This window comes from Paucibacter sp. PLA-PC-4 (assembly GCF_026241155.1).
Taxonomy (GTDB): Bacteria; Pseudomonadota; Gammaproteobacteria; order Burkholderiales; family Burkholderiaceae_C; genus Roseateles_E.
Genome location: NZ_JAPFGP010000007.1, coordinates 1 through 114,216 on the forward strand (window position 1 = coordinate 1; position 114,216 = coordinate 114,216).

Annotated in this window: 100 protein-coding genes and 6 tRNA genes (1 of these 106 only partly in view); 79 read left to right on the forward strand and 27 right to left on the reverse strand. The window is 64.7% G+C overall.

All coding sequences use genetic code 11. The annotated features are described in order from the left end of the window. Window positions 1-208: 208 nt before the first annotated feature. The 3 genes from OOZ63_RS12120 (at window position 209) to OOZ63_RS12130 (ending at window position 2,173) form a co-directional block, all read left to right on the forward strand. Window positions 209-715: a hypothetical protein gene (locus OOZ63_RS12120; RefSeq protein WP_266005758.1), complete on the forward strand. Its 507-nt coding sequence runs from the start codon at window positions 209-211 to the stop codon at window positions 713-715. 145 nt (window positions 716-860) lie between these two features. After that, window positions 861-1,445 carry a type II toxin-antitoxin system Phd/YefM family antitoxin gene (locus OOZ63_RS12125; RefSeq protein WP_266005760.1) on the forward strand — a complete coding sequence of 195 codons (585 nt, stop codon included), beginning with the start codon at window positions 861-863 and terminating at the stop codon, window positions 1,443-1,445. A gap of 5 nt (window positions 1,446-1,450) precedes the next feature. Then, window positions 1,451-2,173 (forward strand): hypothetical protein, encoded by a 723-nt coding sequence (locus OOZ63_RS12130; RefSeq protein ID WP_266005761.1) that lies wholly within the window; start codon window positions 1,451-1,453, stop codon window positions 2,171-2,173. Between the two features lie 32 nt (window positions 2,174-2,205). Here the strand turns inward: OOZ63_RS12130 and OOZ63_RS12135 are convergent, their stop codons facing one another. From OOZ63_RS12135 to OOZ63_RS12150, 4 genes are all read right to left on the reverse strand, one after another. Beyond that, on the reverse strand, window positions 2,206-2,838 hold the full coding sequence (locus OOZ63_RS12135; protein ID WP_266005762.1) for a hypothetical protein: 633 nt from the start codon (window positions 2,836-2,838) through the stop codon (window positions 2,206-2,208). A 353-nt stretch (window positions 2,839-3,191) separates the two neighbouring features. Beyond that, the gene (locus OOZ63_RS12140; RefSeq protein ID WP_266005763.1) at window positions 3,192-4,028 is read right to left on the reverse strand and encodes a BPSS1780 family membrane protein; all 837 of its coding nucleotides are present in this window, start codon (window positions 4,026-4,028) and stop codon (window positions 3,192-3,194) included. A 5-nt stretch (window positions 4,029-4,033) separates the two neighbouring features. Continuing rightward, entirely contained in the window at window positions 4,034-5,005 is a 972-nt protein-coding gene (locus tag OOZ63_RS12145; RefSeq protein WP_266005764.1) for a homoserine kinase, read from the reverse strand. Between the two features lie 44 nt (window positions 5,006-5,049). Continuing rightward, the gene (locus OOZ63_RS12150) at window positions 5,050-5,343 is read right to left on the reverse strand and encodes a hypothetical protein (protein ID WP_266005765.1); all 294 of its coding nucleotides are present in this window, start codon (window positions 5,341-5,343) and stop codon (window positions 5,050-5,052) included. Between the two features lie 52 nt (window positions 5,344-5,395). Between OOZ63_RS12150 and polA the strand changes: the two genes are divergently transcribed. Together polA and OOZ63_RS12160 are read left to right on the forward strand one after the other, a co-directional pair. Then, window positions 5,396-8,155, forward strand: a complete 2,760-nt coding sequence (gene polA, locus OOZ63_RS12155) for a DNA polymerase I (protein ID WP_266005766.1) — start codon at window positions 5,396-5,398, stop codon at window positions 8,153-8,155. A gap of 186 nt (window positions 8,156-8,341) precedes the next feature. Next, complete coding sequence (locus OOZ63_RS12160) at window positions 8,342-8,989, forward strand: PEP-CTERM sorting domain-containing protein (protein WP_266005768.1); 648 nt, start codon at window positions 8,342-8,344, stop codon at window positions 8,987-8,989. Window positions 8,990-9,066: 77 nt separating this feature from the next. Here OOZ63_RS12160 and OOZ63_RS12165 read toward each other — a convergent pair whose 3' ends face one another. Then, window positions 9,067-9,915 carry a J domain-containing protein gene (locus tag OOZ63_RS12165; RefSeq protein ID WP_266005770.1) on the reverse strand — a complete coding sequence of 283 codons (849 nt, stop codon included), beginning with the start codon at window positions 9,913-9,915 and terminating at the stop codon, window positions 9,067-9,069. Window positions 9,916-10,021: 106 nt separating this feature from the next. After that, window positions 10,022-12,184, reverse strand: a complete 2,163-nt coding sequence (locus tag OOZ63_RS12170; protein ID WP_266005772.1) for a sodium-translocating pyrophosphatase — start codon at window positions 12,182-12,184, stop codon at window positions 10,022-10,024. A 213-nt stretch (window positions 12,185-12,397) separates the two neighbouring features. Between OOZ63_RS12170 and ppa the strand changes: the two genes are divergently transcribed. Then, window positions 12,398-12,937: an inorganic diphosphatase gene (gene ppa, locus OOZ63_RS12175; protein ID WP_266005773.1), complete on the forward strand. Its 540-nt coding sequence runs from the start codon at window positions 12,398-12,400 to the stop codon at window positions 12,935-12,937. Window positions 12,938-12,994: 57 nt separating this feature from the next. Here the strand turns inward: ppa and OOZ63_RS12180 are convergent, their stop codons facing one another. Next, on the reverse strand, window positions 12,995-14,155 hold the full coding sequence (locus OOZ63_RS12180; RefSeq protein WP_266005774.1) for a GNAT family N-acetyltransferase: 1,161 nt from the start codon (window positions 14,153-14,155) through the stop codon (window positions 12,995-12,997). Window positions 14,156-14,213: 58 nt separating this feature from the next. Between OOZ63_RS12180 and OOZ63_RS12185 the strand changes: the two genes are divergently transcribed. Then, a complete protein-coding gene (locus OOZ63_RS12185; RefSeq protein WP_266005775.1) occupies window positions 14,214-16,268 on the forward strand; it encodes an NAD(+) synthase in 2,055 nt (684 codons plus the stop codon). 55 nt (window positions 16,269-16,323) lie between these two features. Then, window positions 16,324-16,662, forward strand: a complete 339-nt coding sequence (locus OOZ63_RS12190) for a P-II family nitrogen regulator (protein WP_102769755.1) — start codon at window positions 16,324-16,326, stop codon at window positions 16,660-16,662. A gap of 25 nt (window positions 16,663-16,687) precedes the next feature. On the opposite strand, the gene OOZ63_RS12195 is transcribed toward OOZ63_RS12190, so the two are convergent. From OOZ63_RS12195 to OOZ63_RS12210, 4 genes are read right to left on the reverse strand one after another with little or no spacing between them, the layout of a single operon-like run. Beyond that, a complete protein-coding gene (locus OOZ63_RS12195; RefSeq protein ID WP_266005776.1) occupies window positions 16,688-17,206 on the reverse strand; it encodes an RDD family protein in 519 nt (172 codons plus the stop codon). Window positions 17,207-17,213: 7 nt separating this feature from the next. Continuing rightward, window positions 17,214-18,044 (reverse strand): DUF3106 domain-containing protein, encoded by an 831-nt coding sequence (locus OOZ63_RS12200; RefSeq protein ID WP_266005777.1) that lies wholly within the window; start codon window positions 18,042-18,044, stop codon window positions 17,214-17,216. 12 nt (window positions 18,045-18,056) lie between these two features. Further along, window positions 18,057-18,551 (reverse strand): DUF3619 family protein, encoded by a 495-nt coding sequence (locus OOZ63_RS12205; RefSeq protein WP_266005778.1) that lies wholly within the window; start codon window positions 18,549-18,551, stop codon window positions 18,057-18,059. After that, entirely contained in the window at window positions 18,548-19,114 is a 567-nt protein-coding gene (locus OOZ63_RS12210; protein ID WP_266005779.1) for an RNA polymerase sigma factor, read from the reverse strand. The genes OOZ63_RS12205 and OOZ63_RS12210 overlap by 4 nt, the downstream gene beginning before the upstream one ends. Before the next feature lie 255 nt (window positions 19,115-19,369). Here OOZ63_RS12210 and OOZ63_RS12215 point away from each other — a divergent pair, with 255 nt between their 5' ends. From OOZ63_RS12215 to pbpG, 7 genes are all read left to right on the forward strand, one after another. Continuing rightward, window positions 19,370-21,157, forward strand: coding sequence for an acetolactate synthase 3 catalytic subunit (locus OOZ63_RS12215; RefSeq protein WP_266005780.1), 1,788 nt, complete (start codon window positions 19,370-19,372; stop codon window positions 21,155-21,157). A gap of 159 nt (window positions 21,158-21,316) precedes the next feature. After that, window positions 21,317-21,808 carry an acetolactate synthase small subunit gene (ilvN, locus tag OOZ63_RS12220; RefSeq protein WP_266005781.1) on the forward strand — a complete coding sequence of 164 codons (492 nt, stop codon included), beginning with the start codon at window positions 21,317-21,319 and terminating at the stop codon, window positions 21,806-21,808. 56 nt (window positions 21,809-21,864) lie between these two features. Next, window positions 21,865-22,881, forward strand: coding sequence for a ketol-acid reductoisomerase (gene ilvC, locus OOZ63_RS12225; protein ID WP_262969595.1), 1,017 nt, complete (start codon window positions 21,865-21,867; stop codon window positions 22,879-22,881). Window positions 22,882-22,964: 83 nt separating this feature from the next. Next, entirely contained in the window at window positions 22,965-23,813 is an 849-nt protein-coding gene (gene pssA / locus OOZ63_RS12230; RefSeq protein WP_266005782.1) for a CDP-diacylglycerol--serine O-phosphatidyltransferase, read from the forward strand. Between the two features lie 193 nt (window positions 23,814-24,006). Beyond that, window positions 24,007-25,695: a 2-isopropylmalate synthase gene (gene leuA, locus OOZ63_RS12235; protein ID WP_266005783.1), complete on the forward strand. Its 1,689-nt coding sequence runs from the start codon at window positions 24,007-24,009 to the stop codon at window positions 25,693-25,695. Window positions 25,696-25,718: 23 nt separating this feature from the next. Beyond that, a complete protein-coding gene (locus tag OOZ63_RS12240; RefSeq protein WP_266005784.1) occupies window positions 25,719-27,260 on the forward strand; it encodes a 2-isopropylmalate synthase in 1,542 nt (513 codons plus the stop codon). Between the two features lie 157 nt (window positions 27,261-27,417). Beyond that, a complete protein-coding gene (gene pbpG, locus OOZ63_RS12245; protein ID WP_266005785.1) occupies window positions 27,418-28,401 on the forward strand; it encodes a D-alanyl-D-alanine endopeptidase in 984 nt (327 codons plus the stop codon). Window positions 28,402-28,638: 237 nt separating this feature from the next. Here the strand turns inward: pbpG and OOZ63_RS12250 are convergent, their stop codons facing one another. Beyond that, window positions 28,639-29,406: an IclR family transcriptional regulator gene (locus OOZ63_RS12250; RefSeq protein ID WP_266005786.1), complete on the reverse strand. Its 768-nt coding sequence runs from the start codon at window positions 29,404-29,406 to the stop codon at window positions 28,639-28,641. 42 nt (window positions 29,407-29,448) lie between these two features. On the opposite strand from OOZ63_RS12250, the gene OOZ63_RS12255 reads away from it, so the two are divergent. Continuing rightward, complete coding sequence (locus tag OOZ63_RS12255; protein ID WP_266005787.1) at window positions 29,449-30,555, forward strand: TIGR03790 family protein; 1,107 nt, start codon at window positions 29,449-29,451, stop codon at window positions 30,553-30,555. On the opposite strand, the gene hpnE is transcribed toward OOZ63_RS12255, so the two are convergent. The 3 genes from hpnE to hpnC form a co-directional block, all read right to left on the reverse strand. Further along, window positions 30,556-31,815, reverse strand: a complete 1,260-nt coding sequence (gene hpnE, locus OOZ63_RS12260) for a hydroxysqualene dehydroxylase HpnE (protein WP_266005788.1) — start codon at window positions 31,813-31,815, stop codon at window positions 30,556-30,558. Between the two features lie 121 nt (window positions 31,816-31,936). Next, entirely contained in the window at window positions 31,937-32,785 is an 849-nt protein-coding gene (gene hpnD / locus OOZ63_RS12265) for a presqualene diphosphate synthase HpnD (RefSeq protein WP_266005789.1), read from the reverse strand. Beyond that, on the reverse strand, window positions 32,782-33,645 hold the full coding sequence (gene hpnC, locus OOZ63_RS12270) for a squalene synthase HpnC (protein WP_266005790.1): 864 nt from the start codon (window positions 33,643-33,645) through the stop codon (window positions 32,782-32,784). The genes hpnD and hpnC overlap by 4 nt, the downstream gene beginning before the upstream one ends. A 142-nt stretch (window positions 33,646-33,787) precedes the next feature. Here hpnC and OOZ63_RS12275 point away from each other — a divergent pair, with 142 nt between their 5' ends. The 12 genes from OOZ63_RS12275 to OOZ63_RS12330 all read left to right on the forward strand — a co-directional run bounded on the left by OOZ63_RS12275 (window position 33,788) and on the right by OOZ63_RS12330 (window position 47,177). Further along, window positions 33,788-34,891, forward strand: a complete 1,104-nt coding sequence (locus OOZ63_RS12275; protein WP_266005791.1) for an efflux RND transporter periplasmic adaptor subunit — start codon at window positions 33,788-33,790, stop codon at window positions 34,889-34,891. An 18-nt stretch (window positions 34,892-34,909) separates the two neighbouring features. Further along, complete coding sequence (locus OOZ63_RS12280) at window positions 34,910-38,050, forward strand: efflux RND transporter permease subunit (RefSeq protein WP_266005792.1); 3,141 nt, start codon at window positions 34,910-34,912, stop codon at window positions 38,048-38,050. Window positions 38,051-38,179: 129 nt separating this feature from the next. Then, window positions 38,180-38,266, forward strand: a tRNA-Leu gene (locus tag OOZ63_RS12285). A gap of 23 nt (window positions 38,267-38,289) precedes the next feature. After that, a complete protein-coding gene (gene tig, locus OOZ63_RS12290; protein WP_266005793.1) occupies window positions 38,290-39,603 on the forward strand; it encodes a trigger factor in 1,314 nt (437 codons plus the stop codon). A 125-nt stretch (window positions 39,604-39,728) separates the two neighbouring features. After that, window positions 39,729-40,337: an ATP-dependent Clp endopeptidase proteolytic subunit ClpP gene (gene clpP, locus OOZ63_RS12295; protein ID WP_137941723.1), complete on the forward strand. Its 609-nt coding sequence runs from the start codon at window positions 39,729-39,731 to the stop codon at window positions 40,335-40,337. A gap of 114 nt (window positions 40,338-40,451) precedes the next feature. Continuing rightward, window positions 40,452-41,720 carry an ATP-dependent Clp protease ATP-binding subunit ClpX gene (gene clpX / locus OOZ63_RS12300; RefSeq protein ID WP_266005794.1) on the forward strand — a complete coding sequence of 423 codons (1,269 nt, stop codon included), beginning with the start codon at window positions 40,452-40,454 and terminating at the stop codon, window positions 41,718-41,720. Between the two features lie 72 nt (window positions 41,721-41,792). After that, window positions 41,793-44,204, forward strand: a complete 2,412-nt coding sequence (lon, locus tag OOZ63_RS12305) for an endopeptidase La (RefSeq protein ID WP_266005795.1) — start codon at window positions 41,793-41,795, stop codon at window positions 44,202-44,204. Window positions 44,205-44,334: 130 nt separating this feature from the next. Further along, window positions 44,335-44,410: transfer RNA gene (locus OOZ63_RS12310), tRNA-Gly, on the forward strand. An 84-nt stretch (window positions 44,411-44,494) separates the two neighbouring features. Further along, window positions 44,495-44,568: transfer RNA gene (locus OOZ63_RS12315), tRNA-Cys, on the forward strand. 10 nt (window positions 44,569-44,578) lie between these two features. Beyond that, window positions 44,579-44,654 (forward strand) — tRNA-Gly (locus OOZ63_RS12320). A gap of 58 nt (window positions 44,655-44,712) precedes the next feature. Further along, a tRNA-Gly gene (locus tag OOZ63_RS12325) sits at window positions 44,713-44,788 on the forward strand. Between the two features lie 1,063 nt (window positions 44,789-45,851). Then, window positions 45,852-47,177: an MFS transporter gene (locus OOZ63_RS12330; protein WP_416234725.1), complete on the forward strand. Its 1,326-nt coding sequence runs from the start codon at window positions 45,852-45,854 to the stop codon at window positions 47,175-47,177. Here the strand turns inward: OOZ63_RS12330 and murI are convergent. Continuing rightward, on the reverse strand, window positions 47,174-47,968 hold the full coding sequence (murI, locus tag OOZ63_RS12335) for a glutamate racemase (protein WP_266005797.1): 795 nt from the start codon (window positions 47,966-47,968) through the stop codon (window positions 47,174-47,176). The two genes, OOZ63_RS12330 and murI, sit on opposite strands and share 4 nt — an antisense overlap. 166 nt (window positions 47,969-48,134) lie before the next feature. Between murI and OOZ63_RS12340 the strand changes: the two genes are divergently transcribed. The 5 genes from OOZ63_RS12340 (at window position 48,135) to OOZ63_RS12360 (ending at window position 53,995) form a co-directional block, all read left to right on the forward strand. After that, the gene (locus OOZ63_RS12340) at window positions 48,135-48,884 is read left to right on the forward strand and encodes an electron transfer flavoprotein subunit beta/FixA family protein (protein WP_266005798.1); all 750 of its coding nucleotides are present in this window, start codon (window positions 48,135-48,137) and stop codon (window positions 48,882-48,884) included. A 1-nt stretch (window position 48,885) separates the two neighbouring features. Continuing rightward, window positions 48,886-49,818: an electron transfer flavoprotein subunit alpha/FixB family protein gene (locus tag OOZ63_RS12345; RefSeq protein ID WP_266005799.1), complete on the forward strand. Its 933-nt coding sequence runs from the start codon at window positions 48,886-48,888 to the stop codon at window positions 49,816-49,818. A 76-nt stretch (window positions 49,819-49,894) separates the two neighbouring features. Beyond that, window positions 49,895-51,685 (forward strand): acyl-CoA dehydrogenase, encoded by a 1,791-nt coding sequence (locus tag OOZ63_RS12350; RefSeq protein ID WP_266005800.1) that lies wholly within the window; start codon window positions 49,895-49,897, stop codon window positions 51,683-51,685. Next, window positions 51,675-52,670 carry an NAD(P)H-dependent flavin oxidoreductase gene (locus OOZ63_RS12355; RefSeq protein ID WP_266005801.1) on the forward strand — a complete coding sequence of 332 codons (996 nt, stop codon included), beginning with the start codon at window positions 51,675-51,677 and terminating at the stop codon, window positions 52,668-52,670. Before OOZ63_RS12350 ends, OOZ63_RS12355 begins: the two co-directional genes overlap by 11 nt. 74 nt (window positions 52,671-52,744) lie before the next feature. Further along, complete coding sequence (locus tag OOZ63_RS12360) at window positions 52,745-53,995, forward strand: metal-dependent hydrolase family protein (RefSeq protein WP_266005802.1); 1,251 nt, start codon at window positions 52,745-52,747, stop codon at window positions 53,993-53,995. Window positions 53,996-54,161: 166 nt separating this feature from the next. Here the strand turns inward: OOZ63_RS12360 and OOZ63_RS29200 are convergent, their stop codons facing one another. Next, window positions 54,162-54,281: a transposase domain-containing protein gene (locus tag OOZ63_RS29200; RefSeq protein WP_416234731.1), complete on the reverse strand. Its 120-nt coding sequence runs from the start codon at window positions 54,279-54,281 to the stop codon at window positions 54,162-54,164. Window positions 54,282-54,683: 402 nt separating this feature from the next. Here OOZ63_RS29200 and OOZ63_RS12365 point away from each other — a divergent pair, with 402 nt between their 5' ends. After that, complete coding sequence (locus tag OOZ63_RS12365) at window positions 54,684-55,085, forward strand: DUF6088 family protein (RefSeq protein WP_266005804.1); 402 nt, start codon at window positions 54,684-54,686, stop codon at window positions 55,083-55,085. After that, window positions 55,082-56,053, forward strand: a complete 972-nt coding sequence (locus tag OOZ63_RS12370; protein WP_266005805.1) for a nucleotidyl transferase AbiEii/AbiGii toxin family protein — start codon at window positions 55,082-55,084, stop codon at window positions 56,051-56,053. The genes OOZ63_RS12365 and OOZ63_RS12370 overlap by 4 nt, the downstream gene beginning before the upstream one ends. 761 nt (window positions 56,054-56,814) lie before the next feature. Here the strand turns inward: OOZ63_RS12370 and OOZ63_RS12375 are convergent. From OOZ63_RS12375 to OOZ63_RS12385, 3 genes are all read right to left on the reverse strand, one after another. Further along, complete coding sequence (locus tag OOZ63_RS12375) at window positions 56,815-58,401, reverse strand: ABC transporter substrate-binding protein (RefSeq protein WP_266005806.1); 1,587 nt, start codon at window positions 58,399-58,401, stop codon at window positions 56,815-56,817. 80 nt (window positions 58,402-58,481) lie between these two features. Continuing rightward, on the reverse strand, window positions 58,482-58,829 hold the full coding sequence (locus OOZ63_RS12380) for a hypothetical protein (protein WP_266005807.1): 348 nt from the start codon (window positions 58,827-58,829) through the stop codon (window positions 58,482-58,484). A 66-nt stretch (window positions 58,830-58,895) separates the two neighbouring features. Then, window positions 58,896-59,738: an isopenicillin N synthase family dioxygenase gene (locus OOZ63_RS12385; protein ID WP_266005808.1), complete on the reverse strand. Its 843-nt coding sequence runs from the start codon at window positions 59,736-59,738 to the stop codon at window positions 58,896-58,898. 381 nt (window positions 59,739-60,119) lie between these two features. Between OOZ63_RS12385 and OOZ63_RS12390 the strand changes: the two genes are divergently transcribed. From OOZ63_RS12390 to OOZ63_RS12410, 5 genes are all read left to right on the forward strand, one after another. Continuing rightward, complete coding sequence (locus OOZ63_RS12390) at window positions 60,120-62,972, forward strand: 2-oxoglutarate dehydrogenase E1 component (protein ID WP_266006045.1); 2,853 nt, start codon at window positions 60,120-60,122, stop codon at window positions 62,970-62,972. A gap of 78 nt (window positions 62,973-63,050) precedes the next feature. Next, a complete protein-coding gene (gene odhB / locus OOZ63_RS12395) occupies window positions 63,051-64,301 on the forward strand; it encodes a 2-oxoglutarate dehydrogenase complex dihydrolipoyllysine-residue succinyltransferase (RefSeq protein WP_266005809.1) in 1,251 nt (416 codons plus the stop codon). 16 nt (window positions 64,302-64,317) lie between these two features. Continuing rightward, window positions 64,318-65,739, forward strand: a complete 1,422-nt coding sequence (lpdA, locus tag OOZ63_RS12400) for a dihydrolipoyl dehydrogenase (RefSeq protein ID WP_266005810.1) — start codon at window positions 64,318-64,320, stop codon at window positions 65,737-65,739. A 65-nt stretch (window positions 65,740-65,804) separates the two neighbouring features. Next, a complete protein-coding gene (gene zapE / locus OOZ63_RS12405; protein ID WP_266005811.1) occupies window positions 65,805-66,905 on the forward strand; it encodes a cell division protein ZapE in 1,101 nt (366 codons plus the stop codon). An 11-nt stretch (window positions 66,906-66,916) separates the two neighbouring features. Beyond that, window positions 66,917-67,531, forward strand: coding sequence for a hypothetical protein (locus OOZ63_RS12410; protein WP_266005812.1), 615 nt, complete (start codon window positions 66,917-66,919; stop codon window positions 67,529-67,531). 13 nt (window positions 67,532-67,544) lie between these two features. Here OOZ63_RS12410 and OOZ63_RS12415 read toward each other — a convergent pair whose 3' ends face one another. Then, complete coding sequence (locus tag OOZ63_RS12415) at window positions 67,545-68,312, reverse strand: PP2C family protein-serine/threonine phosphatase (protein WP_266005813.1); 768 nt, start codon at window positions 68,310-68,312, stop codon at window positions 67,545-67,547. 89 nt (window positions 68,313-68,401) lie between these two features. On the opposite strand from OOZ63_RS12415, the gene OOZ63_RS12420 reads away from it, so the two are divergent. Further along, on the forward strand, window positions 68,402-68,605 hold the full coding sequence (locus tag OOZ63_RS12420) for a YdcH family protein (protein ID WP_266005814.1): 204 nt from the start codon (window positions 68,402-68,404) through the stop codon (window positions 68,603-68,605). Window positions 68,606-68,677: 72 nt separating this feature from the next. Continuing rightward, window positions 68,678-70,651 (forward strand): ATP-dependent DNA helicase, encoded by a 1,974-nt coding sequence (locus OOZ63_RS12425; RefSeq protein WP_416234732.1) that lies wholly within the window; start codon window positions 68,678-68,680, stop codon window positions 70,649-70,651. 40 nt (window positions 70,652-70,691) lie between these two features. Here the strand turns inward: OOZ63_RS12425 and OOZ63_RS12430 are convergent, their stop codons facing one another. Further along, window positions 70,692-71,537, reverse strand: a complete 846-nt coding sequence (locus tag OOZ63_RS12430) for an outer membrane protein assembly factor BamD (RefSeq protein WP_266005815.1) — start codon at window positions 71,535-71,537, stop codon at window positions 70,692-70,694. Between the two features lie 55 nt (window positions 71,538-71,592). Between OOZ63_RS12430 and OOZ63_RS12435 the strand changes: the two genes are divergently transcribed. The 20 genes from OOZ63_RS12435 to OOZ63_RS12530 all read left to right on the forward strand — a co-directional run bounded on the left by OOZ63_RS12435 (window position 71,593) and on the right by OOZ63_RS12530 (window position 92,171). Next, entirely contained in the window at window positions 71,593-72,609 is a 1,017-nt protein-coding gene (locus OOZ63_RS12435) for an RluA family pseudouridine synthase (RefSeq protein ID WP_266005816.1), read from the forward strand. 259 nt (window positions 72,610-72,868) lie between these two features. Further along, window positions 72,869-73,585 (forward strand): SMC-Scp complex subunit ScpB, encoded by a 717-nt coding sequence (scpB, locus tag OOZ63_RS12440; protein ID WP_266005817.1) that lies wholly within the window; start codon window positions 72,869-72,871, stop codon window positions 73,583-73,585. Continuing rightward, entirely contained in the window at window positions 73,582-75,630 is a 2,049-nt protein-coding gene (locus tag OOZ63_RS12445) for a pseudouridine synthase (protein ID WP_266005818.1), read from the forward strand. The genes scpB and OOZ63_RS12445 overlap by 4 nt, the downstream gene beginning before the upstream one ends. Window positions 75,631-75,729: 99 nt before the next feature. Beyond that, a complete protein-coding gene (gene ndk / locus OOZ63_RS12450; protein WP_137941745.1) occupies window positions 75,730-76,155 on the forward strand; it encodes a nucleoside-diphosphate kinase in 426 nt (141 codons plus the stop codon). A gap of 55 nt (window positions 76,156-76,210) precedes the next feature. Next, window positions 76,211-77,347, forward strand: a complete 1,137-nt coding sequence (rlmN, locus tag OOZ63_RS12455; protein ID WP_416234726.1) for a 23S rRNA (adenine(2503)-C(2))-methyltransferase RlmN — start codon at window positions 76,211-76,213, stop codon at window positions 77,345-77,347. A 26-nt stretch (window positions 77,348-77,373) separates the two neighbouring features. Next, window positions 77,374-78,180, forward strand: coding sequence for a type IV pilus biogenesis/stability protein PilW (gene pilW / locus OOZ63_RS12460; protein ID WP_266005819.1), 807 nt, complete (start codon window positions 77,374-77,376; stop codon window positions 78,178-78,180). A gap of 10 nt (window positions 78,181-78,190) precedes the next feature. Further along, complete coding sequence (locus OOZ63_RS12465; RefSeq protein ID WP_266005820.1) at window positions 78,191-79,120, forward strand: helix-turn-helix domain-containing protein; 930 nt, start codon at window positions 78,191-78,193, stop codon at window positions 79,118-79,120. A 2-nt stretch (window positions 79,121-79,122) separates the two neighbouring features. Further along, entirely contained in the window at window positions 79,123-80,397 is a 1,275-nt protein-coding gene (ispG, locus tag OOZ63_RS12470; RefSeq protein WP_266005821.1) for a flavodoxin-dependent (E)-4-hydroxy-3-methylbut-2-enyl-diphosphate synthase, read from the forward strand. A gap of 4 nt (window positions 80,398-80,401) precedes the next feature. Next, complete coding sequence (gene hisS / locus OOZ63_RS12475; RefSeq protein WP_266005822.1) at window positions 80,402-81,715, forward strand: histidine--tRNA ligase; 1,314 nt, start codon at window positions 80,402-80,404, stop codon at window positions 81,713-81,715. Between the two features lie 44 nt (window positions 81,716-81,759). Beyond that, window positions 81,760-82,440 carry a YfgM family protein gene (locus tag OOZ63_RS12480; RefSeq protein ID WP_266005823.1) on the forward strand — a complete coding sequence of 227 codons (681 nt, stop codon included), beginning with the start codon at window positions 81,760-81,762 and terminating at the stop codon, window positions 82,438-82,440. Further along, window positions 82,437-83,564, forward strand: coding sequence for an outer membrane protein assembly factor BamB (bamB, locus tag OOZ63_RS12485; protein WP_266005824.1), 1,128 nt, complete (start codon window positions 82,437-82,439; stop codon window positions 83,562-83,564). Before OOZ63_RS12480 ends, bamB begins: the two co-directional genes overlap by 4 nt. A 48-nt stretch (window positions 83,565-83,612) precedes the next feature. Then, window positions 83,613-84,947: a ribosome biogenesis GTPase Der gene (gene der, locus OOZ63_RS12490; RefSeq protein WP_266005825.1), complete on the forward strand. Its 1,335-nt coding sequence runs from the start codon at window positions 83,613-83,615 to the stop codon at window positions 84,945-84,947. Window positions 84,948-85,037: 90 nt separating this feature from the next. Continuing rightward, a complete protein-coding gene (gene hfq / locus OOZ63_RS12495; RefSeq protein WP_137941753.1) occupies window positions 85,038-85,286 on the forward strand; it encodes an RNA chaperone Hfq in 249 nt (82 codons plus the stop codon). Between the two features lie 31 nt (window positions 85,287-85,317). Beyond that, window positions 85,318-86,568: a GTPase HflX gene (gene hflX, locus OOZ63_RS12500; protein WP_416234727.1), complete on the forward strand. Its 1,251-nt coding sequence runs from the start codon at window positions 85,318-85,320 to the stop codon at window positions 86,566-86,568. A gap of 11 nt (window positions 86,569-86,579) precedes the next feature. Continuing rightward, the gene (hflK, locus tag OOZ63_RS12505; RefSeq protein ID WP_266005826.1) at window positions 86,580-87,878 is read left to right on the forward strand and encodes an FtsH protease activity modulator HflK; all 1,299 of its coding nucleotides are present in this window, start codon (window positions 86,580-86,582) and stop codon (window positions 87,876-87,878) included. A gap of 18 nt (window positions 87,879-87,896) precedes the next feature. After that, complete coding sequence (hflC, locus tag OOZ63_RS12510) at window positions 87,897-88,790, forward strand: protease modulator HflC (RefSeq protein WP_137941756.1); 894 nt, start codon at window positions 87,897-87,899, stop codon at window positions 88,788-88,790. 9 nt (window positions 88,791-88,799) lie between these two features. Further along, complete coding sequence (locus tag OOZ63_RS12515; protein WP_266005827.1) at window positions 88,800-88,985, forward strand: DUF2065 domain-containing protein; 186 nt, start codon at window positions 88,800-88,802, stop codon at window positions 88,983-88,985. A 79-nt stretch (window positions 88,986-89,064) separates the two neighbouring features. After that, window positions 89,065-90,228 carry an ATP phosphoribosyltransferase regulatory subunit gene (locus tag OOZ63_RS12520; RefSeq protein ID WP_266005828.1) on the forward strand — a complete coding sequence of 388 codons (1,164 nt, stop codon included), beginning with the start codon at window positions 89,065-89,067 and terminating at the stop codon, window positions 90,226-90,228. A gap of 40 nt (window positions 90,229-90,268) precedes the next feature. After that, window positions 90,269-91,606 (forward strand): adenylosuccinate synthase, encoded by a 1,338-nt coding sequence (locus OOZ63_RS12525; protein ID WP_266005829.1) that lies wholly within the window; start codon window positions 90,269-90,271, stop codon window positions 91,604-91,606. Between the two features lie 43 nt (window positions 91,607-91,649). Further along, the gene (locus OOZ63_RS12530; protein WP_137941760.1) at window positions 91,650-92,171 is read left to right on the forward strand and encodes a phosphoribosyltransferase; all 522 of its coding nucleotides are present in this window, start codon (window positions 91,650-91,652) and stop codon (window positions 92,169-92,171) included. A gap of 154 nt (window positions 92,172-92,325) precedes the next feature. Here OOZ63_RS12530 and OOZ63_RS12535 read toward each other — a convergent pair. After that, window positions 92,326-92,410: transfer RNA gene (locus tag OOZ63_RS12535), tRNA-Leu, on the reverse strand. Window positions 92,411-92,515: 105 nt separating this feature from the next. Here OOZ63_RS12535 and rnr point away from each other — a divergent pair. After that, entirely contained in the window at window positions 92,516-94,774 is a 2,259-nt protein-coding gene (gene rnr / locus OOZ63_RS12540; protein WP_416234728.1) for a ribonuclease R, read from the forward strand. Window positions 94,775-94,779: 5 nt separating this feature from the next. On the opposite strand, the gene OOZ63_RS12545 is transcribed toward rnr, so the two are convergent. Further along, entirely contained in the window at window positions 94,780-96,294 is a 1,515-nt protein-coding gene (locus OOZ63_RS12545; RefSeq protein ID WP_266005830.1) for an NAD(P)H-hydrate dehydratase, read from the reverse strand. A gap of 9 nt (window positions 96,295-96,303) precedes the next feature. Continuing rightward, entirely contained in the window at window positions 96,304-97,641 is a 1,338-nt protein-coding gene (locus tag OOZ63_RS12550) for an FAD-dependent oxidoreductase (RefSeq protein WP_266005831.1), read from the reverse strand. Between the two features lie 281 nt (window positions 97,642-97,922). On the opposite strand from OOZ63_RS12550, the gene rpsB reads away from it, so the two are divergent. From rpsB to OOZ63_RS12630, 16 genes are all read left to right on the forward strand, one after another. After that, on the forward strand, window positions 97,923-98,669 hold the full coding sequence (rpsB, locus tag OOZ63_RS12555) for a 30S ribosomal protein S2 (protein WP_137941764.1): 747 nt from the start codon (window positions 97,923-97,925) through the stop codon (window positions 98,667-98,669). Between the two features lie 114 nt (window positions 98,670-98,783). Further along, on the forward strand, window positions 98,784-99,680 hold the full coding sequence (gene tsf / locus OOZ63_RS12560) for a translation elongation factor Ts (RefSeq protein WP_266005832.1): 897 nt from the start codon (window positions 98,784-98,786) through the stop codon (window positions 99,678-99,680). A 111-nt stretch (window positions 99,681-99,791) separates the two neighbouring features. After that, window positions 99,792-100,502 carry a UMP kinase gene (gene pyrH, locus OOZ63_RS12565; RefSeq protein ID WP_137941766.1) on the forward strand — a complete coding sequence of 237 codons (711 nt, stop codon included), beginning with the start codon at window positions 99,792-99,794 and terminating at the stop codon, window positions 100,500-100,502. 45 nt (window positions 100,503-100,547) lie between these two features. Further along, window positions 100,548-101,108 (forward strand): ribosome recycling factor, encoded by a 561-nt coding sequence (gene frr, locus OOZ63_RS12570; RefSeq protein WP_266005833.1) that lies wholly within the window; start codon window positions 100,548-100,550, stop codon window positions 101,106-101,108. A gap of 14 nt (window positions 101,109-101,122) precedes the next feature. Beyond that, the gene (gene uppS, locus OOZ63_RS12575; protein ID WP_266005834.1) at window positions 101,123-101,851 is read left to right on the forward strand and encodes a polyprenyl diphosphate synthase; all 729 of its coding nucleotides are present in this window, start codon (window positions 101,123-101,125) and stop codon (window positions 101,849-101,851) included. Window positions 101,852-101,853: 2 nt separating this feature from the next. After that, on the forward strand, window positions 101,854-102,705 hold the full coding sequence (locus tag OOZ63_RS12580) for a phosphatidate cytidylyltransferase (RefSeq protein ID WP_266005835.1): 852 nt from the start codon (window positions 101,854-101,856) through the stop codon (window positions 102,703-102,705). Beyond that, complete coding sequence (locus OOZ63_RS12585) at window positions 102,702-103,898, forward strand: 1-deoxy-D-xylulose-5-phosphate reductoisomerase (protein ID WP_266005836.1); 1,197 nt, start codon at window positions 102,702-102,704, stop codon at window positions 103,896-103,898. Before OOZ63_RS12580 ends, OOZ63_RS12585 begins: the two co-directional genes overlap by 4 nt. Beyond that, on the forward strand, window positions 103,895-105,274 hold the full coding sequence (gene rseP, locus OOZ63_RS12590; RefSeq protein WP_266005837.1) for an RIP metalloprotease RseP: 1,380 nt from the start codon (window positions 103,895-103,897) through the stop codon (window positions 105,272-105,274). Before OOZ63_RS12585 ends, rseP begins: the two co-directional genes overlap by 4 nt. 36 nt (window positions 105,275-105,310) lie before the next feature. Beyond that, window positions 105,311-107,587, forward strand: coding sequence for an outer membrane protein assembly factor BamA (gene bamA / locus OOZ63_RS12595; RefSeq protein ID WP_266005838.1), 2,277 nt, complete (start codon window positions 105,311-105,313; stop codon window positions 107,585-107,587). Continuing rightward, window positions 107,587-108,096 carry an OmpH family outer membrane protein gene (locus OOZ63_RS12600; RefSeq protein ID WP_266005839.1) on the forward strand — a complete coding sequence of 170 codons (510 nt, stop codon included), beginning with the start codon at window positions 107,587-107,589 and terminating at the stop codon, window positions 108,094-108,096. Before bamA ends, OOZ63_RS12600 begins: the two co-directional genes overlap by 1 nt. After that, window positions 108,093-109,139, forward strand: coding sequence for a UDP-3-O-(3-hydroxymyristoyl)glucosamine N-acyltransferase (gene lpxD / locus OOZ63_RS12605; RefSeq protein ID WP_266005840.1), 1,047 nt, complete (start codon window positions 108,093-108,095; stop codon window positions 109,137-109,139). Before OOZ63_RS12600 ends, lpxD begins: the two co-directional genes overlap by 4 nt. An 8-nt stretch (window positions 109,140-109,147) precedes the next feature. Further along, complete coding sequence (gene fabZ, locus OOZ63_RS12610) at window positions 109,148-109,588, forward strand: 3-hydroxyacyl-ACP dehydratase FabZ (RefSeq protein WP_266005841.1); 441 nt, start codon at window positions 109,148-109,150, stop codon at window positions 109,586-109,588. A gap of 20 nt (window positions 109,589-109,608) precedes the next feature. Continuing rightward, window positions 109,609-110,397, forward strand: a complete 789-nt coding sequence (gene lpxA, locus OOZ63_RS12615) for an acyl-ACP--UDP-N-acetylglucosamine O-acyltransferase (RefSeq protein ID WP_266005842.1) — start codon at window positions 109,609-109,611, stop codon at window positions 110,395-110,397. A 4-nt stretch (window positions 110,398-110,401) separates the two neighbouring features. Continuing rightward, window positions 110,402-111,541, forward strand: a complete 1,140-nt coding sequence (lpxB, locus tag OOZ63_RS12620; protein ID WP_266005843.1) for a lipid-A-disaccharide synthase — start codon at window positions 110,402-110,404, stop codon at window positions 111,539-111,541. After that, the gene (gene rnhB / locus OOZ63_RS12625; RefSeq protein ID WP_323055745.1) at window positions 111,510-112,148 is read left to right on the forward strand and encodes a ribonuclease HII; all 639 of its coding nucleotides are present in this window, start codon (window positions 111,510-111,512) and stop codon (window positions 112,146-112,148) included. Before lpxB ends, rnhB begins: the two co-directional genes overlap by 32 nt. Then, the gene (locus tag OOZ63_RS12630; RefSeq protein ID WP_266005845.1) at window positions 112,145-112,939 is read left to right on the forward strand and encodes a TrmH family RNA methyltransferase; all 795 of its coding nucleotides are present in this window, start codon (window positions 112,145-112,147) and stop codon (window positions 112,937-112,939) included. The genes rnhB and OOZ63_RS12630 overlap by 4 nt, the downstream gene beginning before the upstream one ends. On the opposite strand, the gene OOZ63_RS12635 is transcribed toward OOZ63_RS12630, so the two are convergent. Both OOZ63_RS12635 and OOZ63_RS12640 read right to left on the reverse strand, forming a co-directional pair. Then, a complete protein-coding gene (locus OOZ63_RS12635; RefSeq protein WP_266005846.1) occupies window positions 112,928-113,803 on the reverse strand; it encodes a DMT family transporter in 876 nt (291 codons plus the stop codon). The genes OOZ63_RS12630 and OOZ63_RS12635 overlap by 12 nt on opposite strands. 1 nt (window position 113,804) lies before the next feature. Further along, a protein-coding gene (locus tag OOZ63_RS12640) for a pyruvate, water dikinase regulatory protein (protein ID WP_266005847.1) crosses the window boundary here: on the reverse strand, window positions 113,805-114,216 show its 3' portion. It continues 410 nt past the right edge of the window; the window shows 412 of its 822 coding nt (coding positions 411-822); the start codon falls outside the window, past its right edge — the gene reads right to left on this strand; its stop codon occupies window positions 113,805-113,807.

Below are 114,216 nucleotides of genomic sequence, written 5' to 3' on the forward strand. Positions count from 1 at the left end.
CTCCAAAGCACCGCAGGGCGGCTTACAAAGGTAAGGTGCGACCTTTTCCTGGTCAAACAAAAACGCCCCGACAAAGACTCGGGGCGTTTTATCAGGCGCTTCGCAGATTAGGTTTTGACACGGACTGTTCGGGGCCTTGTTGCATTGCGCGCGGCATTATCTAGCTGATGTACTAGATGCCTCCCGATGGTTCTGAAACCATCGGGACATGCCGAAGAACCGAGATTACACAGGCCAGGAACGCACGCCATCGTCGATGGCATGGCTGATCGGGCAACGCGCCAAGCTACGTGGTCAGCTTGATCGATACCGCGTGCAAGAGGCCGCGCTGCCCGAGAAGATCCGCATCCTTGAAAACGAGCTTGCGTCGTTGGACGCAGTGATACCGCTTCACAAAGTCAAGGTGGACGCCAGCGCCATCATCGGCAAGAGGCCTCACCGCCCGCGGTCAGCGCCACACGGCGAGCTCAAGCGCTCATTGGTTCGATCCTTGAAGGCCGCCAAGGGCCAGCCCGTCACGACGATCGAGCTCGTGCTGCAGTTTGTCAGGCAGAACAACATCGATCTGACCAAGGTCAAGCAGGCAGACATCATGGACAGCGCACGGAAGTGCCTGAGCCCCATGGCCGACAGAGGTGTCGTGCTTCGGTGTCACCCTGTCGAGACAACCCAGCACGGAAGCTGGGCATGGGTTGAAGAGGATTCCGGCTCATGAGAAAGAACCGCGACTACACGGGTCTGGAGAGAACGCCACCTAGCCTCGCTTGGCTCTTAAAGGAGCGAGCGTCAGTGCGCGGATTGCTTGAAAAACGAAAGAAGCAGCTCGCGTCGTTGCCGCTTGGGATCTGCTGCTCGAACGCGTGACGTCGATAGACAGCGTCATCCGTCTGCACGAAGTGAATGTTGAGCCGTCGAAAATCGAAGGAGAGTTGCCCTACGGGCCTCGTGTCTACCCCAGCGGGCGGTTGAAGCCGGCAATCCTCAGCGTGGTGCTGCACAGCGCCTTGCTTGTTTCAAGTTGCGCGGTTCGCACAATCTGCGCATTCCTGGCAAAATGCGCAAACGGAGGTGATTTCATGCAGGTTGTCACAGCAACGGAAGTGAAGAACCAGCTCGGCGAGCTGTTTGATGCCGTGGAGAAAGATGCCGGCAACAGTGTTTTGATCGAGCGGAATCGGCGTCCGGCAGCGATGCTGCTTAACGCACAACTGGCTGAACGGGCTATCTTGGGTGCTTACGCGCACGGCGTACTGCCGCGCGCGGTGGCTATGCAGCAGCTCGGACTGGATTGGTATGGAGACCTGTTGCAACGCATGAATACGCAGGGCATCGACCGCCCCTCGGCACCTGAAGCTGACATGGAGGTCATGAGGAGGTCGGCCGACGATGTATTCGCTCACGTCGACGCTCCCAAGTTGCGCGCAAGCCGCACTCGCCCAGGTTGATGGCGATGGAGAAGATCAAGATCGTTCTGCCAGACACAGGGCCGCTCATCACACTGGCTCATGCGAACGCTTTGGAACTTCTTCTGGCGTTTGATGCTGACCAGGTTCAATTGGTCGTCACCGACATGGTGGAGTTCGAGGCGACGAGGCTCCGTAGCACCCATGAAGATGCACAGCGCATCGCAAGCTTCATCGAGAAAAACGCTGGTCGCATCGTCATCGAGAAGACGAACTTTGGGCAGTCGGCAATTTCCGCGGCACGGCAGCATGAACGTTACGCGGAGAGTCAGCAGATCAGAGATTACTTCGCGGCCAATGGCTGGCCACCCCCTCCAGCGGTGCCGCCCAACACTGGCGAGCTTTCAATCAATAGCTACGTGGCGGGGCTGATCGGTCAACCCCCTGGACCGCCGTGTTTGGTTATTGCAGAAGACGATTTCTTCTTGAGATCAACGCCTGGTGCTCTTCCCGGAAACGCGCACATCATCTCCACCGCGGCATTGCTTGCCAAGTTGGAGGAGTTGAATCCCAAGTTGAAAGCTCGTGACGTTCTTGATGCCGCGAAGCACTACAAAGGCAGAGATCCGAACCGGACCGAGGTTGACCAGCCAGCGCAAAAGATCAAAGGCGGAAGCGATTGGGGCTCGACGGTCAATGCAACAAACCTGACTGCCAAGCTCACAAAGAAGGCCGACCCCAAATCAAAGGATCCGAGTCGGGAACCGTAGGCTGACATGTTGAGGAGGACTTCGGCCGAGCGCTATTTGGCGATGTGCTCGGTCCGTAGGTCCGGCTCTGTCCACTTCTTGAAGAGCGCGCGGATATCGTCGCATGTCGCCGGCGGCAACTGGCTGCCGCTGAGGCGTTCACCAGCATCGGCCAGAGCTGTCATCACCGACGCAGGCAGCGTCGAACCAATCTGACCAGCTCGAAGTTCATCGCACACTTTGGAGATGTCGGGCGTGGACTGAGCCGGGATCGACACGGTTGAGCCACAGACGTCGCATAGGTGATTTGTGCGTTTGCTCGGGGGCACCCCTTCTTGGATGGCAAGGGCCGGGCCATGCTTCCGGTCCAATCCGAGCTTTGCCACCGCGCGAGGTTGGCGATCGACTGGATCGCCTCCAACAAAGCGGACTACCTTGCTACGCTGACCCATGAGCTGGCGCATCCGCGCGATCGAGCGCTTGACGCTTACTTCACCGATCTGATTGTCGACACACGCCCTCGTAGTGACTGGGCTGCCTACTTCAAAAGCACTCCTGGGCTCTCGGGCCTCGACGATGAAGAAGAGCACGTCGGTTACAGCGATGACGATCCAGATGCCCTTGCGCGGTACGAGGAGACCAAACGTCAGCGAGAGTTGGAAGACCAACCCAAACAGCCAGATCACAAAGCTGGGCGATCAAGACGGGGACTGAAGTGAGTTGGCACAGCGCTGATGCACACGGCCTAAAGCCTCCTGGTGCCCGGTCGCACTTCATGGCGCTCCAAGGGCTTTGATCATGGTGATGCCGATCGGCACCTGCAAGCTGTGCTTGACGCCAGGTATGGAGCTCCGCGACAGCCACTACATCGCTGCCGCCGACTTCAGGCAGCCCCGCGCTGAGGGCAGCGGCCGGCGTGTGCTTGCCAACAAGCGGCAAGGCAAGAGCTGTGTGGCCTCCTGCTGCGGCCATGCCGATTGCTGCTGGGCAGACGCGCGCAGCGCGGTGGCGACCCTGAGCTATCGCTGGCCGGGTCTCGTCAGGCCTTCTCGCCCGGCAGCTCGCGTGGCGCACCGAACATGAAGCAGTCGACGAAGGTGAAGTACAGCGAGGCGTAGAAAACGCTGGACAGGAACAGGCCCAGCGGCAGGGCCAGCATCGGCAGCAGCTGGCCCAGGCCCAACAGGCTGATGACCAGGCTGACCAGCAGGGCAAGCCCCACGACCAAGCCTGCCCAGACCAGCGCGTTCAGCGCGAAGGCGGCCTTGTTGCGCCAAATGCCCAGTGTGCTGGAGAACAGCGCCTGCAGCGCGCCTTGGCCACCCCAGTGCACCAGGGCTGGCGCATGCCAGAAGGGCACCGAGAGCAGCGCTGCCAGACCCAGCCGCGTCATCATGCCCCACAGCAGGCTCGGCTCGGCCAGCGCGGCCTCGACCGCCTTTTCATAGGCTGGATCATTGGCCTCGGGTTTGGCCAGCAACTGCTGCAAGGCCTCGAAGGCGCCATCGTCTACCCAGTTGCTGAGCAGCATGATCAGCACCGTGGCCAGCGCATAGGCGCCGCACAGCGCCAGTTGGGTGTTGCGGCGCTGGGGGGTGAGCTTCAGCGGCGCGAGGAAGACGGCCGCGGTGGGAGTCTGGTTCTGCAGCACCAGATGGGTGGCCAGCATGAAGCCCAGGCTCAGCAGCGGCAGCGCCATCAGCAGCAGCATCGAACCCACCACCGGCAGCAGCAGCAAGGCAATGCCCGCGAACAGAAACATCGCAAACAGACCGCTGATGGCCAGCGGCTTGCGCTGGAACACTTTGAAGCCGTGACGCACCCACAGCAGGCCGTTGCGGGCCGGTACGGTTTGCAAATGCAAAAGCATGGACATCTTTTCTAGGCCTTGATCGCGTGCCAGGGCGCGGCGATGCGCTCGCGCAGCACGCGCTCGAAATGACCGGGGTCATGGGGTTTTAGCAGGGCGGCGTCGCGCGGCAGGTGAAAGTCCCACAGCCGCGAGATCCAGAAACGCAAGGCCGCCGCGCGCAGCAGCGCCGGCAGCAGGCGGTGCTCGGTGCCGCTGAGCGGGCGCACCGATTCGTAAGCGTCGACAAAAGCCTGGGCGCGCAGCTCATCGAGACGGCCGCTGGCAAGATCAATGCACCAGTCGTTGACGCAGACGGCCAGGTCGAACAGCCAGGCGTCGACGCCGGCGAAATAAAAGTCGAAGAAGCCCGTCAGGCGCTCGCGACCGGGCAGGCCCTCGAACATCACGTTGTCGCGGAACAGGTCGGCGTGTATCGGTCCGCGTGGCAGCTCACCGTAGCTTTGCGAGGCGGCGAGCTGTTGCTGATAGCTCAGCTCGGTCTTTATCAGTTCTGTCTGATCCGGCGTCAAATAAGGCAGCACCACCGGCACGGTCTCGGTCCACCAGGGCAGGCCGCGCAGATTCGGCTGGTGCAGCGGGAAGTCCTGGCCGGCCAGATGCATGCGGGCCAGCCCCGCGCCGACCTGCTCGCAATGGAAGACGTCGGGCGCCAACTGATGGCCGCCGCGCAGGCGGTTAACCACCGCGACCGGCTTGCCGCCGATCTCATGCAGTATGGCGCCGCTGCCATCGGCCTGCGGATCGGGCACGGCCAGGCCATGGCGGGCCAGGTGCTTCATCAGCTGCAGATAAAAGGGCAGCTGCTCGAAGGACAGGCGCTCAAACACCGTCAGCACGAACTCGCCGCGGTCGGTGCTGAGGAAGTAGTTGGTGTTCTCGATGCCGGCGGTGATACCGCGCAGGGCCTGGACCTGGCCCAGGCTCAGGCGATCAACGAGGGCCTGGGCCTGCTCGTGCGTGACTTCGGTAAAAACTGCCATGTCGGAAGAGGTGGCCGGCCGCGCCGCTGGCGCGGGCGCGGTGGTCAGAAATCCAGCAGACGCCAGACGCGCTGGCCGGCGGCGCCTCGGGAGGTGTTGGCACCGGAGGAGAGGTCGCGGCTGCCATCGCCGGTAACGATCTCATAGGCCGGCAGCCTGCTGTTCTTGTGTTGGACCGTGACCTTTTGGGCTTGGCCGCGCACGCGCAGTTCCTCGACACGGGTATGGTCGTCCTCCACGACTATTTGCTGGACGCGCGCGTCGGGCGCGTCCGCAGCATGAGCGAGCGGGGCGCCGGCGGCCAGCAGCAGGGCGAGGAGGGCGGGGATTCGGTGCATGCTGCCATTCTAAGGCGGCCTGCTCTTGTGGCTTGAACGACAATCGTTGCCCATGAGCAAACCCATTCTGCTGCTGGTCGACGGCTCCAGCTATTTGTACCGCGCCTACCATGCGATGCCTGATCTGCGCGGGCCCGAGGGCGTGCCCACCGGTGCCGTCCATGGCATGGTCGCGATGATGAAAAGGCTGCGCGAGCAGATCGGTGCTGAGCATGCGGTCTGCGTGTTCGATGCCAAGGGACCTACCTTCCGCGATGAGTGGTATCCCGAGTACAAGGCCCAGCGTTCGCCGATGCCCGACCCCTTGCGCGAGCAGATCGCGCCGATCCACGAGGTGGTCAAGCTGCTGGGCTGGCCCATTCTGGAAGTGCCAGGCATCGAGGCGGACGACGCGATCGGCACGCTGGCCCGCGTCGCGGCCGAATCGGGCCACAGCGTCATTGTCTCGACCGGCGACAAGGATCTGGCCCAGCTGGTCACGCAAGATGTGACCCTGATCAACACGATGAGCAACGAAACCCTGGACGTGGCCGGCGTGCAGGCCAAGTTCGGTGTGCCCCCGGACCGCATCATCGACTACCTGACTTTGATGGGCGATGCGGTGGACAACGTGCCCGGCGTCGACAAGGTCGGCCCGAAGACGGCGGCCAAGTGGATCGCCGAGTACGGCTCGCTGGACGGCGTGATCGCCAATGCCGACAAGATTAAGGGCGTGGCCGGTGAGAACCTGCGCAAAGCGCTGGACTGGCTGCCCATGGGCCGCAAGCTGGTGACGGTCAAGCTGGACTGCGATCTGGCCGACCATGTGCCGCAGTGGCCGGCGCTGGATGCGCTGGCGCTGAAAGAGGTCGACAAGACCGGCCTGCAGGATTTCTACGCCCGCAACGGTTTCAAGACCTGGCTCAAGGAGCTGACGGTCGAGACGGCGGCACCGGCTGCCAAAGCAAAGCCAGCCGCTGCCAGCGGCGACCTGTTCGCCGACGCGCCGGCACCCGCTGCCGCCCCGGACCGCCATTACGAGACCGTGCTCAGCTGGGATCAGTTCGATGCCTGGCTGGCCCGGCTGCAGGCCGCGCCGCTGGCCGCGCTGGACACGGAGACCGATTCGCTGGAGCCGCTGCTGGCCCGCATCGTCGGCATTTCCTTCAGCGTCAAGCCAGGCGAGGCCGCCTACATCCCGCTGCGCCATGCCGGCCCGGACGCGCCCGAGCAACTGCCGCTAGACGAGGTGCTGGCCCGACTCAAGCCCTGGCTGGAGGACGAAGCCGCCGCCAAGCTCGGTCAGAACCTGAAGTACGACACCCATGTGTTTGCCAACCACGGCATCGCCTTGCGCGGCGTGCAGCACGACACCATGCTGCAGAGCTATGTGCTGGAGGCGCACAAGACCCATGGCCTGGGTGCCCTGGGCGAGCGCTATCTGGGCCGCAGCGGCCTGAGCTACGAGGACCTGTGCGGCAAGGGCGCGCACCAGATCCCGTTCGCGCAGGTCGATGTCGCCAAGGCCGCCGAGTACTCCAGCGAGGACTCCGATATGTGCCTGCAGGTGCATGAGCAGCTGTGGCCGCAATTGCAGGCCGATGCCGGCCTGCAATTCGTCTATGAGCGCATCGAGATGCCCAGCAGCGCTTTGCTGGCCCGGATCGAGCGTACCGGCGTGCTGATCGATGCCAGCCGGCTGCAGGCGCAGAGTCATGAGCTGGCCCAGCGCCTGGTGGCGATAGAGCAGGAGGCCTACAACATCGCCGGCCAGCCCTTCAATATGGGCTCGCCAAAGCAGATCGGCGAGATCCTGTTCAATAAGCTGGGCCTGCCGGTCGTCAAGAAGACCGCCACCGGCGCGGCCTCGACCGACGAGGAGGTGCTGGAGAAGCTGTCGGCCGACTACCCGCTGCCGGCGAAGATTCTTGAGTACCGCGGCCTGTCCAAGCTCAAGAGCACCTACACGGATAAATTGCCGCTGCAGATCAATGCGAGCACTGGCCGGGTCCACACCAACTACGCACAGGCGGTCGCAGTGACCGGCCGGCTGTCCAGCAACGAGCCGAATCTGCAGAACATCCCCATCCGCACCGCCGAGGGCCGGCGTGTGCGCGAGGCCTTTGTCGCGCCGCCGGGCCATGTGCTGGTCAGCGCCGACTACTCGCAAATCGAGCTGCGCATCATGGCCCACATCAGCGAGGACCCGGGCCTGCTGCGCGCCTTCAGCGAGGGCATCGATGTGCACAAGGCCACGGCCAGCGAGGTGTTCGGCGTGCCGGTGGCCGAGGTTTCGACCGAGCAACGCCGCTATGCCAAGACCATCAATTTCGGTCTCATCTATGGCATGGGCGCCTTCGGGCTGGCGAGCAGCCTGGGCATCGAGACCAAAGCGGCCAAGGACTATATCGACCGTTACTTCACCCGCTTTGCCGGCGTCAAGCAGTACATGGATTCGACGCGCGACTCGGCCCGCGAGCTCGGTTATGTGCAAACCCTGTTCGGCCGGCGCATCTACCTGCCCGAGATCAAGGGCGGCAACGGGCCGCGCAAGGCCGGCGCCGAGCGCCAGGCCATCAATGCGCCGATGCAGGGCACGGCCGCCGACTTGATCAAGCTGGCGATGATCGCGGTGCAGAAGGTGCTGGACGACGAGGGCAAGGCCACCCGCATCATCATGCAGGTGCACGATGAACTGGTGTTCGAAGTGCCTTCGTCAGAGCTGGACTGGGTTAAGACCGAGGTGCCCCGGCTGATGGCCGGCGTGGCCGCGCTGAAAGTGCCGCTGCTGGCCGAGGTGGGGGTCGGGTTGAACTGGGATGAGGCGCACTGACTGGTTTTCGATCTGGGCCCACAGGGGTCAGGTCTTGCCTAGCCCGAGGTTTCCCTTCCCCTCTTGATGGGGTTTCGGGGGAGTGCTCTGAGGCGAACCCCAATGGTCCGGGTGACGGGCTCCGATGAATATTCGGAACCGGCATTTCTTTGCCGGCAATTCGAAGTTCTTCAGGGAGATCCATCAATGAGCAATTTGAAGTTGACGCCCGGACGCGCCATCACCATTTGTGCCCTGGCGGCACTGAGTGCGTTCATGGGCTCAGTCCATGCCGCCAAGGACAGTCCATCCACAAGCCTGTCCGGGCAGACCGCGACAAGCCTTCTGAGCCCTCAGTCTCAAAGCAGTTTGGTCGTGGATGTGGCCGGTGTGACCAGCAATCATGAGTACGGCGACCCCGGCAATGTGGTGCTGGATTTTCAGGTCGGGGCCTTCGCCACCATTACCAGTATTGACTGGAGTGTGAACTTGACGGCGTTTTCGCCCAGCTGGCTGTCAGAGATGCAGCTCAGTTTTGGCGATACTGCCGGCGGTCAGTCGATCACCCTCACGCCGGGGGTGGATCCCGAGGACGAAGCGCCAGGCACCTGGAGCTATACCGGCAGTGCCAGCCTGATCGATCTGGACCTGGCCTTCCAGGTGGGTGCGGACGGCATTCTGCGTCTTCAGTTCCACGAGGCTTTCGACGATGCCTCGGTGGGTCCGGATGGAGTCTGGAACTCTGGCACCGTGACCTTTGGGGTCTCGGCCGTGCCCGAGCCCGGCAGCTACGGGATGATGGCCCTGGGCCTGGTGGCCGTCGGTGCCTGGGTGCGCCGCCGCCGGCCCGGCTGAACAAAAGACTGAGGTCTTGAATGCGGGCCCGTCGTGTCAAAGCTCGACGGGCCTGTTGCTTTTCTAGTGTTGTGGTGTCAAGAACTGATGCCCAGGCGCTCCTGGCGCCGGTGCAGAAAGGCCTGCGCCATGCCCGACTCGGGCTGCAGGCGCTGACCGATATAGAGCTCTTGGCGGCGCTCGCCGATCTGGGTGCGCAGCCGGCTGGCCATCACGGCCAGCGGGTCCAGGCCCTTGGCCTCGGCCTGGACGATGGCCTTGCAGAGCTGATGCATGGGGTGCGCGGCCAGCGCCACCAGATGGGCTTGGACGACGCGCAGCCGGCCCTGCACCGCCAGCTCGCTGCGGCGCAACCATTCGAGCACCGCATCGGCATTGCCGCCAGTGACCTTGACCGGGTGCTCCCCGGCGGCCAGCAACAGGGTTTCGAGCCGGCGGCGATCACTGGCCGCATAGGCCTCGTTGACCGTCATCATCGCCTGCTCGCGGTGGCGGCGCTCGGCATCGCTAGGCGCAAGATCGGGATGCAGGCGCATCGCAGCGCGCCGGTATAGCTGCTTGAGCGAGGGCGGAGCCAGTTCGACCAGGCCGCCCTCGGGCTCGGCTGGCGGTGGCGCCCCCATCGGCAGCTGCGGGATCTGCGGCAGTGCGGTGGCTTGCGGCGCACGTGGCTCGCGGGCATCGACACCGTTACGGCGCAGCGCTTCGTAGAGGTATTGGGTGGCGCAGAAGAGCTGCGATTCCAGCGCGTCCAGCTCCATATAGAGCGGCCCAAGGGCCTCGACATAGCGGGCGACAAAGGCCTGCACCTGATCGCGCAGCGCGCCGAACTCCTGCTCCTGCGTGCTCAGGTAGCGCTGCAGATCTCCCAGCTGGGCACGGCGGCGCGAAAGCTCGTGTGGCGTGATGGCCCGGCTGCTCATCATGGCGATAGAAATCCCTTTGTCCCTGTGCGGCTGATTGTGAGGCCTGGCGGGCCAGCTTCAAAGTAGAAACAGCCCGCATGCGGGCTGTTTTTTTGAGGCTTGGTGCTCAGGGCTGGGAGGCCGGCGCGCTGGGGGGCAGTGCCGCTGGCTCGGAAGCCGCGAGCGCTGGGGCTGGCGCCTGCGCGGCCGGGGCCTCGAGCGGCACCGGCGCGGCCGGCTTGGTGCTGGCAGCAGTCATCGGCAGCAGCGGCACGATCAGCAGCGCGACGATGTTGATGATCTTGATCAGCGGGTTGACGGCCGGACCGGCGGTGTCCTTGTAGGGATCGCCGACGGTGTCGCCGGTGACCGCCGCCTTGTGGGCCTCGCTGCCCTTGCCGCCGTGGTGGCCGTCCTCGATGTACTTCTTGGCGTTGTCCCAAGCGCCGCCGCCGGTGCACATCGAGATCGCGACGAACAGCCCGGTGACGATGGTGCCCATCAAGAGCCCGCCCAGCGCGGCAGGGCCCAGCAGCAGGCCGACCAGAATCGGCACGACCACCGGCAGCAGCGAGGGAACGACCATCTCCTTGATCGCAGCCGAGGTCAGCATGTCGACCGCCGCGCTGTAGTCGGGTTTGCGCTGACCGGCCATGATCTGGCCGTCCTGGAATTGGCGGCGCACCTCGACCACGACCGAGCCTGCCGCGCGGCCTACCGCCTCCATCGCCATTGCACCGAACAGATAAGGGATCAGGCCGCCGATGAACAGGCCGACAATCACCTTGGGATCGCTCAGGTCGAAGGCGATGCTCATGCCGCGCGCCTCCAGTGAGTGGGTGTAGTCGGCAAACAGCACCAGCGCGGCCAAGCCGGCCGAGCCGATCGCATAGCCCTTGGTCACGGCCTTGGTGGTGTTGCCCACCGCGTCCAGCGGGTCGGTCACATCGCGCACGCTCTTGGGCAGCTCGGCCATCTCGGCGATGCCGCCAGCGTTGTCGGTGATCGGGCCGTAGGCGTCGAGCGCGACGACGATCCCGGCCATGCTCAGCATCGCGGTGGCGGCCACCGCAATCCCGTAGAGGCCGGCCAGCTGGTAAGCGGCAATGATCGCCAGGCAGACGAACAGCACCGGCCAGGCGGTCGAGCGCATCGACACGCCCAGGCCGGCGATGATGTTGGTGCCGTGACCGGTGGTCGAAGCCTGGGCGATGTGCTTGACCGGCGAGTACTGGGTGCCGGTGTAGAACTCGGTGATCCAGACCAGGGCTGCAGTCAGCACCAGACCCACGGCGCAGGCACCGAAAAGGCGCAGCTGGGTGCCCGCGCCGAGCGCGTCATCGGGCATCGCCGCCTTGGTGACGAAGTAAAAGGCGATCAGCGACAGCACGCCGGCCACCGCCAGGCCCTTGTAGAGCGCCGGCATCACGTTCTTCATGCCCGGCGAGGCCTTGACGAAGCCGCAGCCGATGATGGAGGCGATGATGGAGACGCCGCCCAGCAGCAGCGGGTAGATCACGGCCGCCATTGGCGCCGCAGTTACGACCAGCGCGCCCAGCGCCATCGTCGCGATCAGGGTGACCGCATAGGTCTCGAACAGATCGGCCGCCATGCCGGCGCAGTCGCCGACGTTGTCGCCGACGTTGTCGGCGATCACGGCCGGGTTGCGCGGGTCATCCTCGGGGATGCCGGCCTCGACCTTGCCGACCAGATCGGCGCCGACATCGGCGCCCTTGGTGAAGATGCCGCCGCCCAGGCGCGCGAAGATCGAGATCAGCGAGGAGCCGAAGGCAAAGCCCAGCAGCGGCTTCAGGGTGGCCGGATCAACCTTCTCGCCGCCGCTCAGATACCAGAAGAACAGGCCCACGCCCAACAGGCCCAGGCCGACGACCAGCATCCCGGTGATGGCGCCGCCCTTGAAGGCGACATTGAGCGCCGGGCCTATGCCCTGGGTGGCGGCCTGGGCGGTGCGTACATTGGCGCGCACCGAGACGTTCATGCCGATGAAGCCGCAGGCGCCGGACAGCACCGCACCGATCACGAAGCCGATGGCCGAGGTCAGGTCCAGGAAGACTGCGATCAACACAGCCAGCACGACGCCGACAACGGAGATCGTCTTGTATTGACGGGCCAGATAGGCGGCCGCACCCTGCTGGATGGCGGAGGCGATTTCTTGCATGCGGGCGTTGCCCGCGTCCTGACTCAGGATCCAGCTGCGTTGAATAAACCCATACAAGACTGCGGCTAGGCCGCAGGCCAGCGCGAAGTACAGCGCCAAACTCGTCGACATGTAGATGTCTCCTCTGTTGTATCTGCCGTTTTGGATGAACGCCCGCACACAACGCCAGTCCCGCACGCTTGAACAGGTCGGTCGGCGCATGCTAAGGGAGCGGCCAGCCCCGGCGATTGAGCGTTTACCAGTGGGTGGGTCGCCGACACGGGTGTCAGGCCCCGGCAAGGGCTGCCGCTAGAATTCGGGTTTCCCCCTGGCGTTTCAAAAATCATGAGCCTGCACAACGTGACCCCCGGCGCCAAGGCGCCCGAGCAATTCAATGTCGTCATCGAAATCCCGATGAACGCCGATCCGATCAAGTACGAGGTCGACAAGGAAAGCGGCGCGCTGTTCGTCGACCGCTTCATGACGACGGCCATGCACTACCCCTGCAACTACGGCTACATCCCGCGCACGCTGGCCGATGACGGCGATCCGGTTGACGTGCTTGTGATCACGCCGTTCGCGCTGACTCCGGGCGTGGTCGTGACCTGCCGGGCCATCGGTGTGCTGCAGATGGACGATGAAGCCGGCGGCGACGCCAAACTGCTGGCCGTACCGATCGACAAGGTGCTGCCGATCTACTCGCACTGGCAAAAGCCCGAAGACATCAACCAGATGCGCCTGAAGGCCATCCAGCACTTCTTCGAGCATTACAAGGACCTGGAAGCCGGCAAGTGGGTCAAGGTCAAGGGCTGGGAAGGCCCGGAGGCCGCCAAGGCCGAGATCGTGTCCGGTCTGGCCAACTTCGCCAAGGCCGAACAGAAGTAAAGAGAAGCAAGACCTGTCCCCGGTCGAATCAAGCCCCGCTCACAAGTCGGGGCTTTTTTACGCCTTGAAGGGGCGGTGATCTTCCAGTTCGTTGACATAGCCACGCATGGCCTGACCCTCTCTGGCCAGAAAATCCCCGACCGCGTCGCGAAAGTCCGGGTGGGCCAGCCAGTGGCTGGAGCCGGTGGCCACCGGCATCAGCCCGCGGGCCATCTTGTGCTCGCCCTGGGCGCCGCCCTCGAAGCTGTGAAAACCGTTGTCTATGCACCAAGCCAGTGGCTGGTAGTAGCAGGCGTCGAAGTGCAGGCAGGAGATGGTCTGTGTGGCGCCCCAGTAGCGGCCATAGGCATGGCCGCGCTCGGGGTCAAGCGCGATCAACGATGCCGCCACCCGCTCCTCACCCCGCCGGGCGATGAAGAGCAGCCAGTTCTCGGCCATGGTCTCGGCCATGGCCTGGAAGAAGGCCCGCGTCAGATAGGGCGTGCTGTGATGGGCACGGTAGGTCAGCCGGTAGCAGTGGTAGAAGAAATCCCAGTCCTCGGCTCGGATCTGCGCGCCACGGCGTGCCTCGAAGACGACGCCGGCCTCGCGCACCTTGCGCTGCTCCTGTTGGACCTTCTTGCGCTTGTCGCGCTGCATCGTGGCCAGGAACTCCTCGAACGAGCCATACGGCAGGGGTTCTCGATTGCGCCAATGGAACTGCACGCCGCTGCGCGCCATCCAGCCCTGCTCCTGCGCGGCGAGCTGGTCCCGCACGTCGCCGAACAGCAGATGAGCCGAGGACAGGCCCTGCTGCTCGGCCAGCGCCTGCAGGCCGCGTATGAGCAGGGCGCGGGCCTCGTCATCGCGCGCCAGCAGCCGGCTGCCCGGCACGGGCGTGAAGGGCACGGCCACCAGCAGCTTGGGGTAGTAATCCAGGCCATGGCGGCGGTAGGCATCGGCCCAGGCCCAGTCGAACACATACTCGCCGTAGGAGTGGCTCTTCAGATAGGCCGGGCAAGCGGCGATCAGGGTCTGCTCGTTGTCCCAGGCGCTGACAAAGAGTGGCTGCCAGCCGGTGGCCTGGACGGCCGATTCGGAGCCGTGCAGGGCCTGGAGGTATTCGTGCCGCATGAAAGGCGTCGGCCGGGCCGAGGCCGTCAGCAAGGCGTTCCAGGCTTCGGGCGCCAGGGCGAGGGGGCTGTCATCAACGCGCAGCGTCGCAGGGGATGGTTTCATGGATGAACAAATCTTAGGGGCAAGCGCAATTCCTTCGCTTTGATGGCAGGATTCGTCCATGCGTTTTGACAATCTCTACAACCACGATTTCGCCCGCGTCGCCGTCGGCGTGCCGCTGTGCCGGGTCGCAGATCCGAGCTACAACGGCCAGCAGACCGCCGCGCTCTTGATCGAGGCTGCCGCTAGCGGTGCTGCCGTGGCGGCCTTCCCAGAACTGGGCCTCTCGAGCTATAGCTGCGACGACTTGTTCCATCAGCGGGCCCTGCTGGACGGCTGCGAAGCCGCGCTGGCAGCGGTGCTGCGGGCCTCGGAATCGCTGCCGACGCTGGCCATCGTCGGCATGCCGCTGCGGGTCGAACAGCGTCTTTTCAACTGTGCTGTGGTGCTGCAACGGGGCCGGCTGCTGGGCGTCGTGCCCAAGACCTACCTGCCCAATTACGGCGAGTTCTACGAAGCGCGGCAGTTCTGTGCGGCTGAGGAGGCCACCGTCAGCGAGATCACGCTGCTGGGCCAGCGTGTGCCTTTCGGCAGCCAGCAGCTGTTTGCGGCCGCCGATCTGCCGCTGCTGCGCGTGCATGTGGAGATCTGCGAAGACGTCTGGACGCCGATCCCGCCGTCCTCCTTCGCGGCGCTGGCCGGCGCGACCGTGCTGGTCAATTTGTCGGCGTCGAATGTCATCGTCGGCAAGGCCAACTACCGTCGCCAACTGGTCGCGCAGCAGTCGGCACGCTGCCTGGCGGCGTATGTCTACAGCTCGGCTGGTGCCGGCGAATCGAGCACCGATCTGGCCTGGGACGGCCAAGCGCTGATCTACGAGAACGGCGAGGCGCTGGCCGAGTCGGCACGCTTTCAGCGTCGCTCGCAGCTGATCACGGCCGATGTCGACCTGGAGCGTCTGGCGCGCGAGCGCATGCGCCAGACCAGCTTCGGCCAGTCGGTGCGTAGCCACGCCGGCGCCGTCAAGGCACATCGCACGACCGAGTTTGATCTGGACATCGATCGCCAAGCGCCGCTGGCCTTGCAGCGCAGGATCGAGCGTTTCCCCTATGTGCCGGCCGATCGCGGCCGCCGCGACGAGCGTTGCGAGGAGGTCTATAACATCCAGGTGCAAGCCCTGGTGCAGCGCCTGGCCTCCAGCGGCATTGCCAAGCTGGTCATCGGCGTGTCCGGCGGGCTCGACTCCACCCATGCCTTGTTGGTCGCCGCGCGGGCGATGGACCAACTGGGCTTGCCGCGCAGTCATATCCTGGGCTACACCATGCCCGGCTATGCGACCGGCAAGCGCACCCTCGACCAGGCCTGGCGGCTGATGCGAGCCATCGGCTGCACAGCGTCCGAGATCGATATCCGACCTAGCTGCGAGCAGATGTTGAAGGATCTGGGTCATCCCTATGCGGACGGCAAACCGGTCTATGACATCACCTTTGAGAACGTGCAGGCCGGCGAGCGCACCAACCACTTGTTCCGCCTGGCCAACCACCAGGGCGCGCTGGTGCTGGGCACCGGGGATCTGAGCGAGCTCGCCCTGGGCTGGTGCACCTACGGCGTGGGCGATCACATGTCCCACTACAACGTCAATGCCAGCGTGCCCAAGACCCTGATCAAGTACCTGGTGCGCTGGGTGGCGGAGACTGGGCAACTGGGCGAGGCTGACCACCGGGTGCTGCTCGACATCCTGGACACCGAGATCAGCCCGGAGCTGGTTCCGGTCACAGCCGGTTCGCCCGGCGAGGATCAGGTCTTGCAAAGCACCGAGGCCATGATCGGGCCCTACGAGTTGCAGGACTTCCACCTGTTTTACACGCTTCGACATGGCTATGCGCCGAGCAAGATCGCCTTCTTGGCGCGCCATGCCTGGGGCTCGCGCGAGCGCGGAGCCTGGCCCGACGAGGCCCATGTGCAGCGCAACGAGTACGCACTGGCTGAGATCAAGCGGGTGCTGCGCATCTTTGTGCAGCGTTTCTTTAAAGGCAGCCAATTCAAGCGCAGCTGTGTGCCTAATGCGCCCAAGGTCGGCAGCGGCGGCTCGCTGTCGCCACGGGGCGACTGGCGTGCGCCCAGCGATTCGGAGTCGGCCATCTGGCTGAGCGATCTCGATCGCATCCCCGATTAGCCCCCGGGTTCGTGCTTAAATCACAACCAGTTCAATTCCCCTCGGAGCCCTCGCCATGAAGCAAATCACCGCCATCATCAAGCCCTTCAAGCTGGACGAGGTCCGTGAGTCGCTGGCAGAGGTAGGCGCATCGGGTCTGACGGTGACCGAGGTCAAGGGCTTTGGGCGTCAGAAAGGTCACACCGAGCTGTACCGCGGCGCCGAGTACGTGGTCGACTTCCTGCCCAAGGTCAAGGTCGAAGTGGTGGTCAAGGATGAGGATGTCGAGCGCTGCATCGACGCTATCTTGAAGGCTGCGAAGACCGGCAAAATCGGTGATGGCAAGATCTTCGTGACCCCAGTCGAGCAGGTGGTGCGCATTCGCACCGGCGAGACCGACGAAGCGGCCGTCTGAGCGCTGCGGCTGTGCCGCGTCAGCTTCAGCGCTTGACCGGGCGCTGTGTGATCAGCCGGGTGCCACAGATCGCGTCGTGAAGGAACTGGCGCTGCGGATGCAGCCAGGCCAGCGCCGCGTAGGCGAGCACACCGGCGAACAGGCTGCCGAAGATCGCACCCAGGCCATGCAGGCCCAGGAGCCAGACGCTCAGCAGCGCAGGCAAAAACCACAGCCAGCTCAGCACATAGCGCGCCAGTGCGCGCCACTGACCCAGCGGGCGCTGCTGGTTGTCGACGACGCGGATATGCCAGGCCTTCATTGCTACCGTCTGGCCGCCGTGCGACCAGAACCAGACGAAGTAAATGCCCAGCACGATGAACAAGAAGGCCTGCAGCCCATGCTGGCCCTGCATCGCATGGCGCTGCTGAGTCAGAGTCGAGTACAGATAGCCTGAGATGAAGACCACACCAAACAGCAGCACGCCTTCGTAAATGAAGCAGGCCAGGCGGCGGGCCACGCCGGGGGCGTCGTCGCCGGCCGCGCCGCGAGAAGATTCAGTCATCGGTGGATCAATTGTTGTCTGAGGCGCGTGGCCGGGCAGGCTTGGGCAGCAAGGTAGCGCTGTCGACCAAGCTGGCATCGAAGCCGGGCTTGGCCCGGCCTGTCGGACGTTGAGCGCCCTTGCCCTGGCTGATCAGCACTGTGCTGGCGCCGGGCTTGGCTTGCAGCAGCGTCGGGCCCAGCGGCAGCTCGGGCTGGTTCTTGGGAAGCACAGGGACCATCAGCGGCGTTGCCGTGGGTGGCGCCGGCGACTTGGTGGCCGGACGTGCGCCCGGCTTGCCGCCGCCGCCGGGCTGACTCAGCTTCTGGGCGGCCTTGTCAGCCAGTTCCTGGCGACGCTCGGTGGGCAGGGCCTGGTAGGCCTCCCACTTGGCCTGTCGCTCATCGGCCTTGAGCTCGCGCGCGGCGCGAAAACCCAGGCGGGCCTGTTGGCGCTCTGCCGGGCTCAGCTTGGCCCAGCTGCTGATGCGCTCCTGCACGCGTAGCTGCTCATCGGCCGGCAGGCTGGGATAGCGGGCCGCCAGTTCCAGCCACTTGCCCTTGCGGGACGGGTCCATCTCGCTCCACTCGCCCTCCAATGCCGCGAGCAGATGTTGCTGGCCGGGGTTCAGTGTCTGCCACTGAGCGCTGGAATCGGCGGTGGCTGGCTTTTTGACCGGGTACGCTGCGGAGGCTGCGACAGCCGGCTCAGATGGCTGCGTCGTCTCCGTGCCGGTCGGCGGCGGCACTTGGGCCTGGGCCGAGGCAATCAGCACGGCGGCGCTGAAGGCCCGCAGTGTGAAACGGGAGCGGGGGGAGAGGGGAAGGGCTGAGTGCAGCGCCGGGGCAGGACATGTCATGCGGCCGGCTCGTTACTTCTGCTCGCGCGCTTGCTGTTGCTGCTGCTCGGGCGGCTGCTGAGCCTGCTCCTCGTCGCTGAGGTACTCCCTGAAGCCCGGGTCGCCATAGGCGGCCGGCGGCAACTGGTCGGACAGCAAGGCGGCATCCACTTCGGCGGCAGCGGTGATCTGCTGGTACCACTGGCTGTGCTGGATCAGCAGCAGGCCCAGGACCAGCAGCAGCAAGGGCAGCAAGGAGGCCAGCTTGAGCCAACGGCCGCCGCCGGGGCCGCGCAAGGCCAGGCTCGCGCCGCCTTGCTGCACCGCTTCGGTGGCGAGCTGCGGCTGCGCGGCGCGCGCGCTGCGCGCTTTCAGCAGCGCCTGCTCGCGAGCAAAGCGCAGCCGCTCGCTAACGTCTTGCGACAGATGCTCACCCTGTTCGGTCAAGCCTGCGGCGACGCGCAGGCCAAAGCGAGACACGAGGGTGTCCTGCTCTTGTGCGAGATGCGAACGCTGAGGCTTGTTCATAGTGTGATTCCCTTGGCCTTCAATGATTTTGCAAGCGAATGGACGGCCCGGGAGCAATGCGTCTTGACACTGCCCTCCGAGCACCCCATCACGGATGCGGTCTCCGCCACATCCAGCTCTTCCCAGTAACGCAGCAAGAAGGCTTCGCGTTGACGTGTTGGCAACTCCGAAACTTCCTTGTCGATTGCCTGCAGGACTTGCTGCCTCGACACTTCATCTGCCGCGCTCAGCGCCCCGAGGGCACCATCGCGGGTTTCGAGTGATTCCAGCAGGTCGAAGTCGCCGTCGGCATCCGCAGACTCGAAGTCTGACATGTTCTGCATCACGGCGCGCCGCACCTTTTGCCGGCGAAACCAGTCCATCGTCGCGTTCGACAAGATGCGCTGGAACAACAGCGGCAGCTCTGCCGCCGGGCGGTCGAAGTATTTTTCGGCCAGGCGGATCATGGCGTCCTGCACGATGTCCAGGGCGGCATCGTCGTCGCGCACCATATAGGCGCTGCGTTTGAACGCCCTTTTTTCGACGCTGCGGAGGAATTCGTTGAGTTCTTTTTCGGTGGCCAAAAGTTTGGCGGGCGAGCCCTGAGCTGGCGAAAACGCCGCGAATTATTGCATTAGGCCCGTCAGTCTTCATCGAAATGGCGAATAAGCGGCAAGTCCGTGCATAATGCTGCTTCGCACAAGAGCTGAATTTGGTCTTTAGCTGGCCGCCCGACTGGGGCGCCACCTTTTTGATCGCGCAGGCTCCACATCCGCCTCACGAGGGCGCGAGAAGGAGCACCAATGGTTTTTCGTCAGAGAAATTCACAGAGGTTCGAAATGGACATGTCTAGCGCGGAAGTCAAGCGTGCCACCGCGGCACAACTGCATTCCCCCTCATCTTCCCCCGTGTCTTCGGAGCTCAACGGCTCGGAGATCCTCGTTCGCTGCCTGCAGGCCGAAGGTGTCAAGTACCTTTGGGGCTACCCGGGCGGCGCAGTGCTGTACATCTACGACGCACTGTACAAACAAGACACCATCCAGCATGTGCTGGTGCGCCATGAGCAAGCAGCGGTCCATGCGGCCGACGGCTATGCCCGTGCCACCGGCGATGTCGGCGTGGCCCTGGTGACCTCGGGTCCCGGCGTCACCAATGCGATCACCGGCATCGCGACCGCCTACATGGACTCGATTCCGATGGTGATCGTGACCGGCCAGGTGCCGACACCGGCCATCGGACTGGACGCGTTCCAAGAATGCGACACCGTTGGCATCACCCGCCCCATCGTCAAGCACAACTTCCTGGTCAAGGATGTGCGCGATCTGGCGATGACGATGAAAAAGGCCTTTCACATCGCCCGCACCGGCCGGCCCGGCCCGGTTGTGGTGGATATCCCGAAGGATGTGTCGCTGTACAAGACGCACTTCGCCTATCCGCAGCATGTGGAGATGCGCAGCTACAACCCGGTGCGCAAGGGCCATTCGGGCCAGATCCGCAAGGCCGTGCAGCTGCTCTTGCAGGCCAAGCGCCCCTATATCTACACCGGCGGTGGCGTGGTGCTGGGCGAGGCCTCGGCCGAGCTGCGCGAGCTGGTGAACCTGCTGGGCTATCCCTGCACCAACACCCTGATGGGTCTGGGTGCGATGCCTGCCAGCGACCCGCGCTTTCTGGGTATGCTGGGCATGCACGGCACTTACGAAGCGAATATGACGATGCAGAACTGTGATGTTCTGCTGGCCGTCGGCGCCCGCTTTGACGACCGAGTGATCGGCAACCCGCAGCATTTCGGCTCGGTCGAGCGCAAGATCATCCATGTGGACATCGACCCCTCGTCGATCTCCAAGCGGGTGAGGGTGGACATTCCCATCGTCGGTGACGTCAAGGACGTGCTGCAGGAGCTGATCCATCAGCTCAAGGAAGCCCAAGCCAAGCCCGACAGCCAGGCTTTGAACAGCTGGTGGAGCCAAATCAACGAGTGGCGTGGTCGCGATTGCCTGGCCTATGACAAGGACAGCGCCGTCATCAAGCCGCAGATGGTGGTCCAGACGCTGTGGAACCTGACCCGCAACCGCGACACTTATGTGACCTCGGACGTCGGGCAGCATCAAATGTGGGCCGCGCAGTTCTACGGCTTCGAGGAGCCGCGCCGCTGGATCAACTCTGGCGGCCTGGGCACCATGGGGGTGGGCCTGCCCTATGCGATGGGTATCAAGCTGGCCAAGCCGGAATCGGATGTGTTTTGCATCACCGGTGAAGGCTCGATCCAGATGTGCATCCAGGAGCTGTCGACCTGCAAGCAGTACAACACGCCGGTCAAGGTCGTCTCGCTGAACAACCGCTACCTGGGCATGGTGCGCCAGTGGCAGGAGCTGGACTACGGCAAGCGCTACTCGCACAGCTATATGGAAGCGCTGCCTGACTTCGTCAAGCTGGCCGAGGCCTATGGCCACGTCGGCCTGCTGGTGGAGAAGCCCGGCGATGTCGAGGGCGCGCTGCGCGAGGCGATGCGTCTGAAGGATCGCACGGTGTTCCTGGACATCCGCACCGATCCGACCGAGAACGTCTGGCCCATGGTCAAGGCGGGCAAGGGCATCTCGGAAATGCTGCTGGGGTCCGAAGACCTCTGAGTTTCGACAAGCCAGGCCGGGGCTGCTGCGTTACCGCGCAGCGCCGAAAGTCTGGTCGACGAATCCCAAGGCCCGGACCGACTCCCTTTCAATCGAAGAGCGTGGCCAAGAGCCGTCGGTTACCGCCGCCGGCTTGAAGAGCGCGAAGGACGAGACTCTATGAAACACATCATTGCACTGCTCATCGAGAACGAGCCGGGCGCGCTGTCGCGCGTCGTCGCACTGTTCTCGGCCCGCGGCTACAACATCGAGAGCCTGACGGTGGCGCCCACCGAGGATTCCTCGCTGTCGCGCATGACCATCGTCACGACCGGCTCGGACGAGGTGATCGAGCAGATCACCAAGCATCTGAACCGCCTGATCGAGGTGGTCAAGGTGGTCGACCTGACCGAGGGGAACTTCACCGAACGCGAGCTGATGCTCATCAAGGTGCGGGCGGTCGGCAAGGAGCGCGAGGAGATGAAGCGCACCGCCGACATCTTCCGTGGCCGCGTCATCGACGTCACCGAGAAGACTTACACGATCGAGCTGACCGGCACGGCCTCCAAGCTCGACGCCTTCATCGGCGCGCTGGACCGCGGCTCCATCCTGGAGACGGTGCGCACCGGCACCAGCGGCATCGGCCGTGGTGAGCGCATCCTTCGCGTCTGAGTTTCTAGATTTTCCCCACCCAACAACCCCCGACCCGTTTTTTCCTGGAGCACGACATGAACGTTTATTACGACAAGGACGCCGACCTGAGCCTGATCAAAGGCAAGAACGTCACCATCATCGGCTACGGCTCACAAGGCCATGCCCATGCGCAAAATCTCAACGACAGCGGCGTCAAGGTCACCGTCGGTCTGCGCCGCGGCGGCGCTTCCTGGGCCAAGGCCGAGAACGCCGGCCTGAAGGTCGCCGAGATCGCTGATGCGGTCAAGGCAGCCGACGTCGTGATGATTCTGCTGCCCGATGAACAAATCGCCGAGGTCTACAAGCGCGAAGTCGAGCCCAATATCAAGCAAGGCGCCTCGTTGGCTTTCGCCCACGGCTTCAATGTCCACTACGGCCAAGTCACGCCGCGTGCCGACCTGGACGTCTGGATGGTCGCCCCCAAGGCCCCCGGCCATACGGTGCGCGGCACCTACACCCAAGGTGGCGGCGTGCCCCACCTGATCGCCGTCTATGCCGACAAGACCGGCAAGGCCCGTGATCTTGCGCTGAGCTACGCCTCGGCCAACGGTGGCGGCAAGGCCGGCATCATCGAGACCAACTTCCGCGAAGAGACCGAAACCGATCTGTTTGGCGAGCAGGCCGTGCTCTGCGGCGGAGCCGTCGAGCTGATCAAGGCCGGTTTTGAGACCCTGGTGGAAGCCGGCTACGCGCCCGAGATGGCCTACTTCGAGTGCCTGCACGAGCTCAAGCTGATCGTCGATCTGATTTATGAAGGCGGTATCGCCAACATGAACTACTCGATCTCCAACAATGCGGAGTACGGCGAGTACGTGACCGGTCCCAAGGTCGTCACCGAAGCCACCAAGGAGGCGATGCGCCAGTGCCTCAAGGACATCCAGACCGGCGAGTACGCCAAGAGCTTCATCCTCGAGAACAAGGCCGGCGCACCGACCTTGCTGAGCCGTCGCCGCCTGACCTCGGAGCACCAGATTGAGCAGGTCGGCGAGAAGCTGCGCGCGATGATGCCCTGGATCAAGAAGAATCGCCTGGTCGACCAAAGCAAGAACTGATCCGGCAATCCGGATTCGAAAGCCGCGAAGCCCTCAGGCCTCGCGGCTTTTTCTTTGAATTGCCTGTTGTATCCTCCCGCCCCATGACCGAATCGAACAAGAAGAGCCCGACCGAGCTGCTGGACGAGGACGAAGACACCGTGGCGGCTCCGGTGCGCCCGCGTCGCAAGGGCATTTATGTGCTGCCCAATGCCATCACGCTGGCAGCCCTGTTCTCCGGCTTCTACGCGATCGTGATGTCGATGAATGGCCGCTTCGAGCTGGCCTGCATCGCGATCTTCTGCGCCGCGGTCCTCGACAGTCTGGACGGCCGCGTCGCGCGCATGACCAATGCGCAGAGCGCATTCGGCGAGCAAATGGACAGCCTGTCGGACATGGTCAGCTTTGGCGCGGCGCCCGCGCTGATCGTCTATGTCTGGGCGTTCAAGGACATGGGCAAGCTCGGCTGGATTCCATCCTTTGTCTATATCTCGGGCGCGGCGCTGCGTCTGGCGCGCTTTAACGTCAATATCGGCGTGGTCGACAAACGCTTCTTCCAGGGCCTGCCCAGCCCGGCCGCCGCGGCCATCGTGATCGGCATGATCTGGGCCTTTGATGACTATGGATTCAAGCAAGTCACCCATCTGCCGTGGGTGGTCTGGACGGCGTTTGGGATGACCTTGTTCGCGGGCTTGTCAATGGTGACCAACGCGCCGTTCTACAGTTTCAAGGTCGTCGGCGCCCGGCGCACCGTGCCCTTCGTGGTGCTGGTCGCGATCGCGCTGGCCATCGTGCTGATCAGCCAGAACCCACCGCTCGGACTGTTCGCGATCTTCTGCGCCTATGGCCTGTCGGGTTATGTGATCTATTTCTGGCGCAAGGCCAAGGGCAAGCAGGTCAGCATGATCGCCACATCGACCGACGAGCCCGATGAGCAGGGCCTGCATCGCTGAGCTCACGTGCTATATTTACGATCTATGAAGACCTTGTCCGTGACCGCGCTGCTACTACTAGGTGAACCTCGGGTTCGCTGATCGCGCACGTCCAAGCGTTTTTGATCTCAACGGCCCGTATGCACCCTGCAGCGGGCCGTTGGTCTTTTCGAGTCTGCAGGTTGCGAACCAGACTCACCAGGAAGCAAGATCCATGTTGAAGCAACCCAACGTCAAGTACCGCGCCTTCGCGCCGATCGGTCTGCGCGACCGGACCTGGCCGGACGCCCAGCTCAGCCGCGCACCGATCTGGCTGAGCACCGATCTGCGTGACGGCAACCAGGCCCTGATCGAGCCGATGGATGCCGAGCGCAAGCTGCGCATGTTCGAGATGCTGGTGCGTATCGGCTTCAAGGAGATCGAGGTCGGTTTCCCCTCGGCCTCGCAGACCGATTTCGACTTCGTGCGCCTGCTGATCGAGAGAAACCTCATCCCGAACGACGTGACCATCCAGGTGCTGACCCAGGCGCGCCAGCCGCTGATCGAGCGCACCTTCGAGTCGCTGCGCGGCGCGCGCAGAGTCATCGTTCATCTGTACAACGCGGTCGCGCCGGTGATGCGCAAGGTCGTCTTGGGCATGGACGAGGACCAGATCGTCGAGCTGGCCGTCACGCACACACAGATGATCCGGCGCATGGCTGCTGATCAGCCGGATACCGAGTTCCAGTTTCAGTACTCGCCCGAGATGTTCTCCGGCACGGAGCTGGCGTTCTCCAAGCGCGTTGTCGATGCGGTGACCCAGGCCTGGGACGCGACGCCCGAGCGCAAGGTCATCATCAACTTGCCGGCCACCGTCGAGCATTCGACGCCGAACATCTTTGCCGACATGGTCGAGTGGATGCACCGCCATATCGAACGCCGCGATAGCGTCGTGCTGTCCATTCATCCGCACAATGACCGCGGCACCGGCACGGCTGCGGCCGAGTTCGCACTGATGGCCGGTGGCGACCGCATCGAGGGCTGCCTGTTCGGCAGCGGCGAGCGCACCGGCAATGTCGACATCGTCAACATCGCGCTGAATCTCTACACGCAGGGCATTTCGCCCGAGCTGGACTTCTCCGACATTGACGAGGTGCGCCGCTGCGCCGAGCACTGCACTCAGCTGCCAGTGCATCCGCGCCATCCCTATGCCGGCGATCTGGTCTACACCTCGTTCTCGGGTTCGCATCAGGACGCGATCAAGAAGGCCTTTGCCGCCCGCAAAGACGGCGACATCTGGGACATGCCTTATCTGCCGGTCGATCCGAAGGACCTGGGCCGCAGCTATGACGCGGTCATACGCGTGAACAGCCAGTCGGGCAAGGGCGGCATCGCCTATTTGCTGGAGGCCGAGTACGGGGTCGAACTGCCGCGCCGCCTGCAGATCGAGTTCAGCCAGGCCGTGCAGGCCGTGATGGACGACAGCGGCAAGGAACTCAGCGCCGCCGACATCTGGGGTATCTTCGACCGCGAATACGGCATCAGCGCCGGTGCGGCCCTGCATCCGTCAATCAGCGAGTCGGCCGAGGGCCGGGTCAGCCTGCGCGCCAGCGCCGATTTGCGCGAGCGACAGCTGCAAGTGCAGGGTGAGGGCAGCGGGCCCATCGACGCCTTCATCAACGGTCTGAACGCCCAGCTGGCCTCGGCCGTGCGCGTGCTCGACTATCACGAGCATTCGATCGGCAGCGGTGCGGACGCCAAGGCTGTGGCCTATCTGGAGCTGCGCATCGGCGACGCGCTGACACTGTTCGGTGTCGGCATCGACGCCAACATCGTCTCGGCCTCGTTGAAGGCCATCAGCTCCGGCCTGCGCCGTGCCGCGCAGCGTGGCCAGCTGCAGTTCGCCACCTCCGTAACCGCCTGAGTACATCTATTGGGAGCCCGCTCATGAGCCAGCAGTTGATTATTTTTGACACCACCTTGCGCGACGGCGAGCAATCGCCCGGCGCCTCGATGACCAAGGACGAGAAGCTGCGCATTGCGCGCCAGCTGGAACGGCTCAAGGTCGATGTGATCGAGGCCGGTTTCGCGGCCTCCAGCAATGGTGACTTCGAGGCCGTCAAGGCGATTGCCGACGCGGTGCGCGACAGCACGATCTGCTCGCTGGCCCGGGCCAATGACCGCGACATCGCGCGCGCGGCCGAGGCACTCAAGGGCGCAGCGCGCTCGCGCATCCACACCTTCATCGCCACCAGCGAGCTCCATATGGAGAAGAAGCTGCGCATGACGCGCGAGCAGGTGCTGGAGCAGGCCATCCAAGCGGTGCGTTTCGCCCGCAATCTGACCGACGATGTGGAGTTCTCGCCCGAGGACGGTTACCGCTCCGATCCGGAGTTTCTGGCCCGCGTCGTCGAGGCAGTGATCAAGGAAGGCGCGCGCACGATCAACATCCCCGACACGGTCGGCTACGCCATCCCCGAGCTCTACGGCAATTTCATCAAGAACCTGCGCGAGCGCGTGCCCAACGCCGACCAGGCAATCTGGAGCGTGCACTGCCACAACGACCTGGGCATGGCGGTGGCCAACTCGCTGGCCGGGGTGATGATAGGCGGCGCGCGCCAGATCGAGTGCACGATCAACGGCCTGGGCGAGCGAGCCGGCAACTGCTCTCTGGAGGAGGTGGTGATGGCGGTCAAGACCCGGCGCGATTACTTCGGCCTGGATGTCGGCATCGATGCGACCCAGATCGTCGCGGCCTCGCGCCTGGTATCGCAAACCACCGGATTCGTGGTTCAGCCCAACAAGGCCGTGGTTGGCGCCAATGCCTTCGCCCATGCCTCTGGCATCCACCAGGACGGCGTGCTGAAGGCGCGCGACACCTACGAAATCATGCGGGCCGAGGATGTGGGCTGGAGCGCCAACAAGATCGTGCTGGGCAAGCTCAGCGGCCGCAATGCCTTCAAGCAGCGCTTGCAGGAGCTGGGCATTGCGCTGGAGTCTGAGGCCGAGATCAATGCCGCCTTCGTGCGCTTCAAGGACCTGGCCGACCGCAAGAACGAGATTTTCGACGAAGACATCATCGCACTGGTGATGGACGAGTCGGTCACCGCCGAGCAGGAACACTACCGGCTGCTGGCACTGTCCCAGCACTCAGAGACCGGCGAGCGCCCCCATGCCAAAGTCGCTTTTGCGGCCGGCGGAGTCGAGCACCATGCTCAGAGCGATGGCAACGGCCCGGTTGACGCCAGCCTGCGTGCCATCGAGTCCAAAGTACAAAGTGGCGCCGAACTGCTGCTTTATTCGGTCAATGCGATCACCAGCGGCAGCACAGAATCACAGGGCGAAGTCACGGTGCGTTTGCAGCATGCCGGGCGCGTGGTGAACGGCGTTGGTGCCGACCCCGATATCGTCGTGGCCTCGGCCAAGGCATATTTGAGCGCACTGAACAAGCTGCAAAGCAAGACCGAAAGAGTCGCAGCGCAAGGCTGAACCGGGGTCGATTGGGAACTAAGTTACGCGATGCTTCACTTTAGGAGGCGCGCATAAGTTTTTGATCTTGCCCGACTTTTTCCTTTGACCTACACTTGCGACGCAAGCATTGGGGGCTGGATTGAAGACTTTTGTGACTTTGTTGTCGAGTGCGGTGATGAGCTGCGCCCTCATAGCGGGCGTATCGCTATTGCCGGCTCAGCAAGCCCATGCGGCCAGTGCCAGTAAAAGCAGCAGCAAGGCTGGCAAGACGGTGCGCAAGGCCAAGCCGGTGGCGCGCAGCCTGCGGGCGCCGCGCAAGGCCGCGATGGCTTCCGCCCCGGCTCGGCCCTCGTTTGGCCAAATTTACGGTCTGCACGCGGTCGAGGATCCGCTCGATCTGAAGTCCAGCGTGGCTCTGGTGATGGACCAGGAGACCAACGAGGTGCTGCTGTCCAAGAACTCCCAGGCAGTGCTGCCGATCGCATCCATCACCAAGCTGATGACTGCCCTGGTTGTTGTCGAGGCCAAGCAGCCGCTCGATGAGATGCTGACCGTCACCGACGAAGACATCGATACCGAGAAGGGCACCCGCTCACGCCTGGCGATCGGCACCACCTTGAGCCGCAGCGAGATGTTGCATCTGGCGCTGATGTCGTCGGAGAACCGCGCCGCCAATGCACTGGGTCGTCACTATCCCGGTGGTTTGAAAGCCTTTGTCGCGGCGATGAACCACAAGGCGCAGACCCTGGGCATGAGCGACACCCATTACGTCGAGCCTACCGGGCTGTCCAGCCGCAACCAGAGCAGCGCCAAGGATCTGGCCGCGCTGGTGAGGGTGGCGCACGAGTTTCCGCTGCTGCGCGAGCTGTCGACCTCCAAGGAGCATCTGGTGACCTTGGGCCGTCGCCAGGTGGCTTTTCACAGCACCAACGGCCTGGTGCGCAGCGGTTCGTGGGATATCGGCCTGCAGAAGACCGGCTTCATCAACGAGGCCGGCCGCTGCCTGGTGATGCAGGTGCAAATGGCCGGGCGCAAGCTGATCCTGGTGTTCTTGGACTCGGCCGGCAAGTATTCGCGTATTGGCGATGCCGAGCGCGTTCGCAAATGGATCAGCGCCAATCCTGAAGTCAGCGCCGCGCTGCCGGGCATCTCTGGCTGAGTCTGGACGACTGGGGCCGGCAAACAAGGCGCGCCAATGGCGCGCTTTCTTTTTGGGTGTGCCCGGCAGGGCGCACCTAGTTGGAGGTGAAAGTCCTCTACCAGCCGGGCAAGGGGAATGGTTCTGCACCGGCGACCCCAGCGTTTTGCTTGAACCGCCGGACGCGAAACGCATGTCCGGTGGCGAGAGAGGGCAAAGAGGGCTGAGGGGGGCTGATTGTGCTCGGTGGGCTCTGGGTCAGCCGCGGTAGCCAAGCGCCTGCGAAATCTGGGCGGCCGTCTCGCGCAGCCGCGCCAGCCAGCTCTCCTCCAGCCGGTCTGCCGGCGCCGAAATCGACAGACCGGCAATCAGCTTGCCCTGGTCGTCGTAGATGCCGGCAGCCATGCAGCGCACACCAAGTTCCAGCTCCTCGTCGTCGCGCGCCACGCCGCGCTGGCGCACCAGGGCCATTTCGCGCTCCAGCGCGCCGATCTCGGTCAGGCTGTTTCGGGTGTGGCCGGCCAGGCCGGTGCGGGTCGCGTAGGCACGCACCCGCTGGGCGTCGTCGCTGGCCAGGAAGAGCTTGCCCACCGAGGTCAGGTGCAGCGGCGCCCGGCCACCGACGGCCCGCACCACCTGCATGCCCGAGCGCTCGCTGTAAGTACGCTCGATATAGACGATCTCGTCACCCTGGCGCACAGACAGATTGACCGGCTGGTGGGTGAACTTGTGCAGCTCGCGCATGGGCCCCAGCGCCGCATCGCGCACATCCAGCCGCGCCTTGACCAGATTGCCCAACTCCAGCAATCGCATGCCCAGTCGATAACTACCGGCCTCGGGACGGTCGACGAAACGGCCGATCGCCAAGTCGTTGAGAATGCGGTGCGCCGTCGAGGGGTGTAGACCGGTGGTTTCGCTGATCTGCTTGAGCGACACAGGGTCCTGATGGCTGGCCAAAACGTCCAGCAAGGTAAAGGCGCGTTCCAGGACTTGAACTGCGGGCGTCTGCCCCTCTTTGTTTTTCATGGTTTCATTGTGCGGGATTTTGTGAAGTTTCTACATGGCGAAATGAAGACAGTGGCCGCGCTGCTGGTCGGGCTGATGCTGGTCGCCCCCGCCCAGGCCCAGATCCAGGCTCAGGCTCAGGCTCAGGCCCAGTCCCCAGCCGCCCCGCAATGGTTGCGGGTGCCGCCGACCTCGGGGCGGTTGACGGCCGCCGACATTGCCGTGGTGATCAATACGGCCGACCCCTATTCGGTGGCGGTGGGTGAGCACTACGCCCTGCGGCGCGGCCTGAGCGCCGAGCAGGTTGTCAGGCTAGAGCTGCCGCTGCGGCCGAGCTTGAGCCCGGCCGAGTTCGATGAGTTGCAGGCGCAGCTGCAGCGGCGCCTGCCGGGCCGGGTTCAGGCACTGGCCTTGGCCTGGAGCCAGCCCTATGCGGTGGCCTGCAATGCCATCACCGGCGCGCTGGCTCTGGGCTTTCAAGGCGAGCTGTGCAAGCACAGTTGTGCGCCTTCCAAACCCTCGCCCTATGTGGCCTACACCGGCCACAAGCCCTTCAGCGATCTCGGCTTGCGGCCGGCCATGCTGTTGGCCGCGCGCTCGGTCGAGCAGGCCCGCTCGCTGATCGACCGCGGCGTGGCCGCCGACCACAGCCTGGCGCAGCGCGGCACGCCGCCAGTGCAGGCGGTGTTCGCCAGTACGACCGACAAGGCTCGCAATGTGCGTGCGCCACTGTTTCCGCCGCCGGGTCGGCTGTGGGCCTGGGGCGTCGAGGTGCGCCAGCTCGATCAAGGCCAGCTGCCGCCGCTGGCCGAAGTGGTGCTCTACCAGACCGGGCTGGCGCGGGTCGAGGGGCTGGATCAGATTCCCTTCCTGCCCGGCGCCCTGGCCGACCATCTGACCTCGCTGGGCGGGCAATTGGAGCGCACCAGCGGCCCGCAGATGAGTGCGCTGGACTGGATAGCGGCGGGTGCTACCGCCAGCCACGGCGCGGTCAGCGAGCCCTGCAACCATTTGCAGAAGTTCCCGCATCCGCAACTGCTGTTGCTGAACTATCTGCAGGGCGTAAGCGCGCTGGAGGCGTATTGGCGCAGCGTGCTGTGGCCGGCGCAGAGTGTGTTCGTCGGCGAGCCGCTGGCGGCACCCTTTGCGCGTCAGCCGGATCAGCCCTGATCAGGCCTGTTTGATGGCTGCCGCAGCCGCCTGACCGGCGCGTACCGCGCCCTCCAGCGTGGCCGGGTAGGGGCCGTCGATATAGTCACCGGCCGCCCACAGCCCCGGTGCGATCGCCGCCGGCGGGCGCTGCAGTCCTGGCGTGCAGGCAAAGGTGGCGCGCTTCTCGGCGAGCACACGCAGCACGCTCGGCGGGCTGTGCCAGCGCAGTACCGCCAGCGCCTGATCCAGCGTGGCCGCACCGGCCGCTTCCAGGCCGCGCTCGATCCATGCCGCCGCGCCGCTGATCACGAAGGCGAAGCGGCCCGGCGCATGGCCCAGCTGGCCCAAATCGAACGCGAACTGCGCCGGCGCAGCCGGGCCATCCTGCAGGGCCAGCATAGGCGCGGGCAGGGTGGAGCCGGGGCTGTGCAGATAGACGGTGATGATGGGCTCGAAGCGCAACGCCGCCGCCTGCCGCGCCCAGTGCGCTGCCAGCGGCGTGGTCAGGCGTGCCGCCTCCGGCGCCGGGCAGGCGAGCACGACGGCATCGAAGGGCTGGCCGTCGACCGACCAGCCCGCGCCCTCGGCCCGCAGCTGCTGGACGCGCCTGCCCAGCAGGATCTCAGCACCGTGCGCCTGCAGCCATTGCCCGGCCGGCTCGGCCAGCAGCTCGCTCAACGGCCGGCGCGGCAGCAGCAGATCGGAGGAGCCGGGGCCGTCGAACAAGGCGTCGCGCAGCACGCGCAGAAAGACCTGGGCGCTGGCCTGCTCGGCCGGCGTGTTCAGCGCGGCTACACACAGCGGCGCGATCAGCTCGCGCCGTACCGGCTCGGGCACGCGGCGGCACAGCTGAGCCACGCTCAGGTCCGCCGCGCAGCGAAACCCCGCCAAGGCCCAAACCAGGCTCTGACCCAGAAAGCGCAGGCGCGCCGCCAGCGGCCAGGCCCGGTAGCTCAGCACGGCGCGGGCAAAGGCCAATATCGGCGGCCCCGGCCGCAGCCTCAGACCCTCGTGCCCGGGGTAGCGCAGGCGCAGCGGCAAACGCAGCAGGGCGCGGTCCGCATCGACGCCCACGCGGCGCATCAGCGCCAGGCTCTGTCGGTAGGCGCCGATCAGGATGTGCTGGCCGTTGTCCAGCTGCGGCGGCTGCGCCAGGCTGCGTGCACGCCCGCCCAGCTGTGGCGCCATCTCGATCAGCGTCACGCGGTGCCCGGCTTCGGTGGCCCCAACCGCCGCAGCCAGGCCGGCCCAGCCGCCACCGACGATGGCGATCTTCATGATTGCGCGGCTGCTGCAGACCCGGCTCGGCCGTCGCCAGGCACAAGCAGTCGGCAGGGACTGTTTGTGGCCAGGCTCAGATCGCTTGAGGGCGCCGGCACAGCCGTTACGCAGTGGTCGATCATCGGCCGCGCCAATTGGTCTTCATCGCGATCCAGAGCTTGCGCAGCGGCGTCAGCGAGATGCGCTGGTGCAGCACCTGGAACTGCTCAGCCTCGATTTCCCGCAGCAGTGCGCGGTAAATATGGGCCATCATCAGTCCGGGCTTTTGCGCGCGGCGGTCGGCCTCCGGCAGTAGCGCGAAGGCTTCGTTGTAGAGCGCGTGGGCGCGGCGGGCCTGGAACTGCATCAGCGCGGTGAAGCGTTCGCTATAGCCCCAGGGCTTGTCTCGCTTGAGAATCTCGTGGGCCTTGACATCGAACTGCTGCAGTTCAGAGATCGGCAGGTAGATGCGGCCGCGCCGCGCATCGTCGCCGACATCGCGGATGATATTGGTTAGCTGCAGGGCCTGGCCGAGCTTGTGGGCGTAGGCGATAGTGGCCGGCTCGCTGCGGCCGAATATCCCCGAGGCCACCTCGCCGACCACGCCGGCCACCAGATGGCAGTAGCGCTGCAGGCCCGGGTAGTCCAGATAGCGGGTCTGCTCCAGGTCCATCTGGCAGCCCTCGATGACGGCCATCAGATGCTCGAGCCGGATGTCGTAGTCGGCCACATGGGGCATCAGCGCCTTCATCGCCGGATGCTGAGGCGAGCCGGCAAAGGCGCCCGCGGCCTCCTTGCGCCACCAGGCCAGCTTGGTGGCGGCGATGCCGGGGTCCTGGATCTCGTCGACCACGTCGTCGATCTCGCGGCAGAAGGCGTAGAAGGCGGTGATCGCAGCGCGGCGCGGCGGCGGCAGAAAGAGGAAGGCGTAGTAAAAGCTCGATCCGCTTTTGGCCGCCTTGTCCTGAACGTATTGCTCGGGCGTCACTTGGCCTCCGCGCGAGGGTTCTTGCCCGCGTGCATGCGCAGGGCTCGCCACAACATCGGGGGCAGGTCTATTGCATGCAGTCGGGGGCGGGTGAGCAGGGTGGCGTGATCCATAGCCTTGATTTTCGCAAGAATGCGCAGGCCGCCTTGTACCACCAGGCGCAGCTCCCAGCCGGCCCGGCCGGGCAGGCGGTGCACCAGCGGCGCGCCCTCGTGCATCAGGCGCTCGGCCCAGTCGCACAAGTCGCGCAGCAGGGCGCGGGCGGCGGGGCTGTCTTCGCAGCGCTGAAGGGCCTCGGCACTCAGGCCGTGGCGCGACAGGTCTTGCTGGGGCGCGTAGACGCGACCGCGCGGGCCGTCGCGGCTCATGTCTTGCCAGAAATTGATCAGCTGCAGGCTGGAGCAGATTGCGTCCGACTGGCGCAGTGCCTGCGCGTCGGCCACGCCGTACAGATGCAGCAGCAGCCGACCGACCGGGTCGGCCGAGCGGCGGCAGTAGTCGATCAGCTCGGCGCGATCGGCATAGCGGGTCTTGACCAGGTCTTGCTCGAAGGCGTCCAGCAGGGCTTCGAGCAGGGACAACGGCAGCCGGTGTCGCTGCAGCACTGGTCCGAGCGGCGAGAAGACGTGGGCGGCCCAGCGCGGCGACGCTGGCTGGCCGCGCGAGACCGCCTGCAGATCCAGGCGGTAAGCGCGCAGTTCTGCAAGGCGCTGGTCAGCCGAAGCCTCGCCCTCGTCGGCGATGTCGTCGGCAGTACGGGCGAAGTGGTAGATCGCGGCAATGGCTGGGCGCAGGGCCGGCGGACATAGCCAGGAAGCGACGGGAAAGTTTTCGTAGTGTTCTATGCTCACGGCCGGCATTGTGTGCGCTACCGCAGGGTGCGCCGATGCGCGAGGTCGCCAAAACAAGGCACCGCCGGGTTTGACAGGCCTCAAAGCGACAAATACATTACTGACCAATTAGTCAGTTACTGCGGCGCTGCCGGCTTTGATGAGGTTACCCATGTCCCAAGTCCAATCCCTGGGTCTGCTGCTGGCGTCGGCCCTGCTGCTGTCCGCCTGCAGCAAGCCCGCTCCTGCGCCCGAGCCCGAGCGGGCCGTGCGAACCCTGGTGGTGGCCAGTGACAGTGCTGGGCTCACGCATGAGTACGCGGCCGAGCTGCGCGCCCGCACCGAGTCGCGCTTGTCCTTCCGGGTCAGCGGCAAGCTGTTGGAGCGCCGCGTCAATCTGGGCGATACCGTCAAGCCGGGTCAGCTGTTGGCCCGCATCGATGCGCAAGACCTGCTGCTGGCCCAGGACGCGGCGCGCGCCGGCATGCAGGCCGCCCGCGTCAACCGTGACCAGGCTGGTGCCGACTACAAGCGTTTCATCGAGTTGCACCAGCAGGGTTTCATCAGCGCGGCCGAGCTGGAGCGGCGCGACGCCGCCTTCAAGGCAGCCCAGGCGCAGCTGGACCAGGCCAAGGCGCAGTCCAGTGCCCAGAGCAATCAGTCGGCCTATGCGCAACTGACGGCTGATGCCGGCGGTGTGGTGACGGCGGTGTACGCCGAGCCGGGTATGGTTGTGGCGGCCGGAACGCCGGTGCTGCAACTGGCCCATGCGGGGCCCAAAGACGTGGTGTTCTCTGTACCCGAGCAGATGATTGCGAGCCTGCGCGCGGCGGCCAGCCGGCCCGGCGCGCTGACCGTCAAGCTCTGGGGTAGCGAGCAGGCGGTGCAGCCGGTACAGCTGCGCGAGGTGTCGGCGGCGGCCGACCCCACCACGCGCACCTTCTTGATCAAGGCTGATGCCGGCAAGCTCGATGCGCGTCTGGGCCAGACGGCGACCGTGCTGCTGGAGCTGCCAAAGCAGGCGGATGTGATCAAGCTGCCGCTGACGGCGGTGCTGGAGCAGCAGGGCAAGACGTCGGTCTGGCTGCTCGATGGCAAGACCATGACCTTGAAGCTGCAGCCCATCCAGGTGGCCGGTGCCGATGGCAACGAGGTGGTGGTGTCTGGCGGACTCGTGCCCGGCCAGGAGGTCGTGACCGCTGGCGTGCATGTATTGACAGCGGGCCTGAAGGTCACGCGTTATGCCGAGCCCGCAGCCGCGGCCGCTTCCCGTTAAGAACAAGGCCAGGCACGCATGAGCACTCCGAACAAGCCCTATGTGGGCTCACGCTTCAATGTGTCCCGCTGGGCCTTGGAGCATCCGGCCCTGACCCGTTATCTGATGGTGGTGCTGATGGTGATGGGCTTTGCCGCCTATTTCCAGCTGGGCCAGGACGAGGATCCGCCGTTCACTTTCCGCATCATGGTGGTCCAGGCCTTCTGGCCAGGCGCGACCGCGCAGCAGGTGGCCGAGCAGGTGACCGACAAGATCGAGAAGACACTGCAGGAGGTGCCGCATGCCGACAAGATCCGCAGTTTCACGAAGCCGGGCGAGTCGCTGACCCTGTTCCAACTCAAGGACAGCACGCCGGCCAAAGAGGTCGCGGGCACCTGGTATCTGGTGCGAAAAAAGATCGGCGATATGCGCCACACCCTGCCGCAGGGGGTGCTCGGACCGCTGTTCAATGACGAATTCGGTGATGTCTACGGCTCCATCTTGGCGCTGTCGGCCGATGGCTTCAGCCGTGAGGAATTGCGCGAGCACGCCGACCGTGTGCGGGCCCAGCTGCTGAAGCTGCCCGATGTTGCCAAGGTCGAGACCTTTGGCGCCCAGGCGGAAAAGCTCTTCATCGAGATCTCGCAAAAGCGCTTGGCCGAGCTGGGCCTGGACTTCAGCCAAGTGATCAATCAGCTCGGAGCGCAAAACGCGGTGGAGGGCGCCGGTGTGCTCAATGCCGGCAGCGGCAATCTGCAGGTGCGCATCGGTGGCCAGTTCAACTCGGTGCAGGCGCTGAAGGACTTCCCGATTCGCGCGATCAATCCCGTGACCGGCATCGCCAGCAGCATCCGCCTGTCCGATATCGCCGATATCAAGCGCGCCTATGCTGATCCGCCGTCCATCATGGTGCGCCACCAGGGCAAGGATGTGGTGGCGCTGGGCATCTCGATGTCCAAGGGCGGCGACATCATCGCGCTGGGCAAGGCCTTGCAAGCGGCCAGCGCCAAGATCCGCAAGGAGCTGCCGGCTGGCATCGAGCTGGCACAGATCCAGGATCAGCCGCAGGCGGTGACGCGCTCGGTCAACGAATTTGTGCAGGTGTTGATCGAGGCGGTGGTGATCGTGCTGGCGGTCAGCTTCATCGCGCTGGGCCTGCACACCAAGCCGCTGCGCATTGACATCTGGCCCGGTCTGGTGGTGGCGATCACGATCCCGCTGGTGCTGGCGATCACCTTTGTGACGATGTTTTACTGGAGCGTGGGCCTGCACAAGATCTCGCTGGGCTCGCTGATCATCGCGCTGGGTCTGCTGGTCGACGACGCCATCATTGCGGTCGAGATGATGGTGCGCAAGCTCGAAGAGGGCTATGACAAGATGCACGCCGCGACGTTTGCCTATGACGCGACGGCGATGCCCATGCTGACCGGTACCCTGATCACGGCGGTGGGCTTCCTGCCCATCGGCATGGCCCAGTCGGCCACCGGTGAGTACACCTTCGCGATCTTCGCGGTGACTGCGGCCGCGCTGGTGATCTCCTGGGTGGTGTCGATCTATTTCGTCCCTTATCTGGGCTCGCTGCTGCTGCGCAGCCATGTGGCCGGCCAGGGCGCAGCGCACGAGTTGTTCGACACGCCGTTCTACAACCGCTTTCGCCGCATGGTGCTGTGGTGCGTGCAAAACCGCTGGAAGACCATCGGCATGACGGTGCTGATCTTCGCGCTGGGCTTGGTTGGCATGGGGCGGGTGCAGCAGCAGTTCTTCCCGGACTCCAGCCGTCCGGAGATCCTGGTCGACTTCACGCTACCGGAGGGTGCGACGATAGAGCAAAGCCGCGCGATCGCGCAGCGCTTTGAGGCGCGCATGATGCGCGAGCCGGGCGTCGACTCTGTCAGCACCTGGATCGGCAGCGGCGTGCCGCGCTTTTATCTGCCGCTGGACCAGATCTTTCCGGCGCCCAACGTCAGCCAGGCCATCGTGCTGCCGAAGAATCTGCGCGAGCGCGAGGCCTTGCGCAAGCGTCTGCCGGCACTGGTGGCGGCCGAGTTCCCAGAGGTGCGCAGCCGCGTCAAGCTGCTGCCCAATGGCCCGCCGGTGTCGTATCCAGTGCAATTCCGTGTCGCTGGCAGCGATGTCGCGACCGTGCGGATGTGGGCCGACCAGGCCAAGGCGATTTTGCGCGCCAACCCGAATATGCGCGGCGTCAACGACAACTGGAACGAGTCGGTCAAGTCGCTGCGCCTGGAGGTTGATCAGGACAAGGCGCGCGCGCTGGGTGTCAGCAGCCAGAGCCTGGCTCAGGCCTCGCGCACCTTGCTGTCCGGCAGCACGATCGGCCAGTACCGCGAGGCAGACAAGCTGATCGATATCGTGCTGCGCCAGCCGCTGGCCGAGCGCGAGGCCATCACCGATCTGGGCAATGCCTATGTGCCGACGGCCAGCGGACGCAGCATTCCGCTGACCCAGATCGCCAAGGTCAGCTTTGAATGGGAGCCAGGTCTGCTGCAGCGCGAGGGCCGCAATTACGCGATCACCGTGCAGGGCGATGTGGCCGAGGGCATGCAAGGGGCCACGGTCTCGGCACAGATCTGGCCGCAGCTCAAGCAATTGCAGGCGAAGATGCCGCTGGGCTATTCGATCGATGTGGCCGGGGCGGTGGAGGAGAGCAGCAAGGGCCAAGGCTCGATTGCAGCCGGCGTGCCCATCATGCTGTTTATCACCTTCACCTTGCTGATGCTGCAACTGCAGAGCTTCTCGCGCTCGATGTTGGTGTTCTTGACCGGGCCGCTGGGCATTGCCGGCGTGGCCGCGGCGCTGCTGCTACTGGACCGGCCTTTCGGCTTTGTCGCGCTGCTGGGCGTGATCGCGCTGATGGGCATGATCATGCGCAACTCGGTGATCCTGATCGACCAGATCGAGCAGGACCGCGAGCGCGGGGTGCCGGCATGGCAGGCGATTGTCGAGTCGGCCGTGCGGCGCTTTCGGCCCATCGTGCTGACGGCCGCAGCCGCCGTGCTGGCCATGGTGCCGCTGTCGCGCTCAGTGTTCTGGGGGCCGATGGCCGTGGCCATCATGGGCGGCTTGATCGTCGCGACCGCGCTGACCCTGCTGGCGCTGCCGGCGATGTATGCGGCTTGGTTCCGCATCCAGCGTCCCAGCGAGGCTGCGTCGCGTTTCTGATAGTCCGGGTTTACCTGGGCCAAATCTTCGGGCCGGCGAGAGGCTACAATCTCCGGTTTACCGAATTGCCACAGGGTTGAGGCGGCGCCGGGAGTCTTCTTCGGCATCAACACGATCCTGGATCCACTAGCGCGGGTGGCGAAATTGGTAGACGCACCAGGTTTAGGTCCTGACGCCTTCACGGGCGTGCCGGTTCGAGTCCGGCCCCGCGCACCAGATAACTTTGTATTGAGTCAACTATGGCTGTCACCGTCGAAACCCTCGAAAAGCTCGAACGCCGCATCACGCTCACGCTGGCGGCCGCTGACATCAACAGCGAAGTCGAGACCCGTCTGAAGAAGCTGGCCCGCACGGTCAAGGCCGACGGCTTTCGCCCCGGCAAGGTGCCGATGAGCGTGGTCACCCAGCGTTATGGCTACTCGGTTCAGTACGAGGTCATGAACGACAAGCTGGGCGAGGCCTTCTCCAGCGCCGCCAACGAAGCCAAGCTGCGCGTGGCCGGCATGCCCCGCATCGCCCAGAAGGACGAGGCCGGCGAGGGCCAGATGGCGTTTGATGCCACCTTCGAGGTCTATCCCGAAGTCAAGATCGGCGATCTTTCGGCCGCTGAAGTCGAGCGCATCGGCAGCGAAGTGACCGATGCCGCGATCGACAAGACTGTCGAGATCCTGCGCAAGCAGCGCCGCACCTTTGCGCAGCGCGCCGCCGCCGAGGCTGCCAGCGACGAAGACCGCGTCACGATTGACTTCGAAGGCAAGATCGACGGCGAGCCCTTCGCCGGTGGCAAGGCCGAGGCCTTCCAGTTCATCATCGGCGAAGGCCAGATGCTGGAGGCCTTCGAGAAGGCCGTTCGCGGCATGAAGTCGGGTGAGTCCAAGACCTTCCCGCTGGCCTTCCCCGAGGATTACCACGGCAAGGACGTGGCTGGCAAGGAAGCCGATTTTCTGGTGACCTTGAAGAAGATCGAGGCCCAGCACCTGCCTGAAGTGAACGAGGCGTTTGCCAAGTCGCTGGGCATCAAGGAAGCCACGGTCGAGGCGCTGCGTGCCGACATCAAGAAGAACCTCGAGCGCGAAGTCAAGTTCCGCGTGCTGGCCCGCAACAAGGGCGCCGTGATGGACGCTCTGGTGTCTTCTGCCGAACTGGAGGTGCCGAATGCGCTGATCGCCAGCGAGACCGAGCGTCTGGTGGCCAATGCCCGCGAGGACCTGAAAAAGCGCGGCATCAAGGACGCCGAAAAGGCACCGATCCCCGAGGAGCTGTTCAAGCCCCAGGCCGAGCGCCGCGTGCGCCTGGGTCTGGTGGTGGCCGAGCTGGTGCGCGCCAACAATCTGCAGGCCAAGCCCGAGCAGTTGCAAGCTCACATCGAAGAGCTGGCGCAGAGCTACGAGAAGCCGGCTGAAGTGGTCCGCTGGTACCTGAGCGACCGCGAGCGTCTGGCCGAGGTCGAGGCTGTCGTGATCGAGAATAATGTGACGGACTTCGTGCTGTCCAAGGTCAAGGTCACCGACAAGGCCCTGCCGTTCGACGAGCTGATGGCGACTGCCAACTGAGTGTTGGTCTGAGCTGAGCGCAAGGGCGCCGCGCCGCAAGGCCGGCGCCTTTGCCCTTTCTGCGTCCCCCGTCTTGAAGCGACATAATCAGCCCCAATAACAAAGCATCACTTGCGAGGAAATTCATGAGCGCGCTGGAAACTAGCAATCTGGGCATGGTGCCCATCGTCATCGAACAGTCGGGCCGCGGCGAGCGCGCCTATGACATCTACAGCCGCCTGCTGCGTGAGCGCATCGTCTTCTTGGTCGGCCCGGTCAATGACGCGGTGGCCAATCTGGTGGTGGCCCAGCTGCTGTTCCTGGAAAGCGAAAATCCGGACAAGGACATTTCCCTGTACATCAACTCCCCCGGCGGCAGCGTCTCGGCCGGCATGTCGATCTTCGACACGATGAATTTCATCAAGCCCCAGGTGGCGACCCTGTGCATGGGCATGGCGGCGAGCATGGGTGCCTTCTTGCTGGCGGCCGGCGCCAAGGGCAAGCGCATGTCGCTGCCCAACGCCAAGATCATGATCCACCAGCCGCTGGGCGGCGCCCAGGGACAGGCCACCGACATTGAGATCCATGCCCGCGAGATCTTGAAGACCCGCGAGCAGCTCAATCGCATCCTGGCCGAGCGTACCGGTCAGAGCCTGGAGAAGATCCAGCTGGACACCGAGCGCGACTATTTCATGTCCGCTCCTGAGGCGCAGAGCTACGGCCTGATCGATCAGGTGCTCGAAAAGCGCCCCTGAGCTCGGGGCCGGACTCAACTGGTGCTGGATCGGGGCCCTTATTGACGCAAGGGCCCCGTCGGCGTTTGAACTATCATCCCATCAGGCACTCACGCCCGAATTTGAAGTAGATCCATGGCCGAGAAAAAAGGCAACTCCAGCGAAAAAGTCTTGTACTGCTCCTTCTGCGGCAAGAGCCAGCATGAGGTGAAGAAGCTTATCGCCGGCCCGTCGGTGTTCATTTGCGACGAGTGCATCGAGCTGTGCAACGACATCATTCGCGATGAAGTGCCCGCCGACAGCACGCCGGCGCGCGCCAGCAAGTCCGATCTACCCGTACCCAGCGAGATCAAGGCGAGCCTGGATAACTATGTGATTGGTCAGGACGTCGCCAAGCGCACCTTGGCAGTGGCGGTGTACAACCACTACAAGCGCCTGCGCCACATGGCCGGCAACAAGGATTCGGTCGAGCTCTCCAAGAGCAATATCCTCTTGATCGGCCCCACTGGCTCGGGCAAGACCCTGCTGGCTCAGACCTTGGCTCGTCTGCTGAACGTGCCCTTCGTGATCGCCGATGCGACCACGCTGACCGAGGCGGGCTATGTTGGCGAGGATGTCGAGAACATCATCCAGAAGCTGCTGCAGAACTGCAACTACGACGTCGAGCGCGCCCAGCGTGGCATCGTCTACATCGACGAGATCGACAAGATCAGCCGCAAGGCCGACAACCCCTCCATCACCCGCGATGTCTCGGGTGAGGGCGTGCAGCAGGCCTTGCTGAAGCTGGTCGAAGGCACGATGGCCTCGGTGCCGCCGCAAGGCGGGCGCAAGCATCCGAATCAGGACTTCTTGCAGATCGACACGACCAACATCCTGTTCATCTGCGGTGGCGCCTTCGATGGTCTGGAAAAAGTCATCCAGAACCGCTCCGAGAAGTCGGGCATCGGCTTTGGCGCGACGGTCAAGACCAAGTCCGAGCGCCGCGTCTCCGAGGTGTTCCGCGAGGTCGAGCCTGAGGATCTGATCAAGTTCGGTCTGATTCCCGAGCTGGTCGGCCGTCTGCCAGTCGTGGCCACCTTGGGCGAGCTGACCGAGGACGCGCTGGTGCAGATTCTCACCGAGCCCAAGAACGCCTTGTTGAAGCAGTACCAGCAGCTGTTCGCGATGGACGGTGTGGAGCTGGAAGTGCGCCCCTCCGGCCTGGCGGCGATCGCTCGCAAGGCCCTGGCCCGCAAGACCGGTGCCCGCGGCCTGCGCTCCATCATGGAGCAGTCGCTGATCGACACCATGTTCGAACTGCCCGCCTTGGATGGTGTGGCCAAGGTGGTGCTGGACGAGCACAACATCGAGGAAGAGGCCAAACCCCTGCTCGTGTATCGCGAGCAGGCCAAGGCCAGCGCCTGATCTATCCTTCCCCTTCGGCGTCTTGCATTTACCCCCTCAGGCCGCAGATGGGCCTGAGAAAGAGAGGTTTTCATGTCCGGTCATCCCGTTCTGCCCGCCGAACCCATCACCCTGCCGCTGCTGCCGCTGCGCGATGTGGTGGTGTTCCCGCATATGGTGATCCCGCTGTTCGTGGGTCGCCCCAAGTCCATCAAGGCTTTGGAAGCCGCGATGGAAGCCGGTCGTCAAATCATGTTGGTGGCCCAGAAGGCTGCCGGCAAGGACGAGCCCAAGCCCGACGATATGTTCGAGGTCGGCTGCGTCTCCAGCATTTTGCAGATGCTCAAGCTGCCCGACGGCACGGTCAAGGTGCTGGTCGAGGGTTTGCAGCGCGCCACCACCAGCAGCATCACCGAGACCGAGGAGCACTTCGTTGCCGAGGTCGTGCCGATTCCGCCAGAGGCTGATACCAAGCCCGAGGTCGAGGCGCTGCGCCGCGCAGTGACCCAGCAGTTTGACCAATACGTCAAGCTCAACAAGAAGATCCCGCCCGAGATCCTGACCTCGATCGCCGGCATCGATGACGCCGGCCGCCTGGCCGACACCATCGCCGCGCATCTGCCGCTCAAACTCGACGCCAAGCAATCGGTGCTGGACCTGTCCGAAGTCGGCAAGCGTCTGGAGAAGCTGCTCGATCTGCTTGAGCACGAGGTCGACATTCTGCAGGTGGAAAAGCGCATCCGTGGCCGCGTCAAGCGCCAGATGGAGAAGAGCCAGCGCGAGTACTACCTCAACGAGCAGGTCAAGGCAATCCAGAAGGAATTGGGCGACGGCGAAGAGGGTGCTGATCTCGAAGACCTGGACAAGAAGATCCAGGCCGCCCGCATGCCCAAGGAGGCCCGCAAGAAGGCCGACAGTGAGCTGAAGAAGCTCAAGCTGATGTCGCCGATGTCGGCCGAAGCCACCGTGGTGCGCAACTACATCGAGACCCTGGTCAACCTGCCCTGGAGCAAGAAGACCAAGATCAAGTACGACCTCAGCAACGCCGAAGGCGTACTCAACGAAGACCACTACGGCCTGGATAAGGTCAAGGACCGCATCCTCGAATATCTCGCGGTGCAACAGCGTGTCGACAAGGTGAAGGCGCCCATCCTGTGCCTGGTCGGCCCCCCGGGTGTGGGCAAGACCTCTCTGGGTCAGTCGGTGGCGCGCGCCACCGGGCGCAAGTTCGTGCGCATGGCCCTTGGCGGGGTGCGCGACGAGGCCGAGATTCGCGGCCACCGCCGCACCTACATCGGCTCGATGCCGGGCAAGGTGCTGCAGTCGCTGTCCAAGGTCGGCACGCGCAATCCGCTGTTCTTGCTCGATGAAATCGACAAGCTGGGCATGGATTTCCGAGGTGATCCGTCATCGGCGTTGCTGGAGGTCCTGGACCCCGAGCAGAATCACACTTTCGGCGACCATTACGTCGAGGTCGATTTCGACCTCAGCGATGTGATGTTCGTGGCCACTTCGAACTCGATGAATATCCCGCCGGCCCTGCTGGACCGGATGGAAGTCATTCGCCTGTCGGGATACACCGAGGACGAGAAGGTCAATATCGCCCAGCGCTATCTGCTGCCCAAGCAGCGCAAGAACAATGGCGTTAAGGACGAGGAGATGGACGTCACGGAGTCGGCCATCCGCGGCATCATCCGCTACTACACCCGCGAGGCCGGCGTGCGTTCGCTAGAGCGCGAGATCTCCAAGATCTGCCGCAAGGTGGTGAAGAATCTGGCGCTGAAGACCGTCGAGGGTCAGGCCGTCGTCACCGAGGACAACCTCAACGACTTCCTGGGCGTGCGCAAGTACGACTTCGGCCGCGCCGAGAAGAAGAACCAGGTCGGCCAGGTGGTCGGTCTGGCCTGGACCGAGGTGGGCGGCGATCTGCTGACCATCGAGGCGACGGCGATGCCGGGCAAGGGCAACATCATCCGCACCGGTTCGCTGGGCGATGTGATGAAGGAGTCTGTCGAGGCGGCCCGCACTGTGGTGCGTTCACGCGCTCGCCGCCTGGGCATCAAGGACGAGGCCTTCGAGAAGCGCGATGTGCACATCCATGTGCCCGACGGCGCAACACCGAAGGACGGTCCCAGCGCGGGTGCGGCGATGACGACGGCCTTTGTCTCTGCGCTCACCGGCATCCCGGTTCGTGCCGATGTGGCGATGACCGGCGAGATCACGCTGCGCGGCGAAGTTACCGCCATTGGTGGCCTGAAGGAAAAGCTGCTGGCCGCGCACCGTGGTGGCATCAAGACCGTGATGATCCCGGAAGAGAACGTCAAGGACTTGCAGGACATCCCGGAGAACGTCAAGAACCAGCTTGAGATCGTGCCGGTGCGCTGGATCGATCGGGTGCTGGAAGTGGCGCTCGAGTCCATGCCAGTTGCGCTGCCTGATGAAGAGCCGGCTGTGGCGGCCAAGGCCGAAGCGGCCGTGGCGGCGCCTCCGGCGGCGACACACTGAGATTTGAAGCATGCAGGGCCGCGGGGCCTTGCATGAGTTCTAAAATCCGGTATAGAATAGCTGCTTCAGCGCAAACGGCGCAGGATGATTGAAGAAATTCAGAATCCAGCGAGCAGTGTGTTGAAACTATGCGGGTGTAGCTCAGTTGGTAGAGCGCGACCTTGCCAAGGTCGAGGTCACGAGTTCGAGCCTCGTTACCCGCTCCAGGCATATAAATGGGAAGCCCCGGCTTCCCATTTCCATCAGTACTTCACCATAAGTATTGGCGGTAGTGAAAATTTGATTTCTAAGGCGCGGTAGCAAAGCGGTTATGCCCCGGATTGCAAATCCGGTTAGTCCGGTTCGACTCCGGACCGCGCCTCCAAGAATTCAATGCGGGTGTAGCTCAGTTGGTAGAGCGCGACCTTGCCAAGGTCGAGGTCACGAGTTCGAGCCTCGTTACCCGCTCCAGAAAACCGGTTCGCGCCGGGTTCGGCCACCAGGCTGGACAGAATGCGAAAATTGAAATGCGGGTGTAGCTCAGTTGGTAGAGCGCGACCTTGCCAAGGTCGAGGTCACGAGTTCGAGCCTCGTTACCCGCTCCAAAATGAAAAGGGAAGCCTGATGGCTTCCCTTTATCATTTCTGCTGCTGCCCAACTCCGTTGGGGTGGCCGCCGCGGCTTTGTACTGCGGCGTCTGCAGTGGCTGTCGCTTGCCTGCGTCGTGGTGGTGTCGTCCCACGCATCCTGATACGTGGATCGCCGAGAGCTCGATAGGCCCTCGCCAATACTCGCTGTGTATGGCCATCGTGCAGATGGGCGATCGGCATTCCGCCCGGCCGAGGAGTTGTCCTCACCCTTGGTCAACGGGCGTTGGGGAAGGGTTGAGCGCAAGTTCCGCGCCTTGCAGACCGAATTTGCCTTCTGATTGAATCACTTGGTGAAAATCAGGGGGGGCTTTCCGTCTACACGCTGATGGCTTGGGTGAGGGCGAGGGGGCGCGTTGCCAGAGTTCAGGCACGCAGATTTTGCGCCGCCCATGCTCAGGCGGCTCAAAGGTAGGCGTCGATTGATTTAGACTCTGCCTCGTGCCTCGATGGTGAAATTGGTAGACACAGCGGACTTGAGAGCAATTTGAGCACCCAGGTGGGAAACCTCTGGCGTGAATCCCGTCAAAGTCGGCGAACCCCCTGGATCTTGGGTCCGAGGCAACGCCGAGCCAAGCCCCGCACGGGGAAGGTGTAGAGAGTGGACGGCGGGGGCCTAAAGCGTGACGACGCAATGGCCAAGGCGCATTCCAGACTCCGAACACAGCGCGGCTGTGGCAACGAAAGTTGTAGTGGGTACGAAAATCCGCCGCTTACCGAAAGGGGCGTACCGGTTCGACTCCGGTTCGAGGCACCATCATTCTTAGCCGTGTGCGCACATTTCTCGGTGCGCATTTGGTTTGCCCAATATGCGTGACGGTCACGAGTTGCGGGATGAGCCAAGAGTCGCCCTCGCTTGAATCTGTCACCGCCGGGTGATACCGTCCGGGCGGCCTGCAGGGGCGCGAGTGGGGGGGGCGCTCGCGTTTGGCGGGGTGAAAGTGACGGTGAATACTGTTCACCTGATCTGAGCCCCTGTCTTCATGCTGCTCGGCGGGCGATTAGCGACTGTGCTGGCAACATGCCCGTCGAGGGCCATAACGACCAACGAGGGGTGGCAGTGGGACTGTTTGCGCAAGAGTTGCTGAATCCGGGCGTCAAGAAGCGCGAGGTGTTCGGCTGGTCGATGTATGACTTCGCCAACTCCGGCTACACCACGGTGGTGCTGACCGCCGTCTACAACGCCTACTTCGTTGGTGTGATCGCGCAGTCCAGCGCTTCGGCCACCTTGCTGTGGACCTCGCTGATCGCACTGTCGAGCGTTCTGGTGATGCTGATCATGCCGGCGCTGGGCGCTTATGCCGATGCGCGCGCGGCCAAGAAGCGGCTGCTGATGCTGATGACCACCGGCTGCGTCATCTCGACGATAGGGCTGGGCTTGGCCGGTCAGGGGCAGCTGGCTTGGGCCGCGCTGGCGGTTGTTGTGTCCAATACCTGCTATGCCTGCGGTGAGGCCTTGATTGGGGCGTTCCTGCCAGAACTGGCGCGGCGCGATTCGCTCGGGCGTGTGTCCGGCTGGGGATGGGCCTTCGGTTACTTCGGCGGCATGCTGGCTTTGGGCCTGAGTCTGGCCTATGTGCTGCATGCGCAGGCGGCCGGGATGAGCGCCAGCGAGTTCGTGCCGGTCACGATGTACATCACGGCTGGCGTCTATGCGCTGGCGGCGCTGCCGACCTTTTTGCTGCTGCGCGAGCGCGCCCAAGTTCAGACGAAGCCTGCGCCGGCTCAATCGGCGCTGGCTCGCTTGAAGGCGTCATGGCAGCGGGCACGTCGCTACCCCGATTTCATGCGCTTTCTGGTCTGCGGTGTCAGCTATCAGGCGGGCATTGCCGTGGTGATTGCCTTGGCAGCGGTGTATGCCGAGCAGACCCTGGGCTTCAAGCAGGCACAGACCATGGCCTTGGTGTTCCTGGTCAATATCGCGTCGGCGGTCGGGGCTTTTGTCTTCGGCTACTTCGAGGATCGTGTCGGTCATAGCCGGGCCTTGAAGGTCACCTTGCTGGGCTGGGTGGTGATGATCCTGCTGGCCTTTGTCGCCCAAGGCCCAGCGCTGTTCTGGGTGGCTGCCGTGCTGGCGGGCCTGTGCATGGGATCGAGCCAGTCCTGCGGCCGAGCGATGGTCGGTGCGCTGGCGCCACAGGCAAGCCTGGCAGAGTTTTTCGGTCTGTGGGCTTTTGCGACCCGGCTGGCGGCCGTCATCGGGCCGCTGACCTATGGCCTGGTGACCTGGCTGACGGCCGGTAATCACCGCCTGGCCATCCTCAGCACCGGCGTCTTCTTCTTGCTCGGCTGGTGGGTGTTGGCCGGCGTCAATGTGCAGCGCGGCGCGGCGGCTGCGCGCGCCTAAATGTGAATCTGGCGCGTTGATTGCGCGGCCCAGCCCATGGCGCTAGAGGCCAGGCGGCTCAGCACGGCGGAGTCGCCGGTGCTTTCCAGCGTCAGGCTCGGCACGCCGTCGCCGGCCCAGTAGCGCTGGGCCTGTTTGGCAACGGCCGCCTCGATCTTGAGGAGCTGGACCTCTGGGCCCAGTGCTTGCTGGAACAGGGGCTGGACCAGCGGGTAATGGGTGCAGCCCATCAGCACCGTGTCGACACCGGCCTCGCGCAGTGGCGCGCAGCAGCGCTCGATCAGGCCCCGCAGGGCCGGGCTGTCCAACTCACCTGTCTCGATCAGGTCGGCCAGCCCGGGACAAGGCTGGCTGAAGACTTGGAAGCCTTGGGCATGAGCCTCAATCAAGGTCTGGTAGCGCGCGCTGGCGATGGTGGCCGGTGTGGCCAGCACGCCGATGCGGCCATTGCGGCTGGCGGCGACGGCTGGCTTGATGCCGGGTTCAATGCCGACGATGGGCAGCTCGGGCCAGCGCTCGCGCAAGGCGTTGACGGCGTGGGCGGTCGCGGTATTGCAGGCAACGACCAGCATCACCGCGCCACGGTTGAGCAGGTATTCGCCGATCACCAGGCTGCGCTTTGCGATGAAGTCGCTGCTTTTCTCGCCATACGGCGCATGAGCGGTGTCGGCCAGATAGTGCAGCGCCGCGTCCGGCAGTGCCTCGCGCAGCTCACGCAGCACGGTCAGGCCGCCGACACCGGAATCGAAAACACCCAAGCAGGGGGAAGGGGGGCGGGAGGTGCTTGTCATCAGGTTGCGCAGTCTAGTTTGTCGGGCCGCTCGTGCCCAAGACGTCGCTAGAATAGAACGGTCGTGCTATTTTTTCGGACATTTGACGCCAGGATGACTCAGCGTCGCCGGGGCTGGCCCGTAGAATCCGATTAACGTTAACGTCAATTAGCCTTGGAGTACTTCGATGAAGGTCTTGGTTCCTGTCAAACGAGTGGTCGATTACAACGTCAAGGTGCGCGTCAAGAGCGACGGCACCGGTGTGGACATCGCCAATGTGAAGATGTCCATGAACCCCTTCGACGAGATCGCCGTCGAAGAGGCGGTGCGCCTGAAGGAAAAAGGCGTGGTCACCGAGGTGATCGCCGTCTCCTGCGGCGTGACCCAGTGCCAAGAAACCCTGCGCACTGCGATGGCCATCGGCGCCGACCGCGCCATCCTGGTCGAGACCGACGCCGAGCTGCAGCCGCTGGCCGTGGCCAAGATCCTCAAGGCCCTGGTCGACAAGGAGCAACCGCAACTGGTGATCCTCGGCAAGCAGGCCATCGACGACGATTGCAACCAGACCGGCCAGATGCTGGCCGCGCTGACCGGCCTGCCGCAGGGCACCTTTGCCTCCAAGGTCGAAGTCGCCGACGGCAAGGTTTCCGTGACCCGCGAAGTCGACGGCGGCCTTGAGACCGTCAAGCTGAGCCTGCCGGCGGTCATCACGACCGACCTGCGCCTGAACGAGCCGCGCTACGTGACGCTGCCCAACATCATGAAGGCCAAGAAAAAGCAGCTCGACATCGTCAAGCCGGCCGATCTGGGCGTGGACGTGGCGCCGCGCATCAAGACCCTGAAGGTCGAGGAGCCGCCCAAGCGCAGCGCCGGCATCAAGGTGCCGGATGTGGCCACGCTGGTGAACAAGTTGAAGAATGAAGCGAAGGTGATCTGAGATGACTGCTCTGGTAATTGCTGAACACGACAACGCCTCCATCAAGGGCGCGACGCTGAACACCGTCACCGCCGCCGCCGCCTGCGGTGGTGATGTCCATGTGCTGGTGGCCGGCTCCAATGCCGCCGCCGCCGCCGCTGCGGCCGCGCAGATCGCCGGTGTCAGCAAGGTGCTGCACGCTGATGCCGCCCAGCTGGCTGACGGCCTGGCCGAGAATCTGGCCGCGCAAGTGCTTGCCATCGCCGCTGGCTACAGCCACATCCTGTTCCCGGCCACCGCCTCGGGCAAGAACGTCGCGCCGCGCGTCGCGGCGCTGCTGGATGTGGCCCAGCTGAGCGATGTCACCAAGGTCATCAGCGCCGACACCTTCGAGCGCCCAATCTACGCCGGCAACGCGATCGCCACCGTGCAGTCCGCCGACGCGACCAAGGTGCTGACCGTGCGCACGACTGGCTTTGACGCTGCTGCCGCCGCTGGCGGTTCGGCCGCCGTCGAAACGCTGGCCGCCGCTGCCGATTCCGGCACGAGCACGTTCGCCGGCCGTGAAGTGACCAAGAGCGACCGCCCCGAGCTGACCGCAGCCAAGATTATCGTCTCTGGTGGCCGCGCCCTGGGCAGCAGCGACAAGTTCAACGAGGTGCTGACTCCGCTGGCCGACAAGCTCGGCGCGGCGCTGGGCGCCTCGCGTGCCGCTGTGGACGCCGGCTACGCGCCCAACGACTGGCAGGTCGGCCAGACCGGCAAGATCGTTGCGCCTCAGCTCTATATTGCCGCCGGCATCTCCGGCGCGATCCAGCACCTGGCTGGCATGAAGGACTCCAAGGTGATCGTCGCGATCAACAAGGATCCGGAAGCGCCGATCTTCTCGGTGGCCGACTACGGCCTGGAAGCCGATCTGTTCACCGCCGTGCCCGAGCTGATTAACGCCCTCTGAGCGCCCGCTCGAAACCGATGAAGGGCGCCCGACTGTCTGGTCGCGGCGCCCTTGTTGTATCTGGAGACAAGACACCATGAGCTACCGTGCCCCCGTCAAAGACATGCTGTTCAATATGCAGGAGCTTGCCGGCCTGCAGGCGCTGACCGAGATCCCGGCCTTTGCCGACTTCGGTATCGATACGGCCCAGGCCGTGCTGCAGGAATGCGCCAAGCTCAATGAAGACGTGATCGCGCCGCTGAACTTCGAGGGTGACAAGAACCCCTCCTACTTCAAGGACGGTCAGGTCTTCACCACCCCTGGTTTCAAGGAGGCCTTCCGCCAGTTCGCCGATGGCGGCTGGCAGGGCTTGCAGCACCCGACCGAGTTTGGCGGCCAGGGACTGCCCAAGACCATAGGCGCGGCCTGCGGCGAGATGATCAACAGCGCCAATGTCAGCTTTGCGCTTTGCCCGCTGCTCAGCGATGGCGCCATCGAGGCCTTGCTGACGGCCGGCAGCGATGAGCAAAAGGCCATCTTCCTGCCCAATCTGGTGGCCGGCAAATGGACCGGCACGATGAATCTGACCGAGCCGCAGGCAGGGTCAGATCTTGCCCAGGTGCGCACCCGCGCCGAGCCGCAGCCCGACGGCACGTACAAGATCTTCGGCACGAAGATCTTCATCACCTACGGTGAGCACGATATGGCCGAGAACATCGTCCATCTGGTGCTGGCCCGCGTGGTCGGAGCGCCGGAGGGCGTCAAGGGCATCAGCCTGTTCATCGTGCCCAAGTTCCTGGTCAATGCCGACGGCTCGCTGGGCGCGCGCAATGACGCGCACTGCGTCTCGATCGAGCACAAGATGGGTATCAAGGCCAGCCCGACGGCAGTGCTGCAGTTCGGCGACCATGGGGGCGCAATCGGTACCCTGGTCGGCCAGGAGAACCGCGGCCTCGAGTACATGTTCATCATGATGAACGCCGCCCGCTTCGGCGTCGGCGTGCAGGGCATTGCGGTGGCAGAGCGGGCCTATCAGAAGGCGGTGAGCTACGCGCGCGATCGCGTGCAGTCGCGTCCGGTCGACGGCTCGGTGGCCGGCAGCGCCGCCATCATCCATCACCCCGATGTGCGTCGCATGCTGATGACGATGCGCGCGTTGACCGAGGGCTGCCGTGCCATGTCCAGCGTGGCCGCTGCGGCCTATGACGCCGCCCACCACCATCCCGACGCCGACACCCGCAAGCACAACCAGGCCTTCTACGAATTCATGGTGCCGCTGGTCAAGGGCTACAGCACCGAAATGAGCCTGGAGGTCACCGATCTGGGCGTGCAGGTGCATGGCGGCATGGGCTTCATCGAGGAGACCGGCGCGGCGCAGCACTACCGCGACGCCAAGATCTTGACGATTTACGAAGGCACGACCGCGATCCAGGCCAATGACCTGGTGGGCCGCAAGACCACGCGCGATGGTGGCCAGCTCGCCCGCGCCATTGCAGGCCAGATCGAGGCCACCGAAGGACTGCTGAAACAGCGCAGCAGCGCGGCATCCAAGGCCGTGGCCAAACGCCTGGGCGAAGCCCGCCAGGCCTATCTCGATGTGGTGGACTTCATCGCCGCCCAGGGCAAGGGCAATCCGAACGCGGCCTACGCCGGCTCGGTGCCCTATCTGATGCTGGCCGGCAATCTGGTGGCCGGCTGGCAGCTGGCGCGCGCACTGATCGTGGCTGAGGACAAGGTCGCCGCTGGCGAGGAGATTCCTTTCATGACCGCCAAGATCGTGACGGCGCGCTTTTATGCCGAGCACATCCTGAGCCGCAGCTCCGGCCTGCGCGACGCCATCGTCGAGGGCGCCGACAGCGTCACCGCGCTGGCTCTGGATGCCTTCTGATCGCCCACTGATACAACGAACGGAGACCTTTGTGGCCCTGCCTCCCGTCCTGCAAAACCTGCCCCTGCCCATCATCGGCTCGCCGCTGTTCATCATCAGCAATCCCAAGCTGGTGATCGAGCAGTGCAAGGCCGGCGTCGTTGGCTCGATGCCCGCACTCAATGCCCGTCCGGCCGAGCTGCTGGACGAGTGGCTCAACGAGATCACCACCGAGCTGGCGGCCTATAACAAGGCCCACCCCGACAAGCCGGCCGCGCCGTTTGCGATCAACCAGATCGTGCACAAGAGCAATGACCGCTTGGAGCACGATATGGCGCTGTGCGCCAAGTACAAGGTGCCCATCATCATCACCTCGCTGGGCGCGCGCGAGGATGTCAATGCCGCCGTGCATGCCTGGGGTGGCGTCGTGCTGCACGACATCATCAACAACAAGTTCGCGAAGAAGGCGATCGAGAAGGGCGCAGACGGCCTGATCGCGGTGGCGGCCGGGGCCGGCGGCCATGCGGGCGTCAAGAGCCCGTTCGCGCTGATCCAGGAAATCCGCGAGTGGTTCGATGGCCCGGTCGCGCTGTCGGGTGCGATCGCCAGCGGCGATGCGGTGCTGGCTGCTCAGGCAATGGGCGCGGACTTCGCCTATATCGGCTCGGCCTTCATCGCGACCGAAGAAGCGCGCGCCACCGAGGCGTACAAGCAGATGATTGTCGCCTCCAACAGCGATGACATCGTCTATAGCAATCTGTTCACCGGCGTGCACGGCAACTACCTGCGCGGCTCCATCGTCAATGCAGGCATGGATCCAGACAAGCTGCCCGAGAGCGACCCAAGTGCGATGAACTTCGGCGGCGACTCGAAGAAGGCATGGAAGGACATCTGGGGCAGCGGCCAGGGCATCGGTGCAGTGCGCGAGATCGTGCCGGCGCGTAGGCTGGTCGAGCGCCTGGCGGGCGAATACCGCGCGGCGCGGCAGCGCCTGTCCTTGAGTTGAGGCGAAGCGGGGGCTAACCCCGCTATTTTCTTCGGCGCGGCCTGCCTAGCATGGGCCTCCACTGTGGAGGTTTCATGAGCCAGTCGCGCATCGTCATCCGCAACGCCCTGCTGTTCGACAGCGCCAGCGCCGAGCTGCTGCCGCGGACCACCGTGGTGATCGAGGGCGAGCGTATCGTCGAGGTCACCCAGCGGCCACTGCAGGTGAGCGAAGCAGCTCAGCATATCGATGCCGGCGGTCGCGTGTTGCTGCCTGGCTTGATCGACGCCCATGTCCATGTGATGGCCGTCAGCCATGACGTGCTGCAACTGTCGGCCCGCCCTCCCTCGCTGATCACGGCGCAAAGCAAACCGGTGCTGGAGGCCCTGCTGATGCGCGGCTACACCTCGGTGCGCGATGCCGGCGGCGCCGACTTCGGCCTGCAAGAGGCGGTAGCCAGCGGGCTCTTCATCGGGCCGCGCCTGTTCATCGCTGGCCAGCCCCTGTCGCAGACCGGCGGCCACGCCGACGCGCGACCCAAGGGCACACGCGAGATGTTCTGCACCTGCGCGGGACTGGGGCTGCCTGGTCTGATCGCTGATGGCGATGCCGAGGTGCGGCGCGCCGCGCGCGAACAGGTGCGCAACGGCGTCAACCAGATCAAGGTGATGGCCGGGGGCGGCGTTGCCAGCCCGACCGATCCGATCGACGGTACGCAGTACTCGATCGCCGAACTGGCGGCGATCTGCGAAGAGGCCGAGGCCGCCAATCTCTATGTGATGGCGCACGCCTATTCGCCGCGTTCCATCATCCGTGCGGTGCAGGCCGGCGTGCGCTCGATCGAGCATGGCAATCTGCTCGACGAGACTTCGGCGCGCGAGATGAAGAGGCAGGGCGCCTATCTGGTGCCCACCCTGGCGACCTATGAGGCGCTGGGCGAGGAGGGCGCGCGGCTGGGCTGGTCGGCCGAGATGCTAGCCAAGCTGGAGCGGGTCAAGGCGCGTGGCATCGAAGCCATCCAGCTGGCCAAGGCTGAAGGTATCCCGATTGCCTTCGGCACCGATCTGCTCGGCCATATGCAGCCGCGCCAGAACCGAGAGTTCGCGCTGCGCGCTGCGGCGATGGGGCCGCTGGAGATTTTGCAAAGCGCCACCTCCACCGCGGCCGAGTTGATGCGCCAGCAAGGCCAGATCGGCCGCATCCAGGCCGGCGCCTATGCCGATCTGCTGCTGGTCGAGGGTGATCCGCGCCGAGACCTGGCCATGCTGGCCGAGCCTGAACAGGGGCTGGCCCTGATCATGAAGGCCGGCCACATCTATAAGAACCGGACATCCGGCACGATCTAGCTGATGCACTGGATGCCTGCCGAGGGTTTCAGAACCATCGGGGCATGCCGAAGAACCGAGCTGTCACGGGCCTGGAGCGCACGCTTGCATCGATGGCTTGGCTGATCTCGCGTAAGCGCTCAATGAACTACGTCCTTGCCAGGGCCCGGGCCGCAGCGTAAGGGCTTCATGCGGCGATCAGATCGATCCGCCAAGGCAGCAACGCCGCGAAGTCGTCGGCGGTCTGGGCCGTGGGCAAGGCTTTGAACAGCGCACGCAGATACTGGTGGTACCCGTCGATGCCGATGGCCGATCACTCTTGGTCAGGCAATGACGGGGTCGAGGCGGTTCCGACGGTCATTGCCGGCAAGAGACTATGCCGGGCGAGCAGCTGTATACGGCGAGCTCAAGAAGTCATTGATTCGCTCACTAAAGGCAGCAAATGGTGAGCTCCTTACAACGATTGAACCGGTCATACAGGGCGGTCGCCGGGTTCACGGTGGACCGTTGCGTGAAACGATGCACGTCTGTCGCCGGCGCATTGTTTTCCATAATTCGGCATGGTACGAGAAAGCCAACGGGCTCAAGCGTTCACGTGCAGTAGCGAAGCTGAGGAGGTAGGAGAGCGTGGCTTGTCGGAAAAAACTCTTTTAATATCAACAGCTTGTCTGCTGTTGTACAATGAGGTCCTCAAGCAAGGATTGAGGCCATGAATATCGTTGACCGCATAAGGCGCTCGGTGGCGAATCGGAACGCCGATGTTTTCGTGCGCGCCGATTTCGTCACTTTTGGAAGCCAGGCCCAGGTCGGTCGCGCGCTCGCTGAACTTCAAGGGAAGGGTGCGCTGGTAAAGCTTGGAGTTGGGGTCTACGCCAAGGCCAAGCTGAGTGTGCTTTCCGGCAAGCCCATCCCCGTGAAACCGCTTGAAGTCCTGGCGCCGGAAGTTCTCAAGAAATTGGGCGTTCAGGTCGGTGAGTCCCGTCAGACACGCGAGTACAACTCTGGTAGCAGCACCCAGATCCCAACAGGGGTGGTTTTCAGTGTTGGCAAACGGCGCATTCAGCGCAAGTTGGGCTTCAACGGCAAGCTCGTCGAGTACGAACGTGCATGAGGGTTCTTGCGAAAGATCGTGCCGAGCTCATTGAAGCGTTGGTTGCCGAAGTCGATCTCGGAAGAGTAACTGCCGGCCTTCTCGAAAAGGACGAGCACCTGACGGATGCACTGCGTGCAGTGTTTGCGTTGGAGTTCGAATTCGTGCAGCTCGTCTTCTGTGGAGGAACGAGTTTGTCAAAGGCGCACGGCCTGATTGAGCGCATGTCCGAAGATGCCGACATCAAGGTTGTACTCACGGGGGCGGGTCGCCAGCTGAGTCGTACCAAACTTCGGCGCTATCTCGGCGACGAGGTGCGCGTTCGCGTGGGTAAAGCTCTATCTGACATCGGCTTGGTCGAGGAGCCCGACAAAGCCGTGACCTTCAATGAGCATCGGTACTTGCATAGCCAGTGGATGTACCAGCGCAGTTACCCTGTGACTGCGGGCCTGCGTCCGAACCTTCAGATCGAGCTGACGCTGCGCGCACCTGTGCTTCCAGTTGAGCGAACTTCGCTCCATGCGTTGGCTGATCGCATTGCCGGACAGTCTGGCTCACCTTTCTCGGTGGCGACGATCTCAGTAGCAGAGACTCAATCCGAGAAGATTCTTTCATTCTTGCGTCGGTTTGCGCAGCACCGTTCAGGGCAAATGCTGCGAGCCTGGGACACGGCGCTCGTGCGCCACATTTATGACGTGCACTGCATCTACACACGCAACCCGGACATGGTGGCTGTTAGCGCTCCTGCGTTCGCCGCCCTGGTGCATGGCGATGTCGAAGAGTTCGGTAAGCAGCATCCGGACTTTGCCGCGGATCCTTTGGGCGTGATGGAGAAGGCTCTGGACCAAGTTGGTATGGACGAGCAGAGTCGGGCCGAATACGAACAGAACTTGTTGCCACTCGTGTACGGAACCTTCAAGCCGCACTTCGATGAAGCCTTCGCTTCTTTCGACAAAGTTGCCCGCACCTTCCTCGGCGTGGCCGGCTAACCCTCTATCCAGCGATGTCATAACGCAACGGCCAATTGTTTTCTCGCTTTGTTAATCTATGGGCGATAACTCACCAATGTATTCGGGCACTCTCTGGGAAAGAGTTAACGACAAGAGCAATGAATGGTGCATGTAGCGACTCGGAAGAGCCCGCTGCGCACGTCAATCAGAGCTTTGCGCCAATGACGCGCATTCATACGATGGGCGCAATGACTTCCGTACATACACTGTTCTCAGTTTCGCCGCTCAGGTAGCTGAAGCGGCGGCGCTGCTGGTGCTACAAAACAAATTCCAAGCGTTGTTGGGGGATGAGGAGTCATGACCTGTCCTCCTCAGCGGTGCGAAACTTTGATTGGCCTGATTGACGAAGCCTGTGCCGCTGGTGCGAGGCTGGAGGCGGCGTGTGCACAGATCGGCCTGTCCGCGCGAACTGTGCAGCGCTGGCGGCATCCAGCAGGGCCTCGCTCGTGCAAGGGGATGACGGCATCCAATTAGGAAAGCACGGCCTTGAGGAGATGGATCTTTTCGGGCAGCACCGCTGCCTGGTGACGACAGCGATCAAGCCGGCCTCGCAGCCGTGCGTGCTGCGAAATCAGCCAAGCCATCGATGATGGCGTGCGCTCCAGGCCTGTGTAATCTCGGTTTTTCGGCATGTCCCGATGGTTTCAGAACCATCGGGGGCCATCCAGTGCATCAGCTAGATAATGCCGCAGACATGAAGAAGGCCGCCCGGAGGCGGCCTTCTCAAGTGGCTGTGCGCCTTACTTGATATTGGTGAAGCGCGCTTCCGGACGGTCATCCGAGCGGTGCTCGGTCGTCACATTGGCGCGCATCGCCCAGGGGCGAACCTGGTGGTGCAGAGGCACGAACAGGTATTCGTCGCGGGTGCGCAACAAGGCCTCTCGAATCATCGCGTTGCGCTTGGGGATGTCGACCTCGGTCTTCATCGCATCGACCAACTGATCGATCTTGGCGTCGCTGACCTTGGAGTAGTTGAAGTTGCCGTCGGCACCGGTGGTCTTGGTGCGCACCAGCGACTGCAGCGCGTACTGCGCGTCATAGGTGGCTACGCCCCAACCCAGCATGTACAGCGAGGTGTCGAACTTCTGGAAGGTCACGCTGTGCTGGGCCATCGGTGTGGCCACCAGGCGGCCCTTGACGCCGATCTTGGCCCACATCGCGACGACCGCTTGGCAGACCTCTTCGTCGTTGACGTAGCGGTTGTTCGGGCAGTTCATCTGAATCTCGAAGCCCTCGGGGTAGCCGGCCTCGGCCATCAGCTTCTTGGCCTTCTCGACATCCACCTTGAGCGGCTGGTCGATGTCCGGCGTGTTGCCGTTGACGCCCGGTGCCACCATGATGGCGGCCGGGATCGACAAACCGCGCATGATGGTGCGCTTGATCGCCTCGCGGTCCACGGTCAGGTTCAGCGCCTCGCGCACGCGCTTGTCCTTGAAGGGGTTCTTGCCCTTGACGTTGGAGCCCTTGAGTTCGTCACTGCCCTGATCCAGCGCCAGGAAAATGGTCCGCACCTCGGGGCCTTCGACGACTTTGAGCTTGGGGTCGGACTTCAGCTTGGCGACGTCCTGCGTCGGCAGATCGGTCAGCAGATCGACGTCGCCGGACAGCAGCGCTGCCACACGGGTGGGGTCCGACTTGATCGGCAGGTAGCTGACCTCGGTGATGTTGCTGGCGCGGGCCTTGTCCCACCAGTCGGGGTTCTGCACCATCGAGATCTTCTGGTCGGGCTGCCAGCCGGTGATCCTGTAAGCGCCGGTGCCCATCACATTGCGCGAGGCGAAGTTGTCTTCCTTGGCTTTGTAGTCCTGGGTATTGACGGTGTTGTTCTTCTCCGCCCAGGCCTTGCTCATGATGCGGAAGTCGATGATGTTGCGCAGCAGGATGGGGTTGGGGGCTTCCAGGATCAGATCGATGGTGTGGCTGTCAACCTTCTTGACCTCCTTGATGCCGGTCACATAGATCTGCATCGTGCCCTGGGGCTGCTTGATGCGGCCGAAGGAGAACACCACGTCGTCGGCGGTGAAGGGCGTGCCGTCATGGAATTTGACGCCCTTGCGCAGCTCAAAGCGCACCTGGGTCGGGCTGATGAAGGTCCATTTGGTGGCCAGTGCCGGCTCAACCTCGTACTTGGTGTTGTAGCGGGTCAGGCCTTCATAGGCGTGCATCAGAATCGCATTGGTGGTCGCATGATTCTGCGAGTGCGGGTCCGTCGTCAGGATGTCGTTTTGCGCTGCCCAACGCAGCGGTACGGCATGCACGGTGGCCGAGGTAGCGGCCAGCAGGCCCAGGGCCAGCGAAATCGAAGCCAGCTTGAGCTGATGATTCATAGTCTGCGCACTCCAAAACTGTTAGGAATATCGATCCTAGCCCGTGGGTCTGCGCGCTGCTCTAGTGGCTTGCCCGGGTCTCAGTACGGGCGCTGTTCGCCCGGTGCTGGCTGCACCAGCAGATCGGCATCACAGCCTTTGCCGGCGGCGATCATGCGGCGCGCCCAGGCGCCGATCAGGCGGTTCAGCCATTGCGGACCCGGGTGGGCCCAGCCCAATGCCGTCAGTGGCTCCACCAGCATGCCGCAGACATAGCGCCCGCCCCCGTCCGACCAGCGCAGCGCCGCGCAGGCGCCGCGCCGACGCCGGCTCGCCAGCACGCCCACAGGGCAGGGCTCGGCCAGGCAACACACGCCGCAGCCATTGCATGTCGCGCCCAAGGCCGGCTTGGGCGGCGCCGCGGGGTGGATGTGGATGACCTGAGGCATGGCCCACTGTAGAGCAGACCGGCGTAAAAAAGCCGACCCCGGGGTCAGCTGTGGTGAGGGGCCGGCTTACTTCTTGACGCCCAGCTCGCGCAGCCGCTCTTGCAGGTAGGCGTGGGCGGTGTAGCGGTCCGACAGCACGACCTCATCGCGCGGGTGCAGGAACAGCGGCAGCGAGACCCGGCTCTTCTTGGCGCTGTCGCCGGTGGGATTGACGACGCGGTGCTGGGTTGACGGGTAGTAACCCTGTGAGGCTTCCTGCAGCATGTCGCCGATATTGATGATCAGCATGCCGAAGTCGCAGGGGACGTCGAACCATTGGCCGTCCTTGCCCTGCACCTGCAGGCCTGGCTCGTTGGCGGCCGGCAGGATGGTCAAGAGATTGATGTCGCCATGCGGCGCGGCGCGCAGGGAGCCGGCCGGCTCGCTGCCGGTCAGCGGCGGATAACGCAGCACGCGCAGCAGGGTCAGCTGGCTGTCTTGGATCATTTGGGACAGCGGCTCGCGGTAGTGGCGTGCGATCTCGGCCGGCGTGTAGCGCTCAACCCAGGACAGCAGTTCTTGCGCGAGGCCGTTGGCCTGGCTGTAGTACTGCATCGCATCGGCCTTGAGCGGCGCTGGAATGCGCCCCCACGGGTAGATGTGAAAGTACTCCTTGATGTCCTTCTGGGTGAAGCCCTTGGCGGTCTCGGAAATCTCGGTCGAGAAGTAGCCGTCTTGCTTCTCCTTCGAGAAGGCGTACTGGTGCTTCTCATCGCCGTTGAAGAAATCTAGCCAGTCGGCATAGATTTTCTCGACCAGGGCTTGCTGGATTGGATGGTTGACGAGCACGCCGAAGCCGGTTTCGTGCAGCGAGCGGGTGAACTGCTCGGCCGCGTCGGCGGCGAGGTAGTCGACGACTTTGACTTGCATGGGAGCTCCTCGATAGTGTCCCGACGCCAAGCCATTCAATCGCGGGGCTTTGGCGCGCGAGCTGAAGTCTAGGCCAAGCTCGCCATGTTCGCAAACGTTTGCCGGCAAAGATGAAATAGGGGGCCCGCGCCAAAAGAGGCTTCAGTTCGAGCTGTACCTGGCCGAAACTCCCGGCGTGCAAGTCTCACGATGCAAAAGCGTAGCCGCGTGCCTAGGGTTAGCCAGGAGTGCTACAGTCCGCCCCTTGAGACTTGAGGTCCTTCCCGTCCCCTTTTCTGGCAACAGTGAAGGCGGGTCGCAATCCGCCAACCGGTCGAGCCGTGTCGCGGAAGGTTTATTTACCAGCCAAATCCCTGGAAGCCGGGGTAAGAGGTGAGCGAAATGATGCAGCAATACAGGTCGAACTCGTACCTGTTCGGGGGCAATGCACCCTACGTCGAAGAGATGTACGAGGCCTACCTCGACAACCCGGGTTCCGTGCCCGACAACTGGCGGGCGTATTTCGACGCCCTGCAGCATGTGCCTGCCACCGATGGCAGCGACGGCCGCGATGTGGCCCATGCGCCGGTGATCGAATCCTTCGCTCAGCGCGCCAAGGCCAATGCCTTCGGCAACAAGGCTTCCGGCGCCGAGCTGGCCGTGGCCCGCAAGCAGGTCCATGTGCAGTCGCTGATCGCCGCTTACCGCAATGTCGGTTCGCGCTGGGCCGACCTGGACCCGCTCAAGCGCACCGAGCGCCCCAAGATTCCCGAGCTGGAGCCGGCGTTCTACGACCTGAGCGAGTCCGATATGGACATCTCGTTCAGCGCCACGAACACCTATTTCTCCAAGGCCGAGACCATGACCCTGCGCGAGATCGTGCAGGCCTTGCGTGAGACTTATTGCAGCTCCATCGGTGCGGAGTACATGCACATCACCGACCAGGTGGAGAAGCGCTGGTGGCAGGAGCGCCTGGAGTCGGTGCGCGCCAAGCCCGCCTTCTCGGCCGAGAAGAAGCAGCACATCCTCGGCCGCCTGACCGCCGCCGAAGGCCTGGAGCGTTATCTGCACACCAAGTACGTCGGCCAAAAGCGTTTCTCGCTGGAAGGCGGCGAGAGCTTCATCGCGTCGATGGACGAGCTGGTGCAGCGCGGCGGCGAGATGGGCGTGCAGGAAATCGTCATCGGCATGGCGCACCGTGGCCGCCTGAACGTGCTGGTCAACACCTTGGGCAAGATGCCCAAGGATCTGTTCGCCGAGTTCGAGCACACCGCGCCCGAGGACTTGCCGGCCGGTGACGTCAAGTACCACCAGGGCTTCTCCAGCGATGTGACCAGCCCTGGCGGCCCGGTCCACCTGAGCCTGGCCTTCAACCCCTCGCACCTGGAAATCGTCAACCCGGTCGTCGAAGGCTCGGTCAAGGCCCGCATGGACCGCCGTGGCGATGCCAGCGGTGCGCAGGTGCTGCCGGTGCTGGTGCACGGCGACGCCGCCTTTGCCGGCCAGGGTGTCGTGATGGAAACGCTGGCGCTGGCCCAGACCCGCGGCTACTACACCGGCGGCACGGTTCACATCGTCATCAACAACCAGATCGGCTTCACGACCAGCGACCCGCGCGACAGCCGCTCGACGCTGTACTGCTCGGACGTCGTCAAGATGATCGAAGCCCCGGTGCTGCACGTCAACGGCGACGATCCGGAAGCCGTGGTGCTGTGCACGCAATGGGCGCTGGAATATCGCCAGCAGTTCAAGAAGGACGTGGTCGTCGACATCGTCTGCTTCCGCAAGCTCGGCCATAACGAGCAGGACACGCCGGCGCTGACGCAGCCGCTGATGTACAAGAAGATCGCCGCCCACCCCGGCACCCGCAAGCTCTATGGCGACCGTCTGGTGGCCCAGGGCGTGCTGGGTGCCGATGGCCCGGACGCGATGTTCAAGGCGTTCCGCGCCGCGATGGACGAGGGGCGCCACACGGTGGACCCGGTGCTGACCAACTTCAAGAGCAAGTACGCGACCGACTGGTCGCCGTACCTGGGCAAGAAGTGGACCGACAGCTGCGACACCGCGCTGCCGGTGGCCGAGTTCAAGCGCCTGGCCGAGAAGATCACGACGATCCCCGCGAACTTCAAGGTGCATCCGCTGGTCGAGAAGGTGATCGCCGACCGTGCGGCCATGGGCCGTGGCGAGATCAATATCGACTGGGGCATGGGCGAGCACATGGCCTACGCCTCACTGGTGGCCTCCGGCTACCCGGTGCGCCTGTCCGGTGAGGATTGCGGCCGCGGCACCTTTGTGCACCGCCACGCCGTGCTGCACGACCAGAACCGTGAGAAGTTCGACGAAGGCACTTACATCCCGCTGCAAAACGTCGCCGAGGGCCAGGCTCCCTTCGTCGTGATCGACTCCATCCTGTCCGAAGAGGCGGTGCTGGGCTTCGAGTACGGCTACGCCAGCGCCGATCCGGTGACCCTGACGATCTGGGAAGCGCAGTTCGGCGACTTCGTCAACGGCGCCCAGGTCGTGATCGACCAGTTCATCGCTTCCGGCGAAGTCAAGTGGGGCCGCTCCAACGGCCTGACCCTGATGCTGCCGCACGGCTACGAAGGCCAGGGCCCGGAACACAGCTCGGCGCGCCTGGAGCGTTTCATGCAGCTGGCCGCGGACAACAATATGCAGGTGGTGCAGCCGACCTCGGCCTCGCAGATTTTCCACCTGCTGCGTCGTCAGCAACTGCGCATGTTCCGCAAGCCGCTGATCATCATGACGCCCAAGTCGCTGCTGCGCAACAAGGACGCCACCTCGCCGATCAGCGAATTCACCAAGGGTGAGTTCAAGACCGTGATCAGCGAGCAGAACGCCGAGATCGACGCCGCCAAGGTCAAGCGCATCGTGGCTTGCTCGGGCAAGGTCTACTACGACCTGGTCAAGGCGCGCGGCGACAAGAAGGACGTGGCCATCATCCGCGTCGAGCAGCTCTATCCCTTCCCGCACAAGGCCTTCTCGGCCGAGATCAAGAAGTACCCGAACGTCACCGACATCGTCTGGTGCCAGGACGAGCCGCAGAACCAGGGCGCCTGGTTCTTCGTGCAGCACTACATCCACGAGAACATGGTGGAAGGCCAGAAGCTCGGCTACGCCGGTCGTCCGGCCTCGGCCTCGCCGGCGGTGGGTTATGCCCACCTGCATCAGGAGCAGCAAAAGGCGCTGCTGGAGCAGGCCTTCGGCAAGCTCAAGGGCTTCATCCTGACGAAGTAAGTTTGTGACCGCCCCGGCCCACCGCAATAGGTGCTCAGCCGGGGCGCGACGCTTCAAGAACAGAAAGCAATAGACATCATGGCAATCGTAGAAGTCAAAGTTCCCCAGCTGTCCGAGTCCGTCGCCGAGGGCACGCTGATCTCCTGGAAGAAGAAGCCCGGCGAAGCCGTGGCCATCGATGAGATTCTGGTCGAAATCGAGACCGACAAGGTCGTGCTGGAAGTGCCGGCCCCCAGCGCCGGCGTGATGGCCCAGATCGTCAAGAACGACGGCGAGAGCGTCGTCAGCGAAGAAGTCATCGCCCGCATCGATACGGACGGCCAGGCTCAGGTCAGCCCGCTGGAAGTCAAGGCCGTCGTGGCCACCGCGCCGGCTGCGCCCGCACCGGCGGCCACCGGCGGCAACAAGGGCGATGTGGCGATGCCCGCCGCCGCCAAGATTTTGGCCGAGAAGGGCCTGGCCGCCACCGATGTGGCCGGCTCCGGCAAGGACGGTCGCGTCACCAAGGGTGATGCGCTGTCCGCCTCTGGCAAGCCCGCAGCCGCCCCGGCCATCGCCGTGGCCGCTGCGCCTGCCGTCGCCAAGCCGCTGCCGGCCGTGGCCGCGCCTGTGGCTCCGAATCTGGGTGAGCGCCCCGAGCAGCGCGTACCGATGACCCGTCTGCGCGCGCGCGTCGCCGAGCGTCTGCTGCAGTCGCAATCCACCAACGCCATCCTGACCACCTTCAACGAGGTGAACATGGCGCCGGTGATGGAGATGCGCAAGAAGTTCCAGGAGAAGTTCGAGAAGGAACACGGCGTCAAGCTGGGCTTCATGAGCTTCTTCGTCAAGGCCGCCGTGGCCGCGCTGAAGAAGTACCCGGTGCTCAACGCCTCGGTCGACGGCAATGACATCGTCTACCACGGCTACTTCGACATCGGTATCGCCGTCGGCTCGCCGCGTGGTCTGGTCGTGCCCATCATCCGCAATGCCGACCAGCTCAGCTTCGCCGATATCGAAAAAACCATCGCGTCCTTCGGCCAAAAGGCCAAGGATGGCAAGCTCTCTATCGAAGAGCTGACCGGCGGCACCTTCTCGATCTCCAACGGCGGCACCTTCGGCTCGATGCTGTCGACCCCCATCATCAACCCGCCCCAGTCGGCCATCCTGGGCGTGCACGCGACCAAGGACCGCGCCGTTGTCGAGAACGGCCAGGTGGTGGTGCGTCCGATCAACTATTTGGCCATGTCCTACGACCACCGCATCATCGACGGCCGCGAAGCCGTGCTGGGCTTGGTGACGATGAAGGAAGCGCTGGAAGATCCGGCCCGTCTGCTGTTCGACATCTAAGCCGGAGACGAGATCAATGAGCGCTAAGCAATTCGATGTCGTCGTGATCGGCGGCGGCCCCGGCGGCTATATCGCCGCCATCCGCGCGGCCCAGCTGGGTTTCAACGTGGCCTGTGTGGACGAGTGGAAGAACGACAAGGGCGGTCCCGCACCCGGCGGCACCTGCACCAATGTCGGCTGCATTCCGTCCAAGGCCTTGCTGCAATCCAGCGAGCACTTCGACCATGCCAACCACCACTTTGCCGATCACGGCATCTCGGCCGACAACGTCAAGATCGACATCGCCAAGATGCTGGGCCGCAAGGACCAGGTGGTCAAGCAGAACAACGACGGCATCCTCTACCTGTTCAAGAAGAACAAGGTCAGCTTCTTCCACGGCCGCGGCTCCTTTGTCGCAGCCAAGGACGGCGGCTATGAGCTCAAGGCCGGCGACGAGACGCTGCAGGCCAAGCATGTGATTCTGGCCACCGGCTCGAACGCCCGCGCGCTGCCGGGCGCCGCCTTCGACGAGGAGAACATCCTCTCGAACGACGGCGCGCTGCGCATCGGCTCGGTGCCCAAGAAGCTGGGCGTGATCGGCTCCGGCGTGATCGGCCTGGAAATGGGCTCTGTGTGGCGTCGTCTGGGCTCCGAGGTCACCGTGCTGGAAGGTCTGCCTACCTTCCTCGGCGCGGTCGACGAGTCGGTGGCCAAGGAAGCCGCCAAGCTGTTCAAGAAGCAGGGTCTGAAGATTGAGCTCGGCGTGAAGATCGGCGAAGTCAAGTCGGACAAGAAGGGTGTTTCTGTCGCCTACACCGACGCCAAGGGCGATGCCCAGACGCTGGAGGTCGACAAGCTGATCATCTCGATCGGTCGCGTGCCCAACACCATCGGACTGAACGCCGAAGCCGTAGGCCTGAAGCTCGACGAGCGCGGTGCCATCGTCGTCGACGACGACTGCAAGACCAGCCTGCCCAATGTCTGGGCGGTCGGCGATGTGGTCCGCGGCCCGATGCTGGCGCACAAGGCCGAGGAAGAGGGCGTGGCCGTGGCCGAGCGCATTGCCGGCCAGCATGGTCATGTCAACTTCAACACGATTCCCTGGGTCATCTACACCAGCCCGGAAATCGCTTGGGTTGGCCGCACCGAGCAGCAGTTGAAGGCGGACGGCGTGGCCTACAAGGCCGGCCAGTTCCCCTTCTTGGCCAATGGCCGCGCGCGTGCGCTGGGTGACACCAACGGTTTCGTCAAGTTCCTGGCCGATGCCAAGACCGACGAGATCCTGGGTGTGCACATCATCGGCCCCTTCGCCTCCGAGCTGATCTCCGAAGCCGTGGTCGCGATGGAGTTCAAGGCTTCGGCCGAGGACATCGCACGCATCTGCCATGCGCATCCGAGCCTCAGCGAGGCGACCAAGGAAGCCGCGCTGGCCGTCGACAAGCGCACCCTCAACTTCTGATCGCCGCAGGCGTTTCAAAGTGAAAGGGGCGGCCTCGGTCGCCCCTTTGTCTTGCTGGATTCCCGATGACTTCTGTGACCGAGCTCTATCAGCAAACCCTTGCCGAGCGTGGCTACACGGCCGACGCGGCGCAGCTGCGCGCGATCGCTTCGCTGCAGCGCTGCCAGGACGAATGGGCCGACTACAAGTCGCGCCGCAGCAATGCGGTGACCAAGCTGCTGGTACGCCCGCCGCTGCCGCGCGGCGTCTATATGTACGGCGGCGTGGGCCGGGGCAAGAGCTTTCTTATGGACTGCTTTTTCCAGGCCGTGCCGCTGACTCGCAAGACCCGTCTGCACTTTCATGAGTTCATGCGCGAGGTGCACCGCGAGCTACAAGACCTCAAAGGCATCGCCGACCCGCTCGAGGAGTTGGGCAAGCGCATCGCCAAGCGCTTTCGGCTGATCTGCTTTGATGAGTTCCATGTCTCGGACGTCACCGACGCGATGATCCTGCACCGGCTGCTGGACTCCTTGTTCAAACACCGGGTGTCCATTGTCACGACCTCGAATTTTCACCCCGACGGCCTCTATCCCAATGGCTTGCACCGCGACCGTATCCTGCCGGCGATCGAGCTGCTCAAGGACAAGCTCGAGGTCATCAATGTCGATGCCGGCACCGACTACCGGCGCCGCAGCCTTGACCATGTCGAGCTCTATCACACGCCGCTGGATGCGGCGGCCGACGATTCGTTGACCCGGGCCTTCGAATCGCTGGCCGAGGCCCGCGACGAAGACCCGCTGCTGCATATCGAGCATCGCGAGCTGCGCGCGCGGCGCCGTGCCGGCGGCGTGGTCTGGTTCGATTTCCAGACCCTGTGCGGTGGCCCGCGCTCGCAGAATGACTATCTGGAGCTGGCCACCCAGTTCCACACGCTGATACTCTCCAACGTGCCGGCGATGCCGCCGCGCTTGGCCAGCGAGGCGCGGCGCTTCACTTGGTTGGTCGATGTGCTGTACGACCGGCGCGTCAAGCTGCTTATCTCGGCGGCCGTGCCTCCCGAGCAGCTGTATACCGAAGGGCCGCTAGCCCATGAGTTCCCGCGAACCATCTCGCGCTTGCAAGAGATGCAGAGTTCCGAATATCTTTCGCTGGCCCGCCGTGAGGTGGACACCTCGCTGACCTGAAGACCCATGCCATGTTCAAGACATCCCTCCTGCTGAGCCTGATGCTGCTGAGTGCCGCGTCGGTCGGTGCGGCCGGCGAGCGGGAGGCGCTGGCAGAGCAGCGCCGGCACATCGAGGCCCGGCATGCCCAGGCGCTGAAGGACTGCGCCCCGCGCTTCAATGTCAACGCCTGCGAGCAGCAGGCCCGGCTTGAGCGCGCGCAGGCGCTCAAGCCGCTGCTGGCGCGCGAGCAGGAGCTCGACAGCGCACAACGCCAGGCACGCGCCCAGGCCCAGCGCGAGCGCGTCCAGGCCAAGCAGCAGGCCTTTGCCAGCCAGGACGGCAAGCGCATGCAGCGCTCCTTGCTGGCCGACCTGCCTAGGCCGGCTGCGGCCGCGTCCAAGCCGCATCGTGTCGTCGACGATCAGGCCCATGGCCGCGCGGTGCAGGCCGAGATCGCGCGCGGCGAGCGCGCCGCACAACGGCGTCGCCAGCAGGCCGCCGATCGCGAGCAAGAGGCCCAGGCGCGGCGCGCGGCGGCACAAAAGCGTCAGCAGCAGCATGCGCAGTCCAGCAAGCCGGCGGCGAGCCTTCCGCAGCCGACTGCCGACGAGCTCGCCAAGCTGCCGCCAGCCCCCAAGCCCTAAGGCCGAAGGCCTCTCAGGCCAGCGCTTCCACCCGCACAATGGCCAGCGACAGGTTGTCGCCGGCCCCATGAGCGCGCTGGCGCGCCTTTTCGATCAGCAACTCGGCGGCCTCGCGAGGCGGCAAGCCGTGCATCACGGTGCCCAGCTCGCGCGGGTTGAAGTAGTGCCAGAGCCCGTCGCTGCAGGCCAGCAGGCTGTCTCCGACCTGAAGCTGCTCGGTGATGTCCAGACTGGGCGTCGGTTCCTGCACCGTGCCCAGGCAGCCGGTCAACAGATTCGACTGCGGATGCACGGCCGCTTCGGCCTCGCTGATCTGGCCCTCGTCGATCAGGCGTTGCACGAAGGAGTGGTCCAGGCTGCGCTTGAGCATCTCGGCGCCGCGGAAATGGTAGAGCCGCGAATCGCCGGCATGCACCCAGTGGCAGCGCCGGTCGGGGCTGACCAAAAAGGCCGCCAGCGTGCTGTGCGGCTCTTCTTCGGTGGCGATGGCGGTCAGCTTGATCATCAGATGGGCTTCGGCCGCCATCTGGGCCAAAAAGTCGGCCGGCGCCTCCTCGCCGGGCACATAGCGCTCGAACAACTGGCCGGCGGTCAGCACCACCTGGTCGGCCGCCTTGCGCCCGCCGCTCTTGCCGCCCATGCCGTCGGCCAGCACTGCCAACAGGCAGCCTGTCTGGCGCGCATGGCTGAACACCTCGACCTGGTCCTGCTGATACAGGCGGTCCCCGCGATGGGTGCCGGTGGCGGCGCTGAGTCGAAATCCGGGGGAGCTACGCGTCATGGCAAAAACTATGGGTTTCCCAAAAACTATAATCGTCAACCGATGTCCAGCGTGCACTCAGCGCGCCATCCGTGCCAGCTTACCCTTTCATGGATGAACAGCTTCACTCTTTATCGCGCCGCCTGATCGAATTGCGCATGGAACACGCCGATCTGGATGTGATGATCGATCAGCTGGCCCAGCAGCACCCGCTCGACGAGCTCGCGCTGCGACGGCTTAAGAAGCGCCGTCTGGCGCTGCGCGATCTGATTTCCCGCCTGGAGCAGGCCAATGACCCGGCCGAACCGGCCTGAACGAGGCACAGCCTGTTGAGCGAACAAGAAGCCGCGTCCCTGCGCGACCAGGACGACACCAGCGAGAAGGTCGTGAAGAGCGAGCTCGAGCAATGGGTGGCTGCCGCCTTCGACCGTGGCGGCCCGCTGTCCCGGGCCGATCCCGGCTATTCGCCGCGCGAGCCACAGCTGCTGATGAGCCAGGCGGTCGCCCGCGCGATGGCGCGGCGCGAGGCCCTGGTCGTGGAGGCGGGCACCGGCGTCGGCAAGACCTTTGCCTATTTGGTACCCGCCTTGCTGTCGGGCGGTCGCGCCCTGATCAGCACCGCGACCAAGAGCTTGCAGGACCAGCTTTTTCTGCGCGATCTGCCGCGCCTGTGCGAGGCCTTGCAGACGCCCACCCGCATCGCCTTGCTCAAGGGCCGCAGCAGCTATCTTTGTCTGCACCGGATGAAGCATGCACGCCACAGCGCCGAGCTGCCGGATCGGCGCGCGGTGATGTTGCTGGCTCGCGTTGAGCAATGGGCGCAGCAGACCGTCAGCGGCGATTTGGCTGAGATGGAGGGCCTGGACGAGCGCTCGCCCATCATCCCCATCGTCAGCTCGACGCGCGACAACTGCCTGGGTTCGGACTGCCCCGAGTTCCGTGCCTGCCATGTCGTGAAGGCGCGCCGCGAGGCGATGGATGCCGATGTGGTGGTGGTCAACCACCATCTGTTCTTTGCAGATATGGCGCTTCGCGACAGCGGTGTGGCCGAGCTGCTGCCCGGGGTCGACGTCGCGGTGTTCGACGAGGCCCACCAGCTGCCCGAGGCCGGTGTGCAGTTTCTCGGCACCTTGCTGGGCACGGCCCAACTGCTGGATTTCGCCCGCGATGTGCTGGCCCAGGGTCTGAGCGAGGCGCGCGGCCTGCAGGACTGGCAGGGCCTGCATGCCGGACTGGAGCGGGCTGCGCGTGAGCTGCGCTTGGTCTGCGCCGGCTCGATGAAGGAGGTGCGCGGCATCCTGAAGCTGCGGTGGCAGGAACGTGCCGGCAAGCCAGGCTTTGCCCAGGCACTCGGTGAAGTGGCACGAATGGCCGATTTGGCAGTCGAGATGCTGGCCACGGTCAACGAGATCTCGCCCGACTTCGTGCGCCTGCACGAGCGCGCCCAACAACTGGCCGAGCAGGCCCGGCATTTCGCACAGGCTCCCGAGGCCGGTGATGTACGCTGGATCGATCTGAGTCCCCACCAGGCGCGCCTGGTCGAGTCGCCGCTGGACATCCGCGATGCCATGCAGGAGCAGCTGGCGGGACCACCGAAGGCTTGGATCTTCACCTCGGCGACGCTGGGTGACGACGAGCGACTCTCCTGGTTCACCGAGCCGGCCGGCCTGGACAGCGCACGGGTGCTGCGGGTCGGTAGCCCCTTCGACTATCCCGCGCATGCGCGGCTCTATATTCCGCGCGGTTTCCCCAAGCCCAGCGAGCCCGATCATCCGCTCGAAGTGGCGGCGATGGCGGCGCGCTGTGCCCGAGCGCTGGGTGGTCGCACCTTCGTGCTGACAACCACTTTGCGTGCCTTGCAAAGCATTGGCGACGCCTTGCGCGAGGAGTTCGAGCGCGGCTTCGATGCGATCAAGGTACTGGTCCAGGGCGCGGCGCCCAAGCGCTTGCTGCTGCAGCAGTTCATGGCCGACCCGCGCGCAGTCCTGGTCGGCTCGGCCAGCTTCTGGGAAGGCATCGATGTGCCCGGCGACGATCTGCAATGCGTGCTGATCGACAAGCTGCCATTCCCGCCCCCCAGCGACCCGCTGGTCGAGGCCCGGGTGCAGCGGCTCGAAGCTGCCGGCCGTAACGCCTTTGCCGAGTTCTTTATCGCCGAGGCCGCGATCGCGCTAAAGCAGGGTGGTGGCCGGCTGATACGAAGTGAAACCGACCGTGGCCTGTTGATCGTCTGCGATCCTCGCATGGCGGGCATGAACTACGGCCGGCGCCTGCGCCAGGCCTTGCCGCCGATGACGCAGCTTGCCAGTGAGGACGAGGCGCTGGACTGGCTGCGCCTGCTGGCCGCCGAGCGGGCGTAAAAAAGCCCGCTGCTGCGGGCCTTGTCTCCTGTGCTGTGGCTTACCAGACCTGCCACCAGGCGCGCTTTTTGCTGGCAAAGCCGGCGCTCAGGTAGGCGCTGTCCGGGAAGTTTTGCTTCAGTACTCGCTCGGCGTCGTCGCGCAGCGGCTTCAAGTTCAGCTTCTCGTAGCTCTGCATCATGATGTAGAGCGCCTCCTCAGCCGACGGTGCGCGCTGGAACTCCGTCACCGCCTGCTGGGCACGGTTGGCCGCCGCGACATAGGCGCCGCGGGTGTAGTAGTAGCGCGCCACATGGACCTCGTAGCTGGCGAGCGTGTTGGTGATGTAGTCGACGCGCAGGCGCGAGTCGTCGGCGTACTTGGAGTCAGGAAACTGCTCGGCTACCTGTTTGAAGGCCAGCAAGGCATCCCGCGAGGCCTGCTGGTCGCGCTCCGAGATGTCCTGGCGGGCCAGGCGGCCGAACAGGCCCAGGTCCTCGTTGAAATTGACCAGACCTTTAAGGTAGAGCGCATAGTCCAGCGCCGCGCTCGACGGGTTGTTCTTGATGAAGCGGTCCAGCGTGACGATGGCAGCGGCGCGCTCGCCGCTGCGGTACTGGGCCCAGGCCAGATCGAGGCCGGCCTGCTGCGCCATCAGCGTGCCGGCGGCGCGGCCTTCGATACGCTCCAGCGTCTTGATGCCGCGGTCGTAGCTGCCGCTGGCGATATCGGCCTTGGCGTCTGCGTACAATTTGTCCAGATTGGCCTGCGAGTTCGGATCATCAGCCGGAGTGGAAGAGCAGGCCGCCAGCAAGGCCACGGCGCCGGCCACGACAAGCGTGACGAGCCGCGAGGCGGTTGCTGGGTTCGCCGGCGCCTGGGGGCGCTGCACGCAGTTTTCTGTCATGGTCCATGCCGGTGCCATGGCACCGAACTTCAGCTGAAATTGGAGAATTGATTATATGGTTCAGGCCCCGCCTGCCCTGGAGCTCTCGTCCGAGACCGACGCCAGTGAAGAATTGCAAGAACTCGAACAGGCGGAACAGCGCGAGGCCATGGTGGATGAGGCCGGTCATGGGCAGCGCCTGGACAAATGGCTGGTCGGCCTGGCGCCGGAGTTTTCACGCAACCATTTGCAAAGCCTGATCGAGCGCGGCCATGTGCAGATCAATGCTCAAGTCGCGACCAGCGCCTCGCGCAAGCTGCAGGCCGGCCAACGCGTGCAGATCGAGTTGCAGCCGACCGCCGAGAGTCGCGCCTTTCGTGCCGAGCCGCTGGCGCTGAACATCGTCTTCGAGGACGAGCATCTGATGGTCTTGGACAAGGCGCCGGCCATGGTCGTCCATCCGGCTGCCGGCAACTGGTCTGGCACGGTGATGAACGGCCTGCTCGCCCATCATCCGGCTGCCGCGACCTTGCCGCGTGCAGGCATTGTGCACCGCCTGGATAAGGACACCTCGGGCCTGATGGTGGTCGGCAAGACCCTGGAGGCGGTGACTGCGCTGACTCGCATGATCGCGGCCCGCGAGGTGCATCGCGAGTATCTGGCGCTGACCCATGGTCGGGTGCCGGAGCAGATGAGCGTCGATGCACCGCTGCGGCGTGATCCGGCCTCGCGGGTCAAGATGGCAGTGCTGTCCAGCGGCAAGCCATCGCGCACCGACGTCTATGGCCTGGCCCAGACCGAGATCGAGAACCGCAGCTACAGCGCCGTGCACTGTGTGCTGCACAGTGGCCGCACCCACCAGATCCGCGTCCACCTGGCCAGCAAGGGCTACCCTTTGGTGTCCGATGCGCTTTACGGTGGTTCGCCGGCTTTCGGCCTGGCGCGCCAGGCCCTGCATGCGGCGCGGCTGAGTTTTGCTCATCCGATCCAGGGTCGACACATGGTGTTTGATGCGCCGCTGCCACAGGATTTGGCCAATAGTTGGGCTTTAGCCGGGCTGCCGATGCCTCAGCTGCCGCCGTTGGCGGATTGAGCGCGCTACAATCGGGGCAACTTGGTTCAGCCGAGCGCGGCGGATGTTGTACCAATCCGCAGCGGCGCCTGGATCGAGGCCGTGCAGGCCATGCTCATCCCCGTGAGGGCTAGTTTGATACCGCCCGGCCGTTATGCCCCGCCTCCCATGCCGCTGAACAGGTCAGCCCCGGAGCCGGTTGCCCTGACCCGAACAGCCCGCTGAGAACAGCGACTCGATCAATGCCCGCCCGTACCGGTGAGCCAGCCGACAGCAGTCGATGAACACACAGGATGCAAAGCGCGTCCTTGAGACCGCGCTGATTTGCGCTCAGCAGCCGCTCACCTTGCGTGAGCTGCGCACCTTGTTTGCCGACGGTGTCGGCCCGGATACCTTGCGCAGCCTGCTGGACGAGTTGGTGCGCGACTGGGACGGGCGGGGCGTCGAGCTTGTGGCGGTTGCCTCGGGTTGGCGTTTCCAGAGCCGACCTGAGTTGCGCGAGTATCTGGACCGTCTTCATCCGGAGAAGCCGCAGCGCTATTCGCGGGCTGTGATGGAGACGCTGGCCATCATTGCCTACCGTCAGCCGGTGACGCGTGGGGATATCGAGGACATCCGCGGCGTCGTGGTGTCCACGCAAATTGTCAAACAGCTGGAGGACCGGGGCTGGATCGAGGTGATAGGCTATCGCGAGGCGCCGGGCCGTCCTGCCCTGTATGCGACGACCCGCCAGTTTCTCGATGACCTCGGCCTGTCCAGTCTGGAGCAATTGCCCTTGTTGAGTGCCGGCGGCGAGCCGGGCCCAGAGTTGGGGCACCTGCTGCAGGCACAGAGTTCGCTGCTGGAAGACGGCAGCCAAGAGGGGCAGGCCGGCAGCGAGCCCGCCGCCACATCTGAATCCGAATCCGCGCCCATGGCTTCCCATGCGGGCGCACCCGTTCCGGCTCTGCCGGACTCCGACCCTGAAGCCACCGAGAAGGTGCAAGCCGACGCATGAATTCCAACGACACCGATCCCAAGGCCGCCGAGGCCCCGAGCGACGCTCCCGAAGCCGCACCCAAGCGACGCCGAGCGCCGGCACGTGCCAAGGCCGAGACCGTGGCCGTGGCCGTGGCCGAAGTGGCGACGACTGAGGCAGCTGCCGAGGTCAAACCTGTGAAGCCGCGTGCACCGCGCAAGACGGCGACCAAGAAGGTCGACGAGGCTGCGGTCGAACCGGTGATCGAGGTGGCTGCGCCCGTCGAGCTCGCTGCGGTTGCCGTGCTTGAAGAGGTGGTGGCGACCAAGCGCCGCGCACCGCGCAAGACGGCGGCGAAGACCGAGTCGGTCGACGAGGCGCCGGTGCAGCTGGCGCTGGAGGCTCCGTCTGTGGCCGAGTCGGTCGCTGTTGACGTCGTCGAGCCGCAGGAGTCGGCGGAGGGTGCCGAGGGTGCCGAGGCCGCTGGCGAGCGTGAGCCGCGTGGTAATCGCAACCGTCGCCGCGGCCGCAAGGATCGCGCCGAGCTTGTCGATGGTGTCGAGCCCCGCGAGGCGCGCGAGCCCCGTCCTGCGCGGCAGGACTCCGTCGCGCCCGAGCAACTGCAGGCCGAGACGGTCGAGCGCTTTGCCCAGGTGCTGGCCGGGGAGTTCGATGCGGCCGATGAAGAGCCGGTGGCCGAGGTCGAGGAGCAGGAGGTCGAGACCAAGCGCGTGCTGGCGCCTGAGCCCGATGCGCCGAAGCTGCAGAAGGTGCTGGCCCAGGCCGGCATCGGCTCGCGCCGCGATATCGAGGACATGATTGCCGAAGGCAAGATCGAGGTGAACGGCGAGGTGGCCCATATCGGCCAGCGCATCTCCTTTGGTGACCGTGTTCATGTGGCTGGCAAGCCGATCAAGGTGCGCATCTCGCCGCCGCCGCCGCGCATCCTGGCTTATCACAAGCCGACCGGCGAAGTGGTCAGCTTCAATGACCCGGAAGGCCGCCCCACTGTGTTTCGCCACCTGCCCAAGCTCTATCAGGGTAAATGGCAGTCGGTCGGCCGACTGGACCTGAATACTGAGGGCCTGCTGCTGTTCACCAACTCAGGCGAGCTGGCCAATCAGCTGATGCATCCGCGCTTTGGCGTCGAGCGTGAGTACGCGGTGCGCGTGTTGGGCACGCTCAGCGACGAGCAGCGCAGCCGCCTGCTGGAAGGTGTGATTATCGAAGGCCAGAAGGCCGGCTTCAAGAGCATCGAGGACGGTGGCGGTGAGGGTGTCAATCGCTGGTATCGAGTGGTCATCACCGAAGGCCGTAACCGCGAGGTGCGCAAGCTGTTCGAGGCCGTCGGCCTGGTGGTCAGCCGCCTGATCCGCATCCGCTACGGCACCGTGGTGCTGCCGCGCGGCCTCAAACGCGGCGTCTGGGTGGAGCTGGGTGAGGACGATGTGCGCGTGATCCGCCGACTGGCCGGTGGCCCGCAGCAGCCACGGGACGCGCAGCGCGAGCCCCGTGAGCCGCGTGAAGGGCAGGCGCCGCGTGGCGATCGCGGTGGTCAGCCGCGCAATGAGCGCGAGCGTGGCAACGAGCGTTCGAACAATCGCCGCAGCGACGGTCGCCAGGCCGGCGTCGGCCCGCGCCCGAGCCGCCCGGAAGCGCCGCGCGAGCGAGCGCCTGAGCGTCCGTCCGAGCGTTTCAACGAGCCGCGTGCCAACGAGCGACCGGACCGTGACGACGAGGATGGTGATGATTTCATCCCGCGTAATATCAACCCGCTGGAGCAGACCTTCGACCGCCGCTTTGCCACCGGCAGCAAGCGCATTCCGCAGGGCTTCGGTGCCGGTGGCAGTGCCCAGGACCGAGGTGGCAACCGTGGTGGCGGCAACAAGGGCGGCCCGCGCGAGCCCGATCCGATGCAGACCTCGGTCGGCTATATCGGCGGTGATGCCTTTGTGCGCCGCGGCGGCGGCGGCGGCGGTCGCTCCGGTGGCGGCGGCGGCGGTGGCCGCAGCGGCGGGGGTGGCGGTGGTCGCTCCGGCGGCGGTGGTGGCCGTGGCGGCGGCTTTGGCGGCCGCAACCGTTGAGTTCCAGGTGCTGGCCTTCATGAGGCTGGCATCTTCAGGCATTACAATCCAAGGCTTTGCCAAGCCCCAAGATTTCAGGACATATTTAGGAGAATAACCATGGCTATCGAACGTACCCTTTCTATCATCAAGCCCGATGCCGTGGCGAAGAATGTCATCGGCCAGATCTACGCCCGCTTTGAAGGCGCTGGCCTGAAGGTGGTTGCCGCCAAGATGGCGCATCTGTCGCGTGGCGAGGCCGAGGCCTTTTACGCTGTGCACAAGGCACGCCCCTTCTTCAATGATCTGGTGACCTTCATGATCTCCGGCCCGGTGATGATCCAGGCGCTGGAAGGCGAAGGCGCGATCCTGAAGAATCGCGACCTGATGGGCGCTACCGACCCGAAGAAGGCCGAAAAGGGCACGATCCGCGCCGATTTCGCCGACAGCATCGACGCCAACGCTGTGCACGGCTCCGACGCTGCCGAGACGGCCGCCCAAGAGATCGCTTTCTTCTTCCCCGGCATGAATGTCTACAGCCGTTAAGACGGCCCAATGCCTCTTGTGCTCTGGCCTTGAGGCTGGATCAAAGAGGTAAACAATGGACACGGCCAACCTGCTCGGTTTGACGAACCTGCTCGGTTTCGATCTGGAGGGGCTGGCCGCGTACTGCGAACAGCTGGGTGAGAAGCGCTTTCGCGCCACCCAGTTGTTTCGTTGGATTCATCAAAAAGGCGCATCTGACTTCACTCAGATGTCAGACCTGGCCAAGTCGCTGCGCGACAAGCTGGCCACCCGGGCGCATATCTCTGCGTTGCCGGTGATTTCCGAACATGTCTCGACCGACGGCACGATCAAGTGGCTGTTCGATGTCGGGGGTGGTGATGCGGTCGAAGCGGTGTTCATTCCCGAAGACGACCGTGGAACCCTGTGCATCTCCTCCCAAGCTGGCTGTGCAGTGGGCTGCCGCTTCTGCTCAACCGGGCACCAGGGCTTCAGCCGCAATCTGAACACGGCCGAGATCATCGCTCAGCTCTGGTTTGCCGAACACAGCCTGCGCAAGCGCCTGAATACGCAAGAGCGCGTCATCTCCAATGTGGTGATGATGGGCATGGGCGAGCCGCTTCAGAACTACAGCGAGCTGGTGCCTGCGCTGAAAATGATGCTGGACGACCACGGCTACGGTCTGTCGCGCCGCCGCGTGACGGTTTCTACCTCGGGCGTGGTGCCGATGATCGACCGGCTGCGCGACGATTGCCCGGTGGCGCTGGCCGTGTCGCTGCATGCCCCGACCGACCCCTTGCGCGACCAGTTGGTGCCGCTGAACAAGAAGTACCCGATTGCCGAGTTGCTGGAGGCCTGCAATCGCTATCTGGACAAGGCGCCACGCGACTTCATCACCTTCGAGTACTGCATGCTGGATGGTGTCAACGACACGCCGGAGCAGGCGCAGGAACTGGTCGCGCTGCTGCGCGGTCATGTCTCCTGCAAGATCAATCTGATTCCCTTCAATCCCTTCCCGGCCTCGGGTCTGAAGCGGAGCTCCAACGAGCGCGTCAAGGCGTTTGCCGAGGTGCTGATCCAGGCTGGCCTGATCACGACGATACGCAAGACCCGTGGCGACGATATCGATGCCGCCTGCGGCCAGCTGGCCGGCGAGGTGCAGGACCGTACCCGCGCCCATGTGCGTATGGTGCGGGCGCCGGTCAGCGTGGTCCGCCCGAACCGCCCCGTCTAGCCCTCCCACAAACCTCGACACCCTCAATGAACCAGCTTCTGCAGCTTCCGGTCTTTCGTGCGGCAACGATGGCGTTGTTGCTGGCCCTGCTGGCGGCCTGTGCGGGCGGCCCGCGCGGCCAGACGGCGGAGGTGCGTACCGCCTCGGATCAGACCGATGCCGACCGCCGCGCGGCGGTGCGCATCGAGCTGGCCTACGGCTACTTCTCGCGCGGCCAGTACAGCACCGCGCTGGATGAACTCAAGCAGGCTTTGCAGGCCAAGCCGGACATGCGCGAGGCACTGAATCTGCGGGGTCTGGTCTATGCGGCACTAGGCGAGATCCCGCTGGCCGAGGAGAGCTTTGCACGCGCGTTGAGCCTGAGTCCACGTGACCCCGATACCTTGCACAACTATGGCTGGTTTCTGTGCCAGCAGCGCCGCTGGCCCGAGTCCTATGCCCAGTTCGATTTGGCGCTGGCTCAGCCGCAGTACCGCGGGCCCTCTCGCTCGCTGCTGGCCAAGGGCGTCTGCGAGTTGGCCGCCGGCGAGCTGCCGGCCGCGGAAAAGACCTTGGCGCGCGCCTTTGAGATCGACCCGGGCAACCCGGCCATCGCCGTTAATCTTGCCGATGTGCTGTACCGCGGCGGCCAGTTCGAGCGGGCGCGTTTTTATGTGCGCCGCGTCAACGCCCAGCCCGAGCAAAGCAGCGCCCAAAGCCTGTGGCTGGCGCTGCGCATCGAGCGACGTCTGGGTAACACCGCTTCGGTGGATGAGTTGAGCCAGCAGCTGCGACGCAGTCATGCGCAATCGCCCGAGGCGCTGGCCCTGGACCGGGGTCGTTTTGATGAATGAAGGGGAGCGCATGTCTTCGATCCTGAGCGAGGCTGTGGCCGCGCCGCTGGCTGTTCCAAGCCCGCAGAGTGCCGGAGCCTGGCTGCGTGCGGCACGGACGGCCCAGGGCCTGCACATTGCGGCGCTGGCGGCGCAGCTCAAGGTGCCTCAGGCAAAGCTGGAGGCGCTGGAGGCGGACCGCTATCAGGACCTGCCGGACCTGACCTTTGCGCGCGCGCTGGCTAAGGCCATGTGCCGGGTTTTGAAGGTCGATGCGGCACCGGTGCTGGCGCTGCTGCCCCGCGGTGATGAAGCGGGCCTGGATCGCGTGTCGCGCGGGCTGAACCAGCCCTTCCGCGAGCGCCCCGGGCGCGAGGACACGGTGTCACTGGACTGGCTCAAGCGCCCGCTGGTGTGGGCGCCGGCCGGCCTCTTGTTGGCTGCACTGCTGATCTATTTACTGCCGACTCAGTGGCTGGGTTCGCTAGATTCCTTGGGTGGGGGTGCGGTGGAGCAGGGCGCGGCGCAGTCGGTGCCGGCCGAAGCTGCGCCGGCCGCCAGCGCGGATGCCGGGCCTGTGCTTGCCGAAGCCACGAGCTCGGCCCCGGCAGTCATCGCTACTGCGCAGACAATCACCGCCGAGCCGCAGGCGGCGCCAGTGGGGAGTTCGGCGCCGGTCGTTGCCGCCGCCTTGGGCGCCAGCGCGCCGGTGCTGGCCGTCGGCCAGGTGCCGCTGAGCATCAAGACTTCGGCCGAATCCTGGGTCGAGGTGGTCGATACCAAGGGTCAGGTCTTGTTTTCCAAACTGATGCGCCCGGGTGAATCGGCCTCGCTGGCGGCGCTGCCGCCGCTGCGGCTGCGGGTGGGCAATGTCTCGGGCACTGAGATCACGCTGCGCGGTGCGGCCGTCGATCTGGCGGCGCAGTCCAAGGACAATGTCGCGCGACTGGAGTTGAACTGAACATGATTGACACGCAAAGCACGATTGCCCAGGCCATTGAGGCGGCCAATCCGGCCGCGCGCCGCTCGCGCCAGGCCACGGTGCGTTGGGGTTCGCGCATCGTGACGGTAGGGGGCGCGGCGCCGGTGCGGGTGCAGTCGATGACGAATACCGATACCGTCGACGCGATCGGCACCGCCATCCAGATCAAGGAGCTGGCGATCGCCGGCTCGGAGATGGTGCGCATCACCGTCAACACACCCGAGGCCGCTGATGCGGTGCCGGCGATCCGCGAGCAGCTCGACCGCATGGGCATCGACGTGCCGCTGATCGGTGACTTCCATTACAACGGCCATCGCCTGCTGACGGAGCATCCGGCCATGGCGCAGGCGCTTTCCAAGTACCGCATCAACCCCGGCAATGTGGGCAAGGGCGACAAGAAGGATCGCCAGTTCGCGATGATGATCGAGGCGGCGGTCAAGTACGACAAGGTCGTGCGCATCGGTGTCAACTGGGGAAGCCTGGATCAGGAACTGCTGGCCCAGATGATGGACGAGAACGCGCTGCGCGCCGAGCCCTGGGACGCCAAGCAGGTGATGTACCAGGCGCTGGTGCAGTCGGCGCTGAGCTCGGCCGACTATGCGCGCGAGCTGGGCCTGAACCCTGACAACATCATCATTAGCTGCAAGGTCAGCGGTGTGCAGGACCTGATCTCGGTCTATCGCGCCCTGGCCGCGCGCTGCGACTATGCGCTGCACCTGGGTCTGACCGAGGCCGGCATGGGCACCAAGGGTACGGTGGCTTCCAGCGTGGCCTTGGGCATCCTGGCCCAGGAGGGCATTGGCGACACTATCCGCGTGTCGCTGACGCCGCAGCCCGGCGAGTCGCGCACCCAGGAGGTAGTGATCGCCTCCGAGATCCTGCAGTCGCTGGGTCTGCGGGCCTTCAATCCCAGCGTCACCGCCTGCCCCGGCTGCGGTCGCACGACCAGCACCACCTTCCAGGAGTTGGCCAAGCAGATCGACGACTTCCTGCGTGCGCAGATGCCCATCTGGCGCAGTAAGTACCCTGGTGTGGAGAACATGAAGGTTGCCGTGATGGGGTGCATCGTCAACGGCCCCGGTGAGAGCAAGCATGCCGACATCGGCATCAGCCTGCCCGGCACCGGCGAGGCCCCGGCCGCGCCTGTTTTCATCGACGGCGAGAAGGCACTGACCCTGCGCGGCGAGAACATTGCCAACGAATTCCACGCGCTGGTCGAGAACTACATAGAAAAGCGCTTCGGCGCTACGGCTTGAATCCATGACTGAGCAGAAAAAGATGCAGCCGCTGCAGGCGGTGAAGGGCATGAATGACATCCTGCCGCCCGATTCGGCGCGCTGGGAATGGCTGGAAGCAAAGATGCGCAGCGTCTTGCAGCGCTATGGCTATCAGAACGTGCGCACACCCATCGTCGAGCCGACTGCGCTGTTCGTGCGCGGTATCGGCGAGGTGACCGACATCGTTGAGAAGGAGATGTACGCCTTCGAGGATCGCGCAGACAAGCACGGCCAAGCCGAACATCTGGCGTTGCGCCCCGAGATGACGGCCGGCGTGGTGCGAGCGATGATCGAGCACAGCTATCTGCGCGACTCCGGCCGGCGGCTCTATTACTTCGGCCCGATGTTTCGCCGCGAGAAACCGCAGAAGGGGCGCTACCGGCAGTTCCACCAGATGGGCGTCGAGGCGCTGGGCTTCAATGGCCCGGACGTCGATGCAGAGGTGATCCTGATGGGCAGCCGCCTGCTGCGCGAGCTGGGTCTGGTCGAGGACGAGCATGTGCGTCTGGAGCTGAACTGCCTGGGCTCGCCGGATGAGCGCCGGGCCCACCGCGAGGCCCTGATCTCGTACCTGCAAGCGCACAAGGAGTTGCTGGACGAAGACAGCCAGCGCCGGCTGTACACCAACCCGCTGCGCGTGCTGGATACCAAGAACCCGGCGCTGCAGGAGATGGCCAATGCCGCACCTCGGCTGCTGGACTTCTTGGGTGAGGCCTCGCTTGCGCATTTCAACGGTGTGCGCGCCATCCTCGATGCGGCCGCCATCAAGTACACGATCAACCCGCGTCTGGTCCGCGGCCTGGACTATTACAACCTGACCGTGTTCGAGTGGATGACTGACAAGCTCGGCTCACAGGGCACGGTCTGCGGGGGAGGTCGCTACGACGGCCTGATCGAGCAACTGGGTGGCAAGCCGGCGCCTGCGGTGGGCTTCGGCATGGGCCTGGAGCGCATGCTGTTGTTGCTGGAAGAGGTTGGTGCGCCGGTCGAGATGCAGCAGCCAGATGCCTATGCCATCGTGCCCTCGGCCGAAGGTTTGCCAAAGGTGATGGTGGCTTTGGAGCAACTGCGTGCCGCCGGCGTCTCGGTGGTCTTGCATCCGGGCCAGTCGAGCATGAAGTCGCAGTTCAAAAAAGCCGACGCCTCGGGTGCGGCTTTCGCGCTGGTGTTCGGCACCGACGAACTGGCCCAGGGGCTGGTGGCGGTCAAGCCGCTGCGCGACGCAGCGGCTGCTCAGGTTACCCGCAGCCTAGACCACGTGGCCGACTGGGCCGGTGAGCTGCGGCTCAACGCATAATCGCGGCTCATTCCTTCCCCCCTCTTACAAGAATACTTTCCCTCATGGCGTCTCATCTCGATCTGGAAGAACAGGAACAGCTGGACCAGCTGAAGGCCTTTTGGAAGCGGTACGGCAACCTGATCACCTGGGGCCTGACCCTGGCGCTGACGGCATTTGCGGGCTGGAATGGCTGGAATTACTGGCAGCGCGAGCAGGCCGTCAAGGCCGCCGCGATGTTCGATGAGCTGGACCGCGGCGTGCAGGCCGGCGATGCCGAGCGCGCCGGCCGAGTCTTTGCCGACATGAAGGAGCGCTTCCCGCGCACCGCCTACACCGCCCAGGCGGCCTTGCTGGCCGCGAAGGTGCAGACAGACAAGGGCCAGCTGGACGCCGCAAAGGCCAGCCTGAACTGGGCCGCCGAGTCGGCTGCAGAGAGCGAGTACCGCGATATTGCGCGCCTGCGTCTGGCAGGCTTGCAACTGGATGGCAAACAGTACGACGAGGCCGCCAAGACGCTGGACGGCGTGAAGTCGGCCGACTTCGCTGCGCTGGTAGCGGATCGCCGTGGCGATTTGGCCGTGCTGCAAGCAAAGCCGGATCAGGCCAAGACCGAGTATTTGAAGGCGTACGCCGCGATGGACAAGACCTTGGACTACCGCCGCCTGATCGAGGCCAAGCTGGCCACGCTGGGCGTGACCCCGCCCGATGAGGTGAGCGCCGCCGCGTCCGGAGCCGCCAAATGAGGGCAGTCGTCAAACCGCTGAGTGGCCTGCTGCTGGCCGGCGCGCTGAGCGCCTGCTCGGTGTTCAATCCCTCCAGCGCACCCAAGCCGGCGCCGTTGGAGGCTGTGGCTTCTGTGACCGCTGACCGTGTGGTCTGGAGCCTCAAGCAGGATGGCCTGCAGTTCCCGCTGTCGATTGCGACCGCCGGCCAGCAGTTCATCGTCGCAAGCTCGGACGGCGTTGTGCAGTCGCTGCAAGCCGATACCGGCGCGGTGCTGTGGCGCGGCGAAACCGGTGCCAAGCTCAATGCCGGCGTCGGAAGCGATGGGCGCTTTGCCGCCGTCGTGACCCGCAACAACGAGTTGGTGGTGCTGGACGCCGGCCAGCCGGTCTGGCGCAAGACGCTGACCTCGACCGTGCGCGCCGCGCCGCTGGTGGCTGGGGAGCGCGTGTTCGTGCTGACGGTGGATCGCCAGGTGCTGGCCTTCGATGCGCTTGACGGCCGCCGCCTTTGGGATCTGCGCCGCCCGGGTGATCCGCTGACCTTGCTGCAGCCCGGCGTGATCGCGGCCTATAAGGACACGCTGGTGGTCGGGCAGGGCGCCCGTCTGGCCGGCGTCGATCCGCTGCGCGGTACCTTGCGCTGGGAGGCGAGCGTGGCCAACCCGCGCGGCACCAATGAGGTCGAGCGTCTGGCCGACCTGGTCGGCCCGCTGCTGCGCCAGGGCGAAATCCTGTGCGCGCGCGCCTTCCAGTCGGCGGTGGGCTGCGTCAATGCCGAGCGCGGCAGCGCGCTTTGGAGTCGCAACACCGGAGGCACCCAGGGTGTCGGTGGTGATGCGCAATTCGTCTTCGGTGCCGATGGTTCGGACCGCCTGACCGCCTGGAAGATTGGCAACGGCGATGTGGCCTGGACGGCCGAGCAATTCCTGAACCGCAAGCTCAGCGCGCCGCTGAGCCAAGGCGCCAGCTTGCTGATCGGCGATTTCGAAGGCTATGTGCACATCGTCGCCCGAGAGACCGGCAAAACCCGCGCGCGGCTGGCCACCGATGGCTCGCCCATCGTGGCTGCGCCGGTGGCCCTGGGCGGCACCGTACTGGTTGCCACCCGCAATGGCGGTTTGTTTGCGATCAAGCCTGAATAAGGCCGAGCAAGCCCGCCGCTCAACGTCAGAGAAAAGAACAAGAAGATCATGAAACCCGTCATCGCCCTGGTCGGCCGCCCCAATGTGGGCAAGTCCACGCTGTTCAACCGCATGACCAAGAGTCGTGATGCCATCGTGGCCGACTTTGCCGGGTTGACCCGCGACCGCCATTACGGCGACGGCCGCCTGGGAGCGCGCGACTTCATCGTCATCGACACCGGCGGCTTCGAGCCGGACAGCACAACCGGCATCGTCAAAGAGATGGCCAAGCAGACCCGCCAGGCGGTGGCCGAAGCCGATGCCGTGGTCTTCGTCGTCGATGTGCGCACCGGCCTGTCGGGCCAAGATCAGGACATTGCCCGCTATCTGCGCCAGGCCAACAAGCGCATCTTCCTGGCCGTCAACAAGGCCGAGGGCATGAGCGAGTCGCCGCTGCTGGCCGAGTTCCACGAGCTGGGCATGGGCGAGCCGCATCCGGTTTCGGCAGCCCATGGACAGGGAATCCGCAGCCTGCTTGAGGCGGTGCTGGAGCCCTTCGAGTTCGAAGAAGACGAGGAAGCCGGGCCGGAAGAGGACGGCGTGATCCGCCTGGCCGTGGCCGGCCGCCCGAACGTCGGCAAGAGTACGCTGATCAATACCTGGCTGGGCGAGGAGCGCCTGGTGGCCTTTGACATGCCCGGCACCACGCGCGATGCGATCTCGGTCGACTTCGAGCGCAATGGTCAGAAGTTCCAGCTGATCGACACCGCCGGCTTGCGTCGCAAGGGCAAAGTGTTCGAGGCGATCGAGAAGTTCTCGGTGGTCAAGACCTTGCAGGCTATTGCCGACGCCAATGTCGTGCTGCTGCTGCTGGATGCGACTCAGGGCGTATCTGATCAAGATGCCCATATCGCTGGCTATATTCTCGACAGTGGTCGTGCGGTGGTGCTGGCCGTTAACAAGTGGGACGCGATCGACAGCTATCAGCGCGAGCAGCTGCAGCGCTCGATCGAGCAGCGTCTGGCCTTTTTGAAGTTCGCGCCCATTCACAATATCTCGGCGCTCAAGCGCCAGGGTCTGGGTCCGCTGTGGAACGCGATGGCCGATGCCTATGCCTCGGCTTTCAAGAAGATGACCACGCCGGTGCTCACCCGACTGATCCAAGAGGCGGTCGAGCACCAGACCCCCAAGCGCAGCGGGCATTTCCGGCCTAAGTTGCGCTACGCCCATCAAGGCGGCATGAATCCGCCCATTGTGATCGTCCACGGCAACTCGCTGGAGGGTATCACCGAGGTCTACAAGCGCTATCTGGAGGGCCGCATCCGCGCCCACTACAAGCTGACCGGTACGCCGCTGCGCATCGAGATGCGCTCGTCAAAGAATCCGTTTGCCGATAAAGAATAAAGACGATTCCGGCATTCGGGGCAACCCTGCTTTCCCTGTGTTAAGGTGGAAGCCTTCCAACCCAACTCCCCTTCCAACACGGAGCATATCGTGAGCAACAAAGGCCAACTCTTGCAAGATCCCTTCCTGAATCTGCTGCGCAAAGAGCATGTGCCGGTGTCCATTTACCTGGTCAACGGCATCAAATTGCAAGGGCATATCGAGTCCTTCGACCAGTACGTGGTCTTGCTGCGCAATACCGTGACGCAGATGGTCTACAAGCACGCCATTTCCACCGTGGTGCCCGGTCGCGCGGTGAATTTCCACGCTGCCGACGGCGGCGCTGGCGAAGCCACTTGAACGCGCGGGGCAGCAGCCCCATCGCAAAACCTTGAGTTCCTCCCCATCCTCCACGCTCGCGTCGCCGCCCTCTGAGGCGGCGCGCGCCATTCTCGTCGGCGTCGATTTCGGCCGATCCTCGAGCTACGCTTCGACCTTTGATCCGACCCTGGACGAGTTGGCCTTGCTGGCCGAATCGGCCGGCGACACACCGGTGGCCAAGGTCATTGCGCGCCGGCAGGCGCCCGACGCAGCCCTGTTTGTCGGCTCCGGCAAGGCCGACGAGATCAAGTTGCTGGTGCAAGCGCACCATGCGCATACGGTCTTGTTTGACCAGGCGATCTCGCCGGCCCAGCAGCGCAATCTGGAGCGAGTTCTCGGCGTGCCCGTGGCCGACCGCACCGCGCTGATTCTCGAAATCTTCGCGGCCCGGGCTCAAAGCCACGAGGGCAAGCTGCAGGTCGAGCTGGCGCGGCTGCAATACCTTGCGACGCGCCTGGTGCGGCGCTGGAGCCATTTGGAGCGCCAGAGCGGCGGCATCGGCATGCGTGGCGGCCCCGGTGAGGCCCAGATCGAGCTGGACCGCCGGATGATCGACGATCGCATCAAGGTCACCAAGGAGCGGCTCAAGAAGGTGCAGCGCCAGCGCACGACCCAGCGCCGTGCGCGCGAGCGCAACAGCGTGTTTCGCGTCTCGCTGGTCGGCTATACCAATGCCGGCAAGTCCACGTTGTTCAATGCGCTGGTGAAGGCGCGCGCCTATGCGGCCGACCAGCTGTTCGCGACCTTGGACACCACCACGCGCTCGCTGTACCTGGAGGCTGCCGGCGCCAGTGTCTCGCTGTCCGACACGGTGGGCTTCATCCGCGATCTACCGCACAAGTTGGTAGAGGCCTTCAAGGCCACCTTGCAGGAGGCGGCCGAGGCCGATCTGCTCTTGCATGTGGTGGATGCTGCCAGCGCGACGCTGGACGAGCAGATGGTCGAGGTCGAGCGGGTGCTCGACGAAATCGGCGCTGCGGACATACCGCAAATTCTGGTCTACAACAAGCAGGACATGCTGGACGAGAATCAGCGGCCGCGCGCAGCGCTGGACTGGATCGAGCGTCCGGGCGGCCTGCGGGTGCCGCGCGTGTTCGTCAGCGCGCTGACCGGCCAGGGCCTGGATGTGCTGCGGGCCCAGATCGTTGCGGCCATGGGCATCGTGCCGGCCGCAGACTTGAATGCGCAAGAGCTGACCCCACCTGAGGCAGGCGGAAATGCGGAGAATGCCGATGACGCAACCGCCCTACAACATCAATGACAGGCAAGAGCATGAATACCTTTGAGCCCGTGAGCGCCGCCCAGCCTGGGCAGCGACTCAGCGCCCTGGCGGCAGCCACGCGAGCCTTGATCGGCGGTCTGCTGCGTCGCGACTGGCGTGAGGGTCGCCACCTGAGCAATGGCCGCAACGATGGCCCGCCCGACCTGGACGAGCTCTGGCGCGACTTCAATCGCAAGCTCAGCGGCATGTTCGGCGGCAAGGGCGGCGGCAACAATACGCCGCCCAGTGGCGGCGGTGGCAATGGCTTCCAGCCCGATATGAAGAGCGCCGGCATCGGCGTCGGCTTGATCGCGGGCGTGGTCGCGCTGGGCTGGCTGGGCAGCGGTTTCTACATCGTGCAGGAAGGCCAGCAGGCGGTTGTGACCTCCTTTGGCAAGTACAGCAAGACGGTCGATGCCGGCTTCAACTGGCGCCTGCCATACCCCTTTCAGGCCAACGAGATCGTCTCGGTGACCCAGCTGCGCTCGGTCGAAGTGGGTCGCAACGCGGTGGCTCAGGCCACCGGTCTGCGCGACTCCTCGATGCTGACCCTGGACGAGAATATTGTCGACATTCGCTTCACCGTGCAGTACCGGCTGAAGGATTCGCGCGAGTACCTGTTCGAGAATCGCGGTCCTGACGAGGCGGTGATCCAGGCGGCCGAGTCGGCCGTGCGCGAAATCGTCGGCAAGAGCAAGATGGATTCGGTGCTCTATGAGCAGCGCGATGCGATCGCGGCCGAGCTGGCCAAGTCGGTGCAGAATCAGTTGGACCGGCTCAAGGCCGGCATCCTGGTGGCCAATGTCAATGTCCAGAACGTGCAGGCGCCTGAGCAGGTGCAGGCCGCGTTCGATGATGCCTTCAAGGCCGGCGCCGACCGCGAACGCCTGAAGAACGAGGGTCAGGCCTATGCCAACGACGTGATCCCTAAGGCCCAGGGCACAGCCGCGCGGCTGCGCGAAGAGGCCGAGGGCTACAAGTCGCGCGTCGTGGCGCAGGCCGAGGGTGATGCGCAGCGCTTCAAGAGCGTGCTGACCGAGTACCAGAAGGCGCCAGCGGTGACCCGTGACCGCCTCTACATCGACACGATGCAGCAGGTTTACTCCAACGTCAGCAAGGTCATGGTGGACAGCCGTAACGGCTCGAACCTGCTTTATCTGCCGCTGGACAAGCTGATCCAGCAAGCCGGCGGTACCGTGACCGCCTCGGTGCCGACCCCGGCTGCCGTGCCTGACAGCACGATCCCGAGCGGCAATGCCGATGTGCGTTCGCGCGACGGTCTGCGCAGCCGTGACCGTGATGGTCGTTGAGGCAAGGAAGACAACACTATGAATCGCATTGCCTCCATTGTTGCCGGCGCCCTGATCGCCTTCATGCTGGCCAGCTCGACCCTGTTCATCGTTGACCAGCGCCAGTTCGCCGTGGTCTATGCGCTGGGTGAGATCAAGGAAGTGGTCACAGAGCCGGGTCTGAAGTTCAAGATGCCGCCGCCGTTCCAAAACGTGGTGTTCCTGGATCGCCGCATCCAAACCCTGGATAGCCCCGATTCGCGCGCCATTTTTACGGCGGAGAAGAAGAGCCTGGTGATCGACTGGCTGGTCAAGTGGCGGGTCTCCGAGCCGCGCCAGTTCATCCGCAACAGCGGCACCGACATGCGCAATGTCGAGACCCGGTTGAGCCCCATCGTGCAGGCCGCTTTCAATGAGGAAGTGACCAAGCGCACCGTGCTGGCCGTGCTGGCCACCGAGCGCGAGAAGGTCATGACCGATGTGCTCAAGCGCCTGGAGGACGAGGCCAAGCAGTTCGGTATCGAGGTGGTGGACGTGCGTATCAAGCGCGTTGACTTCGCCGCCAACATCACCGACTCGGTCTATCGCCGCATGGAGTCCGAGCGCAAGCGCGTAGCCAACGAGCTGCGCTCGACTGGCGGTGCCGACGGCGAAAAGATCCGTGCCGACGCTGACCGCCAGCGTGAGGTCATCGTGGCCGAGGCCTATCGCGATGCGCAGAAGATCAAGGGTGAAGGCGACGCCAAGGCCTCGGCCCTGTATGCCGAAGCCTTTGGCCGCGACCCGCAGTTTGCGCAGTTCTATCGCTCACTGGAGGCCTATCGCTCGAGCTTCCGCAACAAGTCGGATGTGATGGTGGTCGACCCCAGCAGTGACTTCTTCAAGGCCATGCGCGGCGGTGGCCCTGCTGCGCCTGCCAAGAGCGGCAAATAAGCCGAGCCCATGGGCGACGCCTTGTTGGGCGCGCTGGCCCTGATGCTGGTGATCGAAGGGCTGCTGCCCTTCATTAACCCTGGCGCCTGGCGCCAGGTGTTCGCCCGCATGCTGGCGATGAGTGACGGGCAGATCCGCTTTATCGGTCTGTCCAGCATCATCGCCGGCCTGCTGCTCTACGCCTTCTGGGGCTGATCCGCTGCCGCGCTCGGGCTTTCGCCGGGCGGTCGCGCGCGACCGGTACAATGCCGTTTTTAACCGCCCCCTGAAATCCATGTCTTCTGCTTGGCTGCTGCCCGAGCACATCGCCGACGTGCTGCCTTCCCAGGCGCGCCGCATCGAAGAGTTGCGTCGCGAGTTGCTGGATATGGCGCGTACCTACGGCTGTGAGCTGGTGATGCCTCCCCTGCTGGAGCATCTGGATTCGCTCTTGTCCGGCACCGGCCGCGAGCTCGATCTGAAGACCTTCAAACTGGTCGATCAGCTCTCTGGTCGCAGCCTCGGCGTACGCGCCGACACCACGCCCCAGGTGGCCCGCATTGATGCCCATCTGCTGAACCGCGCCGGCGTGACACGCTTGTGCTACTGCGGCCCGGTGCTGCATACCCGGCCGGCTGGGCTGCATTCGACGCGCGAGCCGCTGCAGTTCGGCATCGAGATCTATGGCCATGCCGGCCTGGAGGCCGATCTAGAGGTACAGGAGCTTGCGCTGGACGCCTTGCAGCGTGCCGGTGTTCGCGATATTGCTATCGATCTTGGCGATGCGCGCCTGGTGCAGGGCCTGCTGGGCGAGGTGCAACTTGCACCGTCGGTGCTCAATGACATCGTCGCCGCGCTCGCGGCCAAGGACGCGGCTGCGCTGCGCCTGCTGACGCGCGAGCTGCCGGATGCGGCGAGGGAGGGCCTGCAAGCCCTGCTGTCGCTGTATGGCGGCATCGAGGTGTTGGCACAGGCGCGCGAGCGTTTGCCCAAGACGCCGGCCGTCATGGCGGCATTGGACGACCTGCAATGGCTGGCCACTCATCTGCAGCAGACCCACCCCGAGGTCAGCCTCGGATTCGATCTGGCCGATCTGAGCGGCTATGCCTACTACAGCGGCGTGCGCTTCGCGCTGTATGCCTCCGGCTCCAGCGACGCGGTGCTGCGCGGCGGCCGCTACGACGAGGTCGGAGCGGTGTTCGGCCGGCGCCGCCCGGCCGTGGGCTTCAGCCTGGATCTGAAGGTGCTGGTGGCGCTGAGCCCGGCCAGTGCCCTGCGTGCGGCGGTGCGGGCGCCCTGGGGCGAGGACGCGAGTCTGCGCGCTGCGGTTCGCCGGCTGCGCGAGCTGGGCGAGACGGTGGTGTGCATGCTGCCTGGGCATGAGCACGAAGGCGACGAATTCGACTGCGACCGGGAACTGGTGCGCGTCGACTCTCAGTGGGTGGTGCGCGCGCTCTGAGCCGCGTGTCGCCGAAACAAACTTAGCGAGCGGGTTTTTTATGACGAACAGCGAAATAGCGCGCGGCCGTAATGTGGTCGTTGTGGGCACCCAGTGGGGTGACGAAGGCAAGGGCAAGGTGGTCGACTGGATGACCCCGCACGCCCAGGGCGTGGTGCGTTTTCAGGGCGGCCACAACGCCGGCCATACCTTGGTGATCAAGGGTGTGAAGACCGCGCTGCAGCTGATCCCCTCGGGCATCATGCGCGACGGCGTGGCCTGCTATATCGGCAACGGCGTGGTGCTGGACCCGACCCATCTGCTGGGTGAGATCGAGCGCCTGGAGAAGGCCGGCGTCGAGGTGCGTTCGCGCCTGTACATCTCCGAGTCCTGTCCGCTCATCCTGCCTTTCCATGTCGAGGTCGACAAGGCCCGCGAGGCGCTGCGCGAGAGCAGTGGCAGCGGCAAGATCGGCACCACCGGCAAGGGCATCGGCCCGGCCTATGAGGACAAGGTCGCACGCCGCGCTTTGCGCGTTCAGGACCTGAAGCACCCCGAGCGTTTCGCCAAGAAACTCAAGGAGCTGCTGGAGCTGCACAACTTTGCGCTGACTGGCTACTTGAAGGGCACGGCGCTGGAGTTCCAGCCGATCTTCGACCAGGCCATGAAGATGGCCGAGGTGCTCAAGCCCATGATGGCTGATGTGGGTTATCTGATCCATAAGGCCCACCAGGCCGGCGCCAATATCCTCTTCGAAGGTGCACAAGGCACTTTGCTGGACATCGATCACGGCACCTACCCCTACGTGACCTCGAGCAACTGCGTGGCCGGCAATGCCGCGGCCGGCGCCGGCGTCGGGCCGCAGATGCTGCACTACATGCTGGGTATCACTAAGGCCTACACGACGCGTGTCGGCTCGGGCCCATTCCCGACCGAGCTTGAGTGGGAGAAGGAAGGCACGGTCGGCTATCACCTGGCCACTGTCGGCCAGGAGCGCGGCACCGTGACTGGACGCGCCCGTCGCTGCGGCTGGCTCGATGCCGCCGCACTCAAGCGCTCCATCATCATCAACGGCATCAGTGGCCTGTGCATGACCAAGCTGGACGTGCTGGACGGTCTGGCCGAGGTCAAGATGTGCATTGGCTATGAGCTCAATGGCCAGATGATCGATATTTTGCCGCTGGACGCCGATGACATCCTGGCCTGCAAGCCGGTGTTCGAGACCTTCCCGGGCTGGACCGAAACGACTTTCGGCATGACCGACTGGGACGCGCTGCCGCTGAATGCGCGCCGTTATCTGGAGCGCGTGCAGGAGGTCATCGGCGCGCCGATCGCGATGGTCTCGACCGGCCCTGACCGCGACCACACCATCGTGCTGCGCCATCCCTACCAGGCCTGAGCCTGAGACCCTCAAGACCTGACCCCAAAAGGAGAAAAACCCCATGTTGACCGACGACGGCAAGCATTTGTACGTGTCCTGGGACGAATACCACATGCTGATCGAGCGCCTGGCGCTGAAGGTCCATGCGTCCGGCTGGGAGTTCGATCAGATCCTGTGCCTGGCCCGTGGCGGCATGCGCCCCGGCGATGTACTGTCGCGCGTGTTCGACAAGCCGCTGGGCATCATGTCGACCAGTTCCTACCGCGCCGAGGCCGGCACGATACAGGGACGACTGGACATCGCTAAGTACATCACGATGCCCAAGGGCGAGCTGGCCGGCCGCGTGCTGCTGGTCGATGATCTGGCCGACTCGGGCGTGACCCTGCGCGCCGTGGTCGAGCGGCTGCGCGGCATGCCCTCGATCAGCGAGTTGCGCTCGGCGGTGATCTGGACCAAGGGTGTGTCGAGCTACACGCCGGATTACTATGTCGAAATGCTGGAGACCAGTCCCTGGATTCATCAGCCTTTCGAGGAGTACGACGATTTGCGGCCGGACGCGCTGGCAAAGAAATTCGCCGTCTGACACTCTGAGCCTGACAAAACCGATGACAGCCAAGCCGACCTCGCAAGCATGCCGGGTCGGCTTTGTTGTATGTGCGCGCCGCTGCGCTTTGGACTGTGGCTCGGGTTCGTTCGGAAATGAAAAAGGCCAGCACAATGTGCTGGCCTTTTGTATTTGGTGCCCAGGAGAGGACTCGAACCTCCACGGAGTTACCCGCTAGTACCTGAAACTAGTGCGTCTACCAATTCCGCCACCTGGGCTTTCAGGAAAAGAAGGATTCTATCATCAAAAATATCAAGTCTTCAAGCGCCACGCAGAGTGCTGGCGCAACGAATGCGGCGCTGCTCAGCGAGGTCGAAGGCACGGTGCAAGGCCATCGCGACGGGCACGGCTTTTTGCTGCCCGATGACGGGCCGCCTGACATCTACCTGTCCTCGCAAGAAATGCATGCGGTCATGCATGGCGACCGCTTGCGCGTGCGCATCGTGCGCATGGACAAGCGCGGGCGACCCGAGGGCCGGGTGCTCGAGATCCTGGAGCGCAAGAAACGGCCCATCATCGGCCGGCTGCTCCTGGAGTCGGGCATCTGGATCGTGGCGCCTGAGGATCGGCGCATGGGCCAGGACATCCTGATCCCGAAGAACGGCATCGCCAACGCGGTAGCCGGTCAGGTGGTCGCGGTCGAGCTGACCGAGCCGCCGTCGCTGTATTCGCAGCCAGTCGGTCGCGTGGTCGAAGTGCTGGGCGAGATCGACGATCCCGGCATGGAGATCGAGATCGCGGTGCGCAAATACGATGTGCCCCATGCATTCAGCGCCGAGACCCTGGCCCAGGCCGCCAAGCTGCCCGACCGGCTGCGCGCGGTGGATCTGAAGCAGCGTGTCGATCTGCGCGATGTGCCTCTGGTGACCATCGACGGCGAGGACGCGCGTGACTTTGATGACGCCGTCTACTGCGAGCCTCACAAACAGGGGCGCGGCAAGAACGCCTTCAGCGGCTGGCGCCTGCTAGTCGCCATTGCCGACGTCAGCCACTACGTCAAGCCCGGCGAGCCACTGGACCATGATGCCTACGAGCGCGCCACCTCGGTCTATTTCCCCCGCCGCGTGATCCCGATGCTGCCGGAGAAGATCTCCAACGGCCTGTGCTCGCTGGTGCCGTACGAGGATCGCCTGTCCATGGTCTGTGACATGCTGGTCACGCAGGAGGGGGTCACGCATGCTTATCAGTTCTACCCGGCGGTGATCCGCTCGCACGCGCGCTTCACGTACACCGAAGTGGCCGCAGTGCTGGCCAATACCCATGGTCCGGAAGCCGCCAAGCGCAAGGAGTTGGTGCCGCATCTGCTGCACCTGCACGAGGTCTATCGCGCGCTGCTGGCGGATCGCAAGAAGCGCGGTGCGGTGGACTTTGAGACCACCGAGACGCAAATCATCTGCGACGACAACGGCCGCATCGAGAAGATCGTGCCGCGCACGCGCAACGAGGCCCATCGCCTGATCGAGGAGGCCATGCTGGCCGCCAATGTCTGCGCGGCCGACTTCATCGCCGGCGCCAAGCACCACTCGCTGTTCCGCGTCCACGAAGGCCCGACGCCGGAAAAGCGCATTGCGCTGCAGGCCTATCTGCGCGCTTTGGGCATCGGTCTTGGCATCAGCGACGATCCCAAGCCCGGTGAGTACCAGGCCATCGCCGCGGCGACCAAGGACCGCCCCGACGCCCAGCAGATCCACAGCATGCTGCTGCGCTCGATGCAGCAAGCCGTCTACACCTCGGCCAATGCGGGACATTTCGGCCTGGCCTACCAGGCCTATACCCACTTCACCAGCCCGATCCGGCGCTACCCCGACCTGCTGGTGCACCGAGTCATCAAGGCCATGCTGGGCGGCAAGCGCTATCTGCTCGATGCGGCCAAGATGAATGTGCCGATGCCTGCGCAGCGCCCCGGCCGCGCCAAGCCGGTCAACCCGGCCACAGTCAGCAATGATCTGGAGCGCTGGGAAGTCGTTGGTGCGCATTGCAGCGCCAACGAGCGTCGTGCCGACGAGGCCTCGCGCGATGTTGAGGCCTGGCTCAAATGCCGCTACATGCGCGAACATCTGGGCGAGGAGTTCAGCGGCACCGTCAATGCGGTGACCAGCTTCGGCTTGTTTGTGCAGCTCGATGCCCTCTATGTCGAGGGCCTGATCCACATCACCGAGCTGGGAGGCGAGTACTACCGCTTCGATGAGGTGCGCCAGGAGCTGCGCGGCGAGCGCACCGGGATCCGCTACGCGACCGGCGCCAAGGTGCGGGTGCAGGTCAGCCGGGTCGATCTGGACGGCCGCAAGATCGACTTCCGTCTGGTGCAGGACACTGACGAGGCGCGTCTGGTAGCACGGGCGCTGCGCGACAAGGGCGCCAGTGACCGGGCCGCAGCGCTCGCACCCGAGTCGGCCAGCGAGGCGCTGGAACAGGTTCGCCGCCAGGACCGTGAGCTCAAGGCCGAGCTCAGGGCAGGGCGCAAGGCGGGCGGCAAGAGCAGTGGCAAGGGCGCCAAGTCGGTGGCCCACCCGGTCAAGGCGGCGCGCAAGACGGCGCGGGCCGGCAGCGCCAAGAGCACCGAGACGCGCAAGCGCCGCTGAGCTGCTTAGTCCCGGGCATGCAGCGCGTGCATGCTCTCAATCAGATCGGCGGCCCTGAGCGGGCCGCTTTTTTGTGTGTCGCCCGCCAGCCCGTGCCAGTAGGCGGCGGCGCAGGCCAGGGCATGGGTAGCTGCCGGGTCTTCGCCGCCATACTGCGCCCACAAGCCGCCCAGCCAGCCGGCCAGCACATCGCCGGTGCCGGCCGTTGCCAGCGCGGCATTGCCGCTGCCATTGATGGCTGGTGCCTGCTGCGGGCTGGCGATCACTGTGCCCGAGCCTTTGAGCAGCACGGTACAGCCGAATTCCTGGCTCAGTGCCTGCGCGGCACCGAGCCGGCCGGCCTGTACCTCGGCGGTATCGATGTGCATAAGTCGCGCTGCCTCCAGAGGGTGCGGGGTCAGCAGGGTGGGTCGACCCAGGGTCTGGCGCGCGCGCAGCAACTGGCGCAGATGGGAGTCTGCTGCGATGGCATTGAGCGCGTCGGCATCCAACACCAGGCGGCGTGCGTGCCGCAGTAGATCGGGCAGCGGGGCCGCGATCGCCGCGCCGCCGCCGCAGCCTGCCACCACGATATGGCGCTGCCAGCTATCCGGAAACTGCAGCAGCGATTCCGACCAGTTCATCAGCTCTGGCCGGTCCTGTGGCGCAGCGACCCCGGCCTCGGCCTGCAGCAAGCAGGCATAGACGCGGCCGGCGCCTGCCGCCAGGGCTGCGCGCGCCGCCAGCCAGGCGGCGCCGCGCATGCCAGCGGCACCGCCTACCACCAACACATCGCCCCAGCTGCCCTTGTGACTGGCGTGCCCGCGCGGTCCGCTGAGCCGCCGCCAATCGCGCAAGGCCTGCCGCCCCAGCAGCTGTGCATCGGCGCTTCCGGCTGGAGCTTGGCCCAAATCGTCCCACCAGATCTCGCCGCACAGGCTGCGGCCCTCGGCCGTGAACATGCCGGGCTTCAGGGTCAGCAGCGCCAGCGTGTGCTGCGCCTGCACGCTCAGCAAGGCTCTGCCGCTGTCGCCATCCATGCCGCTGGGCAGGTCGACCGCCAACGTCGGCGCAGGGTGGTGGTTGAGCAGGCGAATCGCTTCGGCAACGGTGCTGTCGGGGGCGCGGCTCAGCCCCAGGCCCAGCAGGGCGTCGATCAGCAGATCGGCCTTGGGCGCGCTGGTCGGTAGCACGGTCTCAATCGCCAGGCCGGCTGCCTGCGCCTGCTGCAAGGCCCAGGCGGCATCGGCTGCTGCGGTGCGGCCGGCACCGCCGCACAAGCTGATGCGCACCTGCTTGCCTGCGGCCTGCAGTAGCCGGGCGGCCACCAGGCCATCACCGCCGTTGTTGCCGGGTCCGCACAGCAGCCAAATATGGCGGGCATGCGGCTGCAGCGCCAGCGCCAGCTTGGCGACGGCCGCGCCGGCGCGCTGCATCAGCTCGTGAGGCCGGGTCGTCTGCAAGGCCTGGGCCTCGATCGTGCGGCTGCTGACCGTGCGATACAGCGGCAGGTGATCGATCGATCGCAGGGCGGGGCGCATGGGGGCAGATTAGCGCAAACGGCCGATGTCCAGGCCTTCGATATCGACGCCCGGCGACCGACCCGCGAGCTGGTCGGCAAGCACGCGTGCCGAACCGCAGGCCAGCGCCCAGCCGCTGCTGCCGTGGCCGAGGTTCAGCCAGATGCCGGCCGCGCCGCTGGCGCCCAGCACCGGTGGGCCGTCGGGCAGCATCGGGCGTGCGCCCTTCCAGCGCTGTGTCTGCGTTGTGTGTGTGGCTCCGGGAAACCAGTCGTGCAACACCCTGTGCAGGGTTGCGATGGCCTTGGCATTAAAGGCAGCCGGATCGCCGCCGAGCTCGGCGCTGCCGGCCACGCGCACGCGCTGGCCGATTCGGCTGATCGCGATCTTGTAGCGCTCGTCCATCAGGCCGGCACGCGGGCCCAGATCGGGATGGGCTTCGAGCTGGCGCAGCGGCGCGGTGATCGAGTAGCCGTGCACAGCGGCCAGTGGCAGTTTCAGGCCCAGTGGGCGCAGCAGCGCGGCCGAGCCCATCGCGGCGCAGACGACGATGGCATCGAAGCGCTCGTGCTGCGGCTCGATCGGCTGGGGCAGGGTGGATGGGCCTTCGCGGCTGGTGGCCTCGTTGCGCACGATCTGGCCTTCGTCGGGCGGCGTGTACTCATGCACCAGCAGCGGCGTGCTGCCAGGCTCGATGCGGCGCACCGTCGTGTGGAAGCGAAAGCGCACGCCCAGTCGCTGGGCTTCGCCGCGCAGCAGATGGGTGAACTGGCGGCAGTTGCCGACCTCGTCCTGCGCCAGATGAATGCCGCCGGCCAGCGCGGTGTCCGGATTCAGGCCGGGCTCGACGGCCCGGCACTGGGCGGGGTCTAGCAGCTTGTGGGCCACACCCAACTCGCCCAGCAGCTGCAGGCCCGGCTGAGCGGCGGCCAGCTCGCGCGCGCTGCGCAGGAGCACCAAATAGCCGTCGGCGCGCTCGTAGTCCAGCTTCAGTTGTTGGCGCAGAGTGCGCAGGCGCTCGGCGCTGTAAGCCGCCAGCCCATGCATGCGGCGGCGGTTTTTTGCATGGGTTTTTGGCTTGCAGGCCCGCAACCAGCGCCACAGCCAGGCCAGTGTTGCGGCGCTTGGCGGGCCGCCCAGCCGCGCCGCGGCATGGCTGGCGAACAGCTGGCGCAGCAGCTTGCTCGGCATGCCCGGTGCGGCCCAGGGGCCGACATAGCCGGGTGCGACGATGCCGGCGTTGGCAAAGCTAGTCTCCGCCGCAACGCTGCCGCTGCGCTCGAATACGGTGACCTCGTGGCCGTCCGCACCGAGCTCATAGGCGGTGCTGACGCCGATGATGCCGGCGCCTATGACTGCGACGCGCATCTCAGTGTCCCCGCTTCTGGTCGACAGGCTCGGCAGCCACGGTGTGTTGCATTGGGTCGGCGGCTCGCACGGAGTCGCTGTGCAGGCCTTGCGGGGCGCCGCTCAGGTTTTGGGGCATGGGTCGTGTATACTCTTTGGGTTTTGCTGCTTGCAAGTCTGCTCATTCCGGGCGGGCGGCAGTGCAAAACAAATCGCAAACCGGCTATCGAAAGGTGTTGCTGCTGCTTGAAGTGTGCAGGGCAATTCGAGCCGGATTTTAGACACAACCTTCGGAGTTACCCATGTCCGTTACGATGCGCGAAATGCTGGAAGCCGGCGTCCACTTTGGTCACCAAACCCGCTTCTGGAACCCCAAGATGGCCCCGTATATCTACGGCCATCGCAACAAGATTCACATCATCAACCTCGAGAAGACGCTGCCCGCGTTCGAAGAGGCGATGAAGTTCGTGCGCCAACTGTCTGCCAAGCGCGGCACCGTGCTGATGATCGGCACCAAGCGCCAAGCCCGTGAAGTCATCGCCCTGGAAGCCCAGCGCGCTGGCGTGCCTTATGTCGACCAGCGTTGGTTGGGCGGCATGATGACCAACTTCAAGACGGTCAAGGGTTCGCTGAAGAATCTGAAGGACATGCAAGCCCAGGTCGATGCCGGCACCCAGCCCGCGATCAAGAAGGAAGCGCTGATGTTCCAGCGCGACCTGGCCAAGCTGGAGAAGAATATCGGCGGCATCCAGGACATGGGCGCCCTGCCGGACGCGATCTTCGTGATCGACGTCGGCTATCACAAGATTGCAGTGGCCGAGGCCAAGAAGCTGGGTATTCCTGTGATCGGCGTGGTTGACACCAACCACTCGCCCGAAGGTATCGACTACGTGATCCCCGGCAACGATGACTCGGCCAAGGCCGTGGCTCTGTATGCCAAGGCTGTGGCCGACGCGGTGCTGGAAGGTCGTGCCAACGCCGGCAACGAGTTGGTGCAAGCTGTGGCCCCGGCCGGCGACGAGTTCGTGGAAGTCAGCGAAGGCGCTTAAGCCTTCAGCGCCTAGGCGAGAGGGGGCTGAGTTCAGCCCCCTTTTTTCAAAGCAAATGCAAAAGGGTGCGGTGGGGCGAAAGCACACGGCACTCGCAAGAAACGGAGAAAGAAAATGGCTGCTATTACCGCAAGCATGGTCGGCGAGCTGCGCGCCCGCACCGATGCACCGATGATGGAATGCAAGAAGGCGCTGACCGAAGCCGAAGGCGATCTGGTCCGTGCCGAGGAAATTCTGCGCGTCAAGCTGGGCAACAAGGCCGGCAAGGCCTCGTCGCGCGTGACCGCCGAAGGCGTGGTTGCCACCGCAGTGGTTGGTGCCAATGGCGCGCTGTTGGAAGTCAACTGCGAGACCGACTTCGTCTCGAAGAACGATGCCTTCCTGGCTTTCGTCAACGCCTGCGCTGGCCTGATCGCCGAGAAGGCGCCGGCCGACGTGGCTGCGCTGTCGGCCCTGCCGCTGTCGCAAGAAGGCTTCGGTCCGACCGTAGAAGACGTGCGCAAGGGCCTGATCGGCAAGATCGGCGAGAACATGTCGATCCGCCGCTTCCAGCGCTACGCCTCCGGCGCCAAGCTGGCTTCTTATCTGCACGGCACCCGCATTGGTGTGGTGGTCGAGTTCGAAGGTGACGAAGTCGCCGCCAAGGACGTTGCCATGCACATCGCTGCGATGAAGCCGGCCGCGCTGTCGTCGGCCGATGTGCCGGCCGAGCTGGTCGAGAAGGAGCGCAAGATCGCTGCCGAGAAGGCTGCCGAGTCCGGCAAGCCTGCCGACATCGTCGCCAAGATGGTCGAGGGTTCGGTGCAGAAGTTCCTGAAGGAAGTCTCGTTGCTGGACCAGGTCTTCGTGAAGGCTGCCGATGGCAAGCAGACCGTTGGTGCGATGCTCAAGGACAAGGCCACCACCGTAAAGGGCTTCACCCTGTACGTGGTGGGCGAGGGCATTGAGAAGAAGGTGGATGACTTCGCCGCCGAGGTGGCCGCTCAGGTGGCCGCCGCCAAGGGGCAATAAGCCCCGGCAGAAATAAAGGGCGCCAGTGGCGCCCTTTACACTTGTGCCCGCGACTTTGGACCCACGAGGTCTGGAAGAATCGCGGCACGCAACAGCATTGACGAGGTAAGAATGCCCGCGCATAAACGCATCCTGCTCAAACTCTCCGGCGAGGCTCTGATGGGCGACGACGCCTACGGCATTAACCGCGCCACGATCGTGCGCATGGTGCAGGAGGTGCGGGAGATCACGCAAATGGGCGTCGAGGTGGCTGTCGTGATCGGCGGCGGCAACATCTTCCGCGGTGTCGCAGGTGGCTCAGTCGGCATGGATCGCGCCACCGCCGACTACATGGGTATGCTGGCTACAGTGATGAATTCGCTGGCCCTGGCCGACACGATGCGCCAAGAAGGCATGACGGCCCGCGTGATGTCGGCCATTGCGATCGAACAGGTGGTTGAGCCCTATGTGCGCCCGAAGGCCTTGCAATACCTCGAAGAGGGCAAGGTGGTGATCTTCGCGGCCGGCACCGGCAACCCTTTCTTCACGACCGACACCGCCGCCGCGCTGCGCGGCGCCGAAATTGGTGCCGAGATCGTACTCAAGGCCACGAAGGTGGACGGTGTCTACAGCGCCGACCCCAAGAAAGACCCGAACGCCACGCGCTATTCGCGCATCAGCTTCGACGAGGCCATCGCCAAGAACCTGCAGGTCCTGGACGCCACCGCCTTCGCGCTGTGCCGTGACCAGAAGCTGCCGATCAAGGTGTTCAGCATCTTCAAGCCGGGTGCGCTCAAGCGCGTCGTGATGGGCGAAGACGAAGGCACGCTGGTCCACGTGTGAGGCGGGTCCCGCGTTAGAGACTAAGACAGAGCAAGGTCAAGAATCATGAGCACTGCAGATATCAAGAAGACGGCCGAACAGAAGATGGCCAAGTCGGTGGAGTCCTTCAAGAGCGAGTTGCAGAAAATCCGCACCGGTCGCGCCCACCCCGGCATCCTCGACCAGGTCAGCGTTGACTATTACGGCTCCATGGTGCCGATCTCCCAGGTGGCCAATGTCACCTTGGTCGATGCACGCACGATCAGCGTCCAGCCCTGGGAAAAAGGCATGGGTGCCAAGATCGAGAAGGCGATCCGGGAGTCGGATCTGGGACTCAATCCCGCCTCCCAGGGTGATCTGATCCGTGTGCCGATGCCGGCACTGACCGAGGAGCGCCGCCGCGACCTGACCAAGGTGGTGCGCAATGCCGGTGAAGACGCCAAGATTGCGGTGCGCAATCTGCGCCGCGACGCCAATGAGCAGGCCAAGAAGCTGCTGAAGGACAAGCTGATCACCGAGGACGATGAGCGTCGCAGCACCGATGAGGTGCAGAAGCTGACTGATCGCACGATCGCCGAGATCGACAAGCTGATCTCCGGCAAAGAAGCCGAGATCATGGCGGTTTGAACGGAAGCGCTGCGGTGACTTTCGAGAGCAAGGCGGTCCCCCGCCACATCGCCATCGTGATGGATGGCAATGGCCGCTGGGCGAAGAAGCGCTTTCTGCCGCGCTTCTTTGGCCATAAGCAGGGCGTCGATGCCCTGGTGAAGGTGGTGCAGGCGTGCATCGACCGTGACATCGAGTATCTGACCGTGTTCGCGTTCTCCAGTGAGAACTGGAAGCGGCCCAGCGATGAGGTTTCGGGCCTGATGGGCCTGGTGCTGGCGGCGGTGTCGCGATACCTGGCGCGCATGGGCGCGATGGGGGTGCGCATCCGCATCGTCGGCGACCGCGAGGCGGTGTCCGACAAGCTGCGCAATGCCTGGAACGAGGCCGAGGCATCAACGCGCCACAACAGCAAGCTGACACTCAATGTCGCCTTCAACTATGGCGGTCGCTGGGATATTTTGCAGGCCACCAAGGCTGCGATCAAGGCCGGTGTGCCTGCAGAGGAGATGACCGAGGCCAAGCTCAGCGAGTTCATGGCGATGAGCTACGCGCCCGACCCGGACCTGTTCATCCGCACCGGTGGCGAGGTGCGCATCAGCAACTTCATGCTCTGGCAGGTCGCATACACCGAGTTCGTGTTCTCCGACTGCCTATGGCCGGAGTTCGGCGAGGCCCAGCTGGATTCGGCAATCGCTGCGTTCCGCGCGCGTGATCGGCGCTTTGGTGGCGTCAAGGAAGTGCCGGCTGCGGTTGGCGCCTGAGCATGCTCAAACAGCGTATTCTCACAGCCCTGGTGCTGCTGGCGGTCCTGCTGCCGGCCCTGTTTGCGGCCTCGCCCTGGCCGTTCGCGTTGCTGACCTTGGTGATGATTGCCGCTGCCGGCTGGGAGTGGTCGCGGCTCAACGGGCTGCCCGGCGTGCCGGCCCTGTTGTTCGGCGCCGGTATTGCCGGCCTTTGTGCGGGTACCTTGCTGGCCTTGGGGCTGAGCGCGCCGCCCGCCTGGTGCTGGTGGCTGGCGGCCTTGATCTGGGTGCTGGGTGGGGCCTATGCGCTGCGCGGTGGGCCGCTTGCCTGGCCGCAGGCCTCCAAAGCACTGCGTCTGATTCTCGGCGCGCTGGCACTGTGGGCCGCCTGGCTGGCGATGGCCCAGGCCAAAGCCGTTGGCATTAATTTCCTGCTATCCATCTTCTGCCTGGTCTGGATGGCCGATATCGCAGCCTATTTCGGCGGGCGAACCTTCGGCCGGCGCAAGCTGGCGCCGGCGATCAGCCCCGGCAAGAGCTGGGAGGGGGTCTGGACCGGCATGCTGGGCGTGCTGCTGCTGGGCTTCGCCTGGGCTTTTGGCGTCGATCGCCAGCTGGCGGTCGACTCGCCCAGCCTCTACCAGCTCCTGCTGCGAGGTCAGGCCTTACCTGTTGGCATGCTAGCCCTGCTCTTTCTGAGCTGCATGAGTGTGGTTGGCGATCTGTTCGAGTCCCTGATCAAGCGGGCCGTCGGTGCCAAGGACAGCAGCCAGCTGCTGCCCGGCCATGGAGGTGTGCTGGATCGGGTCGATGCCTTGCTGCCGGTGTTTCCGCTGGCCCTGGCCCTGAGTTCTCTGAGTCACCTGAAATGAATCTGTCCCAACGTCAGCGTGTTTGCGTGCTCGGCGCCACCGGCTCGATCGGCGTCAACACCCTGGACGTGTTGGCCCGCCACCCGGACCGCTACGAGGTGTTTGCGCTCAGTGCGATGAGCCGGGTCGACGAGCTGGCCGCGCAATGCCTGCAGCACCGGCCCCGTTTTGCCGTGTTGCCCGATCCGGTCCTGGCGGCCCAACTGCGCAGCCTGCTGCGAGAGCAGGGCTTGAAGACCGAGGTGCTGGACGGCCCGAACAGCCTGGCGGAGATCGCCGCTCACCCCGAGGTCGATGCGGTGATGGCCGCCATTGTCGGCTCTGCCGGTCTGGCGCCGGCGATTGCCGCCGCGCGCGCCGGCAAGAAGCTGCTGCTGGCCAACAAGGAAGCCATCGTGCTGGGCGGCGCGCTGTTCATGCAGGCGGTCGAGCAGGGAGGCGCCCGGCTGCTGCCGATCGATAGCGAGCATTCAGCCATCTTCCAGTGTCTGCCCGAGGATCGCTCGACCTGGCACCAGCGGCTTGACCACATCGTGCTGACCGCGTCCGGCGGCCCTTTCCGCCAACGGGATCCGGCCAGCCTCTCGGCCGTCACGCCCGACGAGGCCTGTGCCCATCCGAACTGGGTGATGGGACGCAAGATCTCGGTCGATTCGGCGACCATGATGAACAAGGCGCTGGAGGTGATCGAGGCGCGCTGGCTGTTCGGCCTGAAACCCGAGCAGATCAAGGTCGTGATCCATCCGCAGAGCATCATCCATTCGATGGTGGTGTGCCGCGACCAGTCGGTGCTGGCCCAGCTTGGCACGCCCGATATGCGGGTGCCGATTGCCTATGGCCTGGCCTTCCCGGAGCGGATTGCCACCGGTGCCAAGACCCTGGATCTGGTCGGCGGGCCCTCGCTGACCTTTGAGGAAGCCGATGCGATTCGTTTCCCTGGCCTGCACCTGTCCTGGCAAGCCTTGCGCGCCGCCGAGGGTGCGACCGCTGTGTTGAATGCCGCCAATGAGGAGGCGGTTGCCGCCTTCTTGGAGCGGCGCCTGCGCTTCGATCAGATCCACCAAATCAACCAGCGTAGCCTTGAAGAGCTGCATCCCGAGGCCGGTGAGTGCGCTAGCGTCGAAGGCCTGCTGGTGCTTGACCAGCGCGCCCGCCGTCATGCGCGGGCGCTGATGCAGGAGCTGGCCGCGTGATGATCACGATCCTGGCTTTTTTGCTGACCCTGGGCGTGCTGATCGTCGTGCACGAATGGGGTCATTACCGTGTGGCCAAGGCCTGCGGCGTCAAGGTGCTGCGTTTTTCGGTGGGCTTCGGCCGCGTGATCTGGCGGCGCCAGAGTGGGCCCGATGCCACCGAGTTCACCTTGTCGGCCTTGCCGCTGGGCGGCTATGTGCGCATGCTCGACGAGCGCGAAGGCCCGGTGGCGGCGCACGAGCGTGCCCAGGCCTTCAACAACAAGCCGCTGCGCCAGCGCGCCGCCATCGTTGCGGCCGGTCCGGTGGCGAACTTCCTGCTGGCGATCGCCCTGTTCGCAGCGGTCAATCTGATGGGCGTGGACGAGCCCAAGCCGGTCCTGGGCGCGCCGATCGCCGGCAGCTTGGCCGAGCGCGCCGGCATGCGCGTTGGTGACTGGGTCCAGGCGACCTCGCGCGATGGCCAGGACTGGACCGAGCTGCAGTCTCTGCCCGAACTGCGCTGGCAGCTGACCCAGGTGCTGTCCGATGGCGGCAAGCTGCATCTGAGCGTCAGTGATGCGAAAGGCCACGGCCGGCGCGTGCTGGTGCTCGACACCGAGGCCTTGCGTGGCCGCGAACTCGATGCGCAGCTGATGCGCGAGGTAGGCCTGGGCGGCGCCTTCAGCGAGCCGGTGCTAGGCGAGTTGGTGGCTGGCGGTGCCGGCGAGCAGGCGGGGCTGCGGCGCGGCGACCGGGTGCTCAGCGTCGATGGCCGGCCGGCCGGCGATGCGGCTGCGCTGCGCGAACTGATCCGCGCCAGCGCCCAGGGCGTCGAAGGTGAGCGGGCTCCCGCGATGCAGTGGCAGGTCGAGCGCGCGGGCCAGGTCTTGATGCTGGAGGTGCGTCCGCGCATCGTCAACGATGCCGGCCAGCGCCTGGGGCGCATCGAGGCCATGCTGGGTTCGGCGCCGGAGTTGGTGACGGTCAGCCATGGGCCGCTGGACTCTCTGTGGCTGGGTGCCAAACGTACTTGGGACGTCTCGACGCTGACCTTGACGACCTTCGGCCGCATGCTGATCGGCGAGGCTTCGCTGAAGAACCTCAGCGGGCCGATCACGATTGCCGATTATGCGGGCCAGTCTGCCAAGCTGGGGCTGACCCAGTACCTCAGCTTTCTCGCCCTGGTCAGTGTCAGCCTGGGCGTGCTGAACCTGCTGCCGCTGCCGATGCTCGATGGCGGACACCTGATGTATTATCTTTTTGAGGGTTTGAGTGGCCGCCCCGTTTCGGAATGGTGGCTCCGGCAGCTGCAACGCGCTGGCGTGTTGGTCATGCTGCTGATGATGACTCTGGCCCTTTCCAATGACATGGCCCGCCTGCTGGGCCTGCACTGATCTCACATGTCCTCATCTCATTGCAAGTCTGCGCTGATGCGCCCGTCAATCCTGGCTTTGGCGTTGGCCGCCGCGCTGCAGTCGGGCGCAGCCTGGGCCGTCGATCCTTTTGTGCTGAAGGACATCCGCGTCGAGGGTCTGCAGCGCACCGATCCCGGCACCGTGTTCGCATCGCTGCCCTTTCGCATCGGTGACACCTACAACGACGAGAAGGGCGTGGCGGCGCTGCGCGCGCTGTTCGCGACCGGCCTGTTCAAGGATGTGCGCATCCAGATCGATGGCGACTCGGCCGTGGTCGTTATCGAGGAGCGGCCCATCATCGCCAATGTCAGCTTCATCGGCCTGAAGGAGTTTGACACCGAGGCCTTGACCAAGTCATTGAAGGACGTTGGCATCGGCGAGGGCAAGCCCTTCGACAAGGCCCTGGCCGACCGCGCCGAGCAGGAGCTCAAGAGGCAGTACCTGACTCGCAGCCTGTACGGCGCCGAGGTCAGTACGACCATCACGCCGCTGGAGCGCAACCGCGTCAACGTGAGCTTTGCCGTCACTGAGGGTGAACCGGCAAAAATCGGCGAGATCCGCATCCTCGGCTCCAAGGTGTTCTCGGAGAGCACCCTGACCGGCTTGCTGGAGCAGACCACCAGCGGCTGGCTGACCTGGTACACCAAGACCGACCGCTACTCGCGTGCCAAGCTCAACGCTGATCTGGAGACCCTGCGCTCCTACTATCTGAACCGTGGCTATCTGGAGTTCGCCGTCACCTCGACCCAGGTCACGATCTCGCCGGACAAGCAGAGCATCAATGTCGCAATCACCGTCAACGAAGGGCAGCCCTACACGGTGACCGAGGTGAAGCTCGAAGGCGAGTTCCTCGGCCGCGAGGAAGACTTCAAGAGCCTGATCGCGCTGAAGCCGGGCGAGCCCTATCGCGGCGAGGCCGTGGCCCAGACGACCCGCCTCTTTACCGATCTTTACGGCACCTACGGCTATGCCTTCGCGCGCGTGGAGAGCAGGCCCGAGATCGACCGTGCCACCGGCCAGGTGGTCGTGACATTTGTGGCCGAGCCGCAGCGCCGCGTCTATGTGCGCCGGGTCATCATCTCCGGCAACACGCGCACTCGCGACGAGGTGATACGCCGCGAGTTCCGTCAGTTCGAGTCGGCCTGGTATGACGGCCGCCGCATCAAGGCTTCGCGCGACCGCGTCGAGCGCCTGGGCTATTTCAAGGAAGTCGAGATCGACACCACCGAGGTGCCTGGCGCGCCTGACCAGGTCGATGTGACGTTGACCGTCGAGGAGCGCCCGACCGGCAACATCATGGTCGGTGCCGGCTACTCCAGCGCCAACAGCCTGTCGCTGTCAGGTTCGATCAAACAGGACAATGTGTTCGGTTCGGGCAACTACCTGGGTATCGAGGTCAACACCGCGAAGACCGGCCGTGCGCTGGTGCTCAGCACGGTGGACCCTTACTTCACGGTTGACGGCGTTTCGCGGGCGATCGATCTGTTTTACCGCACGACCAAGCCGATCAACACGCTGGGCGAGGAGTACGAGTTGGTCAGCCATGGTGCCGCTGTGCGCTTTGGCGTGCCCTTCTCCGAGGTCGATACTGTGTTCTTCGGCCTCGGCTATGAGCTGACCCGGATCACCACCTCAGCTGGCCTGCCAAATAGCTACTTCCTGTTCCGCAACCAGTTCGGTTCGTCCAGCATGGCAATCCCATTGACGATAGGCTGGCAGCGCGACGACCGCGATAGCATCCTGTCGCCGACTTCTGGCAAGTACCAGCGCGTCAATCTGGAGCTCAGCGCGGTCGGAGATTCCCGTTATGCGCGTGCCAATCTGCAATACCAGCACTACATCCCGCTGGGCAACAAGTTCACGCTGGGCCTGAACGGCGAGCTGGGCTGGGGCAAGGGCCTTGGCGGTCGCCCCTACCCGATCTTCAAGAACTTCTATGCCGGCGGTCTGGGTTCGGTGCGAGTCTTCGAGGCGAATTCGCTCGGCCCGGTCGACGTGACCGGCTCCTATTCAGGTGGCAGCCGCCGCATCAATGTCAACGCCGAGCTGTATGTGCCCGTTCCAGGTGCAGGCAATGACAAGACCTTCCGCTTGTTCGGCTTCATGGATGCCGGCAATGTGTGGCGCGATGGTGAGAAGATCACCGGCGACTCGGTACGGGCCTCGGCTGGTATCGGTTTGAGCTGGCTCTCTCCCATGGGGCCGTTGAAGATGAGCTATGGTTCGCCGGTGCGCAAGAAGCCCACGGATAGAATCGAGAAATTCCAATTCCAGATCGGGACTGCATTCTGATGAAGAGCAAGCTGTTGAAATCGGTGGCCTTGGCTGCCATGGTGTGTGCATCGACCCTGTCGGCGCAGGCGCAAGAAGTGAAGATCGGCTACGTCAACAGCGAGCGCGTGATGCGTGAGGCCAACCTGGCCAAGGCAGCACAGCTCAAGCTGGAGGCCGAATTCGGCAAGCGCGAGAAAGAGCTGAAGGATCTGGAAACCAAGCTGCGCGGCGCCGCCGACAAGCTGGAGAAGGATGCCCCGACTCTGGGCGAGGCCGAGAAGACTCGCCGCCAGCGCGATCTGGTCGAGGCTGACCGCGACCTGCAGCGCAAGCGCCGCGAGTGGCAGGAAGATCTGACGCAGCGCAAGAACGAAGAGCTGTCGGTGCTGGTCGACCGGGCTAACAAGGTCATCAAGCAGATCTTCGATGCCGACAAGTACGACCTGATCGTGCAGGATGCGCTTCACGCCAGCAACCGCATCGACATCACCAAGAAGGTGATCGACGCGCTCAACTCGCAGAAGTGAGCTTCAGCGCCGCGCTGAACGAAGTGATCGCCGCCCTGGGCGGCGATCTTGTTGGTGCCTCCGATCTGCGCATCGCGCGCATAGGACCGCTTGAGGGCGCGGACGCCGCCACCATCGCCTTTTTGGCCAACCCGCGCTACCGCTCGCAGCTGGCGGCCACAGGGGCGGGCTGCGTGATCGTGGGTCCGGCGATGGCTGAGGCCGCCGCCGAGCGCGGCGGTGCCTACATCGTCACGCCCGATCCCTATCTCTACTTTGCACGGCTGACCCGGTGGTGGGCCGTGCGGGTGCGTCCGTCGGCCCCGGCGCGCATCCACCCAAGCGCGGTGATCGATCCCGATGCCGAACTGGGTGAGGGCGTGGACATCGGAGCGCTGGCCGTGATCGAGGCCGGGGTGCGCATAGCTGCCGGTGCGCGCATCGGCGCGCACTGCGTGCTCGAGCGTGGCGCCAGCGTCGGCGCCGACAGCCGATTGGCGCCGCGCATCACGCTGGGCTTTGATTGCCGCATCGGCGCGCGCTGCATCGTGCACAGCGGCGCCGTGATCGGCGCCGACGGCTTCGGCTTCGCGCCCACAAAATCGGATGACGGGCAGGGCCGCTGGGAGAAGATCGAGCAGCTCGGCGCGGTTGTCATCGGCGACGATGTCGAGATTGGTGCCAACAGCTGCATTGACCGCGGTGCGCTCGGTGATACGGTTCTCGAAGACGGTGTCAAGCTCGACAACCTGGTGCAGATCGGCCACAACGTGCGCGTCGGCGCCCACACGGCGATGGCCGGCTGCGCCGGCGTGGCCGGCAGTGCCGTCATCGGCAGGCATTGCACCGTAGGCGGCGGCGCCATCGTGCTGGGGCATCTGAGCCTGGCGGATGGCGTGCATGTCTCGGCCGCCACCGTTGTGACCCGCTCGATCACCAAGCCCGGCACCTATAGCGGCGTATTTCCCTTCGACGACAATGCGAGCTGGGAAAAGAACGCCGCCACATTGAGACAATTGCACGCGCTGCGTGAGCGCCTGCGGGCGCTGGAAAAGAAGTTATGACGACATCCATGGACATCCATCAGATCCTCAAGAAGATCCCGCATCGCTATCCGCTGTTGCTGGTTGATCGCGTGTTGGAAATCGAGAAGGGCAAGCGCATCCGCGCGCTGAAGAACGTCAGCATCAACGAGCCGCATTTCCTCGGCCATTTCCCGCACCGTCCGGTGATGCCCGGCGTACTGATGCTGGAAGCGCTGGCCCAGGCCGCCACGGTCCTGACCCTGGTGAGCCTGGATGCTGAGCTGGACGACAAGACGGTTTGCTATTTCGCCGGCATTGACGGTGCGCGCTTCAAGCGCCCGGTCGAGCCGGGCGACCAGCTGGTGCTGGACGTCACCTTGGATCGCGCCAAGGCCTCGATCTACAAATTCACCGGCAAAGTCTGGGTCGGCGATGAGCTGGCCTGCGAGGCCGAGCTGATGTGCACGATGCGGCGCATCGACTGCTGAACTCGCCGGAGCGCCGCGCCATGTCCAACATCCATCCGACGGCACTGATCGACCCCAAGGCCGAGCTGGACAGCTCGGTCCAGGTCGGCCCCTACACCGTCGTCGAGGCCGGCGTGAAGATAGCCGCCGGAACGACCGTGGGTGCGCACTGTGTGCTGCAAGGGCCGACGACGATTGGCCGCGACAACCAGATCTACCAGTTCTGCTCCATCGGCGCGGCGCCGCAGGACAAGAAGTACGCAGGCGAGCCGACGCAGCTGATCATCGGCGACCGCAATGTGGTGCGCGAGTTCTGCACCTTCAATCGCGGCACGACGCAAGACGACGGCATCACCGCACTGGGCGACGACAACTGGATCATGGCCTATGTGCATCTGGCCCATGACTGCAAGGTTGGCAGCAAGACCATCTTCGCCAACAACGCGCAACTGGCCGGCCATGTGCATGTCGGTGACTGGGCCATCCTGGGGGGCTTCACTGTTGTTCATCAGTTCGTCCACATCGGCGCGCACAGCATGACGGCGATGGGCTCCATCCTGTTCCAGGATCTGCCGCCCTTCATCATGGCGGCTGGCAACACGGCCGAGGCGCGCAGCTTCAACCAAGAAGGCCTGAAGCGTCGTGGCTTCACGCCTGAACAGATCAATGCGGTCAAGCAGATGTACCGCATCCTCTACCGCCGCGGTCTGACCGTGGCCCAAGCCGAGATCGAGATGGCCGGCCTGCAGGCTTCGCACCCCGAGGCCAAGGACACGGTGCAACTGATGCGGGACTTCCTGCACACCGCCACCCGCGGCATCATCCGCTGACACCATGAACGACACCGCGCCCCGCTTTGGCATGGTGGCCGGCGAGGCCTCCGGTGATCTGCTCGGCGGCCTGCTGCTGGCGGGCCTGCGCCAGCGCTGGCCGGACTTGGTGGCCCAAGGCATCGGCGGCCCGCGCATGGCGGCGCAGGGCTTCGAGGCCTGGTGGCCGCACCACAAGCTCTCGGTATTCGGCTATGTCGATGCCTTGCTGCATCTGCGCGAGATCTTGGCGATCCGCCGGCAACTCGGTGGCCGGCTGCTGGCCGATGCGCCGCGTGCCTTCATCGGCATCGACGCGCCCGACTTCAACTTCGCGCTGGAAGCGCAGCTGAAGGCCGCCGGCATCAAGTCCATCCACTTCGTCTGCCCCTCGATCTGGGCCTGGCGCGGCGAGCGCGTCGACAAAATCCGCCGCTCGGTCGATCATGTGCTGTGCCTGTTCCCTTTCGAGCCCGAGCTGCTGCAGCGCGCCGGCATCGCGGCGAGCTATGTAGGCCACCCGTTGGCCGATGCGATTGCGCTGGAGCCGCCCAAGGCGGCCAGTCGCGCGGCGCTGGGTCTGGGCGAGGGCGATACCGTCGTTGCCCTGATGCCGGGCAGCCGCAAGAGCGAGATCCGTTATATCGCCGCACCGCTGCTACAGGCCGCACTGCTCATGCAGCGCGCGCGGCCTGAGCTGCGCTTCGTCATGCCTGTGGCGCCGGGGCTGCGCGAGCTGATCACGCCGCTGCTGCCGCCGGGGCTGGACCTGCTGCTGCTCGACGGCCGATCGCACGAGGCGCTGGCCGCCTGCGACATCACGCTGGTGGCCAGCGGCACGGCGACTCTTGAGGCGGCGCTGTTCAAGCGCCCGATGGTGATTGCCTACCGCATGCACTGGCTCAACTGGCAGCGCATCAAGAGCCGGCGCTACCAGCCTTGGGTGGGCCTGCCCAATGTGCTGGCCCAGGAGTTCCTGGTGCCCGAGCTGCTGCAAGACGAGTGCACACCGGCGGCCCTGGCACGCGAGGGCCTGGCCTGGCTGGACGATGGTGCGCGCTACGCGCGAGCGCAAGCGCGCTTCCAACAGCAGCACGAGACCCTGCGCCGCAACACGGCTCAACTGGCCACCGATGCGATCGCGAAGGTCATCGGTCATGCCTGAGTCCATGCCGCAACAGCTAGGCCTGAGCTGGGACGCGCCCGGCTTGATCGCGGGTGTCGACGAGGCTGGCCGCGGCCCGTTGGCCGGGCCGGTGGTGGCTGCGGCGGTGATCCTCGATGAGCTGCACCCGATCTTGGGCCTGGCCGATTCCAAGGTGCTGACCGAGAAGAAGCGCGAGCGCCTGTTCGACGAGATCCGCGCAAAGGCGCTGTGCTGCTGTATCGCCGAGGCCAGCGTCGAGGAGATCGATCGGCTCAATATCCTGCAGGCGACGATGCTGGCGATGCGCCGTGCGGTCGAGGGCCTGCGGCTCAAGCCCACCAAGGTGCTGGTCGACGGCAATCGCCTGCCGGTGCTGAAAATTCCGGCCGAGGCCATCGTCAAGGGCGACTCGAAAGTGCAGGCGATCTCGGCCGCCTCCATCCTGGCCAAGGTCACGCGCGACCGCCAGTGCCTTGCCATGCACGAGCTGCATCCTGCCTATGGCTTCGCCGGCCACAAGGGCTATCCGACCGCCGACCATCTCGCGGCCCTGCGCGCACACGGCGCGTGCGCCTGGCACCGGCGCAGCTTCGGCCCGGTGCGACAGCTGCTGGAATCCTCATGAGCCAAGTTCTGCACATCACCTCGCGCGACAACCCGGTGCTGCAGCGCCTGCGTAAACTCTCGCATGACGGCAGCGCGTACCGCCGGCTGGGCTCGGTCTGGCTGGAGGGCGACCATCTGGCGCGCGCCTGCCTGCAGCGCGGCCATGCGGTGAGCCTGGCGGTGGTGACCGAGACCGGCTATGCCCAATCGCCCGCGCTGCAGGCCTTGGCCGATGCCGCGCCCAAAGTGCTGGTCGTGCCGGACGCCCTCTTCAAGACACTCAGCGGCCTGGAGTCGCCGGCGCAGATCGGTTTCGAGGTCCCGTATGCCGGGATGGGGCCCCAAGCTCAGGTCCTGACGCCGGGCCTGGACTCGGTGGTGCTGGACCGGCTGCAGGATGCCGGCAATGTCGGCACGATTTTGCGCAATGCGGCGGCGATGGGCTTTCGCCAAATCCTGGCCCTGAAGGGCACTGCAGCGCTGTGGAGTCCCAAGGTACTACGCGCCGGCATGGGCGCGCATTTCGGCCTGCGCCTGATCGAGGGCTTGGCTCCATCCGATCTCGACGCGTTGGCCGTGCCCCTGGTCGCGACCAGCTCGCATGCCGGCCAGCAATTGCATCAGTTGCAGCTGCCCAATCCCTGCGCCTGGGTCATGGGCCATGAAGGGCAGGGCGTGCAGCTCGAGCTGATGCAGCGCTGCGCCCTGACCGTGGGCATCCCACAGCCCGGCGGCGAGGAGTCGCTGAATGTCGGCAGCGCGGCGGCGATCTGCCTCTACGAATCGGCGAGGCAGCGGCTACAAGGCTAGCGCGATCACGCCGCCGGCGATGCAGCCGGCGCCCAGCAATCGCCAGTGGCGCTCGTCCTCCTTGAGCAACTGCCCGCCCAGTAGGGCTGCGATCAGCATCGACAGCTCGCGCATCGGCGCCACCCGTGACAGCGGTGCCATCTGCATTGCGTACAGCACGAGGATGTAGGCCAGCGGGCTGCACACGGCCATCAAGAGCACGTACGGCCATTGGCGGCGCAGTGCCGGCATGAAGCCGCTGGCGTCGCGCAGCACCTGCGGCAGTGCGAAAGGCACGCGCAGCACATTGCACAGCCAGTCCAGCAGCAGCGGCGAGAGCAGCAGCACCTTGACCGAGTAGGCGTCGACGACGGTATAGGCGCAGATCAAGGCGCCGGTCAGCGCGCCCCAGGCCAGGCCGAGGGATCGGCGTCGGGCTGACTGCTGATCACCCCGACGCCACAAGCCGGGACCGGCCGCGATCAGCACAATTCCGCCGACCACGCCCAGCAGGCCCAGCGTGCCTGCCAGGCCCAGGCGCTCGCCGAAAATCAGCACTGCGGCCATGGCCGACAGCGCCGGCCCGCTGCCGCGCGCTACCGGGTAGACGATGCTGAGATCGGAGGCCCGGTAGCCAGCCAGCAGGGCGTTGAAGTACAGCAGGTGCAGCACGGCGCTCAGCAGCACGGCCAGCCAGGCCGTCAGCGACCAGCGCGGCAGTTCGTCCCAGCCGAGATACAGAGCCAGCGGCGCCCACAGCAGGCTCACGGCCAGTGCGCTGGCGAGTACGAAGTGGTGGTTGCCGTCGGCCTTCTTCGCCCCCAGATTCCAGATGGCGTGCAGCAGGGCCGCGGCTAGCACCAGGGCCAGCGCGGAACCGGGCACCTCAGTAGATCAGCCGATCTGGCCGGATGTCCCGCAGGATCGTCGTCGCGATTTCCTCGATGGACTTGTGGGTCGATGACAGCCAGGCGATGCCGTCGCGCTTCATCATCTTCTCGGCCTCATTGATCTCGTAGCGGCAGTTCAGGATGTCGGCGTACTTGCTGCCTGGACGGCGTTCGTTGCGGATCTGCGAGAGCCGCTCCGGGTCGATGGTCAGCCCAAAGCACTTGCTCTTGTGCGGCGCCAGCGAGGCGGGCAGCTTGCCTCGCTCGAAGTCTTCGGGGATCAGCGGGTAGTTGGCGGCCTTGACGCCGTGCTGCATGGCCAGATACAGCGAGGTCGGTGTCTTGCCGCTGCGCGAAACGCCGACCAGTATCACATCGGCCACATCGAGGTTCTTGGCCGACTGGCCG

Bases quoted from the DNA above. Each gene is read 5' to 3' on its own strand.
- OOZ63_RS12385 (WP_266005808.1), bottom strand. From the start codon at position 59,738: ATGCAAGTCAAAGTCGTCGACTACCTCGCCGCCGACGCGGCCGAGCAG.
- OOZ63_RS12435 (WP_266005816.1), top strand. From the start codon at position 71,593: ATGGTTCAGGCCCCGCCTGCCCTGGAGCTCTCGTCCGAGACCGACGCC.
- clpP (WP_137941723.1), top strand. From the start codon at position 39,729: ATGAGCGCGCTGGAAACTAGCAATCTGGGCATGGTGCCCATCGTCATC.
- zapE (WP_266005811.1), top strand. From the start codon at position 65,805: ATGACTTCTGTGACCGAGCTCTATCAGCAAACCCTTGCCGAGCGTGGC.
- OOZ63_RS12240 (WP_266005784.1), top strand. From the start codon at position 25,719: ATGAGCCAGCAGTTGATTATTTTTGACACCACCTTGCGCGACGGCGAG.
- hpnE (WP_266005788.1), bottom strand. From the start codon at position 31,815: ATGAAGATCGCCATCGTCGGTGGCGGCTGGGCCGGCCTGGCTGCGGCG.
- lpdA (WP_266005810.1), top strand. From the start codon at position 64,318: ATGAGCGCTAAGCAATTCGATGTCGTCGTGATCGGCGGCGGCCCCGGC.
- polA (WP_266005766.1), top strand. From the start codon at position 5,396: ATGAGCAAACCCATTCTGCTGCTGGTCGACGGCTCCAGCTATTTGTAC.
- hflK (WP_266005826.1), top strand. From the start codon at position 86,580: ATGAATACCTTTGAGCCCGTGAGCGCCGCCCAGCCTGGGCAGCGACTC.
- OOZ63_RS12170 (WP_266005772.1), bottom strand. From the start codon at position 12,184: ATGTCGACGAGTTTGGCGCTGTACTTCGCGCTGGCCTGCGGCCTAGCC.
- lpxB (WP_266005843.1), top strand. From the start codon at position 110,402: ATGAACGACACCGCGCCCCGCTTTGGCATGGTGGCCGGCGAGGCCTCC.
- murI (WP_266005797.1), bottom strand. From the start codon at position 47,968: ATGACAAGCACCTCCCGCCCCCCTTCCCCCTGCTTGGGTGTTTTCGAT.
- OOZ63_RS12380 (WP_266005807.1), bottom strand. From the start codon at position 58,829: ATGCCTCAGGTCATCCACATCCACCCCGCGGCGCCGCCCAAGCCGGCC.
- bamB (WP_266005824.1), top strand. From the start codon at position 82,437: ATGAGGGCAGTCGTCAAACCGCTGAGTGGCCTGCTGCTGGCCGGCGCG.
- clpX (WP_266005794.1), top strand. From the start codon at position 40,452: ATGGCCGAGAAAAAAGGCAACTCCAGCGAAAAAGTCTTGTACTGCTCC.
- OOZ63_RS12355 (WP_266005801.1), top strand. From the start codon at position 51,675: ATGCCTTCTGATCGCCCACTGATACAACGAACGGAGACCTTTGTGGCC.
- hflC (WP_137941756.1), top strand. From the start codon at position 87,897: ATGAATCGCATTGCCTCCATTGTTGCCGGCGCCCTGATCGCCTTCATG.
- OOZ63_RS12550 (WP_266005831.1), bottom strand. From the start codon at position 97,641: ATGCGCGTCGCAGTCATAGGCGCCGGCATCATCGGCGTCAGCACCGCC.
- OOZ63_RS12180 (WP_266005774.1), bottom strand. From the start codon at position 14,155: ATGAAACCATCCCCTGCGACGCTGCGCGTTGATGACAGCCCCCTCGCC.
- OOZ63_RS12465 (WP_266005820.1), top strand. From the start codon at position 78,191: ATGTCTTCGATCCTGAGCGAGGCTGTGGCCGCGCCGCTGGCTGTTCCA.
- OOZ63_RS12140 (WP_266005763.1), bottom strand. From the start codon at position 4,028: ATGTCCATGCTTTTGCATTTGCAAACCGTACCGGCCCGCAACGGCCTG.
- pssA (WP_266005782.1), top strand. From the start codon at position 22,965: ATGACCGAATCGAACAAGAAGAGCCCGACCGAGCTGCTGGACGAGGAC.
- OOZ63_RS12255 (WP_266005787.1), top strand. From the start codon at position 29,449: ATGAAGACAGTGGCCGCGCTGCTGGTCGGGCTGATGCTGGTCGCCCCC.
- ilvN (WP_266005781.1), top strand. From the start codon at position 21,317: ATGAAACACATCATTGCACTGCTCATCGAGAACGAGCCGGGCGCGCTG.
- OOZ63_RS12420 (WP_266005814.1), top strand. From the start codon at position 68,402: ATGGATGAACAGCTTCACTCTTTATCGCGCCGCCTGATCGAATTGCGC.
- leuA (WP_266005783.1), top strand. From the start codon at position 24,007: ATGTTGAAGCAACCCAACGTCAAGTACCGCGCCTTCGCGCCGATCGGT.
- OOZ63_RS12580 (WP_266005835.1), top strand. From the start codon at position 101,854: ATGCTCAAACAGCGTATTCTCACAGCCCTGGTGCTGCTGGCGGTCCTG.
- OOZ63_RS12275 (WP_266005791.1), top strand. From the start codon at position 33,788: ATGTCCCAAGTCCAATCCCTGGGTCTGCTGCTGGCGTCGGCCCTGCTG.
- OOZ63_RS12430 (WP_266005815.1), bottom strand. From the start codon at position 71,537: ATGACAGAAAACTGCGTGCAGCGCCCCCAGGCGCCGGCGAACCCAGCA.
- OOZ63_RS12165 (WP_266005770.1), bottom strand. From the start codon at position 9,915: ATGATGAGCAGCCGGGCCATCACGCCACACGAGCTTTCGCGCCGCCGT.
- OOZ63_RS12350 (WP_266005800.1), top strand. From the start codon at position 49,895: ATGAGCTACCGTGCCCCCGTCAAAGACATGCTGTTCAATATGCAGGAG.
- OOZ63_RS12360 (WP_266005802.1), top strand. From the start codon at position 52,745: ATGAGCCAGTCGCGCATCGTCATCCGCAACGCCCTGCTGTTCGACAGC.
- rlmN (WP_416234726.1), top strand. From the start codon at position 76,211: ATGGACACGGCCAACCTGCTCGGTTTGACGAACCTGCTCGGTTTCGAT.
- OOZ63_RS12365 (WP_266005804.1), top strand. From the start codon at position 54,684: ATGAATATCGTTGACCGCATAAGGCGCTCGGTGGCGAATCGGAACGCC.
- OOZ63_RS12480 (WP_266005823.1), top strand. From the start codon at position 81,760: ATGGCGTCTCATCTCGATCTGGAAGAACAGGAACAGCTGGACCAGCTG.
- OOZ63_RS12370 (WP_266005805.1), top strand. From the start codon at position 55,082: ATGAGGGTTCTTGCGAAAGATCGTGCCGAGCTCATTGAAGCGTTGGTT.
- OOZ63_RS12515 (WP_266005827.1), top strand. From the start codon at position 88,800: ATGGGCGACGCCTTGTTGGGCGCGCTGGCCCTGATGCTGGTGATCGAA.
- OOZ63_RS12215 (WP_266005780.1), top strand. From the start codon at position 19,370: ATGGACATGTCTAGCGCGGAAGTCAAGCGTGCCACCGCGGCACAACTG.
- ndk (WP_137941745.1), top strand. From the start codon at position 75,730: ATGGCTATCGAACGTACCCTTTCTATCATCAAGCCCGATGCCGTGGCG.
- OOZ63_RS12190 (WP_102769755.1), top strand. From the start codon at position 16,324: ATGAAGCAAATCACCGCCATCATCAAGCCCTTCAAGCTGGACGAGGTC.
- der (WP_266005825.1), top strand. From the start codon at position 83,613: ATGAAACCCGTCATCGCCCTGGTCGGCCGCCCCAATGTGGGCAAGTCC.
- OOZ63_RS12445 (WP_266005818.1), top strand. From the start codon at position 73,582: ATGAATTCCAACGACACCGATCCCAAGGCCGCCGAGGCCCCGAGCGAC.
- OOZ63_RS12520 (WP_266005828.1), top strand. From the start codon at position 89,065: ATGTCTTCTGCTTGGCTGCTGCCCGAGCACATCGCCGACGTGCTGCCT.
- fabZ (WP_266005841.1), top strand. From the start codon at position 109,148: ATGGACATCCATCAGATCCTCAAGAAGATCCCGCATCGCTATCCGCTG.
- OOZ63_RS12345 (WP_266005799.1), top strand. From the start codon at position 48,886: ATGACTGCTCTGGTAATTGCTGAACACGACAACGCCTCCATCAAGGGC.
- OOZ63_RS12200 (WP_266005777.1), bottom strand. From the start codon at position 18,044: ATGACATGTCCTGCCCCGGCGCTGCACTCAGCCCTTCCCCTCTCCCCC.
- ispG (WP_266005821.1), top strand. From the start codon at position 79,123: ATGATTGACACGCAAAGCACGATTGCCCAGGCCATTGAGGCGGCCAAT.
- OOZ63_RS12150 (WP_266005765.1), bottom strand. From the start codon at position 5,343: ATGCACCGAATCCCCGCCCTCCTCGCCCTGCTGCTGGCCGCCGGCGCC.
- frr (WP_266005833.1), top strand. From the start codon at position 100,548: ATGAGCACTGCAGATATCAAGAAGACGGCCGAACAGAAGATGGCCAAG.
- OOZ63_RS12120 (WP_266005758.1), top strand. From the start codon at position 209: ATGCCGAAGAACCGAGATTACACAGGCCAGGAACGCACGCCATCGTCG.
- pbpG (WP_266005785.1), top strand. From the start codon at position 27,418: ATGAGCTGCGCCCTCATAGCGGGCGTATCGCTATTGCCGGCTCAGCAA.
- OOZ63_RS12530 (WP_137941760.1), top strand. From the start codon at position 91,650: ATGTTGACCGACGACGGCAAGCATTTGTACGTGTCCTGGGACGAATAC.
- OOZ63_RS12330 (WP_416234725.1), top strand. From the start codon at position 45,852: ATGCCCGTCGAGGGCCATAACGACCAACGAGGGGTGGCAGTGGGACTG.
- rpsB (WP_137941764.1), top strand. From the start codon at position 97,923: ATGTCCGTTACGATGCGCGAAATGCTGGAAGCCGGCGTCCACTTTGGT.
- OOZ63_RS12600 (WP_266005839.1), top strand. From the start codon at position 107,587: ATGAAGAGCAAGCTGTTGAAATCGGTGGCCTTGGCTGCCATGGTGTGT.
- OOZ63_RS12145 (WP_266005764.1), bottom strand. From the start codon at position 5,005: ATGGCAGTTTTTACCGAAGTCACGCACGAGCAGGCCCAGGCCCTCGTT.
- tig (WP_266005793.1), top strand. From the start codon at position 38,290: ATGGCTGTCACCGTCGAAACCCTCGAAAAGCTCGAACGCCGCATCACG.
- hisS (WP_266005822.1), top strand. From the start codon at position 80,402: ATGACTGAGCAGAAAAAGATGCAGCCGCTGCAGGCGGTGAAGGGCATG.
- ppa (WP_266005773.1), top strand. From the start codon at position 12,398: ATGAGCCTGCACAACGTGACCCCCGGCGCCAAGGCGCCCGAGCAATTC.
- ilvC (WP_262969595.1), top strand. From the start codon at position 21,865: ATGAACGTTTATTACGACAAGGACGCCGACCTGAGCCTGATCAAAGGC.
- OOZ63_RS12390 (WP_266006045.1), top strand. From the start codon at position 60,120: ATGATGCAGCAATACAGGTCGAACTCGTACCTGTTCGGGGGCAATGCA.
- OOZ63_RS12250 (WP_266005786.1), bottom strand. From the start codon at position 29,406: ATGAAAAACAAAGAGGGGCAGACGCCCGCAGTTCAAGTCCTGGAACGC.
- hpnC (WP_266005790.1), bottom strand. From the start codon at position 33,645: ATGCCGGCCGTGAGCATAGAACACTACGAAAACTTTCCCGTCGCTTCC.
- OOZ63_RS12585 (WP_266005836.1), top strand. From the start codon at position 102,702: ATGAATCTGTCCCAACGTCAGCGTGTTTGCGTGCTCGGCGCCACCGGC.
- OOZ63_RS12415 (WP_266005813.1), bottom strand. From the start codon at position 68,312: ATGACGCGTAGCTCCCCCGGATTTCGACTCAGCGCCGCCACCGGCACC.
- OOZ63_RS12160 (WP_266005768.1), top strand. From the start codon at position 8,342: ATGAGCAATTTGAAGTTGACGCCCGGACGCGCCATCACCATTTGTGCC.
- OOZ63_RS12340 (WP_266005798.1), top strand. From the start codon at position 48,135: ATGAAGGTCTTGGTTCCTGTCAAACGAGTGGTCGATTACAACGTCAAG.
- scpB (WP_266005817.1), top strand. From the start codon at position 72,869: ATGAACACACAGGATGCAAAGCGCGTCCTTGAGACCGCGCTGATTTGC.
- rnhB (WP_323055745.1), top strand. From the start codon at position 111,510: ATGCGATCGCGAAGGTCATCGGTCATGCCTGAGTCCATGCCGCAACAG.
- OOZ63_RS12130 (WP_266005761.1), top strand. From the start codon at position 1,451: ATGGAGAAGATCAAGATCGTTCTGCCAGACACAGGGCCGCTCATCACA.
- OOZ63_RS12205 (WP_266005778.1), bottom strand. From the start codon at position 18,551: ATGAACAAGCCTCAGCGTTCGCATCTCGCACAAGAGCAGGACACCCTC.
- OOZ63_RS12630 (WP_266005845.1), top strand. From the start codon at position 112,145: ATGAGCCAAGTTCTGCACATCACCTCGCGCGACAACCCGGTGCTGCAG.
- tsf (WP_266005832.1), top strand. From the start codon at position 98,784: ATGGCTGCTATTACCGCAAGCATGGTCGGCGAGCTGCGCGCCCGCACC.
- OOZ63_RS12375 (WP_266005806.1), bottom strand. From the start codon at position 58,401: ATGAATCATCAGCTCAAGCTGGCTTCGATTTCGCTGGCCCTGGGCCTG.
- bamA (WP_266005838.1), top strand. From the start codon at position 105,311: ATGCGCCCGTCAATCCTGGCTTTGGCGTTGGCCGCCGCGCTGCAGTCG.
- OOZ63_RS12280 (WP_266005792.1), top strand. From the start codon at position 34,910: ATGAGCACTCCGAACAAGCCCTATGTGGGCTCACGCTTCAATGTGTCC.
- pilW (WP_266005819.1), top strand. From the start codon at position 77,374: ATGAACCAGCTTCTGCAGCTTCCGGTCTTTCGTGCGGCAACGATGGCG.
- lon (WP_266005795.1), top strand. From the start codon at position 41,793: ATGTCCGGTCATCCCGTTCTGCCCGCCGAACCCATCACCCTGCCGCTG.
- OOZ63_RS12525 (WP_266005829.1), top strand. From the start codon at position 90,269: ATGACGAACAGCGAAATAGCGCGCGGCCGTAATGTGGTCGTTGTGGGC.
- OOZ63_RS12410 (WP_266005812.1), top strand. From the start codon at position 66,917: ATGTTCAAGACATCCCTCCTGCTGAGCCTGATGCTGCTGAGTGCCGCG.
- odhB (WP_266005809.1), top strand. From the start codon at position 63,051: ATGGCAATCGTAGAAGTCAAAGTTCCCCAGCTGTCCGAGTCCGTCGCC.
- pyrH (WP_137941766.1), top strand. From the start codon at position 99,792: ATGCCCGCGCATAAACGCATCCTGCTCAAACTCTCCGGCGAGGCTCTG.
- OOZ63_RS12195 (WP_266005776.1), bottom strand. From the start codon at position 17,206: ATGACTGAATCTTCTCGCGGCGCGGCCGGCGACGACGCCCCCGGCGTG.
- lpxA (WP_266005842.1), top strand. From the start codon at position 109,609: ATGTCCAACATCCATCCGACGGCACTGATCGACCCCAAGGCCGAGCTG.
- OOZ63_RS12545 (WP_266005830.1), bottom strand. From the start codon at position 96,294: ATGCGCCCCGCCCTGCGATCGATCGATCACCTGCCGCTGTATCGCACG.
- OOZ63_RS12185 (WP_266005775.1), top strand. From the start codon at position 14,214: ATGCGTTTTGACAATCTCTACAACCACGATTTCGCCCGCGTCGCCGTC.